This window comes from Xanthomonas sp. SI, assembly GCF_014236855.1.
GTDB lineage: Bacteria > Pseudomonadota > Gammaproteobacteria > Xanthomonadales > Xanthomonadaceae > Xanthomonas_A.
The window spans coordinates 2118441-2232888 of the sequence record NZ_CP051261.1 but is presented as its reverse complement, the minus strand read 5'-3'; the positions used below and the strand labels follow the sequence as shown (position 1 = coordinate 2232888).

Sequence of the window (114448 nt, the reverse complement as noted above, 5' to 3'; positions counted from 1 at the left end):
TCCAGTCGGTCAGGCCTTCGCGGCGGTAGGTTTCCTGGAACGCAGGACGCGCCTTCATCCGCTGCGCATGCGCCTGCAGCGCCGGCCAGCTGTCGCTGGGCCGCGGCATGTTGCGCGACCAGCGCATCATCATCGTCAACATGAAATCGGCGGCCGACAGCTGCTCGCCGAGCAGGTACGGGCCGTTCGCCCCCAGGTGCTGCGCAACCTGTTCCCAGGCGGCCTCCAGCTTCCGCTGCGCCTGCGCCTTGCTGGCCTCGACGTTGTCGGCACCGGCCGGCTCGTGCGGATAGAACCAGGCGCGGTAGGCCGGTTGCAGCGTGTTGGCGCAAAAGAACATCCAGCGGTAGTAGTCGGCACGCGCCGGACTGCCGAGCGGCGGCGCCAGCCCGGCCTGCGGATGCAGGTCGGCCAGGTGCAGCACGATCGCCGCCGCCTCGGTCAGCACCTGCCCGTCCAGCACCAGCGTGGGCACCACGCCGGCCGGATTGAGCTGCAGGTACTCCGGTGCCTTGTGCTCGCGCCGTTCGAAGTCCAGGGCGTGCAGCGTATGCGGCACGTCCAGCTCGATCAGCAGCCAGTGCACCACCAGGGCGGCGGTGCTGGGCGAGTAGTACAGGGTGGCGCTCATGCAATCTCCTGGTAAGTCGCCGCAGCCGGATGACCACGGCCGCGGCAGTCTCGCATGTCGCGCGGTGCCGGCGGCTCAGGCCGGCTCGACCACCACCGGAATCTTGCCGATGCGCGATTGCCATTCCCGCGGGCCGGTCTTGTGCACCGACTCGCCGCTGGAATCCACCGCCACCGTGACCGGCATGTCCTTGACCTCGAACTCGTAGATCGCCTCCATGCCCAGGTCTTCGAACGCCAGCACGCGCGAGGCCTTGATCGCCTTGGACACCAGGTAGGCCGAACCACCGACCGCCATCAGGTACACCGCCTTGTTGTCGCGGATGGCCTCGATCGCCGCGTCGCCGCGCTCGGACTTGCCGACCATGCCGAGCAGGCCGGTCTGCTCCAGCATCTGCCGGGTGAACTTGTCCATGCGCGTGGCGGTGGTCGGACCGGCCGGACCCACCACTTCGTCGCGCACCGGATCGACCGGGCCGACGTAGTAGATGAAGCGGTTGGTGAAATCCACCGGCAGCGTCTCGCCGCGGTTGAGCATGTCGATCATGCGCTTGTGCGCGGCATCGCGGCCGGTCAGCAGCTTGCCGTTGAGCAACACCACTTCGCCCGGCTTGAAGCTGGCGACTTCCTCGCGGGTGATGGTGTCCAGGTTCACCCGACGCGCGTTGCTCGGGTTGTAGGTAAGCTTGGGCCAGTCCTCCAGCGACGGCGGCTCCAGCATCACCGGGCCGCTGCCGTCCAGGGTGAAGTGCGCGTGGCGGGTGGCCGCGCAGTTCGGGATCAGCGCCACCGGCAGGTTGGCGGCATGGGTCGGATAGTCCTTGACCTTGATGTCCAACACCGTGGTCAGGCCGCCCAGGCCCTGCGCGCCGATGCCCAGCGCGTTGACCTTTTCGTACAGTTCCAGGCGCAGTTCCTCGGCCCGGTTGGAGGCGCCGCGCGCCTGCAGGTCGACGATGTCGATCGGCTCCATCAGCGCTTCTTTGGCCAGCAGCATGGCCTTCTCGGCGGTGCCGCCGATGCCGATGCCGAGCATGCCCGGCGGACACCAGCCGGCGCCCATGGTCGGCACGGTCTTGAGCACCCAGTCGACGATGGAGTCGGACGGGTTGAGCATCGCGAACTTGCTCTTGGCCTCCGAACCGCCGCCCTTGGCCGCCACGATCACCTCGACGTGCTCGCCCGGCACGATCTTGGTGTTGACCACCGCCGGGGTGTTGTCCTTGGTGTTGGCGCGCTTGCCTGCCGGATCGGCCAGCACGCTGGCGCGCAGCTTGTTGTCCGGATGGTTGTAGGCGCGGCGCACGCCCTCGTTGACCATGTCCTCCACGCCCATCGTGGCGTCGTCCCAGCGCACGTTCATGCCGATTTCCAGGAACACGGTGACGATGCCGGTGTCCTGGCAGATCGGGCGGTGGCCCTCGGCGCACATGCGCGAGTTGATCAGGATCTGCGCGATCGCGTCCTTGGCCGCGGGCGACTGTTCGCGCTCGTAGGCGGCGGCCAGATTCTTGATGTAATCGACCGGGTGGTAGTAGCTGATGTACTGCAGCGCGTCGGCGACGGACTGGATGAGGTCTTCCTGCTTGATCGAGGTCACGGCTGGCTCTACGGCTGGCGGGGGGAAACCCGGCCATTTTAGGGCAAAGTGACCGCCTCGCCCGCTGTCACGCCGGCACGCGCTGTTCCGTCCTGGTCGCCATGAGCCCCGATCCCACCTTCGAATCCCAACGTCCCCGGCTGTTCGGCCTGGCCTATCGCCTGCTCGGCAGCCGCAGCGACGCCGAGGACGTGCTGCAGGACGCCTGGCTGCGCTGGCAGGCCAGCGACCGCGCCGCGATCCGCGACCCCGAGGCCTGGCTGGTGACCGCCACCACCCGGCTCGGGCTGGACCGGCTGCGCGCCGCGCGCAGCGCCCGCGTCCACTACACCGGTCCGTGGCTGCCCGAGCCGCTGGAGATCGCCGAGGACACCGATCCGGCCGCGCACCACGCGCGCGCCGAGCAGGTGTCGGTGGCGTTCCTGGCGCTGCTGGAACGGCTGGGTCCGGAGGAGCGTGCCGCGTTCCTGCTGAAGGAGGCGTTCGACTACGACTACGCGCAGATCGGCCAGCTGCTCGGGCATGCCGAAGCCAACTGCCGGCAGCTGGTGCACCGCGCGCGCGAACGGCTCAAGGCCGGCCGGCCGCGCTTCGCGGTGGCGCCGGAGCGCCACCGGCACCTGCTGGAGCGCTTCATGCACGCCTCGCAGCAGGGCGACCGCGGCGCGATCGTGGCCCTGCTCGACGCCAACGCGCGGATGTTCTCCGACGGCGGCGGCAAGGTCACCGCAACGCTGCGCCCGCTGCTCGGCGCCGAGCGCATCGCCATGCTGTATTGGGCGGTGGCGCGGCGCGGCCTGGGCCTGCAGGCGCGGATCGGCACGGTCAACGGCGAGCCGGCGATCCTGCGCTTCATCGGCACCCGGCTGCATTCGGCGGTGCTGGTGGTGATCGACGGCGAGCGCATCGTCGAGGTGCTGACCCTGATGAATCCGGACAAGCTGCCGGCGCTGGCCGGCGCGGACGCTGCCGCGAGCGGCTGAGGCAAACGCCTGACGCGAACAACTGATTTGGGGCGGCGCTGTCACGCCGCCGCGCGCTGCCGCGTCCTTGCTGCGAAGACGGCCATTGCGGCCGTCATGGAGCAAGACCCATGCACTTCCATCGCGTCGACTACACCCGCCACGAACCCGCCGCCTTCCGCGCCCTGCTCACCGCCAGCCAGCAGGTGCACGAGGGCGTGCTCGGCCACGAACTGGCCGAACTGGTGTTCCTGCGCGTGTCCCAGCTAAACGGCTGCGCCTATTGCATCGACATGCACGCCACCGCGCTGCGTAAGGCCAGCATCGAACCGCGCAAGCTCGACACCGTCGCCGGCTGGCGCGAGAGCCGCTTCTTCGATCCGCGCGAACGGCTGGCGCTGGCCTGGGCCGAGGCGCTCACCACGCTGCCGTCCGGCGCGCCGCCGCAGGACGCCTACGACGCCCTGTCGGCGCACTTCGACGAACACGGCATCAGCGCGCTGACCATGGCCATCGCCATCATCAACGCCTGGAACCGGCTCGGCGTAGGCCTGCAACCGGCAATGCCGTAAGCGCAGCGCGCAGTGGCGTACCGGCGCACGCCGGTACGCCGCCCGCCTCTAAATCCGAATCCCCAATCCCCAATCCCGGCTTTAGGTGACCGCAAACCGCAACACGACACCGCTAGCGTTTGCGCATCACCAACGCACAGCGAGGCGGGCATGAGCGAGAAATTCCTGGCAGGTGGCGCGGCCGCGGACGACACGGACCTGGCATTGGCCGAGCCGCAAGCACAGGGCTGCAGCGCCGCCCACGCAGGCCATCGCCTGCTGATGTGCGCGCCGCAGCACTTCGCCGTGGACTACGTGATCAACCCCTGGATGGAAGGCAACGTCCACGCCGCCAGCCGCGAGCGCGCGCAGGCGCAGTGGAACGCGCTGGTCGCCGCAGCCGAGGCGGCCGGCGCCCAGGTCGAGCGGATCGCTCCGGCCGCCGGCCTGCCGGACATGGTCTTCAGTGCCAACGCCGGCCTGGTGCTCGGCGACAGCTTCGTGCCCAGCCGCTTCCGCCACGCCGAGCGCCGTGGCGAGGAAGCGCTGTTCGCCGACTGGTGCCGCCGCGCCGGCTTCCGCATCCGCGCGCTGGGCGAGGACGTGCGTTTCGAGGGCGCCGGCGACGCGCTGCTGGAGCGCGGCGCACGCCGGCTGTGGATGGGCCACGGCCATCGCAGCGACCTGGTCGCCGCGCACGAGCTGGCCGACCTATTGGACATCGAGGTGATGCCGCTGCGCCTAGTCGATCCGCGCTTCTACCACCTGGACACCTGCTTCTGCCCGCTGCGCGACGGCTACCTGCTGTACTACCCGGCCGCCTTCGACGACTACGCCCAGCAGGCGATCGCCCGCCGCATCCCGCCGGCGCGGCGCATCGCGGTGAGCGAGGCCGATGCCCTCGCCTTCGCCTGCAACGCGGTGGACCTGGACCAGAGCGTGCTGCTCAACCGCGCCTCGCCAGAGCTGTGCGCTGCCCTGGCGCGGATCGGCTACCGCGTGGTGCAGACCCCGCTGGACGAATTCCTCAAGGCTGGCGGCGCGGCCAAGTGCCTGACCCTGCGCCTGGACGAGTGAGACGCTGAAGCGATCGACGGCCGGCCGGCGCTTGGCAGCGGCATGGGCGATACCTGCAGCACCGCACGCCATCTATCCCAGACCGTAGAGAAAATCCAGGAACTCCTTCCAGAGTCTGCCGACCCCGAGGCGGCCGCGCCCGGCAAGCAGGCGGAACACGGTGTAGACGACCGCAAACACGAAGAACACCAGCGCGGCAACGATGGGAACAACCGGCGGCAGAAAGGAGTTGATCCAGAACACGCAACCGAAGATGGCCAGACAGTAGACGACGTAGCGGATGGCGAAGCCCGTCGTCATCGCGCATATCCTCGAAAGCAACCGATCGTGGCAAGCGGCAGTTCGTCCTGCATGGAGATCGGTCCCTGGTCCGACTGCGAAGATGGCGGGAACATCGTCTTCGTGACAGCGGCCGCCGCCGCGGGTGCGCCATCCCACAGCGGCCCCGCCAGTCTCGCCTGAGGCCCAAACACTCCCCGCGCACACCCGGCCCCGGCACAATGCGCGGATGGCTTCCCCTTCTTCTGTCCACGGCGCGCCGCGCCCGTCTCCCCGTACCGGCCCCAGCCTGCGCGAGCGCTTCGACGCAATGCGCAACCTGCCGCCGTTCCTGCGCCAGATCTGGCAGACCAGCCCCTGGCTGACCCTGACCAGCATCGGCCTGCGCGTGCTGCGTGCGCTGATCCCGGTGGCCTCGCTGTACATCGGCAAGCTGATCATCGACGAAGCGATCCACCTGGTCGGGCAGTCGCCCGGCTTCACCTCGTTCGGCGAGGCGCTGGCCAGCGGGCGGCTGCAGCGGCTGCTGGAATTGCTGGCGCTGGAACTGGCGCTGGCGATCGGTTCGGACCTGCTCGGGCGGCTGGTCAGCTATGCCGACACGCTGCTGTCGGAGCTGTTCAACAACGTCACCAGCGTGCAGTTGATGGAGCATGCCGCGCAGCTGGACCTGGAGGATTTCGAGGACCCGGAGCAGCAGGACAAGCTCGACCGCGCGCGGCGCCAGACCATGGGCCGGATGAACCTGATGAGCCAGCTGTTCGGCCAGGTGCAGGACGCGATCACCGTGGTCAGCTTCGCGATCGGCCTGGTGGTGTATGCGCCGTGGCTGATGCTGCTGCTGGCCGTCGCGCTGATCCCGGCGTTCGTCGGCGAGGCGCATTTCAACGCGCTGGGCTATTCGCTGAACTTCCAGTGGACCGCGGAGCGGCGCCAGCTCGACTACTTGCGCCAGGTCGGCGCCAGCGTCGAGACCGCCAAGGAAGTGAAGATCTTCAACCTGCACAGCTTCCTGATCGAGCGCTACCGCGCGCTGGCCGATCGCTTCTTCCAGGCCAACCGCGCGCTGGCGCGCAAGCGCATGCTGTGGGGCACGCTGCTGGCGGCATTGGGCACGCTGGGCTACTACGCCGCTTATGGCTACATCGCCTGGCGCACGGTGCGCGGCGATTTCAGCATCGGCGACCTGACCTTCCTGGCCGGCAGTTTCCTGCGCCTGCGCCAGCTGCTGGAAGGGCTGTTGATCGGGTTTTCGCAGGTGGCCGGCCAGGCGCTGTACCTGGACGACCTGTATTCGTTCTTCCGCATCGTGCCGGAGATCCGCACCCGCCCCGGCGCGGTGCCGGTGCCGCGGCCGATCGTGCGCGGCTTCGTGTTCGAGAACGTCGGCTTCCGCTATCCGGACGCCGAACAGTGGGCGGTGCGGCACCTGGACTTCGAGCTGCGCGCCGGCGAGGTGCTGGCGCTGGTCGGCGAGAACGGCGCCGGCAAGACCACCCTGGTCAAGCTGCTGGCGCGGCTGTACGACCCGGACGAGGGCCGCATCCTGCTCGACGGCCGCGACCTGCGCGACTACGACCTGGACGACCTGCGCGCCAACCTGGGGGTGATCTTCCAGGACTTCGTGCGCTACCACCTCACTGCCGGCGAGAACATCGGCGTCGGCCGGGTCGATTCGATGGACGACGCGGCGCGGATCCGCGCCGCCGCGCAGCGGGCGATGGCCAGCGAGCTGATCGAAGGCCTGCCGCACGGCTACGACCAGTTGATCGGACGCCGCTTCAAGACCGGCGTGGACCTGTCCGGCGGGCAGTGGCAGAAGATCGCGATCGCGCGCGCCTACATGCGCGATGCGCAGGTGATGATCCTCGACGAACCGACCGCGGCGCTGGACGCGCGCAGCGAGTTCGAGGTGTTCCAGCGCTTCAAGGAACTGTCCGACAACCGCACCGCAGTGCTGATCTCGCACCGCTTCTCCAGCGTGCGCATGGCCGACCGCATCCTGGTCCTGGCCGGCGGCCAGATCGAGGCCAGCGGCACCCATGCCGAACTGATGGCGCAAGGCGGCCGCTACGCGGAGCTGTTCGAATTGCAGGCCGCTGGGTATCGTTGAGCTTCGCCTGTCCTTCGGATCCGCCATGCTGCGACGCCTCCTGCCCTGCCTGCTTGCCGCCGCCGTGGCGTTCCCCGCTGCCGCGGCCGACCCGGTTCCCGGCCCGTCCGACTACGCCGCCGCCAAGGCCCTGGCCGACCGCGACGAGGCCGCGCTGCCCGGCGCGCTGGCCGAGCGCCTGCAGGCGCTGCAGCGCGCGGCGCTGGACGAGGGCGTGGCCAGTTGCGCCACGCCGCGCCCGGACACCTCGCCGTTCGTCGTCGTGGTCCAGCTGCAGGACGACGGCAACGTCGGCGCGAGCTGGCGCAACGGCACCACGCCGCTGGCGCTGTGCCTGGAGCGCTTCCTGCGCCAGCGCCCGTTGCTGGTCCCGCCGAAGGCGCCGCTGTACCTGTCCTACGAACTGTCGTTCGAGAAGTGAGGCACGCCGGGATGAACCGCCCCAAATGAGATTCCCTCTCATTTGAGCCGACATGGGGTAGAATGGCGCCCGCTCCTTCCCCATCACGATCAACGGCATGTCCTCTGCTTTTGGCCCCGAAACGGTGCTCGACGTCCGCCATTGGACGGACGACTACTTCAGCTTCACCACCACCCGCAACGAAGGCTTCCGCTTCGACAACGGCCAGTTCGTGATGATCGGCCTGGAGACGGAGACGCGGCCGCTGCTGCGCGCCTACTCCATCGCCAGCGCCAACTGGGAAGAGCGGCTGGAGTTCTTCAGCATCAAGGTGCCGGACGGCCCGCTGACCTCGCGCCTGCAGCACATCAAGCCGGGCGATGCGGTGCTGGTCGGCAAGAAGCCCACCGGCACCCTGCTGATCAGCGACCTGCACCCGGGCCGGCACCTGTACCTGCTCGGCACCGGCACCGGCCTGGCGCCGTGGCTGTCGGTGATCAAGGATCCGGAAACCTACGAGCGCTTCGACAAGGTGATCCTGACCCACGGCGTGCGTTTCGAAAAAGACCTGGCCTACCGCGACTACTTCGAGCACGAGCTGCCGCAGCACGAGTTCCTCGGCGAGACCATCCGCGAGAAACTGCTGTACTACCCGGCGGTGACCCGCGAGGACTTCCGCAACCGCGGCCGCCTCACCGAACTGCTGGAAAGCGGGCAGATGCAGCAGACCCTGGGCCTGCCGCCGCTGAACCCGGAATACGACCGGGCGATGATCTGCGGCAGCCCGCAGATGCTGGCCGACCTGCGCCAGACCCTGGACGCGCGGGGCTTCGTCGCCTCCTCGAGGATCGGCACGCCGGGCCATTACGTGTTCGAGCGCGCCTTCGTCGAGAAGTGACGCGCGGCCGCGATCCCTGCGCCTGCCAACCGCGACGCACCACTCGCAACGCACTACTGTAGGAGCGGCTTCAGCCGCGACAGCCGCTATCCGTAGAGTCTGTCGCGGCTGAAGCCGCTCCTACAGAAAAGCAGGCCGCATCGCACATCAATTCCGCTCAACCCAGCGCGCGCTCGATGTCCGCCGCCAGCGCTTCAGGCTTGTCGGTCGGCGCATAGCGCGCCAGCACCCGGCCGTCGCGGCCGACCAGGAACTTGCTGAAGTTCCACTTGATCGCGGCGATGCCGAGCAGCCCGGATTTCTGCTGCTTGAGCCATTGCCACAGCGGATGCGCGGCGTCGCCGTTGACCTGCACCTTGGCGAACATCGGGAAATCGACCTCGTAGGTCAGCGCGCAGAAGCGCTTGATCTCGTCTGCGTCGCCGGGTTCCTGGTGGCCGAACTGGTCGCAAGGGAAGCCGAGCACCACCAGCCCGCGCTCGCGGTACTGCCGCCACAGCGCTTCCAGCCCGGCGTATTGCGGGGTGAAGCCGCACTTGGAGGCGACGTTGACGATCAGCAGCACCTTGCCCGCATAGTCGGACAGCGGTTGCGGGCGGCCGTCGAGGTCGTCGGCGGTGAAGGCGTAGGCGGTGGTCGGCGTGTCCATGTACTCAATCCTCGACGGTGGCGATGCGCGCGGGCGCGGCGAACGGTTCGATGCCCAGCGCCGCGTAGACCTCGCTGGGGTAGTACGCCGTGCCCTGCTTGACCACCAGCGCGACCTTGCGCAGGTCGGCGATGTCGCGGGTCGGGTCGCCATCGACCAGCAGCAGGTCGGCGCGCTTGCCGGGCGCGATCGAGCCGCGGCTGTCCAGCGTGCGCGAGTACTTGGCGCCGTTCCAGGTCGCCACCTGCAGCGCCTGCGCCGGGGTCAGCCCGGCCTGCACGTACAGTTCGATCTCGCGCTGCAGGGTGAAGCCGGGGGTGGCATCGGTGCCGGCCACCAGCGGCACGCCGGCGAGATACAGCCGCCCGACGAAGGCGATCATCTTCTCGTAGGAACGGTCGTACAGCGCCGCGGTGGCGTCGTCGGGAATGTCGAACTCGGCACTGCGCAGCCCGCGCTGCACGTCCGGCGGCAGATGCCCGGCGACCGCGGCATAGGCCTGCGACAGTTCGCCCGGGCGCTGGCGGATGAAGTCGAAGGTGGCCACGGTCGAATCGATGACGATCTGCCGCTTGGCCAGTTCCTGCACGAAGGCCTGCACCGGCGCCGAGTCGAAATCCAGGTCGGCGGTGCGCTTGGCCGGCAGGTAGAAGCGCTCCAGCGTGCGCGTATCGGTGTCGTGGGTAGCGTAGAAGTTCAGCAGCACCTGGTTGATGTGCTGGATCTCGTCGTAGCCCTGCTCCACCGCCTCGTGCGCGAGCATGTGCACCGGAATGTGCCCGCTGACGCGCAGGCCCTTGGCGTGCGCGTAGGCGGCGGTGTCGCGCACCAGCGCCTGTGGAAACGAGTTGTAGATCTTGATGCCGACGTAGCTGTGCGCGGCATACCAGTCGACCGCTTCGTTGGCCTGCGCCTGGGTGCTGATCACGAAGCCGTTGCGCGCCGCCATCGGGCTCTCGCCCTCCAGGAAGCCGCAGGCGACCAGGCTCGGCATCAGCAACTGGCCGGCGCGTTCTTCCTGCATCACCTGCTGCAGCGTGGCGTTGTCGTTGCCCATGTCGCGCACGGTGGTGACGCCGGCGGCCAGGTGTAGGCCGCCGTCCCAGCGGCCGACGTGCCCATGCATGTCGAACAGGCCGGGCAGCAGCACCCGCCCCTGCGCATCGACCACCTGCTGCGCCTGCGCCGGCGCGCTGCCGGTGGCGACCACCGAGACGATCTTGCCGTCGCGCAGCAGCACGTCGGAGGCGGCGCCGAGCGTGGCGTGCTCGCTGTCGAACACCCGCGCGTTGCGGATCAGCGTGGTGCCGGGCAAGGGATGCGCCAGGCGCTGCTGCAACTCGACCAGGGCGGTGGCTTCGGCCTGCTTCTGCGCCGCTTCCAGCGCGTCGGCATCCTTTTCGTAGCCAGTCTCGATCAGTTGCATCCAGCCCGGCGCGATGAATGCGAACAGGCGCGGCGTGGTGTCGGTGGTGAGCCAGGCGAAGGTGGGGGTGAAGCCGACCCCGGTCAACGCCACCAGTTGCACCTTGCGCGCGCTGTTGCCCTGGCCGACCTGCGCCTGCTGCAGCTTGCGCAGGGTCAGCGCGCCGCTGGGAATCAGCGGCAGCTTGCCGTCGGCGCGGCGGCTCAGCGCGGTCACCGCCGCCGAGGTCGCCGCCGGGGTGCCGCCGAGCGGCCAGTACTGCGCGCCGGCGGCCACGCGCCGCTCGCCCTGGTCGGACGTGGACTTCCACTGCACGCGCTCGCCGTCGCGGCTGAAGCGCTCGTCCACCGGCGCACCGAAGGTGGAGGTGCCCTGCACCTGGTAGGTCTTGAAGGTGCCGTCGGCGGCGAGCGTGTACTGCTCCTTCAGTTCCGGGCCACGGCCATTGTCCTTGAACACGTAGTCGACCCGGGTGATGCCGTCGTCGCCGACGCTGACGTTCTGCTGCCCGGCCTGCTTGCCGCCGTCCACCAGCACCACGTAGCGCAACGTCTGCGCCGACCACGCCGGTGCCGCCCATGCCGCGCACGCGGCCACGCACAAGCCGAAGATCGCTTTCATCCGTTTCTCCCCGCGGCCGTCGGCCGTCTTCACGCAATGGCAGTGGTCTGCATCGGTCTGGCGCTATATGACGCCGCCGCCGCGGCGAAGGCAAGCGCGGTTGCAGCATGGGCTGCGCTGCGCAACAGGCCCATGGCTTTAGTCACGGGCCGCATGCGCCGCACTGGGGTAGCCTGCATGGTCCGACCTTATCGATGGATACCGCTGGATGACCACCCGCCTCGCCCTCGCACTCGCCGCCACGCTCGGACTCGCCATGCCTGCCTACGCCAACGCCGCCACGCCCGCCGCTTCGCAAGCGGCCACGCAGGCCAATCCGTTCTTCGCCGAAAGTCCGTTGCCGCTGCACTACCCGCAGTTCGACCGGATCAAGGACAGCGACTTCGCCCCGGCCTTCGACGCTGGCATGGCGCAGCAGCTGAAGGAAGTGGAGGCGATCGCCAACCAGAAGGCCAAGCCGAGTTTCGACAACACCATCGTGGCGATGGAGAAGAGCGGCCAGGTGCTGGATCGCGCGACCACGGTGTTCTTCAACCTGGTCGGCGCCGACACCAACGATGCGCGCAAGCAGCTGCAGGCCGAGTACTCGGGCAAGTTCGCCGCGCACCGCGACACGATCTCGCTCAATCCCAAGCTGTTCGCGCGCATCCAGGCGCTTTACGACACCCGCAACCAGCTCGGCCTGGACGCGCAGGGCGTGCGCCTGGTCGAGAAGTACTACAGCGATTTCGTGCGCGACGGCGCCAAGCTCGGCGATGCCGACAAGACCAAGCTCAAGGCGATGAACGCCGAGCTGGCCAAGCTCGGCACCCAGTTCAGCCAGAACGTGCTGGCCGAAGTGAATGCGGCCGCGGTGGTGGTGGACGACGTCAAGCAGCTCGACGGCCTGTCCGACGAACAGATCGCCTCGGCGGCCGAAGCGGCCAAGGCGCGCAAGCTCGACGGCAAGTACGTGATCGCGCTGCTCAACACCACCGGCCAGCCGCCGCTGACCCAGCTCAAGGACCGCGCGCTGCGGCAGAAGATCTACGAAGCCTCGGTGTCGCGCGGCAGCCACGGCGGCAAGTACGACAACACCGCGCTGGTGTCGCGGATCATGAGCCTGCGCGCCGAACGCGCCAAGCTGCTGGGCTACCCGAACCACGCCGCCTACTCGCTGGAAGACCAGACCGCCAAGACTCCCGAAGCGGTCAACGCGATGCTCGGCAAGCTGGCCCCGGCCGCGGTCGCCAACGCCAAGCGCGAGGCCGCCGACCTGCAGGCGATGATCGACAAGGAACAGAAGGCCGCAGGCAAGCCGAGCTTCACCCTCGCCGCCTGGGACTGGGCCTATTACACCGAGAAGGTGCGCCAGGCCAAGTATGACTTCGACGAGTCGCAGCTCAAGCCCTACTTCGAACTGAAGAACGTGCTGGAGAACGGCGTGTTCTACGCCGCCAACCAGGAGTACGGGCTGACCTTCAAGCAGCGCACCGACCTGCCGACCTACCGCGACGACCTGCTGGTCTACGATGTGTTCGACGCCGACGGCAAGCAACTGGCGATCTTCATCGCCGACATGTACGCGCGCGAATCCAAGCGCGGCGGCGCGTGGATGAATTCCTACGTCTCGCAGTCGGCGCTGACCGGCTACAAGCCGGTGGTCGCCAACCACCTCAACATTCCCAAGCCGCCAGCCGGCCAGCCCACGCTGCTGACCTGGGACGAGGTCACCACCGCGTTCCACGAGTTCGGCCATGCGCTGCACGGCATGTTCTCCGACGTGAAGTACCCGTACTTCTCCGGCACCAGCGTGCCGCGCGATTTCGTCGAGTTCCCGTCGCAGGTCAACGAGATGTGGGCGGACGACCCGGCCATCCTCAAGCACTACGCCAAGCACTACCAGAGCGGCGCGCCGATGCCGCAGGCCTTGCTGGACAAGGTGGTGGCCGCGGCCAAGTTCAACCAGGGCTTCGCCACCACCGAATACCTGGGCGCGGCGATGCTCGACCAGCGCTGGCACCAGCTCGGCGCCGGCCAGGTGCCGCCGGCATCCGGGGTGATGGACTTCGAGGCCAAGGCGCTGGCCGCCGACGGCATCGCCTACGCGCCGGTGCCGCCGCGCTACCGCACGCCCTACTTCAGCCACATCATGGGCGGCTACGCGGCCGGCTACTACGCCTACATCTGGTCCGAGGTGCTGGACGCCAACACCCAGCAGTGGTTCAAGCAGCATGGCGGGCTCAGCCGCGCCAACGGCGACCGCTTCCGCCAGACCCTGCTGTCGCGCGGCGGCAGCGTCGATGCGATGCAGCTGTTCCAGGACTTCGCCGGACACGCGCCGAAGATCGAGCCGTTGCTGGAAAAACGCGGCCTGACCCCGGGCGGCGGCGACGGCGCCATGCCGCAGACGCCGGCCGGCAAGGACTGACCGCAGGCGCCATGCGTACTCCAACGCCGCCCGCATCGCGGGCGGCGTTGTCGTTTGCGTGACTTGCAGAAATCGCGTGCAGCGGCACGCGCGGATGCGGCGCGGTCAGCCGGCGCTGTCGATCCCGGCCAGCATCTTCTTGAGCAGCGTCTCCAGCTGCAATTGCTCGGCCTCGTCCAGGCCGGCGGTCTCCGCGTCCAGAAACGTGCACACCTCCGGCAACATGCGTTCGATCAGCGCGATCCCGGCCGGCTGCAGGGTCAAGGTGATCTTGCGCCGGTCCTCGGGGCTGGCCGAGCGCAGCAGCAAGCCCTTGCCGCACAGGTTGTCGGTGAGGCGGGTGATGTTGGCCGGCTTCTCGCCCGCCGCCTCGGCCACTTCGGTCGGGGTGATGCACTGCCCGGGCGTGCCGTACAGCATCATCAGGATCTCGTATTCCGGCGGGCTGATGCCGTGCGCCTTGAGCAGCACGCAGGCATTGGCGTGGATGCGCTTGTACAGATGCTTGACGAGCCTGACCAGCACGGCCGGTTCGCGTGGGAAGGCAGGGTAGCGCTCGCAGGTGAAGGCGACGCGCCGCTCGGTCTGATCAAAACTTCCCATGGGGGATGCAATCGCAATTCGGGGGGTGGGGGGCGCCCATGCTACCGACTGTTGTGCGACGGCAACCACCCGCCTGCGCTCAACGCGGTGCGCGGTATCCTCCCCGTACACCTTCGGGCGACAGCAGCAGCTGCCACAGCTGCGCGCGGCGGCAGCGGAAGGTGGCCATCGACCCGGCCAGATAGAAGCGCCACATGCGCCGGAAACGCAGGTCGTAGCGCTGCGCATCCAACCCCGGCCAGGCCGCCTCGACGTTGTCGCGCCAGGCCTGCAGCGTGCGCGCGTAGTCGGCGCCGAAGTTGTGCCAGTCCTCGCACACGAAGCGGCCTTCCAGCGCCGCGGCGATCTGCGCGGCCGAGGGCAGCATCGAATTGGGAAAGATGTAGCGCGCGATCCACGGATCGGTCCGGTGCCGCGACACGTTGCTGCCGATGCTGTGCAGCAGGAACAGTCCGTGCGGATGCAGGCACTGCCGCACCCGTGCGAAGTAGCTGCGGTAGTTCTTGTCGCCGACGTGCTCGAACATGCCGATCGAGAAGATCGCGTCGAAACGCTCGTCCAGTTCGCGGTAGTCCTGCAGGCGGATCTCGATCGGCAGACCGCGGCACAGCTGCCGCGCGTAATCGGCCTGTTCCCGCGACACGGTGACGCCGACGCCGGCCACGCCGTAGCGCTCGGCGGCGAACTTCAGCGCCTCGCCCCAGCCGCAGCCGATGTCCAGCACGCGCATGCCCGGGCGCAGTTGCAGCTTGCGGCAGACCAGGTCCAGCTTGGCCTCCTGCGCCGCGTCCAGATCGGCGGCGGCGGCCCAGTAGCCGCAGCTGTAGACCAGGCGGCGGCCGAGCATCGCCCGGTACAGGTCGTTGCCCAGGTCGTAGTGGCGGCGCCCGACCTCGTAGCTGCGGCGCCCGCGCTGCAGGTTGAACAGGCGCGCGCGCACTGCGTAGGCCAGGTCGGCGATGCCGTGCACGCGCTGCTCGAGCCGGGCATCGATCAGCCGCGCCAGGGTCTGGTCCAGCGCCGGCGCCTCCCACCAGCCGTCCATGTAGCTTTCGCCCAGGCCCAGCGAACCCTGCGCCAGCACCCGCGCGTAGAAACGCGGGTCGTGCACCGCGATGTCGTGGGCGCGCGCGCCGCCGACGCGCACGTCGGCACTGGCGAGCAGGTCGACGACACGGCGCTGCAGCGGCCCGACCATGCCCGCACCCGCTACGCCGCGAACAGCTCCGCGTATTCCGGCGCCACCAACCCGCGCAGCACGCTGGCCGGGACGTCCACGGTCTGCGTGCCATCGGAATACGGCCCCACCTGGTACGGCGGGAACACGAAGCGCAACGCCACGATCTTGCCGGCGGCGTCGACCAGGGGCTGGAACTGGCTGAAATTCTCCGCTTGCGGCTCGGTGCCTTCGGCAATCATCTTGTCGGCGCTGCGGACCTGCTCGTCATGGTCCTCGGGTGGCAACTGCTCGGCATCCACCCGCGCCTGCACCGCCTGGCGCAGCTGCGTGGCGACGTAGCCGGCGACCTGCGCCCAGCCCTTGGGATCGGGAATCAGCGTCTCGGCGGTCAGCAGGCGCTGCTGCTGCGGCAGCCACACGAAGCGCGCCACCAGCGGCTCGCCATGGGCGCCGCCGGTATAGCGGCTGCCGTCGGCAGCCACCGCCACCAGCTCGGGCCGTTCCAGCAGCATCTCGAACTGCAGCGACAACTCGTAGGGCGCGCTGGGACGGTCGTTGCCGAGGCCGCCGACCGCGTCCATCAGCTCGCCGCGCGCCGCCTGCGCGTAGCGGCCCACCGCCTCGGCCAGGCCCGGGTAGCGGTTGAGCGCCGGCGGGAAGGTGATGCCGACCACGTAGCTGGGGTTGTGCTCGATGACGTCCTTCAATTCCATCGGGGCCGGCGCCGCGGGCGCCGCCGCGGCGGCGGGCGCAGGAGCCGGAGCCGGTTCGGCGGCCGGCGCCGCGGCCTCGCGCTTGCACCCTGCCACGGCCAACGTCGCCGCCAACGCCAGCGCCGTCCACCGCCATGGAATGTTCTGCCCCGTCTGTACCCTGTGCCTCACGTCCATTCCCCTGTGTCTTGCGTCTGTGTGATGACGAATTATCGCGCCGCCGTCGCGTCGTGCGCACTCAGCCGAGCAAATCGGCGTATTCCGGATGTCGCTGCACGAACACCGCCGCGTACGAACACGCCGGGACCACCTTCAATCCCTGCGCCCGCGCATGGTCCAGCGCCGCGCTCACCAGCCGTGCCGCCAGGCCGCGGCCGCCGATCGCGGTCGGCACGCCGGTATGGGTGATGACCAGGCGGCCGTCCTGCAGCAGATAGTCCAACTCGGCCTCATGGCCGTCCAGCTGCAGCGTAAAGCGCTGTCGCTGCGGATCGTGTTCGATCGGTGGGAGGGGCGCTGCGCTCATGGTCTGGCTCATGCGACGGAGCACACAGTCTGGTCGCGCGCGCGCCGCGACGATGTGAAGCCACACGCCGCGCCGCGTCACCCGCAGCCGACGCGCTGCGTCACTTCCGGCCTGGGCCGGGCCGGCGGCAGATCACGACGCGGCTCAGGAACGCGCGAGGATCCCTGCAGCCCGCCCGGCAATCGGCGACGCGCCCTAAAGTCCTGCCGCGTGCGGCCGCTACCAACCGCGTACCACCGTGGAAATCTGGCATGGGACTTGCGAAATCCATCACGGTGTAATCGAACAGGGGCGATGCGCATGAGCGACAACGAACAGATCCATGGCGACCACGATGCGTCGCTGCTGGAAGGGCTGTACCAGCTGGTGGTCAGCGGCCACACCCAGGGCTGGGAATTCGACCAGCTCAACAGCGAGGTCTACGACCGGCTGAAGGAAACCTACGCACACGCCGCCATCGGCAGCGCCAACGTGCAATTGCGCGGCCAGGAGGCCGCCTGAGCCGAGCGTCACGCTGCGGGCCGCGACGCGGGCCGCTGCGTGACGGTTTCGAGCGACCGGCTGCAGCGCGCACTCCGCGCTTGCGGCCCGATTCCGTTTCGGCGGCACCCTCGCCTCACACCCACTTGGAACGGCGGCATCGCCGCCAGCGTTCGCGCAACCGCTAATCGCGGCCGAAGCGCGGCTGCGCCAGCTGGTCGAGGAAGTGCTGCAGCACCGACGGCTCCATGATCAGCAGGAACATCACCCCGAACGCGGCGCCGGCCAGGTGCGCGCTGTGGTTGATGTTGTCGCCGCCGCGGCGGTCCATCCAGATGCTGTAGCCCACGTAGAACAGCGCGTAAAGGATCGCCGGGATCGGGATCGGGATGAAGAAGAAGTAGATGCCGGTCCACGGCGCCAGCAGGATGTACGCGAACAGCACCGCCGACACCGCGCCGGACGCGCCCAGGCTGAAGTAGTTCGGGTTCTTCTGGTTCTTCAGGTAGCTGGGCAGGATCGCCACCACCAGCGCCGCCAGGTAGAACAGCGGATAGGTCAGCAGGCTGCCGGTCAGCCGCTCCATCAGCCGTTCGATCGGGCCGCCGAAGAAATACAGCGTGACCATGTTGAACAGCAGATGCGGGAAATCGGCATGGATGAAGCCGTGGGTCAGCAGCCGGTCGTACTGCTTGTGCCGGTCGATCGCCGGCGGCCACAGGATCAACCGGTCGAGCAACTTGCGGTTGTTGAACGCCGCCCACGACACCAGCACGGTGAGGACGATCAGGATCAGGTTGACGGGGGTGACGGACGGCATGTGGAGGCCTCAGGCGGTACGGTAATGATCGACCATGCGGTAACGGCGCGCGTACAGCCCGAACAACAGCGCGGCGACGCAGGCGAAGGCGGCGAAGAAGAACATCAGGAACGCGGTTTCGCTGAGCCCGGTACTGCCGATGTGCGCGGTGACGGTGTCGTTGCGCACCGCCGCGTTGGACAGCAGCACCCACAGGTTGCCGACCGTGGTGGTCAGGTTCCAGAAGCTCATCACCACGCCCTTCATCGATTGCGGCGCCTGACTGTAGGCGAACTCCAGGCCGGTCGCCGACACCAGCACCTCGCCGAAGGTCAGCAGCGCGTACGGCAGGATCTGCCAGGCGATGGACAGCGCGTCGCCGCCGTCCATCGCTACCTGCAGCGTGCCGACCACGATCCAGGCCAGCCCGCTGAAGGCGATGCCGGCGGTCATCCGCCGCAGCGCGGTCGGCTCGTAGCCGCCGCGGCGCAGCAGCGGGTACAGCACCAGGTTGTTGAACGGGATCAGCAGCATCACCAGCGCCGGATTCAGCGCCTGCATCTGCGAGGCGCTGAACCAGTCGGGCATCTGCATCTGCTGGCCCTGCAGCACCCAGGTCGAGGCCTTCTGGTCGAACAGCGAGAAGAACGGCGTCGCCAGCGCGAACACCACCAGCACCCGCAGCACCGCGCGCACGCCGTCCACCGCCGCATCCGGATGCACCGCGCGGGCGCGGTCCAACTGCCACCAGGTGCCGCCGCCGATCCCGGCCAGCAACAGCACCAGCGCCAGGCACAGGCAGATCACGATGCCCAGCGTCGGCAGCAGCGCGAAGCTGGCCAGCGCCAGCACCACCGCGATGGACGCCAGTGCCAGGCCGGGACGCCCCTCCTGCCCCGGCGCGCGCGACAGCAGCGCGCTGCGCACCACCTGGGCGAAGCCGTGCGGATCCTTCGGCGGCAGCGGCATGCGCACGTAGCGGTGGCGCCCGGCCCAGAACACCAGCGTGGCCACGAACATCAGGATGCCGGGAATGCCGAACGCCCAGGCCGGACCCAAGTTCTTCAGCGCCAGCGGGATCAGCAGCGAGGCGAACAGCGAGCCGAAGTTGATGATCCAGTAGAAGGCGTCGAACACCACCTTGGCCAGATGCTTGTTGGACTGGTCGAACTGGTCGCCCATGAACGAGGCCACCAGCGGCTTGATGCCGCCGGCGCCCAGCGCGATCAGCCCCAGGCCGACGAAGAACCCTTCGCGGCTGCCCTCGAACAGCGCCAGGCAGGCATGGCCCGCGCAATAGATCAGGCTGAACCACAGGATGGTGGTGTACTTGCCGAAGAAGCGGTCGGCCAACCAGCCGCCGAGCAGCGGGAAGAAATACACGCCGACCATGAAGCTGTGCATGATGTGCTTGGCTTCGGCCTCGCGGCCGGGCGCGGTCATTTCCTGCAGCAGCAGCGAGGTGATCAGGAACTGCACCAGGATGTTGCGCATGCCGTAGAAGCTGAAACGCTCGCAGGCTTCGTTGCCGATGATGTAGGGGATCTGCCGCGGCATCCGCGCGCCGGCGTGTGCGTTGGCCGCACTCATCCGCACTTCCTCGTCGATCGTTCGCTCGTCACAGGCACCGGTCCAGGCAAAATTTTCAGAAGGTTACCCGATCGTTCCGGGCGAATCGAACCGCCCGCCGCGGCCGCGGCGGCGCCCAGGTGCTTTCGCAATCGGCGCGCTGCACGCATCATGGGGGCCTCTCCCGCGACGGTGCCGCAATGATCCGACCCTGGCTGGTCCCCCTCCTGCTGTCGATGCTGCTGTGCAGCATGCCATTGCTGGCCAGCGATGTGGGCCTGTCCACCGAGGCCGAGCGCAGCGGTTTCATGCGTACCGGACGCTACGCGGAGACCATCGCGCTGTGCGACGCGTTCGCGCAGCGCTATCCGCAGGCGGTGCGTTGCTTCGACTTCGGCACCACGCCCGAAGGCCGGCCGATGAAGGCGCTGGCGGTCTCCACCTCCGGCGCGCTGGATGCCGCGACGGCGCAGGCGCGCAAGCTGCCGGTGGTACTGATCCAGGGCGGAATCCACGCCGGCGAGATCGACGGCAAGGACGCCGGCTTCCTGGCGCTGCGCCAGCTGCTCGACGGCCAGGCCGCGCGCGGCGCGCTGGACAAGCAGGTGTGGCTGTTCGTGCCGGTGTTCAACGTCGACGGCCACGAGCGCTTCGGCGCCTGGAACCGGCCCAACCAGCGCGGCCCGGAGCAGATGGGCTGGCGCACCACCGCGCAGAACCTCAACCTCAACCGCGACTACGTCAAGGCCGACGCGCCGGAGATGCAGGCGATGCTGCGCCTGGTCGAGCAGTGGGATCCGCTGCTGTACGTGGACCTGCACGTCACCGACGGCGCGCAATTCGAGCACGACGTGTCGGTGCAGGTGGAACCGCTGCATGCCGGCGACGCCGCGCTGCGCGGCGATGGCCTGCGCCTGCGCGACGGCGTGCTCGCCGACCTGAAGCGGCAGGGCTCGCTGCCGCTGCCCTACTACCCCTCGTTCGTGGTCAACGACGATCCGGCGTCCGGCTTCGAGGACGGCGTGGCCACGCCGCGCTTCTCGCATGGCTATTTCCAGCTGCGCAATCGCTTCGGCATGCTGGTGGAAACGCATTCGTGGAAGCCCTATCCGCAGCGCGTGCGGATCACCCGCAACACCATCGTCTCGGTGCTGCAGCAGGTGGCGCGCAACGGCAGCCGCTGGCGCGCCGACGCGCTGGCCGCCGACGCGCGCGCGCAGCAGCTGGGCGGGAAGACGGTCACGCTGGACTACCGCACCACCGAGCAGTCGCGGCTGGTGGACTTCCGCGGCTACGCCTATACCCGCACGCTGTCGCCGGTGTCCGGCGCGCTGATGACCCGCTACGACGAGCGCACCCCGCAAATCTGGCGGGTACCGCTGCGCGATCACATCGTGCCCAGCGTCGAAGTGGTGGCGCCGCGCGCCGGCTATCTGGTGCCGGCCGCGCAGGCCGCGCTGGTCGCCGCCAAATTGCGCCAGCACGGCATCGCCTTCCGCACGGTGGACGCGGACGCCACGCTGCCTGTGCAGACATTCCGCGCCAACGACGCCAGCTTCGCCGCGCGCTCTTCCGAAGGCCACCAGCGGCTCAGCGTGCAGGGTGCCTGGACACCCGAAACGCGCGCCATCGGCGCCGGCGCCCTGTTCGTGCCGATCGCCCAGCCCAAGGCGCGGTTGCTGATGGCGCTGCTGGAGCCACAAGCGCCGGATTCGCTGCTGCAATGGGGCGAGTTCAACAGCGCCTTCGAGCGCACCGAATACATGGAAGACTATGTGGCCGAGGACGTGGCGCGGCAGATGCTGGCCAGCGACCCGGCACTGAAGGCCGAATTCGAGGCCAAGCTCGAGCACGACGCCGACTTCGCCAAGGATCCGCATGCGCGGCTGGAATTCTTCCACCGCCGCCATTCCTCTTGGGATGCGCAGTACCGGCTGTATCCGGTGATGCGCAGCGACGAAGCGCCGTCCTAGCGCTTCACTGACTCTCCCCTCCCCGACTCCCCCCGATGCGCAATCCCTTCAGCTGCTAGAGAGGCCTCACGCCCCGCTATGAAAACGTTTTCAGGACTCCTTTGCCTGGCGCTCGCGCTGGCCTGGCCGGCCTTCGCCGCGCCTGCGCCCGCGACCGACAAGGACACCCCTACGCTCAGCGTGGTCACGCTGAACCTGTATCACGACAAGCTCGACTGGCCGAATCGGCGCACCCAGATCGTGCAGACCCTGCGCGAACTGCACCCGGACGCGATCGCGCTGGAAGAAGTGCTGCAGCACGACAAGCTGCCGAACCAGGCGCAATGGCTGGCCGAACAGCTCGGCTACGAGTGGTACTTCACCAGCGTCGATCCGCCCGGCAACGCGCAGCGCTACGGCAACGCGCTGCTGACCCGGCGCCCGATCCTGGCGCGCGAACAGATCCGCCTGAACCCGCTCGACGACCGCCGCACCGCCGGGCGCCTGCGCCTGGACGTGGACGGCCGCGCGGTCAATCTCTACGTCACCCACCTGCACTGGACCGAGGCCGGCGGCGCGTTGCGCGAACGCCAGTTGCAGGACCTGCTGGCCTGGGTCGACAGGACCGCCGACGGTGCGCCGTCGCTGCTCGCCGGCGACTTCAATGCCAGCGCCGACGCACCGGAACTGGCCGCGCTGCGCGCCAGCTTCGGCGACAGCTACGGCAGCCTGCACGGCGCCAAGGACCACCGCGGCGACAGCACCTTGAACCCGAAGTTCAACCCGCCCAAACGCATCGACCACGTGTTCTTCCAGCGCGAGCGCTTCGAGCCGGTCAGCAGCCGCATCCTGTTCCAGAAGCCCGACGCCAACGGCGTGTGGGCCTCGGACCACTTCGGCCTGGTCAGCACCTTGCGCCTGGCGCCCAGCGCCAGCGCCGATGCGCAGCGCCCATGGACCGATCGCGCGCTGGCGCCGGACCGCCGCGCCGCGTTGCTGGTGCAGGCGATGACCCAGGACGAGAAGTTCCAGATGCTGCACAGCTACTTCGGCCTGGGCAAGGACGGCGGTCCGCTGCCGCCCGGCGCGCTCGGCTCGGCCGGCTTCGTGCCGGCGATCGAACGCCTGGGCATCGCCGCGCAACAGCTGGCCGATGCCGGCGTCGGCGTGACCAATCCGGGCAACGTGCGCCCCGGCGACCATGCCACCGCGTTGCCGTCCGGCCCGGCCACCGCCGCCACCTGGAACCGCGAGCTGGCCTTCGCCGGCGGCGCCACCATGGGCCGTGAGGCCTGGCAGCAGGGCTTCAACGTGCTGCTGGCCGGCAGCGTCAACCTGCAGCGCGATCCGCGCAACGGCCGCAACTTCGAGTACGCCGGCGAAGATCCGCTGCTGGCCGGGGTGCTGGTCGGCGAATCGATCCGCGGCGTGCAGAGCCAGCGCGTGGTGTCGACGATGAAGCACTTCGCGATGAACGACCTGGAGACCGGGCGCAACACCCACAGCGCCGACATCGGCGAGCAGGCCATGCACGAATCGGACCTGCTGGCGTTCGAGCTGGCGCTGAAGATCGGCGAGCCCGGCTCGGTGATGTGTTCCTACAACCGCATCAACGGCATCTACGGCTGCGAGCACGACTACCTGCTCAACAAGGTGCTGAAGCAGGAGTGGAAGTTCCCCGGCTACGTGATGTCGGATTGGGGCGGCGTGCACAGCGGCTCCAAGGCGGCGCTGGCCGGCCTGGACCAGCAGTCGGCCGGCGAAGTGTTCGACAAGGCGGTGTACTTCGACCAGCCGCTGCGCCTGGCGGTGGCCGGCGGCACCGTGCCGCAGGCGCGCCTGGACGACATGGTGCGGCGCATCCTGCGCGCGTTCATCGCCACCGGCAGCTTCGACCATCCGCCGCAGCGCCAGCCGATCGACGATGTCGCCGGCGGCGACGCGGTGCAGAAGGTGGTCGAGGAAGGCACGGTGCTGCTGCGCAACGAGCGCGACACGCTGCCGTTGCCGCGCACGCTGCGCCGCATCGCGGTGATCGGCGGGCATGCCGACAAGGGCGTGATCGGCGGCGGCGGCTCGTCGATGGTCGGCTTCACCGTCAACGGCGCCAACGCGGTGCCGGGGCTGGCCCCGACCACTTGGCCGGGCCCGGTGATGTTCCATCCGTCCTCGCCGCTGCAGGCACTGCGCAAGGCCATGCCCGAGGCGCAGATCGACTACGCCAGCGGCGACGATGTGGCCGCCGCGGCCAAGCTTGCGCGCGGCGCCGAAGCGGTGATCGTGTTCGCCACGCAGTGGTCGGCCGAATCGGTGGACCTGCCCGACATCAAACTGCCCGGCAAGCAGGACGCGCTGATCGCGGCGATGGCCAAGGCCAATCCGCGCACGGTGGTGGTGCTGGAAACCAACGGCCCGGTGGCGATGCCGTGGCTGCAGCAGGTGCCGGCGGTGCTGGAAGCGTGGTACCCGGGCATCCGCGGCGGCGAAGCGCTGGCGCGGCTGTTGCTGGGCGACGCCAATCCGTCCGGGCGCCTGCCGGTGACCTGGTTGCGCGACGTGGCGCAGCTGCCGCGGCCGTCGATCCCGGGGCTGGGCTTCAAGCCGGCGCAACCGGCCGGCAGCAATGTCGACTATGACATCGAAGGCGCCAACGTCGGCTACCGCTGGTTCGCCGCGCGCGGCCTGGATCCGCTGTACGCATTCGGCCACGGCCTGTCCTACACCCGCTTCGACTACGCCAACCTGAGCGTGCAGGTGGACGGCAGCAGCGTGATCGCCAGCTTCGACGTGCGCAACAGCGGCGAACGCGAAGGCGCCGACGTGCCGCAGTTGTACCTGCGCCTGCCGCAGGGCCACCACACGCCGATCCGCCTGGTCGGCTGGGACAAGCTCACCCTCAAGCCCGGCGAAACCCGCCGCGTCAGCATCGTCGCCGAACCCAAGACCCTGGCCGACTACGACCCGGCGCAGCGCCAGTGGCGCATCGCCGCCGGCGACTACGAACTGGTGCTGGGCCGCTCGGCGACGCAGGCCGCGGCCAGCGTGCCGCTGCGTCTACAGGAAAGCGTGCTGCCGCGCTAAGAAATGCAGCGCCGCGTGTCTGTGTACACGCGGCGCTGAAGCCGCACGTCCTAGCATCCATCGCATGACGCGCACGAGCGGGACCCCACGACGACGGCATCGCCTCGGCTGGCTGCTGCTGGCCCTGGTGACGCATGCGGGCGCGCAAGCGCTGCCCGCCGGCTTGCCGATGCCACCGCCCGCACCGCCTGTGCCCGCGGCCACGCTCAGCGTGGTCAGTCTCAATCTGGAGCAGGACCGCAACGACTGGCCCGCGCGCCGCGTGCGCCTGGTCGATGCGCTGCAACGGCTGCAACCCGATGCGATCGCGCTGCAGGAAGTGCTGCAAACCTCCGAGTTGCCGAACCAGGCGCAATGGCTGGCCGCACAGCTCGGCTACCACTGCCATTTCATCAGCGCCGATCCGCCGAGCCGGCCGCAACGCCGTGGCAATGCGCTGCTGACCCGGTTGCCGGTGCTGGAGGAAGCGGAGACGCTGCTGCATCCGTTCGAGGACTACAGCGTGGCCGGCCTGGTGCGCGTGGACCTGCACGGGCAGCCGGTGAACCTGTACTTCACCCGCCTGCATGCCGAGCGCGATGGCGGCGCCAGCCGCCGCGAACAGGCCGACGACCTGATGGCGTGGATCGACGCCACCGCCGAGGGTGTGCCCTCGCTGCTGGCCGGCGGTTTCTATGCCGCCGCCGACGCGCCGGAGCTTGCCCCGCTGGCCGCGCGCTTCGGCGACAGCGACGCGCGCCTGCGCGGCGCAGGCAACGACACCCCGCGCAACGGCCTGGATCCGCACCTGTTCGCGCTGGCCGCGCAGGCCGACCATGTGTTCTTCGAACGCGACCGCTTCCGTCCGCTGCGCAGCGCGCGGCTGCTGCCGCGCACGCCGGGCGCCGCGCGTGGCGCCGACCCGCGCGGCCTGCTGGTGGCGCTGCAGCCGCTGGATCCGCTGCCGGCAGACGCCGCGCCGCCGTTGCCGGTGCCCTGACCGCGCAGCGCGATGCGGCGCGCGTTTCTACAGTTCGATGATGCCGCGCTTGACCGCGATCGCCACCGCGTGGGTGCGATCGCGCGCGCCGAGCTTGCACAGGATGTTCTTCATGTGCGCCTTGACCGTCTCCTCGGCGATCGACAGCAGCGCGGCGATGGCCTTGTTGGAGTTGCCCGCGGCCACGCTCTGCAGCACCTGGATCTCGCGCGCGGACAGGCTGTCGCCGAGCAGGTGTTCGGCGATGCCCGCGGCCACTTCGGCCTGCACCTGGCGCCGGCCCTGGTGCACCGCACGCACCGTATCGACCAGTTCGCGGCGCAGCCCGCTCTTGAGCAGATAGCCGCTGGCGCCGGCTTCCAGCGCGCGCACCGCCTGCACGTCGCCGCGCGAAGCGGTGACCACCACGATCCGCGCCTGCGGAAATTCCTTGCGCAGGGCGACGATCACCTCGATGCCGCCGAGGCCGGGCAACTGCAGGTCCAGCAGCACCAGGTCCGGACGCAGCGTGCGATACGCCTGCAGCGCCTGCAGGCCATCGGCGGCCTCGCCGACCAGGTGCAGGTCCGGCTGTGCGGCCAGCACCGCGGCCATGCCCTCGCGCAGCAGCGGATGGTCGTCGACGACGAGGATGCGGATCGGCATGGATGGCACCTCGTTCACTTCGGCTCGCTCACTTCGGGTCGCTCACTCAGTCGGTTCCCGGCAGCCACCGGCGCAGGCGGCACCATAGCCGGTTTCGCGCCGGTTCGCGGTAGGCGCGGCGCGCCGGCAGGCGCAGATTGAGTTCGGTGCCCATGCCTGGCCGCGACCACACATCCAGCCGCGCCTCGATGCGCCGCGCGCGCTCCTGCATGCCGGTCAGCCCCCAATGCCCGGCGCGGCCGCCCGCGGCCAGCACCTGCGGCTCGATGCCGCGGCCGTCGTCGCGGAAACGCAGCCGCAGCGCATCGCGGCCGTAGGCGATCTCGACCTCGATGCTGCTCGCCTGCGCATGCCGGAACGCGTTGAGCAGCGCCTCGCGGCCGAGCTGGTACAGCTCGTCGGCGACCAGCGGCTGCAGCGGCAGCGGCGCGCCTTCGACCAGCACCCGCCGCTGCACCTGCGAATCCGCGCCCAGTTCCTCAAGCATGTCGGCGAAGGCGGTGGGCAGCGAGGGCGTGTTCCCGGCGCTGGCGCGCAGGCCCTCGACCCGGTCGCGGCCCTGCTCCAGCGCCTGTTCGGCGCGATCCAGCGTGCTCTCCAGTTCGCGTCGCAACGGCGCCTCGGCCGGCAGCGTGCCCAACGCCGCATGGGTGCGCAGGATCAGTCCCTGGTAGCCCTGCAGCAAGGTGTCGTGCAGCTCGCGGGCGATGCGTTCGCGCTCCTGGTAGCGCTCTTCCAGCCGCAGCCGCAGCCGCGTGGCCAGCTGGCGCATGCGCAGCAGGTACAGCGCCGACAACGCCAGCAGCAGCGCCAGCGCGCACAGCAGCCAGAACGCCGGGGTCTGCACGAAACGCGGCGCGATGCCGAAGCGCAACGTGGCGCCGTGCGTGTTCCAGACCCCGTCGTTGTTGGCGGCGATCACCCGGAAGCGGTACTGGCCAGGACGCAGGTTGGTGTAGAACGCCTCGCGGCGCGCGCCGGCGTCGCGCCAGGCCTCGTCCACGCCGTCCAGGCGGAAGCGGAAACGCATCCGCTCCGGCGAGGTCAGGCTGGTCGCGGTGTAGGCGATCTGCAAACGCGTGGTGCCCTTGGGCAACAGCAGCGGCGCGTCCAGCGGCAGCGGCCGCTCGTTGGCGAACAGCGCGCGCACGAACACCTGCGGCGGCCACGGGTTGCGCCACAGGCGCCGGGTGTCGATCCAGGCTAGGCCCTGGCTGGTGGCCAGCCACACCAGGCCGTCGCCGTCGCGCGCCGCGGTGCCGCTGCGGCTGGCCTGCACCGCCAGGCCGGGCAAGCCGTCGGCGGCACCGTAGTAGGCTGGTTGCAGCGTCGCCGCGGCAGTGCCCAGCGCCGCGTCGAGTTGGCGCCGGCCGATCCGCGACACGCCGACCGCACCGTTGAGCCACAGCTCGCCGTCCTCGCTCTCCGCGATACCGGTGATGCCGCGCAGGCCCGGCGCGCGCGACGGCGGCAGCGTCGCGAAGCGCGCGCCCTGCCATTGCGCGATACCCAGTTCGCCGGCCACCAGCAGCGCGCCGGCGCCGGCATGGATGGTATTGACCCGGCCGACCTGCACGCCGTCGCCGGCCGCGAACGTGCGCACCCGCTCGCCCTGCAACTGCCGCACTTCACCGGACGCGTAGCCGAACCAGTAGCGGCCCTGCGCGTCTTCGGCGATCGCGGTGCAGGTCGCCAGCGGCAGCCGGGTCTGCCGCGTCCATTGCCCGTCGCGGTAGCGGAACACGCCATGTTCGGCGACCGCAATCCAGGCAGCGCCGGCGCGATCGGACAGGAACGCGCGCGCCTGCCGCGGCGCGAACCCGGCCGGCAGCGCGACCGCCTCGCGGCGCCCGTGGCGCAGGCGCACGATGGCGTCGGCACCGAGTACCCAGCCGCTGTCGTGCAGCCGCGCGTACTCCTGCGCCAGCGGTTCGCCGCGCAGCAGCCGCTCGGCCGCGGCGCGGTCGGCGCGGAACATGCCCTGCGGATCGGAGACCAGCACGCTGCCGTCGGGCTGCGCATGCACTTCGACTTCGCCGGCCTGCGCGCCGGGCTGACCGGGCAGCGCCATCACGTTGCGCTGCCGGTAGCGGTTGAGACCGAGCGTGCTGCCGATCCAGACATTGCCTTCCTTGTCCTCCAGCACCGGCGCGGCGTAGTCGGAGGCCAGCCCGTCGCTGCGGCGGAAATGCTCCAGCCGCGGCGCGTGCGGATCGTCCAGCACCACCCGCACCGCGCCGCGCGCCTGGAAGTCGGACAGCCACAGGCTGCCGTCGCGGGCGAAGCCCATGCGCCGTGCCGCCAGGCTGCGCAGCGCCGGCGCGGCGACCTGCGCCGCCGCCGGCAGCAGGGTGCCGTCGGCAGCGGCGATGACGCGGGTGCCGCCACGCCGGTCCGACAGCCAGATGCGGCCGTCCGGGCTTTCGGCCAGCACCGCGTACAGCATGGTGGCGATGCCAGTCGGCTCGAAGCGGCGCGCGCCCGGGCGCAGCCGCAGCACGCTGTCGCCGCTGCTCACCCACAGCACGCCGCGGCGGTCGCGCAGCAGCCAGTCGGCGCGTGCGGACGGATACCCCCAGTCGGCGCCGATGCGCTGCCAATGGCGGCCATCGAAGCGGGCCAGCCCGGCCCAGGTGGCCGCCCACAGCGCGCCCTGCCCGTCCAGTTCCAGCCGCGCCACCGGCCCGGCCGGGAAGCCCTCGGCCGCGCCGTAATTCAGCACCCGGTCGCCTTGCAGCATGCTGGCGCCGCCGTCGAAATAGCCCAGCCACATGCGCCCGTCCGGCAGCACGCTCAGCGCGGTCACGTTCTGCGACAGCAGGTGTGCGCCATGCGCCGGCTCGCGGCGCTCGAAGCGCTCGCCGTCGAAGCGGTACAGGCCGAACCCAGTGGCCATCCACAGATAGCCGTCGCCCGACTGCGCCAGCGCCCACACATCCGCCGGCGCGCCCTGCTCCACCCGCCAGGCGCTGTTGTGCAGCGGCGTCGGCCGCAACGGCGTCGGTGTGCCCGCGGCTAGCGTCGCCGCGAAGGCCAGGCCGAGCACCAGCACGGCGCCCGCCCAAAGCCGTCTTCGCAGACTTCGCACTGCGCTTTCTCTCGCTCGCTAAAGGGAAAAAACCGGATTTTCGGCGGCTGCGCCGACCCCGCCAACGCCCCGATCGAGGGATGTGGCGCTGCCCCGAATACGGCTAGGCCGGCGTGTTGCGCCGGCCTTAGCCTGAAGGCCATGCAACGACTTTACTCCATGTTCCCCGGCGGCAGCGCCGGACTCGGGCTGCTGGCCCTGCGTCTGTTCCTGGCGCTGAGCCTGTGGCCGTCCAGCGCCAGCGGCGCCTGGGCATTGCCGCCGCACTGGCGTTGGCCGGCACTGGTGCTCGCGCTGTTGGCGGCGGCCGGCGCGCTCACCCCGCTCGCCGCCACGCTGGCCTGCGCGGTGCCGGCGCTGGCGCTGTGGCATGGCACCACTGCGGCCGGCAGCGCGCTGCTGGCGGCGCTGCCGGCGCTGGCACTGGCGCTGCTCGGGCCCGGCGCCTATTCGCTCGACGCGCGCTGTTTCGGCCGGCGCCTGCTGGTGTTGCCGCGCGAACCGGCGAAGACCTCGCAGCGGAATCCCCCGAACGGGTGAGCATCCGCTCTGCCGGAATGGGGTGGCCGCGCTGCGGCGCCGGCAGCAGCATGGACAGGTCCCGGAAACGCATCCACGCGCACGCCGCAGGCGCCAGCGGAGATCGCGCGCATGCGGTTCCGGCGCTTCCCAGGAGACACGCCATGCCCCGCCCCCACGCTCCCGCCCCGCGCTCCACCGCCGCCGACGATCCACCCGCTGCCAGCGCCGCCGGCAAAGGCCTGCGCCCGTGCGCACTGGCCCGCGCCCAGCACTACATCGACCACCATCTGGCCGAACGCATCGGCCTGGCCGACATCGCCAATGCTGCCTGCGTCAGCCGCTACCACTTCGCGCGCATGTTCCGCCTGAGCACCGGCCACAGCCCGATGCAATACCTGCTGCAGCGGCGGATCGAACGCGCCCGGCAACTGCTGTTGAGCGGACGCCATTCGGTCAGCACCGTGGCCTACGAACTCGGCTTCTTCGACCAGAGCCATTTCGTCAACAGCTTCCGCCGCGTCACCGGCGCGACTCCGGGCTGGTATGCACGGCACAACCGCGACATCGCCGGTGCCGACACGCCGGGCGCAGTGCCCGACAACGGCGCCGAGCGCGTGCCCGGCACCGCCAGGCTGTGCCTGCCGGCCGCGTGAGCGCACAAAAGGAAAGGCCGGGCGAACCCGGCCTTTCGATCGACGGCGCTGCCGGCGCGATCAGGCGATCGCGGCGTGGTAGCGGCGCTCGACTTCGTTCCAGTCCACCACGTTGAAAAACGCGCCGATGTAATCCGGGCGACGGTTCTGGTACTTCAGGTAGTAGGCATGTTCCCACACGTCCAGGCCCAGGATCGGGGTGTTGCCCTCGAACAGCGGGCTGTCCTGGTTGGCGGTGCTTTCGACCACGATCTTCTTGTCCGGGGTCACGCTCAGCCATGCCCAGCCGCTGCCGAAGCGGGTCAGCGCGGCCTTGGTGAAGGCTTCCTTGAACTTGTCGAAGCCGCCGAGCTGGCTGTCGATCGCCTTGGCGACCTCGCCGACCGGGGCGCCGCCGGCGTTGGGCGCCATCACCGTCCAGAACAGCGAATGGTTGGCATGGCCGCCGCCGTTGTTGCGCACCGGACCCTGCAGGTTCTCCGGCAGCGACTTCAGCTTGGACACCAGCGCCTCGACCGGCAGGTCGGCGTACTCGGTGCCTTCCAGTGCGGCGTTGACGTTGTTGATGTAGGTCTGGTGATGCTTGGTGTGATGGATTTCCATCGTCTGCGCATCGATGTGCGGTTCCAGCGCGTCGTAGGCGTAAGGCAGCTTGGGGAGGGTGTAGGCCATGTGGTTCTCCTGGACTTTCGCCCGCCGGAAGGACGGACGTTGCGTGATGAATGGTAGGGACGACCGGCGACCTTACCAAGGCCGGCGTTGGGGAAACATCGTCCCATCGCGCAGCGGCAGTGCCGGCCGACGCCGCGGATCGGCGGCCACCATGCGCCAGCACCCGGTTAGTCGAATGTGAATCGCGTGTTGCAGCGGCGTCCGCAACGCCGCTGCGATGCCAGGCCGGCTTTGCTTGCAGTGGTTAAGAGCACGAACAGCCGCGCTCGCCCATACTGTGCCGCTGCTGCGCCAGAACGCGGCGCCCGCCGTTCTCGCTGGAGCTTCCCCCCGATGCGCAAGCCCGTGTTACTGATCGCCGCGATCGTGCTGCTCGCCGCCGGGCTGTGGGGCATCCGCGCATTGCAGCAGCCGCCGCATCCGCAGTTCGCGCCCGGGCTCACCCATCCCGCTCCGTTGCTGGCGCCGGCGCAGCCGCCGGCCACGCCGGTTGCGAGCGCTGACACCACCCTGCCCGCGTTCCTGCCGCCCGAAGCGCGCACCACCATCGCCCTGATCCAGCGCGGCGGTCCGTTCCCGCATCGCCAGGACGGCAGCGTGTTCGGCAACCGCGAAAACCGGCTGCCGTCACGCCCACGCGGCTACTATCGCGAATACACCGTCGACACGCCGGGGCTGGAGCACCGCGGGACGCGGCGCATCGTCACCGGCGGCGACCCGCCGGACGTCTGGTACTACAGCGACGACCACTACGCCAGTTTCCGCAGTTTCAGCATCGCCTCCGGGAGGCCGTCGCCATGAACACCTTCAATTTTTCGCTCAACCTGGCCGAGCCGGCCGCATCCGGCGTCTATCGCGTCGCCAACAGCGACCTGGACAGCATCGCCGCGCTCGGCCGCGACGCCGGCCTGCGGCTGTGCCGGATCGACCTGCAGGGCTGCAGCAGCAAGCCGATGCTGCTGATGCGGCTGGCTGCGCAGCTGGACTTCCCGATCGGCTTCGGCCGCAACTGGGATGCATTGATGGACGGCCTGCGCGACCTGTCGTGGCTGCCGGCCAAGGGCGGCTATGCGCTGCTGCTGGAAGACGCGGCCGAACTGCAATCGGTGGCGAAGAAGGATTTCGACGTGCTGCTGGAACTGCTCGACGACGTGGCCAAGGAATGGGCCCAGGACGGCATCGCCTTCGTCGCTTTCGTCGGCCTGCTGACCGGCGACGAAGCCGAGACCGATGAGCGCGACAGCCAGGCCGATGACCTGGACGAAGACGAAGACGACGAAGAAGCCGCTTCGCGATGAGCGAAGCGCCGGCCCCGCAGTCGCGCGGCTGGCGCCTCTTCGCTACTGGGTCCCGCCCACAGCGCACCCGGCACGCTGGCCGCGAGACGTTGTAGGAGCGGCTTCAGCCGCGACAAACGAAGCGGCGAAGCCACCGTAACCGGACCGCGTCGGGACTGAAGTCCCTCTCACAATGCACCCAGCACGCTGGCCGCAAGATCTTTGTAGGAGCGGCTTCAGCCGCGACAAACAAAGCAGCGAAGTCACCGCAGCCGAACCGCGTCGGGACTGAAGCCCCTCCCACAGTGCACCCAGCGAGCTAGCCGCGAGACTTTGTAGGAGCGGCTTCAGCCGCGACAAACGAAGCGGCGAAGTCACCGCAACCAGATCGCGTTGGGACTGAAGTCCCTCCTACAGTGCGCCCGTCCATCCAAGGGCGAGCGCCTGTAGCAGAGAACCCCCCGCCAACCAGCGCCGTTTACGCGTCCAGCTCGCTCCAGCGCGCATAGGCCGCGTCCAGTTCGGCCTGCGCCTGGGTCAGCGCCTGCGTATGCGCGGTCACCGCCGCCGCATCGCGCTGGTAGAACGAGGACTCCGTCATCGCCGCGGTCAATGCCGCGACCTGCTGCTCCAGGGTCTCGATCCGCGCCGGCAACTGCTCCAGTTCGCGCGCATCCTTGTAACTGAGCTTGCGCTTGGCCGCCGGCGCCGCGGCAGCGGCAACCGCCGGCGCGGTCGCCGCCGCAGTGGCCGAGGCCTTGGCCACCGCCATCGCGCTGGCCGGCGGCGCGGCGCGCTGCCGCACCCAGTCGCTGTAACCACCGACGTACTCGCCGATGCGGCCGTCGCCTTCCATCACCATGGTCGAGGTCACCACGTTGTCGATGAAGTCGCGGTCGTGGCTGACCAGCAGCAAGGTGCCGGTGTAGTCGCCGAGCAACTCTTCCAGCAGCTCCAGCGTCTCCACGTCCAGGTCGTTGGTCGGTTCGTCCATCACCAGCAGGTTGGACGGCTGTGCGAACAAGCGCGCCAGCAACAAGCGGTTGCGTTCGCCGCCGGACAGGCGGGTGATCGGCGCGCGGGCGCGCTCCGGAGTGAACAGGAAATCCTGCAGATAGCCGTGCACGTGCTTGCGCTTGCCGTTGACCTCGATGAAGTCGCGGCCCTCGGCGACGTTCTCGATCGCGCTCCAGTCCTCGCGCAAGGTGGCGCGGTACTGGTCGAAATAGGCCACCTGCAGGTTGGTGCCGGTGCGCACCTCGCCGCTGCCCGGGGTCAGCTCGCCCAGCAGCAGCTTCAGCAGCGTGGTCTTGCCGCTGCCGTTGGGGCCGATCAGGCCGATACGGTCGCCGCGCAGGATGGTGCTGGAGAAATCGCGCACCATGGTCCGCGCACCGAAGGCGAAGCTCAGCTCCTTGGCCTCGATCACCTTCTTGCCCGAGGACTCGCCCTGCGCCGCCTCCATGCGCACATTGCCGCCGAGCTCGCGGCGCTGGGTGCGCTCGTTGCGCATCGACTCCAGGCGCCGCACGCGGCCTTCGTCGCGGGTGCGGCGCGCCTTGATGCCCTGGCGGATCCACACTTCTTCCTGCGCCAGCATCTTGTCGAAGCGCGCATTCTCCTGCGCCTGCGCGTTGAGCCGCTCCTCGCGGCGGCGCTCGTAGTTGGCCCAGTCGCCCGGCCAGCTGGTGACCTGGCCGCGGTCGATCTCGACGATGCGGGTGGCCAGGGCGCGCAGGAAGCGCCGGTCATGGGTGACGAACACCACGCTGCCGTTCCAGCCTTTCAGGAACAGTTCCAGCCAGTCGATCGCCTCGATGTCCAGGTGGTTGGTCGGCTCGTCGAGCAACAGCAGGTCCGGCGCCGACACCAGCGCGCGCGCCAGCAGCACGCGCCGCTTCATGCCGCCGGACAGCCGCGCGAACTCCGCGTCGCCGTCCAGGTCGAGCCGGGTCAGGGTCTCGTTGACCCGCTGGTCCAGCGCCCAGCCGTTGGCGCCGTCGATCTTGGACTGCACCGCGCCCAGCGCATCGCCGTCGAATTCGGCGGCATGGCTGAGCCGGTGGAACTCGGCCAGCCAATGGCCGAGTTCGCCCAGGCCGTCGGCGACCACGTCGAACACGCTGCCGGCGGCGCCGTGCGGCACCTCCTGCTCCAGCCGCGCGATGCGCACGCCCTGCTGGACGCGGATCTCGCCGTCGTCGGGCTTGAGCTCGCCGGCGATCAGTTTCATCAAGGTCGATTTGCCGGCGCCGTTGCGGCCGATCAGGGCGATACGCTCGCCCGGCTCGATCGACAATTCGGTCTTTTCCAGCAACAAGGGGCCGCCGACGCTGTAGTCGACGTTCTGTAGGGTGATAAGAGGCATGGGGGGAATTGTACGGGACTCGGGACTCGGGACTCGGGACCAAGAGCGCAGCCGGCCGCGGTTGGCGCCGCGCATTGCTCTGGATTTGCCGAGTCCCCGGTCCCGAGTCCCAAGTCCCGGCTAAAATGCGCCATGAACGATTTCGACACCCTGTCCCTCTCCCCGGCGCTGGCGCCGGGCATCGACGCGCTCGGCTACACCACGATGACCCCGGTGCAGGCGCAGAGCCTGCCGCCGATCCTGGCCGGCCAGGACGTCATCGTGCAGGCGCCCACCGGCAGCGGCAAGACCGCGGCGTTCGGCCTGGGCCTGCTGCACAAGCTGGATCCGGCGCTGACCCGCGCGCAGGCGCTGGTGCTGTGCCCGACCCGCGAACTGGCCGACCAGGTCGGCAAGCAGCTGCGCAAGCTGGCCACCGGCATTCCCAACATGAAGCTGGTGGTGCTGACCGGCGGCATGCCGCTGGGCCCGCAGCTGGCCTCGCTGGAAGCGCACGACCCGCAGGTGGTGGTCGGCACGCCCGGGCGCATCCAGGAGCTTGCGCGCAAGCGCGCGCTGCACCTGGGCGGCGTACGTACGCTGGTGCTGGACGAGGGCGACCGCATGCTCGACATGGGCTTCGAGGAACCGATCCGCGAGATCGCCAGCCGCTGCGACAAGCACCGCCAGAGCCTGCTGTTCTCGGCCACCTTCCCCGACGCGATCCGCACCCTGGCCCGCGAGCTGCTGAAGGAACCGGCGGAAATCACCATCGAGGGCGCCGACAGCGCGCCGGAGATCGAGCAGCAGTTCTTCGAAGTCGACCCCACCTACCGGCAGAAGGCGGTGGCCGGGCTGCTGCTGCGCTTCACCCCCGAGTCCAGCGTGGTGTTCTGCAACACCCGCAAGGAGGTCGACGAAGTGGCCGGCTCGCTGCAGCAGTTCGGCTTCTCGGCGCTGGCGCTGCACGGCGACATGGAACAGCGCGACCGCGACGAAGTGCTGGTGCGCTTCGTCAACCGCAGCTGCAACGTGCTGGTCGCCAGCGACGTGGCCGCGCGCGGGCTGGACGTGGAAGACCTGGCGGCGGTGCTCAACTACGAACTGCCGACCGATACCGAAACCTACCGTCACCGCATCGGCCGCACCGCGCGCGCCGGCAAGCGCGGCCTGGCGCTGAGCCTGGTGGCGTCGCGCGAGCTGCCGCGCGCGCAGGCGCTGGAGGCCGAACAGGGCCAGCCGCTGCGCTGGTCGCGCGCGCCGCTGGCCACCGCGCGCCCGGCGCAGTTGCCGCAGGCGGCGATGGTCACGCTGCGCATCGACGGCGGCAAGACCGACAAGCTGCGCGCCGGCGACATCCTCGGCGCGCTGACCGGCGACGCCGGCCTGTCGGGCGCGGCGATCGGCAAGATCGCGATCTACGCGACCCGCTCCTACGTCGCCATCGCCCGCGAGCACGCCGGCCGGGCGCTGGGCCAGCTGCAGGCAGGCAAGATCAAGGGCCGCCGGTTCCGAGTCAGCAAGCTGTGACCGCGCTGGCGCGGATCCTCGCCTCGCTGGAGGAGGACGAGGACGGCAGCGCCTGGAGCGCCGAGGTGCCGGTGCGCTGGCTGCAACACGACTGCAGCTTCGTTCTCGAAGACTATGCCGCCGATGCGGCGCAGGCCGACTTCGGTGCCGCCATCGCCGCGTTCCTGCGCATCGAGCAGGCGGTGCTGGATGCCGCCGCAGCGGACGTGTTCGGCTACTACCGGCGCATGCACGCCTTGCATGCGCAACACGGCCTGCCCTCGCCGCGCATCGATAGCCCGGCGCAGGTGTGGCAGCACGTCCAGTTCGGCAACGAGGCCTATGCCAGCCGCTATCGCGATGGCCGTATCCGCATCAGCCTGGAATGCAATTGCGATTGGGAACAGGAACACGGACTGCAACTGGTGTTCACCCACGAGGGACGGATCTGCAAGGTCGGCCCGTTCGATGGGCACCTGAGCCACGCCGACGCCTACGCCGACCCCAGCCTGGAAACGGTGGTCTACCCGCACTGATGCGGCGTCGTGCGGCGGCCATGATCGCGGCATAGCCCCCGTCGATGGCCGGTCGCCAGTCGGCGATCGGCCGCGAGGCGCACCCGACTTCGGCGCTTCGACCTCGACCCGCTCAGCGCAGCCGCACGATCCGCGACCACTGCCGCGGCGGATGCGCGCCGCCCGCTACGACAGCATCCGTCTGCACCGGCCCGCCCTAATACGTCAGCGTCGCCAACAGCGGCACTTCATCGCTCCAGCGCTCGCGCCCCTGCAGCGCCTGCAGTTCGACCAGCACCACCGCACCGACGATCTCCAGCTGCAGTTGCCGCACTAGCGACAGCGCCGCACGCAAGGTGCCGCCGGTGGCGAGCACGTCGTCGACGATCAGTACCCGCGCGCCGGCCGGCAGCGCGTCGGCGTGCATCTCGATGCGATCGCTGCCGTATTCCAGCGTGTAATCCTGGGTCACCGTCTTGCCCGGCAGCTTGCCCGGCTTGCGGATCGGCACGAAACCGGTGCGCAGTTCGTGCGCCAGCGCCGCACCCAGGATGAAGCCGCGCGACTCGATGCCCAGCACCGCGTCCAGCGGCGTGGTGCGCCAGGGACGCGCCATTTCGTCCAGCGCCGAGGCGAAATCCGGGCCGTCGGCAAGCAGCGGGGTGATGTCCTTGAACACGATGCCCGGCTTCGGAAAATCGGCGATATCGCGGATGCGGCCGGACCAGTGGGCCGGCGCGTCGCTGGGCGCGCCGCAGCAGGAGGAATCGTTCATCGGGACATCGCAGCGTGGGGAAGCGCCCATTTTAGGCGCAATGCGGCGCCGCGCAGCGGCACCGCAGCGCCGTCTACGGCCTACCCGGCCTGCGCGTCCGCCGCCCGGCCATGCAGCAGGCGCCGCACCAGCACGAAGAACAGTGGCACCAGCAGCACCGCCAGCAGCGTGCCCGAGAGCATGCCGCCGATCACGCTGACGCCGATCTCGCGGCGGCTGGCCGCGCCGGCGCCGGTGGACAGCGCCAGCGGCAGCACGCCGGCGACGAACGCCAGCGAGGTCATCACGATCGGCCGCAGGCGCAGCCGCGCGCCTTCCAGCGCCGCCTCCAGCAACGGCCGCCCGGCGCGCTGCTCGGCCTCGGCGAACTCCACGATCAGGATCGCGTTCTTCGCCGACAGGCCGATCGTGGTCAGCAGGCCGACCTGGAAATAGATGTCGTTGACGAAGCCGGCCAGGGTGGTCGCGGTGACCGTGCCGAGCACGCCCAACGGGATCACCAGCAACACCGCCACCGGGATCGACCAGCTCTCGTACAGCGCCGCCAGGCACAGGAAAATGAACACGATCGAGGCGGTGTACAGCCACAGCGTCTGGTTGCTCGACAGCTGCTCCTGGTAGGACAGGCCGCTCCACTGCAGGTCGAAGCCCTTCTGTTTGGCGACCAGCGCCTGCATCCGCTGCATCGCCTCGCCGGAACTGCTGTCGGCCGCGGCCCCGCCCTGGATCTGCGACGCCGGCAGGCCGTTGAACCGCTGCTGCAGCTGCGGCCCGCGGGTCCAATGGGTGCTGGCGAAACTGGCGAACGGCGCCATCTGCCCGTCCTTGCCGCGCACGTACCACTGGCCGATGTCTTCCGGCAGCGAGCGGTACGGCGCATCGCCCTGCACGTAGACGCGCTTGACCCGGCCGCGGTCGATGAAGTCGTTGACGTAGCTGCCGCCCCATGCCGTGGACAGCGTGGCATTGATGTCGCTCTGCGCCAGCCCCAGCGCGCTGGCCTGGGCCTGGTCGATGTCCACCTGCAGCTGCGCCTTGTCGCCCAGCCCGTTGAGCCGCACCGCGGTCAGCTGCGGATCGTCGCCGGCCTCCTGCAGCACCTGCTGCTGCGCCTTCAGCAGGGCCGGACGGCCGGCGCCGTCGCTGTCGCGGATCCACAGCTCGAAGCCGCTGGACTGGCCCAGGCCGCGCACCGCCGGCGGCGACAGCACGCTGATCTTGGCATCGGCGGTGCCGCGGAAATACTTGTTGGCGCGGTCGATGATCGCTTGCGCGGTGTTGTCGCGGTTGCGCTCGCCCCAGGGCCGCAGCGCGACGAAGGCCTGGCCGGCGTTCTGCCCGGTGCCGGCGTTGTTGCGGCCGATCACCATGAACACCGCGGTGATGTTGTCCTTCTCGTGGGCCATGAAGTAATCGTTGATGCGCCGGCCCAGCGCCTCGGTCTTGGCCAGCGGCGTGCCCTCGGGCGTGGTGAACTGGATCTGCACCTGGCCCTGGTCTTCCACCGGCAGGAAGCCGGTGGGCATGCGCGCGTACAGCGCCGCCATCGCCAGCACGATCACCACGTACAGCGCCATCCAGCGCCGCGGCTGCCGCAGCAGCGTGCCGAGCCGGCGCTGGTAGGCGTGCTGGCTGCGCTCCACGCCGCGGTTGAACCAGCGGAAGAAGCGTCCGAGCTGGCGCTCCTTTTCCACCGGCTTGAGCAGGGTCGCGCACAGCGCCGGGGTCAGGGTCAGCGCGACCAGCGCCGACAGCGCCATCGCCGAGGCGATGGTGATCGAGAACTGGCGGTAGATGATGCCGGTGGAGCCGCCGAAGAACGCCATCGGCAGGAACACCGCGCCCAGCACCACGGTGATGCCGATCAGCGCGCCGGTGATCTCGCCCATCGATTGCTCGGTCGCCTCGCGCGGCGGCAGATGCTGCTCGTGCATGATCCGCTCGACGTTCTCCACCACCACGATCGCATCGTCCACCAGCAGGCCGATCGCCAGCACCATCGCGAACAGGGTCAGCGTATTGATGGTGAAGCCGGCCGCGGCGAGGATGCCGAACGTACCCAGCAGCACCACCGGCACGGTGATCGCCGGGATCAGCGTGGCGCGGCCGTTCTGCAGGAACAGGAACATCACCACCACCACCAGCACGATCGCCTCGATCAAGGTGTGCACCACGCCTTCGATCGAGATCCGCACGAACGGCGTGCTGTCGCGCGGGTAGGCGACCTCCATGCCCGGCGGGAAGGTCGGCTTGAGCCGCTCGATGGTGGCGCGCACCGCGTCGGACGTGGCCACCGCGTTGGCGCCGGAGGACAGCGTCACCGAGAAGCCGGACGCCGGATGGCCGTTGAGCGTGGCGCTGTTCTGGTAGTTCTCCGCGCCGATCTCCACCCGCGCCACGTCGCCCAGGTGCACGCTGGAGCCGTCGGCCTGGGTGGCCAGGATGATGGCGCGGAACTGCTCGGCGGTCTGCAGCCGCGACTGCGCGGTCACCGTGGCGTTAAGCTCCTGGTCGGCGCCGGTGGGCAGCGCGCCGAGTTCGCCAGCGGTGACCTGGGTGTTCTGCGCCTCGATCGCGCTGCGCACGTCGCCAGGCATCAGGTTGTAGGCGTTGAGCTTGTGCGGGTCCATCCACACGCGCATCGCGTACTGCGCGCCGAACACGTTGATCTCGCCGACGCCGTTGATGCGGCTGATCGGATCCTGCAGGGTGCTGATCAGGTAGTCGGAGATGTCGACATTGTCCAGCCGGTCGGTGCTGTCGTACAGCGCCACCGCCATCAGGCTGTCGCCCTGCGACTTGGACACGGTCACGCCCTGCTGCTGCACTTCCTGCGGCAGGCGGTTGAGCGCCTGGTTGACCGCGTTCTGCACCTGCACCTGGGCGATGTCGGGATTGGCGGCCTGGTCGAAGGTGATGCTGATCCGCGCCTGCCCGGACGAGGAACTGGTCGAGGAGAAGTACAGCAGGTGGTCGATGCCCTTGATCTGCTGCTCGATCACCTGGGTGACGCTGTCCTCCACCGTCTGCGCCGAGGCGCCGTTGTAGGTGGCGGTGACGTTGACCCCGGGCGGGGCGATGTCGGGATACTGCTCCACCGGCAGGGTGAACACGGCGATGGCGCCGGCGGCCATGATGCAGATCGCCAGCACCCAGGCGAAGATCGGGCGGGCGATGAAGAAGCGCGCGAGCATGCCGGCTCAGCCTTTGCCGGCGGCAGCGGCGGCCGGCTTGACCGTGACCTTGGCGCCGTCGCTCAGTCCCTGCCGGCCCTCCACCACCACCCGCTCGCCGGGCTTGAGCCCGTCGCCGACCAGCCAGCGGTCGCCGACCGCACGCAGCGTGGTGAACTGGCGCTGGCGCACGATGTTGTCGGTGCCCACCACCCAGGCCTGCGCATCGCCGCGCGGGGTGCGGTCCACCGCCGCCTGCGGCACCAGCAGCGCCTGCTGGCGGATGCCCTGGCCGACGATCGCGCGCACGTACATGCCCGGCAGCAACTGCGCGTCGGGATTGGGGAAGCGCGCGCGCAGGGTCACGCTGCCGGTGGTTTCCTCCACGTCGATGTCGGCGAACTGCAGCGTGCCCGGCAGCGGATAGTCGCTGCCGTCGGACAGCTTCAGCCGCACTTCGGCGGTCGCCGGCTGCACCCCGCCGTCGGCGATCGCGCGGCGCAGCGCCAGGAACTGGCTACCGGACTGGGTGATGTCCACGTTCATCGGGTCCAACTGCTGGATCTTGGCGATCGCATCGGCCTGGCTGGCGGTGACCAGCGCGCCCGGGGTCACCCGCGCGCGGCCGATGCGGCCGCTGATCGGCGCCTCCACCGTGGCGAAGCGCAACTGAGTGCGCGCGGTGTCCAGCGCGGCGCGGTTGGCGTCGCGGCTGGCCAGCGCTTCCTTGTAGGTGGCCTGGGCGTCGTCCACGTCCTGCTGCGCGGCCAACCGGGTCTTGCCCAGCTCGCGATAGCGCTCGGCGCGCAGCTTGGCGGTCGCCAGCGTGGCCTGGGCGGTGGCCAGATTGGCCTGCGCCTCGTTGGCCGCGGCCTGGTACAGGACCGGCTCGATCTGGAACAGCGGCTGCCCGGCGTGCACCAGCGCGCCCTCCTCGAACAGCCGCTTGCGCAGGATGCCGCCGACCTGCGGGCGCACTTCGGACTCTTCGGAGGCGGCGGTGCGCCCGGCCAGTTCCGCGCTGAGCGGCACGCTTTGCGGCTGCAGGGTTACCACCCCCACGGTCCTGGCCTGCGCCGGCGGCGCGGTGCGCTCGCCCTTGCAGCCGGCGAGCGTGACGAGGGCGACGGACAGCAGCAACGACAGCGTGCGGCGGGAACGCTGGACAAAAGGCGCGGGCATGCGCTTGATCCTGGAAGCTGGGGGGAGGATCATTTAATTTACTTAAAGACAAATAAATAAGCATGAAGGATCGCACAATCGCCCGCGCCACGCCGCCTCGCGCCACCCCGGCGGCGGCGGAAGCGCGCGCGATTGCGCCGCCCGCGCGCCAGCGCGGACGCCCGGCGCTGGCGCGGCCGCGGTTGCTGCGCGCCGCCCGCGAGCTGCTGCTGGAGCACGGCCTGGAGGTCTCGCTGGAGCAGATCGCGCTGCATGCCGGGCTCACCCGGCAGAGCCTGTACAACCATTTTTCCAGCAAGGCCGACCTGCTGATGCAGGTATTCGAAGCGTTGAACGAAGAACTGCAGGCGCAGCTGGAGAACATCGGCGATGCGGCCTCGCAGGACCTGCCGCGCGCGCTGCAGCAGATCGCGCTGACCGTGCAGGCGCACCTGTACGCACCGTCCTCGCTGCGCCTGCACCGGCTGCTGGTGCAGGCCAGCGCGCAGATGCCGGACCTGCTGCAGTCGATGCACCAGCGCCGCACCGGACGCCTGCGCCAGCGCCTGAGCGACCTGCTGCAGATGCTGGACGCGCGCGGCGACGTGCGCGTGGCCTCGCCCACGCTGGCCGCCAGCGCCTTCATCGGCGCGGCGATCGGCTACGCCTATCCCGGCGCGATGCTCAACGGGCAGGCCCCGGATCGCGAGGGCCAGCAGGCGCTGGCGGCGGAAGTGGTGACCAGCTTCCTCGCCGCCTGGCGCTATCGCGTGCCGTCGCGCTGAGGCCGAACCCGGGCCTGACGACGCGACGGAGAAATCGCAGCAATGCCGAGCTTTCCGCTAAATGCGCTCCAGCACCGATGCCTTTCAGGGAAACCGTCGGGGCTGAAGCCCCTCCTAAAGTGCTTCGCGCGTCAGGAACTGCACGACAGCATCGAACAACCGGCGCGTTCGCGCGCCCAGTCCGGGCGCCGCGCCGCGAACGCCTCGCGTCCCGGCTGCTCGTCGTAGGGCCGGCGCATCACCTCCAGCAATTCGGCGATGCCGTCGGTGTCGCCCTGCTCGGCACGGTCGATCGCCTGCTGCGCCAGGTAATTGCGCAGCACGTAGCGCGGGTTCGCCGCGCGCATCTTCGCCACGCGCGCGGCCGCCGGCAGCGGATCGTCGCGCAGCCGCTGCGCATAGCGCGCCAGCCAGGCCTCGAACGCCGGCGCCTGCGCGGCCAGCTTGGCCGGGTCGTAGAACGCAACAGCCAGGTCCGCCAGCGTCGGCAGCTGCGCCGCGCTCAGCTCGCGGAACCACAGGGTCATGTCCACCTCGCCCTGCTGCAGCAGTTGCAACAGGTCCTGCATCAGCGCCAGATCGGGCTCGCCGCATGCGGCCAGGCCGAGCTTGGCGGCGGCGTTGTCGCGTTCGGCCTGGGCGTATGTCTCGCGGAAACGTGCCAGCCCGGCCTGCAGCGGCGCGACGTCGTCGAACAGCGGCGCCAGCGCCTGCGCCAGCCGGGTCAGGTTCCAGTACGCGATCTGCGGCTGGGTGCCGAAACGGTAGCGGCGGCCCTGGGCGTCGGTGGTGTTCGGCGTCCAGTCCGGATCGTAGTCGTCGATCCAGCCGTAAGGGCCGTAGTCGATGGTCAAGCCCAGGATCGACATGTTGTCGGTGTTCATCACCCCATGCACGAAGCCGACCCGCATCCAGTGCGCGACCATCGTCGCGGTGCGCGCGCAGACCTCGCCGAACCAGTCGGCATGGCGCGTGGCGCCATTTGCGTGCAGCTCGGGGAAATCGCGGTCGATCACGAAGTCGGCCAGTTGCCGCAGCAAGGCCGTCTCGCCGCGCGCGGCCGGCAACTCGAAACTGCCGAAGCGCACGAACGACGGCGCCACCCGGCACACCACCGCACCCGGCTCGGCGCGCGGATGGCCGTCGTAGAACATGTCGCGCACCACGCGCTCGCCGGTCGCGACCAGACTCAGCGCGCGCGTGGTCGGCACGCCGAGATGGTGCATGGCCTCGCTGCACAGGAATTCGCGGATCGACGAGCGCAGCACCGCGCGGCCATCGGCACCGCGCGAATACGGCGTGCGCCCGGCACCCTTGAGCTGCAGCTCCCAGCGCTGCCCGTCCGCCCCCAGCGCCTCGCCCAGCGCGATCGCGCGGCCATCGCCGAGCTGACCAGCCCAATGCCCGAACTGGTGGCCGCCGTAGTTCGTCGCGTACGGCCGCATGCCCGGGTAAAGCGCATTGCCGGCGAAGACCTCGGCGAACTGCGGCGCCAGCACCTCCTGCTCCGACAAACCGAGCATGGCCGCCACCTCGCGCGAATGGGCAAGCAACTGCGGCGCGGCCACCGGGGTCGGCGCGACCTCCGACCACAACGCGCCCAGCACCTCGCGCAGGCGCGGTCCGCGCTCGGGATCGCCAGGCAGCTCGGCGGTAAAACGGTTGTCGAAGCGCAATGCGGGCATATGCGTCAGCTTACAGCCCCCTCTCCCATCGGGAGAGAGGTTGGGGTGAGGGTGCGGCGCGAAGCGTCTCGCTGGGTTGGGTGCGCAAGGCTGCGCCCGTACCCTCATCCGCCCCTGCGGGGCACCTTCTCCCGACGGGAGAAGGGAACAGCCGCGGAGTGCTTTAGCCCCTCTCCCGCTGGGAGAGGGTTGGGGTGAGGGTCCGGCGCGAAGCGTCTCGCGGAGTTGGGTGCATGAGGCTGCGCCCTGACCCTCATCCGCCCCTGCGGGGCACCTTCTCCCGCAGGGAGAAGGGAACAGCGCTAGCCCCTCTCCCCCGGGAGAGGGGTTGGGGTGAGGGTACGGCGCGAAAGCGTCTCGCGGAGTTAGGTACGCGAGACTGCACCCTACCCTCCCCCCTGCCAGGCACCTTCCCCGAAAAGGGAGCCATGGTCCTGCCGGGAGAAGAAAACAGCGAACTGCAACCAAGCCAGCGCATCCGCAGCGACATCTCGCGCGTACTTGCCGGTAGCGCCGCCGACGCCATGCACTCGCTGCCGACACATGCATGCGGCATGCTCCCGCTCCTTTCCTGCAGGTACCGTCCATGTCCGAACGTTCGCCGTTGCCGCCGCGCTGGCCGCGCCACCTGCTGGTCGCGCTGTCCTCGCTGCTGGTCTCCGCCTGCAGCAGCGTGTTCTTCGGCGGCCTCAACGCCGGCTCTGCGCGCAACGGGCTGAGCGAGCAGCGCGGGATCGTGTTCGATGCGGCGCATGGCCTGAAGCTGGACGTCTATCGCCCGGTCGCGGCGCAGAACGCGCCGGTGGTGGTGTTCTTCCACGGCGGCACCTGGAAGACCGGCAACCGCCAGCAGTACCGCTGGGCCGGCGAGGCGCTGGCGCGGCATGGCGTGGTCGCGATCGTGCCGGATTACCGCAAGTATCCGCAGGTGACCCTGGACGGCTTCATGCACGACGCCGCCAGCGCGGTCGCCTGGAGCCAGCGCCATGCCGCCGAGCACGGCGGGGACCCGCGCCGGCTGGCGCTGATGGGCCACTCCGCCGGTGCGCACATGGCCGCACTGCTGGCCACCGACGGCAGTTGGCTGCAGGCGCAAGGCCTGTCGCCGCGGCAACTGTGCGGCCTGGTCGGCCTGGCCGGTCCCTACGATTTCCTGCCGCTGACCGATCCCGACCTGATCGGCATGTTCGGCCGCGACCCGGCGCAGCAGCGGCGCTCGCAGCCGGTGGCCTTCGTCGATGGCGACGAACCGCCGGCGCTGCTGCTGCACGGCGCCAACGACCGCGTGGTCGAGCCGCGCGACAGCCGTTCGCTGCAGGCGGCCCTGCAAGGCGCCGGCGTGCCCGCCGAGCTGAAGCTCTATCCAGGCGTCGGCCACCTGCGTCTGGCGCTGGCGCTGCGCAAGGACGATCCGGCGCTGCCGGTCATGGCCGACAGCATCGCCTTCGTGCGCCAGTGCCAACCGCGCATGCCGCAACCGTGAAGCAAGGAGCGCGGCGTATCGAGCGCCCTCGCCGCGCGCCGCGATCCGCTCTGGGATGAAGGACGCGCCCTAGCCGGCCTTGCCGCTGCCGAGCAGTTCGAACGGCCCGCCCTGCTGCAGCGCGCGCTGGTAGGCCGGACGCTGTTCGATGCGCTGCACGAAGCCAGCCAGGTTCGGATAGGCCTGCAGGCCGGCGCGCGCGGCCGCGGCCTGGACCGGGAAGCTCATCTGCACGTCGGCGGCGGTGAAGCGGTCGCCGGCGAACCAGCCGGTGGCCGCCAGTTCGCGCTCCATCCAGTCCAGGTGCAGCTTCAGTTGCGGACCGACGAAGCCGTGCATCGCCTTGTCGACGATGGCGCGGGCGATCGGCCGCGCGAAGAACGGCATCTTCGCCGAACGGATGCGCCCGAACACCAGGCTCATCAGCAACGGCGGCATCGCCGAACCCTCGGCGTAATGCATCCAGTAGCGGTAGCGCAGGCGCTCGGGCGCCTCCAGCGGCTGCGGCGACGGCGACAGCGCGCGCTCGGTGTCGTAGCGCTCCACCAAGTAATCCAGGATCGCGCCGGATTCGGCAAGCACCTGGCCGTCGTCGACCAGCACCGGCGACTTGCCCAGCGGATGGATCGCGCGCAATTCCGGCGGCGCCAGCATGGTCTGCTTGTCGCGCTGGTACTTGACCACCTGGTACGGCAGCGCCAGTTCCTCCAGCAGCCACAGCACGCGCTGGGAACGGGACTGGTTGAGGTGGTGGACGGTGATCATGGCGACGGTTCCGAAGGCGCGGGGGCGGCCATGGTAGCCGGGTCTGCGTGGGGATCGCGGCTACAGGGAACTTCCAATCACCCCGAAAAATTCAACCGGCACGCTCGCAAGCCATTGATACGCTTACGTGAAATTAAGAAATAGAGGGTTTCCAGAAGCCCTATGGCCGCGCAGCGTCTCCGGTATCGACGACGCTGGAGCTGCGCTTGGCGCCGACGCCGATACGGCTCCAGGCTGGGCCAGGCAGATGCAGCAGGTACGCGCACAAATAAAAACGCCGGAAGCTTGCGCTCCCGGCGTTCTGGCGACCTTGCGGTAGCTGGCGTCTAAATTAGACGGCCTGCACCTGGTCAGCCTGCATGCCCTTCTGGCCCTGCACGGCGACGAAGGTCACCTTCTGGCCTTCCTGCAGCGACTTGAAGCCGGTGCCCTGGATGGCGCGGAAATGCACGAACAGGTCCGGGCCGCTTTCCGGGGTGATGAAGCCGAAGCCCTTGGCATCGTTGAACCACTTCACGGTACCGCTCTGACGATCAGACATTTACTAACTCCTGAAACATTGAATTGAAGAAAATCGCAGCCACCGGGTATCGGGGCCGAGACTGAGTTGCAGGCGTTGGTAAAGCGGAACGATGAAGCGGATCGCGAGATCAACTGCACCAGGCCACGATTCACGGTGACCCTAGCAAACACAGTGGACCAACCATACGCGGGTCGTCCGCAAAAAGCGACAAGTTTGTGTAGACAAACCGAGATCGCCCACAAAGATGCTGAACCCAGGCCTAAAGTTCGCGGCAGTGCGGTCGATACACCTGCCGTTCTACGCAAATTGCGCAGCCGCCCTGCCCTTGCCGGGCATTCCACTGGATGGCGTGCCGGCGCACGGAACAGTCGCTCACTATGACACTGCAAGCCCCTCTCCCGCCGGGAGAGGGGTTGGGGTGAGGGTACGGCGCGAAGCGTCTCGCGAAGTTTGGGATGCACGAGGCTTCGCCCGGACCTCATCCGCCCCTTCGGGGCACCTTCTCCCGCCGGGAGAAGGGAACAGCCAGGGGTGCATAGCCCCTCTCCCCCGGGAGAGGGGTTGGGGTGAGGGTCCGGCGCGCAGCGTCTCGCAGAGTTAGGCCACGTCGTCACGCCGGCGGCCAAACCAAGGTCTGCGCACTGACGAAACTGCGCGCCTGCCCACTGAGCGGGTCGTCGAACGCCAGGCCGCAGGCCAACAAGTGCAGCGTGTCGGCGGCAGCGCCCTCCCCCTCCGCACGCAACTGCGGATACAGCGCATCGCCCAGGATCGGCGCGCCCAGCGCCGCCATGTGCACGCGCAACTGGTGTTTGCGGCCGGTCACCGGCGCCAGCGCGTAGCGCCACAGCGGTCCGTCCGGAGCGTCCAGCACCTCGATCCGGGTCAGGCTGTTGGCCTCGCCGTCGGCCTCGGCCATGCGGAAGAACGGCTCGCCGCGTACCAGCCGGCTTGCGCGCAGCAGCGGAAACGCCTGTCCCGGCAAGGCCGGGGCCAGCGCCTGATAGGCCTTGGCGATGCGCCGCTCGCGGAACAGCGCCTGGTAGGCGGCGCGGCTGCGCGGATCGGCCGAGAACAGCACCAGCCCGGCGGTGGCGCGGTCCAGCCGGTGCAGCGGCACCAGCGCCGGATTGCCCAGCCGCGCCACCAGCCGCGCCAGCAAGGTCTCGCGCAGGTAGCGCCCGGACGGGGTCACCGGCAGCCCATGCGGCTTGTCGGCCACCACCAGATGCGCATCGGCATGGACGATGCGCTCCACCCCGGCGATCGGCGCCTCATCGGCGACCTCGCGGAAATAGCGCACGTCCAGCCCGACCCGGTACGGCAGCGACGCCGGCAACGGCTGCCCGTGCAGATCCTGCACGCGGCCGCGGGCGCAGCGATCCTGCCACTGTGCCCGCGACACCTGCGGGAAGCGCGCGCACAAGCCGTCCAGCAGCGTCGGCCACGGCCCTGGCGGCAGCTGCCAGCGGCTCGGGGCCGGAACCAATGCGGACGGTGGGCGGGGATCGGACATCGCCACGCATTATCATGGCCGCCCTTTGATCCCGGTAGCCGCATGGCCCTCACCGCCACCCTCCGCAAGGCCGAGCTGCAGATTTCCGACATGGACCGCGGCTACTACGCGGCGCATTCGCTGACCCTGGCCCAGCATCCGTCCGAAACCGACCAGCGGCTGATGGCGCGGCTGCTGACCTTCGCCCTGTTCGCCGAGGAACGCCTGCTGTTCGGCAAGGGCCTGAGCAGCGACGACGAGCCGGACCTGTGGCGAATGGACTACACCGGCGCGATCGAGCAGTGGATCGAGGTCGGCCAGCCCGACGAATCGCGCATCCGCAAGGCCTGCGGCCGCGCCCGCGACGTGGTGGTGGTCAACTACGGCGGCCGCGTCGCCGACATCTGGTGGGAGAAGAACGCCTCCGGCCTGCTCAAGCTCAAGCCGCTGCAGGTGATCGACCTGCCCGGCGACGCGGTCGCCTCGGCGGCCGAGCTGATCCAGCGCAGCATGCGTTTCGACGTGGTGATCCAGGACGGCGAAGTGCAGTTGCTCGGCGACGAGGGCAGCGTCACCTTCACCCCGACGGTGCGCAAAGCCGCGGCATGAGCGCGCGCGCCGAGCCGATCCGGGTCGACGTCGCGGTCATCGGCGCCGGCGCCGCCGGGCTGATGTGCGCGCTGACCGCCGGCCGCCGCGGGCGCCGCGTGCGGGTGATCGAGCATGCCAACAAGGTCGGCAAGAAGATCCTGATGTCCGGCGGCGGGCGCTGCAATTTCACCAACACCGGCACCGGCCCAGGCAATTTCCTGTCCGCCAACCCGCACTTCTGCAAGTCGGCGCTGGCGCGCTACCGCCCGGCCGATTTCATCGAGATGGTCGAACGCCACGGCATCGCCTATCACGAGAAGGAACTGGGCCAGCTGTTCTGCGACATCTCCTCCAAGCAGATCGTGCGCATGCTGGTGGACGAATGCGACGCGGCCGGGGTGACCATTCGCACCCAGTGCGCGGTGCGCGGCGTGGAACGCGGCAGCGAGGGGTTTCGCATCGACAGCGACGACGGCCCGGTACACGCCGCCTCGCTGGTCGTGGCCAGCGGCGGGCTGTCCATTCCCAGCCTGGGCGCCACCGGCTTCGGCTACGAACTGGCCCGCCAGTTCGGCCACGCCGTGCTGCCGACCCGCGCCGGACTGGTGCCGCTGACCCTCAGCGGCAAGCACCAGGAACGCCTGCAGGACCTGTCGGGGCTGGCGCTGCCGGTGGAAGCCAGTTGCAATGGCGCCAGCTTCCGCAACTTCATGCTGATCACCCATCGCGGCATCAGCGGCCCGGCGATCCTGCAGATCTCCTCGTACTGGCAGCCGGGCGACGACCTGCGCCTGGACCTGCTGCCCGGGCAGGACGCGGCCGCGTGGCTGCGCGAGCAGAAGCGCCTGCGCGGCGCCGCCGAGCTGCGCACGGTACTGGGCGAGGCCCTGCCGCGCCGCTTCGCGCAGCGCCTGTGCGAGGTCTGGCTGCCGGACAAGCCGGTCCGCCAGCTCGACGAACCGCAGCTGCGCGCCGCCGCGGCCCTGCTCGGCGCCTGGCCGCTGGTGGCCAGCGGCACCGAGGGCTACCGCACCGCCGAGGTCACCCTGGGCGGGGTGGATACCGATCAGGTGTCGTCGGCGACCATGGAATCGCGCCAGATGCCCGGCCTGTACTTCGTCGGCGAGGTGCTGGACGTGACCGGCTGGCTGGGCGGCTACAACTTCCAGTGGGCCTGGGCCTCGGGCCATGCCGCTGGCGGCGGGGCCTGACGGCCGGGATTGGGGAGTCGGGATTTGGAATTCGCAACGGCGCGCTTCGATGTTTACACCCAGCTTTGGTCAACCCACGAACGTTCAGGCACCGGGAACCGCTGTAACGAATCCCCAATCCCGAATCCCCAATCCCGGCCCCACACACATGGACGCCGCTGCGGGCATCGTGTATTAAACCCCGTCTCCGGGAGGCTTCATGCAAACAGGCAAAGACACCACCCTGCGCCTGATGATCGTCGACGACAGCGGTGAAGACGCCGAAGCGATCGTCAGCAGCCTGCGCAACAGCGGCATCGCGGTGCGGCCGTCGCGGCCGCAGCACGCAGAGGAACTGGGCGCCATGCTCGCCGCGCAGCCGATCGACCTGGTGCTGAGCGCGCGCTCGCAGGCCATCCCGCTGCCGCAGGTGCTGCAGCGCGTGGGCGCCAGCGGCAAGGACATCCCGGTGATCCTGCTCGCCGACAGCATCGACGAGAACGAATGGGTCGAGGCGGTGGCCGGCGGCGCGCGCGCGATCGCCCTGCGCCAGCGTCCCGAGCACCTGCTGTCGGTGCTGCGCAACACCTGGGCCGACCTGCACGCGCGCCGCGGCCTGCGCCGGATCGAGGCGCAGATGCGCGAGACCGAGCGCCGCTGCGATGCGCTGATCGCCTCCTCGCGCGATCCGATCGCCTACATCCACGAAGGCATGCACATCCGCGCCAACGACGCCTACCTGGAGATGTTCGGCTTCGACTCGTTCGACGACGTGGAAGGCGTCTCGCTGCTGGACATGGTCGCGCCGCAGCACGTGGAGGAATTCAAGCAACTGCTGAAGTCGCTGGGCAAGGGCGAACCGCCGCCGGCGCAGTACCAGGTCGACGCGCGCACGATGGAGGGCGAGAGCTTCCCGGCGACGATGGAGTTCGCCACCGCCAGCTACGAGGGCGAGGCCTGCGTGCAGGTGGTGTTCCGCCGCCGCGAGGAATTCGATCCGGAACTGGCGCGCGAGGTTGAGGACCTGCGCCAGCGCGACCAGGTCACCGGCCTGCTCAACCGCCCGACCTTCATGCTGGCGCTGGAGAACGCGGTGGCCCAGGTCGGCCGCGGCGACGGCCATTACGGCTTCCTGCTGGTCGAACCCGACCACTACACGCGGTTGCTGGCCGACATCGGCCTGGACTCGGCCGACGCGTTGGTGGCGGCGCTGGCCCAGCACCTGGCCGCGGCGATCGACGGCGACGTGCAGGCGGCCCGCTTCGGCGAACACAACTTCGCGCTGCTGTTGCAGGGCGACTACGCCCGCACCTCGGCGCAGGCCGAGCGCCTGCTCAACGCCTACGCGGCGCACGTGTTCAGCGTCGGCGAGCGCTCGGCCACGGTCACCGTCAGCATCGGCGGCGTGCAGATCGGCGAGAAGATCGCCACCGTCGGCCAGGTCCTGGCCCGCGCCAGCGAGAACGTGCAGGCCACCATCGAACTGGGCGGCAACGCCTGCAAGATCTTCGACCCCGGCGCCGCCGACCGGGTCGAGGAAGAGCGCATCCAGCGCTGGGTGCAGCAACTGCGCGACGCGCTGGCCGGCGACGGCTTCCTGCTGCACTACCAGCCGGTGCTGAACCTGCAGGGCGAGCCGCACGAACTGTACGAGGCCTACCTGCGCCTGGAGCGCAACGACGAGATCATCGGCCCGACCACGTTCCTCGGCATCGCTACCGAACACGGGCTGATGGCCGAGATCGACCGCTGGGTGGTGGCCCGCGCGATCGCGGTGATCGGCGAGCGCCAGCGCGCCGGCCATGCCACCAGCCTGCTGGTCAAGATCAGCCCGGACGCCTTCGCCGACCTGCAGATGGTGGAGCTGATCCGCCGCGAACTGGCCGCGCACGGCGTGCCCGGCGAGCGGCTGTGGCTGCAGACGCCGGAAGCCAAGGTATTCACCCACCTGCGCAATGCGCAGCAGTTCCTGGCGGCGGCCACCGGACTGGGCTGCAAGGTCGGGCTGGAGCAGTTCGGCTCGGGCCTGGACTCGTTCCAGTTGCTGGCGCATTTCCAGCCTTCGTTCCTGAAACTGGATCGCGGCTTCACCCAGGACCTGGCGCAGACCCGCGAGCACCAGGAAAAGATCCGCGAGATCACCGAGCGCGCGCAGTCGGCCGGGATCCGCAGCATCGCTGAGTTCGTCGCCGACGCCACCTCGATGAGCCTGCTGTTCAGCGCCGGCGTCGACTACGTGCAGGGCGAATTCGTCGGCCTGGCGGGACCGGGGATGAGCTTCGATTTTGCTTGAAGGCCGGGATTTGGGATTCGGGATTGGGGATTTGCAACGGCGCAGTGGCCAGGCCGTTCCACACGATCCTGCAAAAAGAAACGCCAGGCGGGGTGACCTGCCTGGCGTTGCCTGAGCCGACTGCGGTTGCAGGCGACGATTCGAGTTCGGCGAACCGCGATCCGGAAGGAGCGCCAGCCCGCGGCGATCAGCTCACCGTCGCGTTAGTGTGCGAGGCGCGCAGCGTGGCGATGCGCTCGGACAGCGGCGGGTGGCTCATGAACAGCTTGCGCAGGCCCTGGCCCAAACCACCGGCGATGCCGAACGCCTGCACCTGCGACGGCAGCGTGCTCTGCCCGTGGTTGAGTTCCAGCCGCTGCAGCGCCGCGATCATCTTGTTGCGACCGGCCAGGCTGGCGCCGCCGGCGTCGGCGCGGAACTCGCGGTAGCGCGAGAACCACATCGCGATCATCGTCGCGAACAGGCCGAACACCATCTCCAGCACCATCACGATGGCGTAGTAGGCCAGGCCGCGGCGGCCGCCGTCGCGGTTGCCGGACAGGTAGCCGTCCACCACTCCGCCGACCACCCGCGCCAGCACGATCACGAAGGTGTTCAGCACGCCCTGCAGCAGCGCCATCGTCACCATGTCGCCATTGGCGACGTGGCTGATCTCATGCGCGAGCACGGCTTCCGCTTCGTCTTCGGTCATGTTCCGCAGCAGGCCGGTGGACACCGCGACCAGCGCGTTGTTGCGGTTGGCGCCGGTGGCGAAGGCGTTGATCTCCGGACCGTCGTAGACCGCGACCTCGGGCATGCCGATGCCGGCGGCCTGTGCCTGCCGCCGTACCGTCTCCAGCAGCCAGCGTTCGGTGTGGTTGCGCGGCTCGGTGATCACCTGCGCGCCGGTGGCGCGCTTGGCCATGAACTTGGACAGCAACAGCGACACCAGCGAGCCGCCGAAGCCGAACAGCGCGGCCATCACCAGCAGGCCGCCCATCTGGTTGGGATTGATCCCGAACACGGACATGACAATGCCGGCCAGCACCAGCACCGCCAGATTGGTGATGAGGAACAGGGCGATTCGATTGAACATGCAGGCGTGGACTCCGCACCAGGAAAAATGAAGGACTGACTCGAATCTGCGGCGCGTACAGCTTGAATTCAAGCGCATACCTGACCGACGATTCAGCTTGCCCATGCCCTCGCCCCCTCCCTACCGCGGCCGTTTCGCGCCCTCGCCCACCGGTCCGCTGCACCTGGGCTCGCTGCTCGCCGCGTTCGGCAGCTGGCTGCTGGCGCGCCATGCCGGCGGCGAGTGGTTGCTGCGCATCGAGGACGTGGACCGGCCGCGCAGCGTGCCTGGCGCAGCCGAACGCCAACTCGCCAGCCTGCGCGCCTGCGGGTTGGAAGCAGATGCGCCGATCCTGCGCCAGAGCGAGCGCGGCGCCGTCTATCAGGCCGCCGCGCAGCGCCTGCTGCAGAGCGGCCAGGCATTCGCCTGCAGCTGCAGCCGCAGCGAACTGGCCGCGCAAGGCGGCGTGCACCACCGCTGCGTGGCCGCGCAAGCGCGGCCGCAGCCGGCGCTGCGCCTGCGCGTGGCCGCGGGCAGCACGGTCGGGTTCCGCGACGGCGTGCGCGGCGATGTCGAACAGGACGTGCACGCCGAGGTCGGCGACTTCGTGCTGCTGCGCGCCGACGGCTGTTGGGCCTATCAGTTGGCGGTGGTGGTCGACGATGCCGCGCAAGGCATCAGCGACGTGGTCCGCGGCGCCGATCTGCTCGATTCGACGCCGCGGCAGATCCTGCTGCAGCGCGCACTGGGCCTGCCGACGCCGAACTACCTGCACCTGCCGCTGCTGCTCGGCGGCGACGGCCGCAAGCTGTCCAAGTCGCATGCGGCACTGCCGCTTGACGACGCCGATCCGTTGCCCGCGCTGCGCCTGGCCTGGACCCTGCTGGGGCAGGCTCCGGCGGCGCTGGCCGGGGCCGGCTCGGTGGCCGCATTGCTGGCCGCGGCGTTGCGCGCGTTCGAGCCGGCGCGGCTACCGGCGCAGGATCGGACGCTGGCGGACGCGGCCGGTATCCCCAGCGACGCCAAGGCTGACTAGAATCGGGGTTTCGGCTGCGGCGCGGCCCTCTCCTCTTCCCCCATCCGGAGCGAATCCATGACATCACGCGTTGCGCTGGTCACCGGCGGTACCGGCGGCATCGGCACCGCCATCTGCGAGCGGTTGGCCGCACAGGGCCACCGCGTGGCCAGCAACTACCGCGACGCGGCCAAGGCGCACGCCTGGCAGCAGCGCATGCGCGAACGCGGCCACGAGATCGCCATCGTCGCCGGCGACGTCGCCTCGCCCGACCACGCGCAGGCGCTGGTGCAGGAAGTGGAGCGGCAGCTCGGCCCGATCGAGGTGCTGATCAACAACGCCGGCATCACCCGAGACACCACCTTCCACAAGATGACCGCCGAGCAGTGGCACGAGGTCATCAACACCAACCTCAACTCGGTGTTCAACGTCACCCGCCCGGTGATCGAAGCCATGCGCAAGCAGCGCTGGGGCCGGGTCATCCAGATCAGTTCGATCAATGGCCTGAAGGGCCAGTACGGCCAGGCCAACTACGCCGCGGCCAAGGCCGGCATGCACGGCTTCACCATTTCCCTGGCACGCGAGAACGCCGGCTACGGCATCACCGTCAACACCGTGTCGCCGGGCTACGTGGCCACCGACATGGTGATGTCGGTGCCGGAAGAAGTGCGCGCCAAGATCATCGCCGACATCCCCACCGGGCGCCTGGGCAGGCCGGAAGAGATCGCCTACGCGGTCGCGTTCCTGGTCGCCGAAGAGGCGGCCTGGATCACCGGCTCCAACCTGGACATCAACGGCGGCCACCACATGGGCTGGTAGCGACAGGCGACTGAACCGCTCAGGCGCGCGGGCGGCACAGTCGAGGTAACGCTACCGAAAATGCTGCAGCTGGCATTGCGCGCTTCGCATCCGTGCTGCGTGCGTGCTGCGCAGCATTTTTTTTGCCGTCGCGCCCGAGTTCAGGGGCTTTTGGCGGTTGCAAGCCCTGCTGCGCTGCGCCATGCTGCGCGCCTACCGTCAAGAGCGAACGCTTCATGGCTGAGATCCGCATCATCAAGAAGTACCCCAATCGCCGCCTCTACGACACCGAGATTTCCAGTTACATCACCATCGAAGACGTCCGCCAGCTGATCATCGACGGCGAAGAATTCGAGGTCCGCGACGCCAAGACCGGCGAAGACCTCAGCCGCGCGGTATTGCTGCAGATCATCGCCGACCAGGAACAGGACGGCGAACCGATGCTGTCCACCCAGTTGCTCAGCCAGATCATCCGTTTCTACGGCGATTCGCTGCAGGGCTTCATGGGCAACTACCTGGAGCGCAGCATGCAGGTGTTCCTGGACCAGCAGCAGCAGTTCCGCCAGCAGATGGGCAATCTGCTCGGGCAGACCCCGTGGACCATGATGAACCAGCTCACCGAGCGCAACATGGAGCTGTGGCAGGAATTCCAGCGCAACCTCGGCACCGGCTTCGGCCGCCCTGCCGCGGGTGGCACCAAGCCGAGCGAGCCGCCGGCCGCCGGCGCCGCACCGAAGTCGCGCGCGCGCTGAGCCGCGCCGCAGAGCGCTCCGCCGCTCACACCCGCTGTAGGAGCGGCTTCAGCCGCGACAGGCTTTACCAGTAGTGCCTGTCGCGGCTGAAGCCGCTCCTACAAAATTTTGCCGCTATCTCAGCGCGAACGCGGCGCTGGCGACGTCCGGCAACCGGCACAGATCCGCTCGACCTTGTAGCCGCGCGCGCGCAACGCTTCGACCACGCCGTCGGGGCCGAGCAGGTGCAAGGCGCCGACCACCACCAGCGTGTCGCCCTGGCCGTCGCGCAGGCGCTGCTCCAGCCGCGGCACCCAGGCCTGATTGCGATCGACGTTGATGCGCTGGTATAGCCGCGGGTAGTCGCGCTTCATCTCCACGCCCATGTCCTGCCACAGCATGCGCTCGTCGCCGCGGCGCCAGGCATCGTGCAGGCGCTGGGTCTGCGCCGCGCCCTGTTCGGCATCGTCCAGCGCTTCGATCAGCATCTGCTTCTGCTCCACCGGCTCCATGCCGTCGAGCATCGCGATCTGCGCCTGCGCGGTTTCCAGGCCCTCGACCGTCTTGCCCGCCTGCACCGCCATGTCCATGAAATGCCGGTCCAGGCCGGCATCGGCCTGCAGCCCCTGCCCCTTCATTTCGGCGATGCTGATGCTCAGGCCGACAAACCAGGGTTCGAATCCGCCCATCTGCTCCAGCGGCAGGCCGTGGCCGGCGGCATAGCGGCGCAGGCGCTGCCAGGTGGCCGCGTCCAGATCGTCCTGCAGGCGCTTGCCGTCCTGGCGCTGCGCCGCCTGCAGCATCTGCGCGCCCAGCTGCGGCGACGCCACGTCCTGCGGCGACAGTTCGAACAGCAGCCGCGGCGACGCGGCGTAGGCGGCATCAACCTCGTGCGCCAGCGGATAGTCGTCCGGCTTGAGCAGGTGGAACGAACCGAGCAGGTACAGCGCGCCGCGCGGCCCGCTGACTTTCCACAGCAGCGGCGTCGGCGGCGCGGGCGTCGCATTGGGCGCCGCAGCCGCAGCCGCAGCCGCGGGTGGCGCGCGCGCCGGCACCGGCGCGGCGGCGAACAGGGTCAGACACAACAGCAGGCAGCGCAGCAGGCGCGGGATCGGCATCGTCGGGGCTCTCAGTTCAATGTGCGGCGGCATAGGTCTTCTCGCCGGCTTCCACCGCCAGGTCCAGCCGGTTCTCCGGCGGCGGCAGCGGACAGGTCGCGAACGGGGTGAACGCGCACGGCGGGTTGTAGGCGCGATTGAAATCCAGCACCACGCTGCCGTCGGCGTTCGGTGCCGGCACGTCGAGGAAGCGCCCCGCCGGATAGCTGCCGCGGCCGCTGGTGCGGTCGGCGAACACCACGAACAGCGGGCGTCCAGGTTCGCCGATCGCTTCCAGGCGGAAGCGCTTGCCGTCGCGCTCGAACTCCAGCGCGCCGGCGTTGGGCGACTCGGTGGTGACGCCGATGATGTCGACGATCGGCAGGGTCTTGCCCGGCGCGTTGGGCACGAAGCGGCCGCGGATGCGCCAGGATTCGGCCGGCGGCCAATCGTTCAGCCCGGCGAAGCCGAGCCGGGTCGGCGCATCGGCGTGCTTGACCCGCAGCGCATAGCGGCCGCCGCGCTCGATCAGGCTCAGCTTGCCCTTGCCGCCGTCGAAGTCGATCACGCTCGGCGTCGCGTCGTGGTCGCTGTACACGCGCGTGCGCCGCTGCAGCGGCTTGCCGTCCATGCTCAGCGCTGCGCCGGGTTCCGGGGTCAGGAACACCTGCGCGCCCACCCGCGACACCAGCGCCATTCGCGCCGGCCCGACCGCCAGGCGGATGCCGCTGCCGGGGCCGCTGCCGATGTAGTGTTCCTTCAGTTCCAGCCAGTGCAGGCCGACCAGGCTGGTCCAGCCGTCGGCGGCCTGCAGTTCCTGCTTGCGCTGTTCGCGCCAACGCTGCTGCTCGGCCAGGAACGCCTTGTCGGCGACCGCCGGCGCGACCGGTGCCGGTGCCTGCTTGCCGCATGCGCCCAACGCGAGCAGCGCTGCCAGCAGCGCCGCCGCCCTTCCCCGCTTGCCCATCAGCGCCCCCGTAAGAACCAACGATCGATCTCGCCCAGCGTGAACCGCGCCCAGGTCGGGCGCCCATGATTGCATTGCCCCGAGCGCTCGGTGGCTTCCATGTCGCGCAACAGCGCGTTCATTTCCGGCACGGTGAGGCGCCGGTTGGCGCGTACCGCGCCGTGGCAGGCCATCGTCGACAGCAGTTCGTCGCGCGCGCCGGCGACGCGGCGGCTGTGGCCGTGTTCGCGCAGGTCGGTCAGCACGTCGCGCAGCAAGGCTTCCGGCTCGGCCTGCGCCAGCAACGCCGGGATGCTGCGCACGTGCAGCGATTGCGGGCCGCTGCGGGTGATCTCGAAGCCGAGCGCGGCCAGCGTCTCCGCCTCGCGTTCGGCGGTGTCGGCGTCGCGCTCGCCCACCGCCAGGGTGATCGGCACCAGCAGCGGCTGCGCATGCAGGCCGATGCCGTCGTGCGCGTTCTTCAGCCGCTCGTAGCCGATGCGTTCGTGCGCGGCATGCATGTCCACCACGATCAGGCCTTCTGCGTTCTCGGCCAGGATGTAGATGCCGTGCAGTTGCGCGATCGCATAGCCGAGCGGCGGCACGCCACTGTCGGGCGAGGTCGCCGGCAGGCCGCCGGCCGCATCCTGGGCCTGCAGCGACATGCCCGCTGCGGCATCGGCGGCGCCGGCCGGCGCGGCATACAACGCCGCGTAGGCGGCCGGCGCCTCGTTGACGCGCAGGCCGAGCGGCGACTGCGCCGGGCGCCATTGCGCGCCGTAGCCCTGGCCGCCGGAGCCACCGCCGCTCGCATTGCCGGACATCGGCAACGCACCGCCGGCATACGCCAGCGCCGCCGCCTGCGCGGCATCGCCCGCGGTCGGCGTGCTGCCGGCACGGGTCTGCGCCAGCGCGTCCTGCAGCGTGCGATAGACGAAGTCGTGGATCAGCCGCGCATCGCGGAAGCGCACCTCGTGCTTGGCCGGATGCACGTTGACGTCGACCCGCGCCGGCTCCAGTTCCAGGAACAGCACATAGGCCGGCTGCCGGCCATGGAACAGCACGTCGCCATAGGCCATCTTCACCGCATGCGCGACGCTGCGGTCGCGCACCGAACGGCCGTTGACGTACAGGTACTGCTGGTCGGCGCTGGCGCGCGAATAGTGCGGTTGCGCGATCCAGCCGTGCAGGCGCAGCCCGGCGCCGCTGTGGTCCACGCGCAGCGCCTGCCGCGCGAAGTCCTCGCCCAGGGTTTCGCCCAGCCGCGCATCCGAATACAGGTCGCCCGGCTTGTAGCGCCGCGACGGCTTGCCGTTGTGCGACACGCGCAATTCCACGTCCGGGCGCGCCAACGCCAGCGAACGCAGCCATTCCTCGATATGGCCGAGTTCGGTGCGCTCGGCGCGCAGGAACTTGCGCCGCGCCGGCACGTTGTAGAACAGCTCGCGCACCTCGACCGTGGTGCCCGGCGCCTGCGCGCGCGGCTGCACCTGCCCGACCTTGCCGCCGTCGACCTGCAGCGCGGCGCCGTGCTCGTCGCCGGGGCGGCGCGAGGACAGGGTGAAGCGGCTGACCGAGGCGATCGACGGCAGCGCTTCGCCGCGGAAGCCGAGCGTGCCGACCGACTCCAGGTCGTCGAGCGAGGCGATCTTGCTGGTCGCGTGCCGCGACACCGCCAGCGGCAATTCCTCCGGCGGAATGCCGCCGCCGTCGTCGCGGATCCGGATCAGGCGCACACCGCCTTCTTCCAGGTCGATGTCGACGCGGCGCGCACCGGCATCCAGCGCGTTCTCGACCAGTTCCTTGACCACCGAGGCCGGGCGCTCGACCACTTCGCCCGCGGCGATCTGGTTGATCAGGATCTCGGGCAATTGGCGAATGCTCATGCCGGCTCCCTCCCACACTGCGGCGCGCACGCGCAACGCGGCCAACGCGCGATCGCGCCGGACTCGGAGAAGGCAGAACAGAAACTGTTACGGGACATCGGCACGGCTCACGGCGCGGACGCCGCCATCGGGATCAGCCGGCGATGATAGCCGAGCGCCTCAGCGGCTGCCGCCGGCCACGGTGCTAGCCGCTTCCGCCTCGGCCTGCGCGCGCGCGGCGAACAGCGTGCCCGGCGGCGGCTGGCGGGTAAAGAACGTATTGACGCCATCGAGCACCGCACCGGCCAGGCGCCGCTGGTAACCCGGATCGGTCAGCCGGCGCTCTTCGTCCGGATTGGAGATGAAAGCGGTCTCGACCAGCATCGCCGGCATGTCCGAGGTGCGCAGCACCGCGAAGTTGGCCCGCTCCAGCTCCGGCTTGTGGTTGTTGCCGATCCGCTTGAGCCCGCCCAGCACGTGCCCGGCCGCGTCTTCGGAGGCCTTCATGTGCCCGCTCTGGGCCAGGTCCAGCAACACGCTGGCCAGGGTGCTGTCGGTCTTCTGCAGGCGCACGCCGCCGACCAGGTCGGCCGCGTTTTCCTTGTCCGCCAGCCAGCGCGCGCGCTGCGAGGAGGCACCCTTGGTCGAGAGGACATAGACCGAGGAGCCGGTCGCGCTGCGGTTCTCGGCGGCGTCGGCGTGGATCGAGATGAAGATGTCGGCCTTGGCCGCGCGCGCCTTCTGCGCGCGCATCGGCAGCGGGATGAACACGTCGGTATCGCGGGTCATGTAGGCCTTCATGCCTGGCGTGGCGTTGATCTGCCGCGCCAGTTCGCGGCCGATCGCCAGGGTCACGTCCTTCTCGCGCTTGCCGGTCGGGCCCATCGCGCCGGGATCCTGGCCGCCATGGCCGGGATCGATGGCCACGATCAACGGCCGCATGCTCGGCTTCATCGCCACCCGCGACGGCGCGCTCGGCATCACCGGGCGCGCCTCGGCGGCGGCGGCGACGGCCACATCGTCGGTGCTGGCCGCGTCGGGCCGGTCGGACATCGGCGCTGCCGCGACGACGCCTTGTTGCGCCGGCACGGCGGCGCCGACCGACGCGGATGCAGATGCGGTCGGCGCCATCGCGGCAACGGAGGTGCCGGGTGCAGCAGCCGGCACCGGCACGACGCCCGGGCGAGCCGCCACGGTCGTCGTCGGCGCCTGCTGTATAGGTGTCTGCTGTACCGGTGTCGGCGGCGGCGCTGCGCGTTGCACCACCGACGAGGTCAGGGCCGCCGTCGCGCGCGCCGCTTCCAGGCGCGGATCGGGCGTCGGCTTGGGTTCGACCGCTACTGTGGTGGGCGCCGCGGAGGCCGTGGGCGCGGGCGTCGCCACGCCATTGCCGGCATTGGCCACCGGCTTGGCCGACGCCGCATCGCCCGGCCACTCGATCACCAGCACCGAACTGCCGGCCACGGTCTGCATCTGCGGCTTGAACGCCACCACCGGGCTGCTCAGGTCGAACACGATGCGCAAGGTGCCGGGCACCGGATGACCGGTACGCACGGCCGTGACCACACCGTTGCCGGCAGGCAGCTTCAGGCCCTGCGCAGCGGAGGATTCGGGCAGGTCGACGACCAACCGGTTGGGGTTGGCCAGGGTCAGCGTGGTGAAGCCGCCGCTGCCCTGCAGCCGGATCTCGGCACGCGTACCGGTGGCGCCATTACCGACCGAAACCGCCTGGACCTGACCTGCAAACGCCGATTGCGCCGCTAGGCACCAGCCTGCGGCGATGGCGGAACAGGCGAAAAAACGGGTCCCCAGGCGCATGGAGGCGATTCAAGCATCCCGCGGACATAAACACAAGCGGTTTTCCCTTAATAATCCATAACCTGCCCGCACTTCCTAGTGTCAGCCGGCAGAAAAACCCCGCAAGTCGTCCCGTTCCGCCATTTGCGACAACCAAGCCGCGCCGATCGCGGTGCCGGCCTGCAGTTGCACGGCGCGTCCGTCGTCGTGCAGCGCCAGGGCCACGATCAGGTCGGCAGGCGGCAGTACATCGCCGCCGCGCTCCGGCCATTCCACCAGCCACAGGGTCGCCGACGCCTCGTCCAACCCGAGGAAATCCAGTTCGCCGGCGGCACCGATCCGATACAGGTCCAGGTGCCAGGCCTCGCCATCGGCCAACGGATAGCGCTCGACCAAGGTGTAGGTCGGACTGCGAATCGCGCCCTGCACGCCCAGCGCGCGCAGCAAGGCCCGCGCCAGGGTCGACTTGCCGGCGCCGAGATCGCCACGCAGATGCACTATCGCCTGCGCCGGGCGCGTGGCGGCCAGAACCTGGCCGAGGCGCTCGGTGGCGTCGCTGTCCTGCAGTTGGAGCCGCATCATCGGTTCGCGTCCGGATTGGCCAGGTGGCGCAGCGCAGGCAGCAGGTCGGACGGCAGCAGGCCGCGCTGGCCGGCGGCGGCGGCGCGATCGCCTGCAGCCGCATGCAGCAACGCGCCGACGCTGGCCGCTTCGAAGGCGGCCAGGCCTTGCGCGCGCAGCGCCGCGATCACCCCGGTCAGCAGATCGCCCATGCCGCCGACCGCCATGCCCGGATTGCCGGCGGCGATGACGCGCGGGACTCGCCCCGGCGCGGCGACGATGCTGCCGGCACCTTTCAGCACCACCACCGCCTGGTAGCGCTCGGCCAGCGCCGCGGCGGCGGCGAAGCGGTCGCGCTGCACTTCGGCGGTGGCAATGCCGAGCAGGCGCCCGGCCTCGCCCGGGTGCGGTGTCAGCACCGCGTCCGGCAACGCCCGCGGCGCCTGCGCCAGCAGGTTCAGCGCATCGGCGTCGATCACCAACGGCAACTCGGCGGCCAGTGCCAGCCGCCACAGGCCTTGCGCCCATTCGTCCTGGCCCAATCCCGGACCCAGCGCGACCACGCTCGCCCTGCGCAATAGCGGTGCCAGCGCCGCGCCGTCCTCGACCGCGTGCGTCATCGCCTCCGGGCAACGCGCCAGCAGCGGCGCGACATGCGCGTCGCGGGTCGCCACGCTGACCAGGCCGGCGCCGCTGCGCAACGCCGATTCGGCAGCGAGCATGACCGCACCGCCGCTGCCGAGGTTGCCGCCGATGCACAGGACATGCCCGGAATCGCCCTTGTGGCTGTCGCGCCGACGCGGCGCCAGGCGCGCGGCCAGCGCCGTGCCGGTCCAGGCCTGCGCCTGCGCCGCGCAGCCATCGAACGCGGCGGCCGGCACCTCCAGCGTCGCCAGCGCGGTAGCGCCGACATGGTTCAGCGCCGCCCCGGTATGCAACCCGGCATGGGCGACGATGAATTGCACGGTCAGCGTCGCCGGCAACACCGCACCCGACACGGTGCCGTGTTCGGCATCCACGCCGCTGGGCACGTCCAAGGCCAACACCGGCGCACCGAGCCCGGCGAGCGCGCCGAGCAGCGCGGCCAGTTCGGCGTCGGGCGCGCGATTGAGGCCGATGCCGAGCAGCGCATCGACGACCACGTCGGCCGGGTCCAGCGCCGCATCGAACACCTCGATGCGGCCGCCGACGCCGATGTAGTCGGTGCAGGCGCGTTGCGCCAACGCCGATTGCGGACCGCGCCCAGGCAGATGCAGCACGCGCACGCGGCGTCCAGCGCAATGCGCGAGCCGCGCCAGCACGTACCCATCTCCGCCGTTGTTGCCGGTACCGCAGGCCACCAGGATGCGCTGCGCCTGCGGCCAATGCTGCAGCAGCGCCTGCCAGGCAGCCTGGCCTGCACGCTGCATCAGCGTGTAGCCGTCGCCACCGAGCAAGGCCGTGGCCTGCGCATCGATGCGCCGCGCTGCGGCGGTGTCGTAGAGATCGAACGAGTCGGACATGCGCGAGATTCTATACTTGCGTCATGTCCAGCAGCATTGCCCCCGCCGATCCCCACACCGTTGCCGCGCGCATCCGCGCGTTGTCGCGCGAGTTCGGCTTCCAGCGCTGCGGCATCGCCGGGATCGAGCTGCAACAGGACGAAGCGCATCTGCGCGACTGGCTGGCGCAAGGCCTGTACGGCACGATGCAGTGGATGGCGCAGCATGGCGACAAGCGCGCGCGTCCGGCCGAATTGATTCCAGGCACACTGCGGGTGATCTCGGTCGGCCTGGACTACGGACGCAACGACGACGATTCGGCCTGGGACACGCTGCACGATGGCGAGCGCGCCTACGTTGCCCGCTACGCGCTGGGCCGCGACTACCATAAGCTGATGCGCAACCGCCTGCAGAAACTGGCCGAGCGCATCCAGGCCGAGATCGGCCCGTTCGGCCATCGCGTCTTCGTCGATTCGGCGCCGGTGCTGGAGCGCGCCCTGGCGCGCGACGCCGGCCTGGGCTGGATCGGCAAGCACACCTGCCTGATCGACCGCAACGGCGGCTCCTGGTTCTTCCTGGGCGAAATCTACGTCGACCTGCCGCTGCCGATCGATCCGCCGGCCAGCGCGCACTGCGGCACCTGCACGCGCTGCATCGACGTGTGCCCGACCCAGGCGATCGTCGCCCCGTACCGGCTGGACGCGCGCCGCTGCATCGCCTACCTGACCATCGAGCACGACGGCGCGATCCCCGAAGAGCTGCGCCCGGCGATCGGCAACCGCATCTTCGGCTGCGACGACTGTCAGCTGGTGTGCCCCTGGAACAAGTTCGCCAAGCGCAGCGACGAACCCGATTTCCGCGCGCGCAACGATCTCGACCGGGCCACGCTGGCGCAGCTGTTCGCCTGGGACGAAGACGAGTTCCTGCGCCGCACCGAAGGCAGCGCGATCCGCCGCAGCGGCCACGAGCGCTGGCTGCGCAACCTGGCGGTGGCGCTGGGCAACGCACCGAGCACGCCGCAGGTGCTGGCCGCGCTCGGCGCGCGCGCGCAGCATGCCTCGCCGCTGGTGCGCGAGCACGTGCAATGGGCACTGGCGCAGCATGCGGACCGAGCGTCTGCGGGCGAGGCTGCATTGCCGCGACCGGCCGCTCACGGCGACGTGCGAGGATAGGCGCCCACACGCCCACGCAGTGCCCGCATGCCCGATCGCGACGACCAGATCCTCAGCCCCAGCCAGCTCAACACGCTGGCGCGCGACCTGCTGGAAAGCGCGTTCCCGCTGGCCTGGGTGGAAGGCGAACTGGGCAACGTCACCCGGCCCTCGTCCGGTCATCTGTACTTCACCTTGAAGGACGCGCGCGCACAGGTGCGCTGCGCGATGTTCAAGCCGAAGAGCCAATGGCTGAAGTTCGTTCCGCGCGAAGGCCTGCGCGTGCTCGCGCGCGGCCGGCTGACCCTGTACGAGGCGCGTGGCGACTACCAACTGGTGCTGGATCACCTGGAGGAAGCCGGCGAAGGCGCGCTGCGCCGCGCGTTCGAGGAACTCAAGGCCAGGCTCGCAGCCGAGGGCCTGTTCGCCAGCGAGCGCAAACGTGCCCTGCCCGCCTTCGTGCGCCGCCTGGCGGTGATCACCTCGCCCAGCGGCGCGGCGGTGCGCGACGTGCTGAGCGTGCTCGGCCGGCGCCTGCCGTTGTTGCAGGTGGACATCCTGCCGAGCCTGGTGCAGGGCGACAGCGCCGCCGCGCAACTGACCTCGCTGCTGCAGCGCGCCGATGCAAGCGGCCGCTACGACGCGATCCTGATGACCCGCGGCGGCGGCTCGCTGGAAGACCTGTGGGCGTTCAACGACGAACGCCTGGCGCGGGCGATCGCCGCCGCGACCACGCCGGTGGTATCGGCGGTCGGCCACGAGACCGACGTGACCCTGGCCGACTTCGCCGCCGATCTGCGCGCGCCGACGCCATCGGTGGCTGCGGAACTGCTTGCCCCAGACCAGCGCGACCTTGCCGCACGCCTGCGCGGCCAGCACGCGCGGCTGCTGCAGTGGCAGCAGCACCGCCTGCGCCAGGCGATGCAGCGCGCCGATCGCGCCTTGCTGCGGCTGCAGGCGCAGAGCCCGCAGGCGCAACTGCACATGCTGAAGCGGCGCCAGCAAGATGCCGCGCGCCGCCTGCTAGCACTGTGGCGGCAACAACATGAACGCCGCGGTGCGCGCCTGCGCCACGCCGCCGCGGTATTGCGCGCGGCCCAGCCGCAACGGCGCCTGGCCGCACTGCACGAGCGTCTGCTCGCCCTCGGCCGGCGCCCGCAAGCGGCGATGGCGCGGCAGCTGCAGGCCGATGCGCAACGCCTGCGCGCGCTGGCCCGCGCGCTGGAGACGGTCAGCCCGTTGGCCACGGTGACGCGCGGCTACGCGATCCTGACCCGAGTCGACGACGGCACCCTGGTGCGCTCGACCGCGCAGGTCGCGCCGGGCGACCGCCTGCGCGCGCGGCTTGCCGACGGCGAAGTGACGCTGCGTACAGAATGACTGCGGTACACCTGTCGGCCGCTACTCACCGCCAGTGCATTGCCATGTCGCAACCAGCCTCAAACGAACAACGTATCAAGGCGGTGCTGCAAGGCATGCGTCGCGCCGAGCGCGACAAGGCCGGCCGGCTGTCGCGCTCGACCGATACGCTGTCCCTGATCGACGGCGCCAGCTACGGCTCCACCGAGGACGCGCAACGCGTGCTCGACTGGCTGGCGCGCGATGCGGACACGTTGGCAACGTTGCGCAACGAGCATCTGCTCGATATCGGCGAGACGATCTGCATCGTCTGCAACGGCTGCGGCGGCGACCGCGCCGCGCTGTCGCAGTGGCTCAACGGCAGCCACGCGCAGCTCCGCGGGCATACGCCACGGCAGTTGCTGCGGGACGGCGCCAGCGCGCGGCTGCTGGATGCAGCCCGCGCCTGCTTCGCCGGCTAGCGGCGCTGCGCCGCTCTGGCGCACCGACCGGCAGACCGCTCAATCCAGCGGCGCAACGACCAACAACGGATCCAAGTCGTAGCCCATTGCCACTGCCCTGGCCTTGACCTGCTCGAACAGCGCGCGCGGCATCCGCGGCGAACGCGACAGCACCCACAGATACTTGCGATCCGGCTCGCCGATCAGCACCCACTGGTAATCCGGATCCAGCGCGATCACCCAGTAGTCGGCCCAGACCAGCGGCACCCAGGCCAGCCAATCCGGCGCGAACCGTACCTGCAGCCTCCCGGGATGGCCGGCCACCCGCCGCGCCACGCCCTCGGCGGCAAGCAGGTCGCCCTTGCCGGTGCGGCAAGCGTTGCGCACGCCGATCAGCCCGTCGTCGCGCAGCACGTAGGCGGCGGTGATGTCGGCGACGCATTTCTTCTGGAACGACACCGGCAGGTGCGCGATTTCGTGCCACTGCCCGGCATAGCGGCCGAGATCGAACTCGGCGACCGAAGTCACCGGTCGCGCGGCCCGTGCCGGCAGCGCCAGGCACAGCAGGCATGCCAGTAGCATCGCGATCGATGGAAGACGCATGCGAGCGATCCAGCAAAAGAAGAAGACCAGCCTTATGCAGGAGCGGCGCGGCGATGTAAAGCGCAGCCTTCGCGCAGGCCTGCGACGAACCGCCATTGCGGCGGTATGCCATGACGACACCACACGCGACGGTGCGCGCCGCGGCGGCAGGACAGCGTCACGCGAGCAAGGACTATACGAATCACGTAGCCCGCGCGAAACGCGGTGGCAGCGCATGCAACAGGGCGCACCCGACTACGCTACGCCTTGCGAAACAGGTGCCACCCGCTGCGACGGCAACGCTTGGAGACGCAAGCCTCCCGCGTGCCAAGCCGACCCGCTAGGACGAAAGGTCGGCCACGGCAAGGTCCTGGCCTTGGCTGCCGCTACTGCAATCCACCGGCTCGCGCAGGATGACTTGCTGGGCGACACCGTCGCGTTGCTCCAGGTACACGTTGACCATCACGCACTCGGAGCCGACCTGTTCGATATACGGCGCGCCTGGATCGTGGCCGCGCTGGTAGGAGGCATCCAGCTTGTCAGGCGTCGGCGCCGCGCTGGCGCCACCGGCCACCGCCGATGCAAGGGCCATTACACATAACCGCGTCAATTCCTTGTGCATTGGCCCACTCCCAGATTAACCATGTGCCCATGATTACGACATCGGCTCCACATAGTTGAGCGCTACATCACGGGAAACCTGAGAATTTGCGCACTTGTCTACGAGCGTAAACGCGACTGCTGCCGCAGGCGATAGCATGAATACGCCCGCTCCAATGCGGAAGTCGGCACATAATGCGTGTACTCGCCTGGCCTGTCACAGGCGCTCGGCAGCGCGGACCTGCTTGCTATCGGCCGGGCGCGGCCTCCCCGGCGATACGCCCGTCATCGCGTCGCGCGGGACATGGCAGCGCAAAGAAAAAGGCCTGCATTTCTGCAGGCCTTTCATGGAATGGTGGCCGAGGACGGAATCGAACCGCCGACACGGGGATTTTCAATCCCCTGCTCTACCAACTGAGCTACTCGGCCACTACGCAACGCGGCAGGACCGGTGCGGGGACGCGCATCATAGCGATGCGCTCGGGATTGGGCAAGTGCGGAATTTCGGAATTTTCCTACCGGACGACGCGGCCCACGCCGACTGCCCCGGATTCCGCCGTCGCGCATGCTGAGGGCGTCCTCGGCGCCTGGCCTATGCACGGGCACGGATGCCGCTGGTGATGGTCATAGGCCAGGCCGCCGAGGACACCGCGACGCGGTCCGGTCCGGGGTGTCCGCCGTTGGAGCGATAACACTGCCGTAGTGCGTCCGATCCGGGTGACCGGCCAGCCGGCCCTGCCGTGAGGCTGGCCGCGAACGCCTTCGCCCGGAAGCCGCGAGCGCCGCCGACCTGCGGACCCGCAAAGCAATAGTGCAGCGGATGACGTGCCGCGGTCGCATTGGAGCGGCACCGCACCCGAGCGTGTCGAAGCACCTGAGCGTGTCGAAGCGCCGGGACAGCGGAACGGCGAAGCACTTGAGCAACGAGCGCGCCTGCCGCGATGCCGGGCTGGAGACGGCGCGGCTTCCAGAGCAACCGCGCCACTAGGGTACGCGTGGCTGGCGGTTCGCTGCTGGCGGCGCGCGACGGCAGCAGCGCTGGCCACGCTGGGTCCCTGGGCGCCGTAGTATTCTTCGCCGGTCTTCACGTCCTGGAATCCGGTCATGCGTCAGCGGCTTCGCTTCGGCTTGCTCGTGTTGTGCACTGCACTGCTGGCCGCCTGCGGCGATGGCATGGTGCGGCGCGTGTCCGACCCCGCGGCCAGCCTGCAGCAGCTCACCGTCAACATGGACGGCAGTTGGAAGGTGGAGTTGCGCCTGCAGAACTACAGCAGCATCCCGATGCGTTACGACCGCGTGCGCCTGGACCTGGGCGTGGGCGGCGAAGCCGCCGGGACCCTTCAGCTCGCGCCCGGAATCTCGATCGGACCGGAAACCGCGGACGTGGTCAGCGTCGCGCTGCGCCCGAGTTCGGCCGCACGCATCGCCGTCGCCGATGCCCTGGCCGGCCGCCGCAGCCTCGATTACACGCTCAAGGGCAGCATCGACGCCACCCCGGAAGAGAAGAAGCAGCGCACGTTCGAGATCGATACGCGCAACATGCTCACGCCCGCCCCTGGCCTGGACGGCGTCCTGCGCTAGCCGCACTCCACCGCGCCGACACGGCGCGGTCCCGCCCCCGCTTCGTGCGCCCGCTGTGACCTAGGGCAGCGACGCCGCGTCCGTCGATCGGCGCTTCAGCCAACCCCACAGCTGCTGGGCTGGCAGGCTCTCCTTGCTTAGGGCCGCCTCGCGACCGCTGCCGTCGCCCCAAATCCCTGACGCAAGAGCGCAGTCCCTCGGAGCACGCGTTCAGCCGCCATTACCGCGCATTTAATACATAAATGTAATATATACATATGTACGAAATGCCTAGCCAGTCATGAGCCGCTTCGCTGCCACCGAACAGCGCCTAGACGTCACCGGTCAAAAGCATCCGGGGTTTCCTCGTGACGCGGCCATGGTGGTGCGCCTGATAAAGCTATTGCACAAGCTGATCCTGGATCAGGGCAACGACATGCTGCGCGCCTACGGCCTGAACTACTCCGAATACAACGTGCTGATGATGATCGACGCCAGCCCGGACGGGACCTTGAACCCGTCGCAGCTGAGCGACGCGGCCAGCGAGAAGTCGGCCAACATCACCCGCCTGACCAGCCACCTGGTCGACAAGGGCCTGATCCAGCGCACCCCCAGCGCCGAGGACCGGCGCATGTTGCTGCTGCGCCTGACCGCCGAGGGCGAACGCCTGATCGCCGCGTTCATGCCCGACGTATTCGCGCAGCTGCGCGGTTACACGCAGCATCTGCAAAGCGCCGAACTGGCGCAGTTGGAAACCTTGCTGAAGCAACTGCTGCGCAGCGTGGAAGGCGACGCATGAGCGCGCGCGGCGCCGATGTCGCAGCCAGCGCCGCCGCGGCAGCCCAGCCGCGGTTGCGCACCGTACTGGACGACGCCCTGCGCGGCGAAGGCGAGGCCTGGCTGTTCGTGCTGCGCACGCTGCTGTCGATCTACCTGGCCGGCTGGATCGCGCTGCGCCTGGACCTGTCCTCGCCGATGACCGCGATGATCACGGTGGTGGTGGTGATGCACCGGCAGACCGGCATGGTGTTCGCAAAGGGCTTCTATCGCGTGCTGGGCACGCTGATCGGCAGCGTCGCCGCGCTGGCGATGGTGGCGCTGTTCCCACAGGAACCGGTGTTGTTCGTGCTGGTGCTGGCGATCTGGATCGGCCTGTGCACCGGCGGCGCGCTGCTGTACCGCAACTTCAAGGCGTACGCGTTCGTGCTGTCCGGCTACACCGTGGCGCTGATCGCGCTGCCGGCGGTGAACCAGCCGCAGAACGTGTTCGCGCTGGTCACCGCGCGCGTCACCGAAGTGCTGCTCGGGCTGCTGGTGACCGGCGTGATCAGCGACGTGGTGTTCCCCAGCCGCCTGCGCCAGACCCTGCGCGACACCGTGCGCCGCGCCTACGACGGCTTCCTGGATTTCGTCCGCGACGCCACCGGCGGCCAATTGTCGCGCGCATCGATGGAACAGGCGCACCTGCGCTTCGTCCGCGACGCGGTGGAGATCGAGGACCTGCGCAGTTCGGTGGTGTTCGAAGACCCGGAGGCGCGCGTGCGCAGCGGCCGCCTGCGCCTGCTCAACCAGCGCTTCATGGCGGTGTCCACCAGCTTCCAGTCGCTGCACCACTACATCAACCGCCTGCTGCGCCAGGCCGAAGGCGATGTCGCCGAGGCGCTGATCGGCCTGTACCGCCCACTGAAGGCGGCGCTGAGCGAACGCGGCGGCCGCGAGCGCACCGCCGAGACCGCGCGGCGGCTGGCCGAATGCCGCGATGCGCTGGCGCCGCGCGCCGCCGCGGTGCGCGACACCCTGCCGAGCGCGCGCCATGAGGATTTCGATACCGGCGTGTCGCTGCTGCGGCGCTTCTTCGGCGAGCTGCACGACTACGTCGCCGCCGAGGCCGCGCTGGTCGCCCCGCAACAGTGGCGCACGCCGCAGGCCGGCGGCGACACCGCGGTATTCCTGCGCGGCAACGACTACGCGGCCGCCGCGCTGACCGCGCTGCGCAGCGCACTGCTGGTGGCGGCGATGTGCTGGCTGTGGATCCAGGCCGGCTGGATCAGCGGCGCCACCGCGGTGTTCCAGGCGGTGGCGTTGAGCGCGATCCTGTCGTCCAGCGCCAACGCGCCGGCGGCGGCGCGCTCGCTGTTCAAGGGCTTCGTGTTCGGCGCCGCGCTAGGCGCGGTCTGCCAGTTGCTGGTGCTGCCGCAGATGGATGGCTACGGCCTGTTCGTCGCCGGCACCGCGCCGTTCCTGCTGCTGACCCTGTACCTGGCCTCCAAGCCGGCGCTGTTCGGCTTCGCCACCGGCACCAATCTCGCCTTCATCTCGATCCTGGCCGTGCAGCCGACGCCGAGCTTCAATGCCGTCGCCACCTTCAACAGCGTGGTGCCGCTGCTGCTGGGCACGCTGGCGGTGAGCGTGGCGTTCGTGTTCGTGCCGCCGGTGATCGGCACGCGCTGGCATCGCCAGCGCCTGCTGGAACAGCTGCGCCGGCAGACCACGCTGGCAGCACGCGCGCCGCTGCCCGGTCTGCATTTGCGACTGGAGAGCGTCAACCGCGACCTGTTCCAGCAGATCGTCGCGCATACCCCGCCGGGCAGCGACGAGCTGCGCGAACTGCTGGGCTGGGCGCTGTCGGTGCACGAGACCGGGCGCACCCTGGTCGAGTTGCGCCGCGACGCCGCCGAAGGCGAGTTGCCTGCCGCACTGGCCAGCGAGGTGGACGCTGCGGTGCAGGCGCTGGCCGAGCTATACCTGGCGCCTTCCCCCGAACGGCATCGGCTGGCTCTGAAACGCATCGATGCGGCGCTGGCGGCGAGCCGTCGCGACGACGCGGTGCCGCTGCGCTGGAAGCGCACCCGCGAGCACCTGCACCTGCTGCGCGGCGCGCTGCTCGATGCCGATTCGGTGCTCGCCGCCCTCGCCGCCGGGCATGCGCCTGCCCCCACCTCGCCAGGAGCCGCCGATGGCGCTGCCCGCTGAAATCTCGATCGCCGGCGTGTACGTGCCCGGCCTGCTGGTGCTGGCGGTGGCGCTGCTGTTCGCCGCCTGGGCGGTGGATGCGCTCGCCGGCCGCGCCGGGCTGTATCGCTACGCCTGGCATCCGCCGCTGTTCCGTCTGGCCCTGTACGTCGGCGTGTTCGCCGCGCTCGGCCTGCTCCTCTTGCCGTGAGTCCCGCCATGAAAACAACACCCGCCCTGATCCGTTTCGCCCTGACCGCCGCGATCGTGCTGATCGCCGCCCTGCTCGCGCACGCGCTGTGGCGGCACTACATGCTGTCGCCGTGGACCCGCGACGGCCGCGTGCGCGCCGAGGTGGTGCGCATCGCCCCGGACGTGTCCGGCCTGGTCGATGCGGTCGCGGTGGCCGACAACCAGCACGTCAAGCGCGGCGAGGTGCTGTTCAGCGTCGATCGGCGGCGCTTCGAGCTGGCCCTGGCGCAGGCCCGCGCCGACCTGGCCGCGGCGCAGGCGCAGGCGCGCTCGGCCGGCGCCAGCATCTCCGCCGCGGCCGCCAGCCAGGCGGCCAGCGAGGCCGAATTCCAGATGCGCCGCGCGCAGGCCGAACGCCGCGCCCGCGCCGCGTCGGTGATCTCCGCCGAAGCCCGTTCCGATGCCGAGGCCACCGCGCGCTCGGCGCAGGCCGACGTGCACCGCACCGCCGCCGTGCGCGGCCAGGCCAGCGCCGCCCAGGCGCAGGCGCTGGCGGCGGTGGCGCAGGCGCAGGCCGCGGTCGATCTGGCCGAGCTGGATCTGCAACGCACCCAGGTGCGCGCCACCGCCGACGGCTACATCACCAACCTGGACGTGCGCGTCGGCGACTACGCCCAGGCCGGCAGCGCGCGGCTGGCGCTGGTGCGCGACGACGCGATGTGGATCTACGGCTACTTCGAGGAAACCAAGCTGCCACGGGTGCACGTCGGCGATCGCGCCGACATCCGCCTGATGAGCGGCGGAGTGCTGCTGCACGGCAAGGTCGAAGGCATCGCCCGCGGCATCGCCGACAGCGACAACCCGACCAGCGCCTCGCTGCTCGCCGACGTCAGCCCCACCTTCAACTGGATCCGCCTGGCGCAGCGGGTGCCGGTACGGGTGCGCATCGATCCGGCCAGCGTGCCGCCGAACACGGTCCTGGCCGCGGGCATGACCGCGACGGTCACGGTGCGTGGGGAGCCGTGATTGGGGATGACCGGCCTACGGCCGTTGTGAAGCGCTTCGGAGATTGGGGATTCGTAAAAGCTAACAGCGAGTCCCGATCCATCCACACCACGCGACCGCCGTTACGAATCCCGAATCTCCGAAGCGCTTCACAACGGCCGTAGGCCGGTCATCCCGAATCCCGGCCCCACATCCATACGCCGTAGTATCCTGCGCACCTCGGCCGCGCCGCGGCCCCTGTCCGAGCGACCGCATGAGCACCTACCAAGCCCCGCTGACCGACCTGCGCTTCGCGTTGCACGACGTGCTGCAGGTGGAGGCGCTGTTCGCCCGCCTCGGCTATGCCGAGGCCACCACCGACGTGGTCGACGCCGTGCTGGAGGAAGCCGCGCGCTTCACCGGCAGCGTGCTGGCGCCGCTGAACCGGGTCGGCGACGAGCACGGTTGCACGCTGGACGCGGCCACCGGCGCGGTCACCACCGCACCCGGCTTCCGCGAGGCCTACCGGCAGTTCGCCGACGGCGGCTGGACCGGCCTGACTGCGGCCACCGAGTTCGGCGGCCAGGGCCTGCCGCATACGCTGGGCGTGCCGCTCAACGAAATGGTCAACGCGGCCAACCTGGCCTGGGGCAACTTCCCGCTGCTGTCGCATGGCGCGGTCGAGGCGCTGAAGCAGCACGGCGAAGCCTGGCAGCAGGAGGTGTTCCTGAAGCCGCTGGTGGATGGCCGCTGGACCGGCACCATGTGCCTGACCGAGCCGCACTGCGGCACCGATCTGGGCCTGCTCAAGACCCGCGCCGAACCCAATGCCGACGGCAGCTGGTCGGTCAGCGGCACCAAGATCTTCATCACCGCCGGCGAGCACGACTTCACCGACAACATCGTGCACCTGGTGCTGGCGCGGCTGCCGGATGCGCCGGCCGGGGCCAAGGGCATCTCGCTGCTGGTGGTGCCCAAGTTCAAGGTCGCCCGCGACGGCAGCGTCGGGGAGCGCAACGCGGTGCGCTGCGGCTCGCTGGAGCACAAGATGGGCATCCACGGCTCGGCCACCTGCGTGATGAACTTCGACGGCGCGCAGGGCTATCTGGTCGGCCAGCCGCACAAGGGCCTGCAGGCCATGTTTACGATGATGAACACGGCGCGACTGGGCGTCGGCCTGCAAGGCATCGGCCTGTCCGAGCGGGCTTATCAGAACGCGCTGCGCTATGCGCGCGAGCGCCTGCAGTCGCGTTCGCTGACCGGCGCCAAGCTTCCGGACAAGCCGGCCGACCCGATCCTGGTGCACCCGGACGTGCGCCGCATGCTGCTGACGGTGAAGGCGCTGACCGAAGGCAGCCGCCTGCTGGCGCTGCACGCCGCGACCCTGATCGACGTCGCCCACCATGCGCAGGACCCGGCCGAGCGCGAGCAAGCCGACGTGCTGGTCAGTTTCCTGACCCCGATCTCCAAGGCCTGCCAGACCGAATGGGGCGTGGAGAACACCTATCACGCGCTGCAGTGCTTCGGCGGCCACGGCTACATCCACGAGCACGGCATGGAGCAACTGGCGCGCGATGCCCGCATCACCACGCTGTACGAAGGCACCACCGGCATCCAGGCGCTGGACCTGATCGGGCGCAAGACCGCGTCCAGCCAGGGCGCGGGGCTGAAGCTGTTCCTGGCGCAGATCGAGGCCTTCCTCGCCGAGCATGCGGACAACCCGAGCGTGGCCGAGTTCGCCGGCCCGCTGCGCGAGAAGACCGGCGAATGGGCGGCGCTGACCAAGCGCATCCTGCAGCGCGCCGCCGGCAATGCCGACGAGCTGGGCGCGGCCAGCTACGACTACGTTTTCTATTCCGGCTACGTGGTGCTGGCCTACTGGTGGGCGCGCAGCGTCGCCGCCGCGGATGCATCGGCGCAGAGCGAAGCGTTCAAGCAGTCCAAGCGCGAGACCGCGCGCTTCTACTACGCCAAGCTCCTGCCGCGCACGCTGACCCACGCCGCGGTGATCGAGGCCGGCGCCGAACCGCTGATGGCGATGGCCGACGCGCACTTCTGAGCAACACGCACTGCGCGACCGGCGGCGCACTGCGCCGGTCGCGCGGATCCATCCCGCTTCGATACACAAATCGTCAACAATCGGGTATAAGCTGTTTTCCCGATGGAGACAGACACAACAACGCTTGGTCTGATCGATACCGGAGCCTTCGCCGCTTCGGCCGGCGACGCGTCGTTGCCGACGCCCACCGTTCACGCCAATCTGCCTTCGGTGCGACTGCTGTCGCTGGATGCGCATGGCCGGGTGCTGGACTGGATCAACTGGCAATCGGCGGCCTGCCTGTATGCGCGCGGCGCGGTGGCCTGGACCCTGGGCGAGCCGTGCATGCACATCCATGGCGGCATGTCGCGCGCCAGCGGCGAGCGCAGCGTGCTGCACCTGCATCCGATCATCGCCGCGCGCGGCCATGCCCGCTCGCGCGCGCTGGATCCCACGCCCACACTGACCAATACCGCGCTGTTCGCCCGCGACGCGCAGCTGTGCCTGTACTGCGGCCAACAGTTCAGCCGCCCGCAACTGACCCGCGACCACGTGCTGCCGGTCTCCAAGGGCGGTCGCGACACCTGGGAAAACGTGGTCACCGCGTGTTTCCACTGCAACTCGCGCAAGGGCAACCGCACCCCGCAGCAGGCGTCGATGCCGCTGCTGGCGGTGCCGTACCGGCCGAGCTGGATCGAGCATCTGATCCTGTCCAACCGCAACATCCTCGCCGACCAGATGTCGTTCCTGAAGGCGCAACTGCCCAAGCGGTCCAAGCTTTCGGTCTGACCTGCGGGCCGGCGCACGACGCGCCGCGCACTGCGACGGATTGCCGCACCCGCCTTCCAGCGTGACCTGCGCCCGTGCGCAACTGAACGGGTTGCTTGCCCGTGCCCGGAATGGAGAGGAAAATGGACGGTCCGCTGAACCCGAATTCCGATGATCGACCCCACCCGCTATCCGCGCCTCTCGCGCATTCAGATCCCCGCCGAACTGCGCCGCTTCGAGGAGTCGGAGCTGCCGGCGATCGCGGAGGAACTGCGCGCCTACCTGATCGAGTGCGTCGGCAAGAGCGGCGGCCATTTCGGCGCCGGCCTGGGCGTGATCGAACTCACCGTGGCCCTGCACTATCTCTACGACACCCCGGTCGACCAATTGGTGTGGGACGTCGGCCATCAGACCTATCCGCACAAGATCCTGACCGGGCGCCGCGACCAGATCCATTCGGTCAAGCAGGCCGACGGCGTGGCGCCGTTTCCCAAGCGCGAGGAGAGCGAGTACGACACCTTCGGCGTCGGCCATTCCTCCACCTCGATCTCCGCGGCGCTGGGCATGGCCATCGCGCTGCAGCGCGCCGGTGACGAGCGCAAGGTGGTGGCGGTGATCGGCGACGGCGCGATGACCGCGGGCATGGCCTACGAGGCCTTGAACCACGCCGGCGGCATGGACCCGGAACCGAACCTGCTGGTGATCCTCAACGACAACCGCATGTCGATCTCCGAAGCGGTCGGCGGGGTCACCAAGATGCTCGGCCGGATGAGCGGCAGCAAGACCCTCAATGCGATCCGCGAGGGCGGCAAGAAGATCCTCGGCGACAAGAAGAGCAATCCCACCGCGCGTTTCGTGCGCCGCTGGGAGGAGCATTGGAAAGGCATGTTCGTGCCCTCCACGCTGTTCGAGGAGATGGGCTTCCACTACACCGGGCCGATCGACGGCCACGACCTGCCGGCGCTGATCGGCGCGCTGAAGACGCTGCAGACGCTGAAGGGTCCGCAGCTGCTGCACGTGATCACCACCAAGGGCAAGGGCTACGAACTGGCCGAGGGCGACCAGATCGGCTACCACGCGGTCGGCCCGTTCGATCCCAGCAAGGGCCTGGTGTCCAAGCCGGGCGCCAAGGCGCCGACCTATACCGACGTGTTCGGCGACTGGATCTGCGACATGGCCGCCGCCGAACCGGCGCTGCTGGCGATCACCCCGGCGATGCGCGAGGGCTCGGGCCTGGTGCGCTTCAGCAAGGAATACCCGCAGCGCTACTTCGACGTGGCGATCGCCGAGCAGCATGCGGTGACGCTGGCCGCGGGCATGGCCACGCAGGGCGCCAAGCCGGTGGTGGCGATCTATTCGACCTTCCTGCAGCGCGGCTACGACCAGCTGGTGCACGACGTGGCGGTGCAGAAGCTCGACGTGCTGTTCGCGATCGACCGCGGCGGCGTGGTTGGCCCGGACGGCGCCACCCATGCCGGCAACCTGGACCTGAGCTTCCTGCGCTGCGTGCCGCATATGGTGGTCATGGCCCCGGCCGACGAGGCCGAGTGCCGGCAGATGCTCAGCACCGGCCTGCAGCACGCCGGCCCGGCCGCGGTACGCTATCCGCGCGGCACCGGTCCCGGCGTGGCGCCCGGCACGGCGCTGGACACGCTGCCGATCGGCAAGGCGCAGGTCCGCGTCCAGGGCGCCACGCTGGCGCTGCTGGCGTTCGGCGCGACCGTGGCCGCGGCCGAACAGGTCGGCCGCGAACTGGGCCTGAGCGTGGTCAACATGCGCTTCGTCAAACCGCTGGACCGCGCGCTGCTGCTCGAGCTTGCCCGCAGCCACGACGGCTTCGTGACCATCGAGGACAACGTGGTGGCCGGCGGCGCCGGTTCCGGCGTGGCCGAACTGCTCAATGCCGAAGGCGTGCTGCGCCCGGTGCTGCACCTTGGCCTGCCCGACGCATTCCAGCACCACGCCAGTCGCGAGCAGTTGCTGGCCGAAGCCGGCATCGACGCCGCCGGCATCCGCGCGGCGATCCTGGCGCGCTGGCCGCAGCTGGCGGCCAGCGCCAACGCAGCGCGTTCCGCCGCCGGCTGAGCGCGGCGAACTTCGGCACTTCAGGTGCGGCGTCGCCAGCCCAGCGGCGCGCCGCACAGTGCCGGACTCAAGGCGCGATCACCTCGTAGCCGCGTGCGCGCAGCCGGTCCAGCGGACCATCGGTGTCCTGCAGGGTCTGCATCGACAGCACCGCGAAGCTGGAGCGGTTCTGCGCCAGCGCGCGCTCGGCCGCCTCCATCCATTTGCCCAGCGCGCGCTGGCGCACATCGCCCAGGCCCAGCTTGCGCGCGACCGCCGCCTCGCCGACCGCGTCCATGCACACCCGATACTGGTCGTTGCCCGGCAGCTTGCCGAGCGCGTCGAGGTCGCCCTCGGACCAGGCATTGGCGCGCTGCCGCATCGTTTCCAGGTCGCTTTGGATGACCTGCAGGGTGCGCGCGAAGCAGTTGCGGTCGTTCAAGGCCGTCGCGCGGAATTCCTGCAGCGCGCGCTTGGCGTCGGGCACTTTCACTTCCACCACCACCGGCACGATCGGCACCTTGGCGCGCTTGGCCGCGCGCTCGATCACCGGCGCGGTGACGCTGGCCATGCTCAGCCCGGACTTGCGCATCGCCGCCTCGTACAACTCCTGCGCGGCGAACACCGGCCGCCACTTCTCCACGCTGGCGTCGCGGCCCAGGTAGCGCGCCTTCAGCGGCAGCCATTGCGCGTACAGGTCGGCCGGCAGTACCTGCTGCAGGGTCTGGTCGTCCGGGTTGCGCCGCGCCTTCAGCAGCGACGGCAGCAACAGCATGCTGCGGAACACGCCCAGGTTGGAGGACAGCGACAGCGTCGGCGCCGCGATGACCTGCTGCGACTGGCCGATCACCCGCTCCACCTCGCCCGACGCCCACTGCATGCGCTTGGGCAACGGCGACACCGTGCCCAGGATCCACAGCACGTGGTCGCCGCGGCGCACCTGCCACAGCCCGGGACCGGGCTGCTGGCCGGTCACCAGCACCGCCTCCAGATCGACCACCGGCGCGGCAGCGGGCGGCGCCGGCGGGACCGCCGGATGCGCGGCGACGGCCAGGCCTGCGAACGCCAGCAGCATTGCCGCACACAGACCTCTCACCGCAGTCGCCACGCGCATCGCGACACTCTCCAGGAATTCTGACCGGCGCCGACGATCCGGCGCGGCGCGACGATATCAGCCCGACAGCTTGGGCAAGTAGGCGGCCAGCGGATCGGTGGCGGGCAGCAGCTCGAAGCGCTCCCACAGGAATCCCGGCGTCACCACGCAGCGCACCAGACTGTAGTCGTCCAGCGGCCGCGCCGCTTGCCAGCTGCCGGCCGGGATCACCACCGACGGCAGGCCGCCGCGCTCGCTGGCGTCCATCCGGTAGCGCTGCAGGCCATGCTGCGGATCGAAGCTCAGCAGTTCCAGCGCGCCGCCCTCCTCCCATTGCCAGGTTTCGTCGGCATCGATCCGGTGCCAGTCGCTGCACTCGCCGCGCACCAACAGGAAGCGGATCGCAGTGCAGGCCGGACGCGTGACGCCCTCGTGCTGGACCTGCAGCGCGGAGGTGTGCACGCGCGCATAGCGCCCGCCCTCCGGGTGCGGCAGCAGCGACAAGTCGCGCAGCAAGGTGGCGATACGAGTGGACGATTTCGTAGACATGACCCAGTTTAGGGCCTGTCGGCGGGCTTGGGCTAGACCACCGGCGCGTGCCGCTCCGGCGGTTGGCAGGCGCCGGCGTGCCGACCTGCCGTGGCTGGCTAGCCCAGGCGCCGGCCGTTGCGCAGGCACACGCCGAAGAACACCAGCAGGTCCCAGCTGTAGCGCTTGAGCAGGCGCCGCGGCTCGCGCAACAGGCGGTACAGCCACTCCATGTGCAGTCGGCGCACCCAGCCCGGCGCCCGCTGCGCGTTGCCGGACAGGAAATCCAGCAGCGCGCCGACCCCGAACAGCAAGCGCGCATCCAGCTGCGCGGCATGCTCGAGGATCCAGCTTTCCTGCAGCGGATTGCCGAACGCCACCAGCACCACGTCGGCGCCGCTGGCGTTGATGCGTTCGGTCAGGGCCGCGCCCGCGGCCGCGAACTCGGCATAGCCGTCGCAGGTGCCGACCACGGTCTGTCCCAGTGTCTGCCGCAAGGTCTGCGCGGCGGTCTGGGCCACGCCGGGACGCCCGCCGAGCAGGAAGAAGCGCAGCGGCCGCCGGCTGTGCCGGCACAGGTACGGAATCAGGTCGGTGCCGTTGAGATTGCCGGCGAAGCGGCGGCGGTGCACCAGCAGCGCGCCCAGGTCCATGCCGATGCCGTCGTTGACGATGCGCACGCCCGGCGCACGCAGGCGCTCGCGCAGCGCCTGGCACTGCACCACGAAGTTGGTGTTGGCGAAGAACACCTGGCGCTGCTCGCCGCGCGCCTGCGCCTGGAACAGCGTGTGCGCGAACGCCGCTTCGGTGGTGCGCAGGATCGGATAGCCGCCTAGCGCCATCACCTCCTGCGGCTCGGAATGGGCATCACCAGAGGTCATGGGGGAAGCTGTCCAGGAGACCGCGCTGCACGCTATGCAGGTCGAACGGGGCGTTGCCGCCCAGGGCCAGGCACTCCTCGACGCTGTGGCCGGCATGCCACTGCGTGCGCCCGGTGCCGTAGTAGTAATCGTCGTACTTGAAGCGGTCCTCGCCGTTGCCCCAGTCCAGGTACACCGACGGCACGCCGTAGGCTTCGGCCAGGATCAGGCCGTGCAGGGAACTGGAGACCACCAGTTCGGCGGCCAGCAATTGCCGCACGAACCCGGCCGGCTGCCGGTTGGGCAGCACCAGTTGGTCCTTGTAGCGCGCGTATTTGTCCGACGGCTCGTTGAAGTGCGGCACGATCAGGAACGGCTGCCGCGTGGGCGGCGGCGCCAGCGCGTCGAGCGGAAAGAACAGCGGCATCAGCAGGCCCGGGTCGCCGTAGATCTCCGGCACCTGCAGCCCGCGTTCCTGCAGAAACGCGCGGGTCTTGGGTCCGCGCACGGCACGCACGTCCAGCGTGCGGAAGCGATGCCGGTCGGCCGGGATCTTGCCGTTGACGCCGCTGCCCCACACCGTGTCGCCATCGCTGGCGAAATGCAGCACCGAGCCGATCGCGATCAGGCGCTTGCGCTTGTCGCGCTTGTCCAGCAGGGTCCGGTCGCGCTGCGCCAGCACGTTGGACACGATGATCTTGGACAGGTGATCGCCGACGTTGATCTCCCCGTTCTTCGGCTTCCACCAGAACAGCGCGCGGCGTTCTTCGTAGTCGATCCATTTTTGCAGTGCGGACAATGCGAAATCCTCCCTTGTGTACGCAAACGCCGTTCGCGGGTGAGCAAGCTCCGTGTCAGGCGGGGTCGCCTGCGAAAAGCCGGGTTTCCGGATAGGCCGACGGGTCCAGGACGCGGTCGGTGGTCTCGGACCAGCTCAGGCATTGGCGGTGGCGCACGTGCGGCGCGTGCAGCGCTTTCTCGATCGCCGCCACGATCGAGGCCTCGTCGCCCGGGGTATAGCCGAAGCGCGACTGGTAGCTGCCGACCACCGCGTTCGGACACACCGCCGGCAAGCCGAAGAAATCGTACTGCAGCAGCTTCATCGAGCTGTCGGCCAGATACACCGGCACCTGCTCCGAGGCATACGGTGCGATGCCGAAGCGCGCGTGCTTGATGTAGCCGATGGTCTCGGCGTGCTTCATCTCGCCGTACACCACCACGTTGTCGCCGTAGCCCGGCGCGCGGCCCATGCCCGAGCCGATCACGTGGAAGGTGACCTGCGGGAAGGCGCGGCTGGCGGCGACGAAGAATTCCGGATCGAACAGCATCGAGCCGACCGCCACCGCATGGATGCCCTCGCCGTACGGCGACGGATCGCCGAGCGTGTCCAGGTTGTGGTCCACGCCATGGCCGACGTGGAACACGTTGTGGCGGCTGGAAATCTCATCGGCCATCGCCGGCGACACCAGCGCGATCACGTCCAGGCTCGGCGCCACGCGGTCGAACTCGCGCTCGATGAAGTCGGCGACGTTGATCGTGCTCAGGCCGTCGGAGGCGCGGTAGACCTTGCGCGCGGTCGGGTTGATGCGCGCCGCCAGCTCGATGAAGGCCACCGCGATGCCGCTTTCGAACACGATCACGTCCGCTTCCTGCATCCAGCGCAGCAGCGTGGCCGGCGGCTTGGCCGCGTACAGCTTGAACATCAGGTCTTCCAGCGGCCGCAGCCAGCGCCGCCGCGTGTTGAACGGATGCACGGGCGCGCGCCACAGGTAGCAGTCCACACCGTTGTGGGTGACCACGGTGTTGGCGGTGGCATCCAGCGGCAGCCGCAGGTCGCCCTTCATCCGCGACAGCAGGCTGTAGCGCAGCGAGAAGAAGCGCGTGGTGCCGCGCTTGGCAAGTTCGTCGGCGATGAAGTGGATGTTGGCGCGGCGCGGCGTGCGGTAGTCGTGCGCCGACAGCACCAGATAGCACGGCGGGCGCCCGGCAAGGGCGGCGGCCGGTGCCGCGGCGAGCGTCGCCGATGCGGAAGAATCGCTCATGCCATCGCTCCTTTGCGGTAGAGGGGTGTCGGGAAAATCGCCGGATCGCGGGTCATCGTTTGGCCCTGGCATCGCGCAGCAAGGTGCGCATGTTGAGGATCGCCATCACGTCGCGGCGGAACGCCGGCCACAGCGCGAACACCAGCACGCAGCCCAGCGCCATCGCCGCGCCGCCCACCGCCAGCTGCTGCCACAGCGAACTGCCGCCCCACTGCTGCGCGGCGAAGTACGCCGCCACGCCGGCCGCGCCGTAGCCGAGGATCGCGCGCAGGCCGTTGTTGAACAATTCCAGCGCCGGCACCTGCGGCGCCACCTTGGCGATCCAGATCACCGACAGCGGCCACATCACCAGCAGGCCCAGCGTGTAGCCGACGGTCACGCCCATCACGCCCCAGGCCGAACCGGCGAAGATGCAGGCGATCAGCATCACCCGCCCAACCACCGAATACACCAGCTGTTCGCGCATCAGGCCATGCGCCAGGAACACCCAGTAGGTGGCGTAGGACGCGGTCTGGAAGATGCCGCCGAGGGTCAGCACCTGGAACAGCGGAACCGCCGGCCGCCATTGTTCGCCGAGCACCAGCACGATCAGCGGCAGCGCCAGCGCGCAGGCGCAGGAGAACAGCGCCACGATCAGATGCACCATCACCGTCTGCCCGCGCAGCAAGAAGCTGCCGAAGCGCGGCGGATCGTCCTGCAGCTGCGACAGCACCGGCAACGCCACCGAGGTGGCCGGCGCATTGATCTGGTTCAGCGGCATCATCAGCAGCTGGAACGCGCGGTTGTACAGGCCCAGCGCCTCGGCGCCGATGCGGTGGCCGATGATCACCTGGCCGACGTTGCGGCTGGCGTAGCCGAGCAACTGCGCGGCCATCAGGTTCCAGCCGAAGCTCAGGAATGCGCGCATCGGCGCGTCGCGGCGATAGCCGCGCGGCAGCCAGCGCGCGCAGGCGCCGGCGATCGCCAGGTTGACCAGCGCCTGCACCACCTGCTGCCAGACCAGCGCCCAGTAGCCGTAGCCGGCCAGGGCCACGCCGACGCCGGCGATCAGGCCCATCACCTGCGCGCCGACATCGCTCAGCGACACCTGGCCGAAGCGCAGCCCGCGGCTGAGATGCGCGCGGTACTGGGTGGTCATGCCGTTGAGCAGGAAGGTCACCGCCAGCGCCTGGGAGATGCCCAGCAACGCCGGTTCGCGATAGAAGTGCGCGATCCACGACGAGGACAGGAACACCACGATCGCCAGCACCAGGCCGATGCCGCTGTTGATCCAGAACAGGTTGTCGCGCTGCTCGCGGCTGACGTGCTTGGCCTGGATCGCGGCCGAGGACAGGCCGAAGTCGCGCAGGATCTCGGCCATGCCGACGATCGCGGTGACCATCGCCATCAGGCCGTAGTCGTACGGCGTCAGCAAGCGCGCCAGCAGCACGATGCCGCCGAACTGCACCACCATCTTCGCCAGCTGCCCGGCCATGGTCACCGCGGCGCCACCGGCCGCGCGCGAACCCAGGCTGCGCTCCGGCGGCGCTGCTGCGGGACCCGGGGTTTCGGTCGCGCTCATGCTCGTGCCTCGCTGCGCACGCCGCGCGCATCCAGATAGCTGCGGTAGTGCTGCACGCCGATCGCGCTCCAATCGCGCCGCGACAGGTCGGGCACCGCGTCGGCGGGCAGGCGCTGCGCCTGCGCCAGCGCGTCGGCCAGCTGCGCGGCATCCAGCTCGCCGCGATACAGCAGCACCCACTGCGGCCCGACCTCGTCGGCGATCGCCGCGGTGGCCTCGTTCCACGGCGCCAGCACCGGCCGCGCCAGCGACAGGGCCAGCAGCAGCGTTCCGGAGTTGTGCATCTGCCGGTACGGCAACACCACCAGCTCCGCCTCGCCGACTTCGCGCGCCAGCACCTCGTCTTCCACGTACTGCAGGCGCGCGCTGATCCGCGGATCGGCGGCGCAGGCCTGTTCGACCACGGCGCGGATATCAGAATTGATCGGATTGCCGGCAATGCGCAGGCTCAGCGCCGGATCGGGCAAGGCCTGCAGCGTTGCGACCAGGGTTTCCACGCCCTTGTACGGGCGCAGCAGGCCGAAGTGCAGCAGCCGTCCCGGCACCCGCGGCGGCTGCGGCATCGCCGCGTACCAGTCGCGGTAGTGGCCGTGCAGGATCGTGTCGGTAGCCGGCGCACGCTCCGGCGTGGTCGCGTTGATGCGGATCCAGCGCGCGGTCAGGCGATCGGTCCAGCGCAGCAGCAGCCGTTCGCGCCAGCCCTTGTCCTCGTGCGGGGCCACGTTGTGCAGGGTGCGCACCAGCGGCACGCCGCCGAGCTTGAGCCGCAGCAGCAACAGCGCCATGCACGCCTGCTTGGCCAGCGTGCCCACGGCGGTGGGGTGCCGCATCATGTATTCCGGCCAGTGCACGTGCAGCACGTCGTAGCGCGACAGCAGCGCCGCGCGCATCGAGAAGAACCGCAACTGCACCTGTTGCGGCAATGCCGCGTACAACTGGGTCAGGTATGGATTGGTGGTCGCGCTCGGCCGCTCGGTCGACAGCAGCACCGTGACCGGCGGACCCGGCACGCGCGCATCGCCGCTGCAACGCGGTTCGCCGCTCATCGCCCTCCCTCCGTCTTGCCCAGCACCGCGCGGTATTCGTCCAGATAGGCGCCGACCACATGCTCCCAGTCGTAGCGCTGCGCATAGGCCATGGCCGCCTGCCGTTGCGCGGGGAACGTCGCGTCGGTGGCGGCGGCATAGGCTTGCACGGCAGCGGCGGCGCGCTGCGGATCGGCCGGATCTAGCAGCACGCCTTGCGCCGATTCGCGCACCAGGCGCGCGAACGGTGGGATGTCGCTCAGCACCGGTAACAGGCCGGCGCTCATCGCTTCGACCGCGGCCAGGCCGAAGCCTTCGTGACGCGACAGGCACACGAAGTACTGCGCGCTGCCTAGCAGCTGCGCCAGTTCCTCCTGCGACGGCGCCACGCGCAGCTGCACGCGGTCCTGCAGGCCGCGTTCGGCGATCGCCTGCAGCAGATCGGCCTGGGTGAAGTCGTATTCGCGCCCGGCCACGATCAGCTGCCAGGCAGGATCCTGCGCCGCCAGCGCGCGCAGCAGGTCCAGCGTTTCCAGCAAGCCCTTGTTGACCGACCAGCGCCCGAAATAGATCAGCGTGCGCCCCGGCGTGGCGCTGCCCTGCCCGGCGAACTTGCTCACGTCCACGCCGTTCTCGATCACCCGCAGCCGCTGCGGCGCGACCACCGCCGAGAACACCTGGCCATCGTTCTCGCTGGTCGCCACGACCCGCGCGTAGGCCCAGGCCGAGGCCCGGGTCAGCGTCTTGAACCACAGCATCTTCAGCCGCGAGGCATAGGTGGTGTGGAAGAAGCCGCCATGGGTGGAGACGATCATCGGCGTGCCGTGCAGCACCCGGGTCAAGGCCAGGAAGTCGTAGAAGAAATCGATGCCGTGCACGTGCACCAGATCGGCGCCGCGCAGCGCGGCCAGCACCTTCGGCGCCAGCGGATAACGCGAGGACCCGCGGAACGGCAGCCGCACGATCGGCACGCCCTGATACGCATCGCGCTGCGCGAGACGCTCCTGCGGCCGGGTGAAGACCCGGTCCAGGGTGACCACCTCGACCTGGTCGCGGCCCTGCTGCAGATGCCGCCGCGCGATGTTGAGCACGACCTCCTCCATACCGCCTACCGACGGATGGAACTGGCGCACGACGTGAACCACCTTCATTGCGCGCTCCCGCGGGACCACATGCAGCATTGCGATAGCGCCATCAGTTCGCCTCCTGTCTTGCAGGCTCGCGCCGCAGCCCGATCATCCACGGCGCCACGCGCACGATCACCGCGCGCATCGGCACGCTGGCGAGTACCGCCACCACGCTCACCGACACCGCCCAGGCCGGCCCCCAGGCATCGCCGCGAACCAGGCCGGTACGGCTGGCCACCCCGGCCATGACCGAGAACAGCAGCGTATGCGTGCACAGGATCAGCAAGGTGTTGCGTCCGATCCACTGCACCCACGCCCACTCCTGCACCAGCCGCGCCGCGCACAGCGCCATCGCGCTGCCGAGCAGGCTGGCGGCGAGGAAGCCCAGCGGCGAATGCCCGAACTTCATCATGTTCACGTCCACCCGTCCGTTGTTCCAGGCGATCGCGAACCACGCCGCGCCGAGCAGCAATGCCGCCAGCGCGTTGCCCATGCGGCTGGTCGGAAGCAGGCCGCTGCGCTTGGCTGCGGCCGCGCCGATCGCGAAGAAACACAGCGACACCGGTAGTACATCCAGCGCAAAAGGAAGCCGGTAATCCTGGGTCGGGAACCAGATCGCCCAGCCCCAGGCCAGCAGCAGCGACAACACCGCCAGCACCTCCAGCGAAAGGCGCCGGCGCAGGTACAGATAGCTCAGCGTGGTCACGAACAGTGCCGGCAGGAACCACAGCGCCGGCATCACGTAGAGCTTGGGTCCGATGCCGCTGACCAGGCCCAGCAACGGTTCCCACCACGGCCGGTCGCCCCACAGCTGCGCCTTGGAACCGATGTTGCGGGTCAGCATCCAGTACGCGTACGCGACCAGGAAGAACGCCAGATACGGCAGCAACAGGCTGCGCGCCAGCTTGGTCCAGGTCGCCATGCCCAGCGGCCGCTTGCCGAACGCCTCGCCGACCCAGCCGGACAGCACGAAGAACATCGGCACGTGGAAGCTGTAGGCCAGGATCACATAGGCATGCGGGATACCCTTGGCGTGGCCGAACACCACCAGCAGGATCGCCAGCGCCTTGGCCGCGTCGATGCGCGCATCGCGCGTACCGCGCACGCCGCTGCGCGCCGGCTGCTCGGCCAGCACCGTCTGCAGGGCCGGCGTGGAGGCGCTCATGTCGCCACCGCCGCACGCGGCGTGGTGTCGGTTGCCGGCGGCAACGCAGCCGCCGCTGCGCGCCGCGGCACCATCTGCCACAGGCAGCCGCAGACGAACCACCACAGCGCCGCGGTCTTGATCGAGAAGTAGCCGTTGGAGACCAGCAGGCTCAACGCGAACGCGAAGATCAGCAGATTCTTGAACAGCTGGCCCTCGATCGTGCGCATCAGCATCGCGAACGAATAGGCGAGCAGGAACGCCAGCACCAGCACCACCGACTGCGAGGAGATGAAATAGGCGATGCCGCTGTCGAAATACTTGTAGGGCGTGTCGAAATCCAGGCCCAACCACGCTTCGGCGGTCATGTTGCGGATCGAGTACACGGTGAAGAACACCCGCCCCAGGGTGGTGTCCTCATAGCTCTGGATGCCGGACGCCCACACCATCAGCCACGCGCCCAGCAACACGCCGAAGAAGATCAGGAAGCCCAGGCGCTGGTCCATGCGCAGCAGCAGCGGGGTCAGCGCCACCATCATCACGCAGGTGCCGGCGGCCAGGCGCCCGTCCGAGGCTACGATCAGGAAGCCGATCATCGCCACCGACGCGGCGATGCCCACCGGCCGCATCCAGCGCCAGAAGGTCAGCAGGATCGCGGTGAAGAAGATGATGAAGTTGCCCATCGTCACCGGCTCGATGAACACCGAAGAGGCGCGCGGCAGGTTGGAGGACGGCAGGAAGTTGCGCGCACCGGGCCGGGTCGCGCTGACGAACAGGTTGCTGTCCTGGTTCCAGAAGCTCGACGCGCTGGCGCCGCGCGCATTGACGAAGTAGCTTTTCGGGTTGACCACGTCGCCGTAGACCTTGGGCAAGGCCAGTTCGAACGCCGCCACCAGCGACACGATCAGCGCCATGCGCAGAAAAAGTTTGGGCAGCGAACCGGTATAGGCCGCGCCCAGCACCAGGAACGCGAACGGAATCAGCGCATCGCGGAAGAACTTGGGGTCGATCGACCAGACCAGGAACAGCCGCACCAGCATCAGCAGCGCCAGCAGGCCGATGCCGGTGAACACCATCGCCGTGCGCTTGCGGTCCAGCGACCACAGGCCGATCAGGAAGCAGGCGCCGTAGATCGCCAGTTCCGCGACATAGGTCATCGCCGGGCTGACCCGGAACACCTTGGCGTTCACCACCGCGAGCAGGAAGTTGTAGCCGATGGCGAACAGCAGCACCAGCTCGATCAGAAGATTGTGGCGCTGCTCGCGCAGCGTCATCGGCGGCGCAGCGATGGCGGCGTTCAGCACGCGGCACCTCGCTGCGCGACGCGACGCATGCGTTGCGACGACGTCGGCTGCCACGCGCCAACGGCGGTACGCCCCGCCCACAGAACACAGCGGCAAGCGACCTCGATGGCGCTGCAGCACCCGGCCCAGCTGCCGCCGTCCCCGCCACCGGCGGCGACGACGGGGCGGCGCCGGCAGTGGGGACGGTCGGCGCGATAACGGTACATCGGGCGCATCAGTAGGCGGTCTTCTGCCCGAGCACCTTCACTGCGGTGAGCACGATGATCCGCGTATCCAGCCACAGCGACCAACGCCGGATGTAGTCCAGATCGTATTGGATGCGCTTCTTCATCGTCCGCAGCTCCGGCGTCTCGCCGCGGAACCCGTTGACCTGGGCCCAGCCGGTGATGCCCGGCTTGACGTAGTGCCGCTGCATGTAATGGTTGATCAGCTTTTCGTAGTGGGTGTTGTGCTGCGCCGCATGCGGACGCGGCCCCACCACCGACATGCTGCCGCCGAGCACGTTGAACAGCTGCGGCAGCTCGTCCAGGCTGCTGCGGCGCAGGAACGCGCCGAACGGGGTGACCCGGCTGTCGCCGCGCTTGGCCTGCACCACCACGTCGCTCGGCTCCTGCTGCACGCGCATCGAGCGGAACTTGTACATGTAGAACTCGCGCCCGCCCAGGCCATGGCGGCGCTGGCGGAAGAACACCGGACCCGGCGAACTCAGCTTCACCCCCACCGCGATCGCCAGCATCACCGGCCACAGCATCGCCAGCGCGGCCAGCGCCACAACCTTGTCCTGCAGCGCCTTGGCAACCACGAAGTAGGTGTTGCGGTCCACCCCGCCCTGGCGCAGGTTGATCACCGGCACGTTGCCGATCTGGTCGCCGGACTGGTTGAGCATGCCGAAGTCGAACAGGTCCGGGATCAGCCTGACCTGGATCGGATAGCGGTCCATCTGCTGCAGCAGCTGCTTGATGTGGTCGCGCTCGCCCAGCGGCAGCGAGATCCACACCTGCTCGACCTCGTTGTTGTTGAGGTAGTCGATCAGCGACTCCGGCGTGCCCGCCCCCAGGCACTGCAGCTTCTGCGGATGATCGGCCACCGACAGGTCGTAGTCGCTGCTGAAATAGCCGACCAGCTGCATGCCCACCCACGGATTGCGGCTCAGGTAGTTGTGGATCTTGACCACCGGATGGCGCAGGCCGACCACCACCACGCGCTGCACGTCCACGCCTTCCGAGCGCAGGTGGTTGAGCACGCCGCGCACCATGGTGCGCGAGACCAGCAGCGTGGCCAGGCTGGTGGCGAACCACAGGCCGATCCACAGCCGCGAGACCTGCTGCCCGAACTGCACCACGAAGGCATGCACCGCGAACAGCGCGAACACGCCGCCGCAGGCCAGGCTCAGCACCATCATCTCGCGCATCAGGCCGCGGCCGCGCCAGCTGCGGTACAGCGGGAACAGCGCGAAACAGATCACCGCGTACAGCAGCGTGGTGCCGATCGCGACGCGGTAGGACGCTTCCGGCATCCAGTTGCCGAACAGCAGGCGGTGGGTCAGCAACGCACCGGCGACGATGACCGTCAGATCCGACACGCGCAGCAGGATGTCCGCGGCGGCTGCATATTTGGACAGCAAGCGGGGGGACGAAGTTGTATAGGTGGCGCTACTCAGGTCTGCCAGAAGCATGGTCGGGATTCCCATCCAAACTCGGTCGGTGGCATGCGGGGGAACATGCGACGTATGCGAGCCTCGATCTCATCTGCCAGTGGACCGCTGCGGTGCCTTCCTCACCGACCCCAGGTCCACGGCAGCCCGTGTTTATTTCAACAGAACCGCGACTGCGTACAACCGGTCAGGAAAATAATGGAACACCTCTGTACTTAGCTGAACCACGTATCACCTCTCTGAAGAATTTGCGTAGGAAACATGACGATGTGCCTGCGTCGTCGCATTGGTCGCGACCGCGGTCACGGCGCATCGCAGCAGGCGTCGCGCCGCGCGCTTCATGCCGCGGCCGCCTGCGCTTCGCGCAGGAAATAGCGGATCAAGGCGATGGCGATCGCCGAGAACAGGCCGAACACGAACGCCAGCGCCAGGTTCAGCAAGGTCTTCGGCGAACTCGGCTTGCCCGGCACATCGGCGCGGTCGACGATCGACACATTGTTGGTGCCGACGTTGCCGGCCACGCCGATCTCCTTGTAGCGCTGCAGCAGCGCGTCGTAGAGCTGGCGGTTGGTGTCGGCTTCGCGCCGCAGCATGTTGTAGCGGATGCTGCGGGTCTGCAGATCCAGCTCGTCGTTCTTCAGGCTGGAAATGCGTTCGGACAACAGCGTCTCCTGCTGCCGCGCCGCTTCGTAATCGTTCTTCAGCCCGCTGCGGATGTTGGCGATCTCGTTGCCGATCTGACGCTTGGTCTCGGCGATCTGGTTCTGCAGGCGCTGCATCTCCGGGTAGCCGGGCTGGAAGGTGGCCAGCTTCTGCTGATAGTCGGCGGCCAGCTTGGCCTGCTCGGCGCGCAGGCTCTGGATCAGCGGGCTGCTGATCACCTGCGGCAGGCCCAGGCCGTCGCCGATCCCGGCCTGGCGCCAGGCCGACTCGGCCTTGATCCGCGCATCCTGCGCGGCGGCCAGGCGCACGTTCAACTCGCTCATGTTCTGCGTCGGCAGCGACGGCTTGTCGTCGCCCAGCGACACGATCTGCTCCTTGCTGGAGTAGTCGACCGTGTTCTTCTCCGACTCTTCCACCTTGTCGCGCAGCTGCTCCAGCCGCTCGGACAGGTACTTGGCGGCGAACGAGGACGCCTGCAGGCGCCGCTCCTGGGTCGAGGCGATGAACATCTTGGCGTAGGTGTTGGCCACGCGCGTGGCCAGCACCCGGTCGGGCGAATCGAAGTTGATCCGCACCAGCCGCGAATCGCGCACCGGCTCGATCGTCAACGCGTCCAGCACCGCGCCGACCAGCGCGTTCTCGGCGGCGGCGGCGCGCGCCTCCGGCGACGGGGCACGGCCATCGCCATTGCCCTGCAGCTTCTCCAGCGCCTCGTCGACCAGCGGCTTGAACGCCGGGTCCTGGGTCAGTCGGGCCTCGCGGATCACCGCGCGGGCCAGCGAGCGGCTGCCGAGCAGTTCGTACTGGGTCTGGTAGAAATCGCGATCCTGCGGCGATTCCACCGGCATCAGGTTGGCCACGTTGGTGACGTTCAAGGACTCGCGCTCGATCTGCAGCACGCTGGTGGCGCGGTACTTGGGCGTCATCAATAACGTTACCAGCAGCGCCAGCGCGACGACCGCCACGGTGATGCCGACGATCAGCCAGCGCTGCCGGTACAGGGCGTTCCAGTAGTCCAGCAGGCTGATGTCGGCCGGGCTCAGCGGCGCCGAGGAGGTGGTACGGGTGTGCATGCTCGAGGAACTCATCGGTATGCCCGCCAGACCATGACGAACGGGGTCAACTGCACCATGGTGCGCAGCACCACGAGCGCATCGGAGCGGTACACCACGACGATGTCGCCGCCGTAGATTTCAGGGTCCGGCGAGGCGCCCTTCTGGATATCGCGCAGATCGAAACGGGCCAGCATCTTCTGCCCGCCGACGTTGCGGAACACCACGATGTTGCCGCGGCTGGCCACATCGCTGACGCCCTTGCCCAGCGACAGCGCCTGCTGCAGGGTCAGCGCCGAACCGGCGATCGGGTAGATGCCCGGCTCGCCCACCGCACCGGTGACGGTGACTCGGTTGCCGGTGAACTCGTCGACCAGCACCGACACCTGCGGATTCTGCAGATAGCCGTTGCGGTAGCGTTCGGTGATGTCCTTCTGCAAGGCGTTGGCGCTGAGCCCGGCGGCCTTGATGTCGCCGACCAGCGGCAGCGAGATGCGGCCCGCGTTGTCCACCCGCACCTGGCGCTCTAGGTCGTCCACCTGGAATACCTTGATCGTCAGCAGATCGCCGGGGCCGAGCAGGTACTCCGGCTGTCCCATGGAGGCGGCCAGCGGATCGCCTGGCGGCAATTCCGTCAGCATCTTCGATCCGGCGCTACTGCAGCCAGACAGGAAGACCAGACAAGAAAGGGCCAAACACAATGCCCAGTTGAACGTACCGGAGAGTTTACCCATGCGTGATGCAGACGCCCTCTGTCGAGTGGTTTTGGGAACGCCGCACTCCTCTATCCGGCCAGCGCTCCATCACCGGTCGGGCAAGACGATTGCAGTGTCATTTCCTGCCTGGGACGACTGCCCAGGCCAACAGCGAAGCCTCGTGTTGCAGTGCACTATGGCACAGCTACCCGTCCTCACCAAGCCATCTTGCGGCATTTTTTTGACGCTATACCGCGTGGATTCAAGTACATGTCCGAATATTCAGCATGACGAACGAAGCCGCGTCGCAAAATACACGACGTTAACGTGACGCATGTCAAGGCATTGACGGCCCTCGTCCGCAGTTCTCTGCCGGATTTCCGTCCTGGCCGTCGCAGGTCCTGCGGCGGCTCCGGCAGACATCGCATCGACGCCGGTGCGTTTGTCTACACCTTCGTCCGAACCGAACTGACCGCCCTATCGGTGTCGGGCCGGCATCGGCTGAGCGGGCAATCGGCGACCGCCGCATGGGCGTTCATTACGACGACTTCCTGCCGCGGATTCCCGCAGCTGCTGGCTGCGTACCTGTGTACGCCCAGGCCGCGCAAACCCCGCAAAACGAAAAAGGCCCATGTCGCTGACATGGGCCTTCGAAGATGGTCGGGGTAGCCGGATTTGAACCGACGACCACTAGTCCCCCAGACTAGTGCGCTACCAGGCTGCGCTATACCCCGGTAAAAACATCCGCCGTTGCGGCGGTCACGCCTTGCAGCGAGCTGGCGATTATAGCGGGATTGGCGCAGCCATTCCTAGCCGGTTGCGCCGTTGCCGCTCAGCGCCGCAGCAACTGCAGCACTTCTTCCAGTTCCTGCCGCACCTGCTTGATGATCTGGTTGCTCAGCGCCGACTCCTGCTTGGCGCCCTCGCCCTCCAGGCGCAGACGCGCGCCGCCGATCGTATAGCCCTGTTCGTACAGCAGGCTGCGGATCTGCCGCACCATCAGCACGTCGTGGCGCTGGTAATAGCGGCGGTTGCCGCGGCGCTTGACCGGTTCCAGGCTGGGAAATTCGGTTTCCCAGTAGCGCAGCACGTGCGGTTTGACGTCGCACAGCTCGCTGACCTCACCGATGGTGAAGTAGCGCTTGGCCGGAATCGGCGGAAGTTCGCGGTTACTGCCCGGGTCCAGCATAAGCCTCCACTCGCTCCTTGAGCTTCTGACCCGGGCGGAAGGTCACCACCGTCCGCGCCGAGATCGGAATTTCTTCGCCGGTCTTGGGATTGCGACCGGGCCGTTGGTTCTTGCGGCGCAGATCGAAGTTGCCGAAACCGGACAGCTTCACCTGCCGTCCCTGTTCCAGCGCGTCGCGCAGCACATCGAAGAAAGCATCGACGAATTCCTTGGCCTCGCGCTTGTTCAGCCCGACTTCGTCGAACAACCGTTCGGCCATTTCCGCTTTGGTCAACGCCATTGCCCTGCTATCCCCTACGTCTCAGCCGCGAATCCGCGCATCGTGTTCGCGCGCCAGCGCCGCCACTGCATCGGCGACCACGGCATCCACATCGCGATCTGTCAGAGTGCGCGAGTTGTCCTGCAAAATCAAGCCCATAGCGAGACTCTTGAAACCCGCCTCGACCCCCGGCCCGACGTAGCGATCGAACAGCACCACGTCGCGCAGCAGCGGCCCGACCGCGCCGCGCACGCTGCTCGCCAGCGCCGACCAGGCCACCGCCTCCGGCACCAGGAAGGCCAGGTCGCGGCGCACCGACGGGAACCGCGACAGCTCGGCGGCCCGCGGCAGCGCGCGCGCCGCCAGCGGCGCCAGGTCCAGCTCGAAGCCGAGCACCTCCACGTCGATCTGCATGGCCTGCAGCAGGCGCGGATGCAACTGGCCGATCCAGCCGATACGCGCGCCATCGCGGTACACGTCGGCGGCACGGGTCGGATGCGCGAACGGCAGCGCCGACGGACGGTAGTCCAGGCGCGCGCCGGCGGCGCTGGCCAGAGCATCCAGGTCGCCCTTCAGGTCGTGGAAGTCGACCTTGCGCGCCGGCAGGCCCCACTGCAGCGCCTCGGCATCACCGCACACCGCGGCCGCCACCCGCTGCGTCTCCGCTGGCGCAGCACCGGCCGTCGCCGCGGCCGCGAACACCTTGCCCAGCTCGAACAGGCGCACCCGCCCGGCCTGCCGGGCGACGTTGCGGCCCAGCGCCGCGACCAGCCCGGGCAACAGCGACGGACGCATCACCGCCAGCTCGGCGCTGAGCGGGTTGGCCAGCGCCACGCGCCACTCATCCAGTCCCCACTGGTCCAGCAGCGCCGCATCGACGAAGGCGTAGTTGATGGTTTCCAGCATCTCGCGCGCGACCAGCTGGCGGCGCACGCTCAGTTCGTCCAGCTGCGTCTCGCTGCCCATGGCGATGCGCGAGGCGCCGCCCGGCAGCGTGGTCGGCAAGCGGTCGTAGCCGTGGATGCGCGCCAGCTCCTCGATCAGGTCCTCTTCCAGGGCGACATCGAAGCGGCGGCTGGGCGCGGTGACCTGCCAGCCATTGCCGGTTGCCACGACCTCCATGCCCAGCGCGCGCAGGATGCGCTCGACTTCGGCGTCGGCGATCTCGATGCCGAGCACGCGCACGATGCGCGCGCGGCGCAGCGTGATCGGCGCCGGCGTCGGCAGGTGCTCGCGCAACTCGGCCTCCACCACCGGGCCGGCGCGGCCGCCGGCCAGCTCCAGCACCAGCCGCGTCGCCAGTTCCAGCGCCGGCCGCGGCAGCGCCGGGTCCACGCCGCGTTCGAAGCGGTGGCCGGCGTCGGTGTGCAGGCCGAGCTTGCGGCCGCGGCCCATGATCGCCGCCGGCGCGAAGTGCGCGGCCTCCAGGAATACATGCCGGGTCGCATCGGTGACGCGGGTGTCGTGGCCGCCCATCAAGCCGGCCAGGGCGACCACGCGGTCGCCGTCGGTAACGGCCAGGAAGCCGTCGTCGAGCGTCGCGTCGCGGCCGTCGAGCAGTTTCAGCGTCTCGCCGGCACGCGCGCGGCGCACGCCGACCGGGCCGTGCAGCGTCTCCAGGTCGAAGGCATGCATCGGCTGGCCTAGTTCCAGCATCACGTACTGGGTGATATCGACCAGTAGCGACACCGGGCGCACGCCGCTGCGGCGCAGGCGTTCGGCCATCCACAGCGGCGTCTTCGCCGCCGGATCGAGATCCTCGACGACGCGGCCGCAGTAGCGCGGCGCATCGCCGCCCGCCTGCAGGCGCACCTCGAGGCAGCGCTCGCTGGCGACCGCGACCGGCTCGGCCGCGAACGGCAACACTTCGCTGGCGCAGGCCGCGGCCACGTCGTAGGCGATGCCGCGCACGCCGAAGCAATCGGCGCGGTTCGGGGTCAACTTGATCTCGATGCTGGCGTCGGGCAAACCGAGGTAGTCGCTCAGCGCCTGGCCGATCGGCGCGTCGCCGGGCAGTTCGAACAGGCCCGACGCATCGCTGTCCAGGCCCAGCTCCTTGGCCGAGCACAACATGCCGTTGGACTCCACGCCGCGCAGCTTGGCCGCCTTGATCGCGATGCCGCCGACCTGGGCGCCGACCAGCGCCAGCGGCGCGACCAGCCCGGCGCGCGCGTTCGGCGCGCCGCAGACGATCTGCAGCAAACCGCCCTGCCCCGCATCGACCTGGCACACCTGCAGCCGATCGGCCTCCGGGTGCCGCGTCGCTTCGACGATGCGCGCCACCACCACCTGCTGCAGCGATTCGCCGAGCGGTGTGACCTCTTCGACCTCCAGACCGATGGCGGTCAGGGTCGCGGCCAGTTCATCGCGCGTGGCCTGGGTGGGGACGTGGCTGCGCAGCCAGTTTTCGCTGAATTTCATTGAGAGGCCGGGATTGGGGATTCGGGATTGGAGATTCGTAACAGCGGCTTCATGCGGGACCAGAAACCAGGATGGACCCGCTTTCGCGAATCCCAAATCCCGAATCCCCAATCCCGGCCCTCAGGCGAACTGCCTGAGGAACCGCACATCGTTCTCGAAGAACGCGCGCAGGTCGTTGACGCCGTAGCGCAGCATCGCGAAGCGCTCCACGCCCATGCCGAAGGCGAAGCCGGTGTAGCGCTCCGGATCGATGCCGACGCTGCGCAGCACGTTCGGATGGACCATGCCGCAGCCGAGCACTTCCAGCCAGCGGGTGCTGCCATCGGGCTGCTGCCAGGCAATGTCCACTTCCGCGCCGGGTTCGACGAACGGGAAATAGCTGGGGCGGAAGCGCATCTCGAAGTCGCGCTCGAAGAACGCGCGCACGAACTCGGACAAGGTGCCCTTGAGGTCGGCGAAAGTGGAATGCTCGTCGACCAGCAGGCCTTCGACCTGGTGGAACATTGGCGAGTGGGTCTGGTCGCTGTCGCTGCGGTAGACCTTGCCGGCGGCGATCATGCGCAGCGGCGGCGCATGCTCGCCCATGTAGCGCACCTGCACGCCGGAGGTATGGGTGCGCAGCAGGCGCCCGTCGCCGAAGTAGAAGGTGTCGTGCATCGCCCGCGCCGGATGGTGCGGCGGAAAGTTCAGCGCTTCGAAGTTGTGCCAGTCGTCCTCGATCTCCGGACCATCGGACAGTTCGTAGCCCAGCCGCGCGAAGATCTCGGTGATGCGCTCCAGCGTGCGCGTGACCGGATGCAATCCGCCGCGCTCGCCGCGCCGGCCCGGCAGGGTCACGTCGATGCGCTCGGCGGCCAGGCGCGCGTCCAGCGCCGCGCCTTCCAGCAACGCACGGCGTTCGGCCAGCGCCGCGGAGACCGCGTCGCGCGCCTGGTTGATCGCCTCGCCGGCCAGCTTGCGCTGCTCCGGCGGCAACGCGCCAAGCTGCTTCAGCTGCGCGGTGATGCTACCGCTCTTGCCCAGCAGCGCGACGCGCAGCTGCTCCAGCGCTTCGGGACTGTGCGCCGCGGCGATGTCCGCCAGCGCCTGTCCGCTCAGGGATTCGATCTCACTCATTGCACTCGCGCCTCACTTCAGCCGACCAACCCGACCCGGATCCTGCGCTCGGGGAGACACCCCCGCGACAGGATCGATCCCGCAATCGGGATGCACAAAACGCAAAAAGGGGAAGGACTCGCGCCCTTCCCCTGCATGTTGGCGATGGCTCCTCGTTGGAAACCCGCACATGGATGTGCGGGCTCCTGCGAGGGGCTCGCACTTATGCCGCCAGCGCGCCCTTTGCCTTCTCAGCCAAGGCGGCAAAGCCCTGCGCGTCGTGCACAGCGATGTCCGCCAGCACCTTGCGATCCAGGGTGATGCCAGCCTTGAGCAGGCCGTTCATGAAACGGCTGTAGCTCAGGCCATTGATGCGGGCCGCCGCATTGATGCGGGTGATCCACAGCGAACGGAACACGCGCTTCTTCTGCTTGCGGCCGATGTAGGCGTACTGCTGCGCCTTGATCACCGCCTGCTTGGCGACGCGGAAGACCTTGCGACGGGCGTTGTAGTAGCCCTTGGCCAGGTTCAGAACTTTCTTGTGACGACGGCGTGCCTGGACGCCACGTTTTACTCGAGCCATGGTTCAGTCCTCAGAGGTAAGGCAGCATACGGTCAAGACGGCCAGCGTCCTCGGCACGAACATGGTTCGTCTGCCGCAGGTTGCGCTTCCGCTTGGTCGCTTTCTTGGTGAGGATATGGCTACGGTTGGCGTGGCCGCACTTGTACTTGCCGGAGGCGGTCTTGCGGAAACGCTTGGCCGCCGCCCGGTTGGTCTTGATCTTGGGCATTGCAATGTCCTTGATGGTGTTTTGTCACTGGTCAGGGCGGTGGCTGCGCCACGCTTTCCGTCCGTGCCCGTACCGGCTTGTAAGCCCTTGATCCTCAAAGAATCAGGGCGGGTCCTATTGCCGCGTTGACGGCAAACCCGATGTACTGGGCCGCGCATTATGCCAGGGCTTGGAATGCCTTGCAAATCATGTATTTCGATCCGGGCGCGTAGCGCCGGGAATCGGGAATCGGGAATCGGGAATCGAAAAGGCTGCGGCATCGCGGGTGCGTGCGAACCATCCGACAGGGAAGCGCTCGTAGTGCGCTGCCTCGAACGGATACCGGCCCCTCCCTGCGTGCGACAGCGGATAGGCGAAGCGGGCTGTCACCCCCGAACAGCGGGCAGCCACGCGCCTCCACCACCAGGCGGCGGCGGGAAGCGACGATCGGAAAACGCAAGGGCGCCAGCAGGCGCCCGGCAGCGGCCGCGCTCCCGCACATGGGCGGGGCGCGATCCTCAAGCTGCTGCGGTCAGCGCTTCTTCGGCGCGATCATCATCACCATCTGCCGGCCTTCCAGGCGCGGACGCGATTCGATGACGATGTCTTCGCCGAGGTCGGCCTCGATCCGCGACGCCATTTCGCGCCCGAGTTCCTGGTGGCTCATCTCGCGGCCACGGAAACGGATGTTGACCTTGACCTTGTCGCCCTCCTCGAGGAAGCGACGCATGTTGCGCAGCTTGATCTGGTAATCGCCCTCGTCCGTGACCGGACGGAACTTGATTTCCTTGATCTCGACCTGCTTGGTCTTCTTCTTGGCTTCGTTCGCCTTCTTCTGCTGCTCGAACTTGAACTTGCCGAAGTCCATGATCTTGCAGACGGGCGGATCGGCCTGCGGCTGGATCTCGACCAGGTCGAGCCCATCCTCTTCGGCCAGCGCCAGCGCTTCGTCGCGGGTCAGCACGCCGACCATCTCGCCGTCCTTGCCGATCACGCGAACGCGCGGGACACGGATCTCTTGGTTCTTACGGTTCTGTTTGTTGTCAGGGGTACTGATGTTGCAATCTCCCAGGGGAATCGGACCGACGCGGGCGGAGGCTCCGCCCGCATCGGGGTTGTCTTACGCCAGTTGCTCGGCGATCAGCCGTTCGGCGAAGGCGGCAACCGACATGGTTCCCAGATCCTCCCCCGATCGCGTGCGCACTGCAATGGCGCCGTTTTCCTTCTCGCGGTCGCCCGCCACCAACAGGTACGGCACCCGCTGCAGCGTGTGTTCGCGAATCTTATAGCCGATTTTTTCGTTCCGCAAATCGGCCTCGATGCGGAAGCCTTGATTTGCAAGGAGTTTCCGCACACTGTCTACATAGTCGGCCTGGGCATCGGTGATGTTCATCACCATTGCCTGCACCGGCGACAGCCAAGCCGGGAACGCGCCGGCATGGTGTTCGATCAGGATCCCGATGAACCGCTCCATCGAGCCGACGATGGCCCGGTGCAGCATGACCGGGTGCTGCTTTTGGCTGTTCTCGTCCACGTACTCGGCGCCGAGGCGGCCGGGCATCATGAAGTCGACCTGCATCGTGCCCAGCTGCCAGGTGCGGCCGATCGCGTCCTTCAGGTGGTACTCGATCTTCGGGCCGTAGAACGCGCCCTCGCCCGGCAGCTCCTGCCATTCCACGCCGCAGGCACCGAGCGCGGCGCGCAGCGCGGCCTCGGCCTTGTCCCAGGTCGCGTCGTCGCCCAGGCGTTTTTCCGGACGCAGCGCGATCTTGATCTGGATGTCGTCGAAACCGAAGTCGGCGTACACCTTCAGCGCCTGCTGGTGGAACGCGGTGACCTCGGCCTCGATCTGCTGCTCGGTGCAGAAGATGTGGCCGTCGTCCTGGGTGAAACCGCGCACGCGCAGGATGCCGTGCAGCGCGCCGGACGGCTCGTTGCGGTGGCAGGCGCCGAACTCGCCGTAGCGGATCGGCAGGTCGCGGTAGCTGTGCAGGCCCTGGTTGAACACCTGCACGTGGCCCGGGCAGTTCATCGGCTTGACCGCGTAGGTGCGCTTCTCCGACTCGGTGAAGAACATGTTGTCCTGGTAGTTGTCCCAGTGGCCGGATTTCTGCCACAGCGACACGTCCAGGATCTGCGGGCAGCGCACCTCGCCGTAGCCGCTGGCGCGGTACACCTTGCGCATGTACTGCTCGACCACCTGCCAGATCGACCAGCCCTTCGGATGCCAGAACACCAGGCCCGGACCCTCTTCCTGCAGATGGAACAGGCCCTGCTGCTTGCCGATCTTGCGATGGTCGCGCTTGTCCGCTTCCTCCATGCGCAGGATGTAGGCGTCCAGCTGCTTCTTGTCGGCCCAGGCGGTGCCGTAGATGCGCTGCAGCTGCTCGTTCTTGGCATCGCCGCGCCAGTAGGCGCCGGAGATGCGGGTCAGCTTGAACGCCTTGAGGAAGCGCGTGTTGGGCACGTGCGGGCCGCGGCACATGTCCACGTATTCCTGGTGGTAGTACAGGCCCATCGCGATGACGTCGTCGGCCATGTCCTCGATCAGGCGCAGCTTGTAGTCCTCGCCGCGCTGGCGGAACAGCTCGATCACCTCGGCGCGCGGGGTGACCTTCTTGACCACGTCGTAGTCCTGCGCGATCAGCTCCTGCATGCGCTTTTCGATCGCCGCCATGTCCTCGGGGGTGAACGGGCGCTCGCTGTAGATGTCGTAGTAGAAGCCCTCGGCGATGACCGGGCCGATCACCATCTTGACCTCGGGATACAGCTGCTTGACCGCATGCCCGACCAGGTGCGCGCAGGAGTGGCGGATGATCTCCACGCCCTCGGCATCCTTGGCGGTGATGAGGCGCAGGCTGGCGTCGTGCTCGATGAGGTCGCAGGCGTCGACCAGGCGGCCGTCGACCTGGCCGGCGATGGTCGCCTTGGCCAGGCCCGGGCCGATGGACTGGGCCACGTCCATGGGACTGACGGGGTGTTCGAATTCGCGGCGGCTGCCGTCGGGGAGCGTGATCGTGATCATGGGAGTCAGTAAGAAGGAAAGCGATGCGGGTGGGGCGTTTCCCGCAGCGCGCCGGAAGCCGGCGGCGCAAGGCGCGGGATACAAAGAAGGCGCCACAAGGGCGCCTGCTCGGACAGCCTTGGACGGGGGTTCATGCTGGGGCGATGGTAGTGCTCATGTCGCACGCTCGGCCGGCGTTGCCGCGGGCCACCCGTAGTTCCGCATTTAAGAATCAGCAAATGGTAACCCATTTGGCGGAGTTATGAATTCGCGCCGTCGGCACACCGTCGCCGCCGCGAATCCCGAATCCCCAGCCTACGCTGCGCCGCAGCAAGTGCTCTCCCGTACGCCATGGCATGCTTCGGGCTGTTTCCTGCACTGCGAGCGCCGTCATCAAAGGCAAGGCCACATCGCTCGATATCGCCTACCTGGCCGGCGTATCGCAGCCCACCGTCTCGCGCGCACTGCGCGGCAGTCCGGCGGTCAACGAGCAGACCCGGCGCAAGATCCTGGCGATCGCCAACGAGCTGAACTACAAGGTCGACAAGCACGCCTCCAGCCTGCGCCTGCGCAATGCCGGCACCCTGGCACTGCTGTTCTTCGAAGACCCGACCACCGACGATTCACTGATCAACCCGTTCTTCCACTCGATGCTGGGCTCGATCACCCGCGCCTGCGCGCGCCACGGCTACGACCTGCTGGTGTCGTTCCAGCAGCTGTCGGACAACTGGCGCGCCGATTACGGCGACAGCCAGAAGGCCGATGGCCTGATCCTGCTCGGCTATGGCGACTATCTGCAGGCGCAGCAGCGGCTGCAGCACCTGGTCGATCAGGGCACCCACTTCGTGCGCTGGGGCGCGGTGCTGCCCGGGCAGCCGGGGGTGTCGATCGGCAGCGACAACTTCCAGGGCGGCCACGACATCACCGCGCACCTGCTGCAACAGGGCTGCCGGCGCATCGCCTTCCTCGGCGACGCCTCCAACCACTACCCCGAGTTCCTCGAGCGCTACCGCGGCCATGCCCAGGCGCTGCGCACGGCCGGGTCGGACATCGTTCCCGGCCTGCAACTGGATGCGATCACCACCGAGCAATCCGGCTACGAGGCGGCACTGGCGCTGCTGCGCGGCGGCGAACGCTTCGACGCGGTGTTCGCCGCCAGCGACCTGATCGCGATCGGCGCGCTGAAGGCATTGCGCGAACACGGCCTGCACGTGCCCGAGGACGTGGCCCTGGCCGGCTTCGACGACATCCCGATCGCCGCCTGCGTGGCGCCGGCGCTGTCGACCGTGCAGCAGGACACCAAGCTGGCCGGCGCGGTGCTGGTGGAGACCCTGCTGGCGCAGATCGCCGGGCAGCCGGTCGCCAGCCGCACCCTGCCGGTGACGCTGGCGCTGCGCGGCTCCTCGCTGCGCAGCTGATCCCCTACCGGCCCGCGGACGCGGCCGCAGAGCTCCATTTCGCGCCGGGCCGCCAGGCCCAAGCGCGCCGGCTGCGTTTTCCTTACGAAAGCAGAATGATTATCATCCGCGAGAGCGCCGCGGATTGCCGCGGCTTCACGCCGCCGCCTGGAATGCCGATGCCCCCTGCCCGCCCCGCTTCCCATCCGCCCTCCGCCGTACCGCCCGCAGCCGCCGCAAAGCGCAGGCAGGCGCGATCGGCCGCGTGGATCGACGCCCGATGAGCGCGGCCATTGCCGTGATCGCGGTGGCCGCCGTATGCGCGGCGCTGTCCGCGCTGGCGTTGTACGCCGGCTCGCCGAACTGCCGCCTGGCACCGCTGCGGCGCCTGCGCCGGTTCGGCAACTGGCTGGGCCTGGCACTGGCCGGCGCCTCGTTGGCTGCATGGATCGCGCAATTGGGCGTCGGCGCCGGGCTGTGCGCGATGCTGGCCAGTTGGATGCTGGCGCTGATGCTGGTACCGACCGTCGGTGCGCTGCGCGGCGATCCTGGCCACGGCGTGCGGAGCCGGCCGCGATGATGTGGAGCCGCGGCCTGGCCGCGCTGATTCCCGGCTTCTTCCTGGCTACCGCGCTGACCGGCCTGGTCTGCTGGCTGCCGCCGGGACCGTGGCAGCAGGCGCTGGTCCCGGCGCTGATCGCGTTCGTGCCGCTGTGGGTGGGCGTGGCGATCGGCGCCTATTGCTTCGCCAGCGGGCGCCGCGCCTGGAGCTGGCTGAGCGCGCTGGCGCTGGCCGGCTTCGCCCTGCTGTGGGCGCTGAAGGCCCTGGCCTGGGCGCAATGAGGAAATACGCATGAAACTGCACGCCACCACCCTGCGCACCTTCACCGCGCTGCATACCTGGATGGGCCTGATCGCCGGCTTCGCCTTGTTCGTCGCCTTCTATGCCGGCGCGATCACCGTGTTCCACCACGACCTGCCACGCTGGCAATCGCAGCAGGTGGTGCCGGTGCAGACCGTGGACGATGCGCAGCGCCTGCTCGACGCGACCCTGGCGCGGCATCCGCAAGCCAAGCCGATGCTCGGCATGCTGTTCCCCAGCGGCGAATTTCCCAAGGCGCTGATCTACTGGCCCGATGCCGAGGGCGTGTGGCAGATGGCCACGCTCGACGACCTGGAGGGCGGGCCGGAACTGCCGCAGGCGGGCCTGGCCACCCTGGTCAACGAACTGCACTACACGCTGGGCCTGCCGGTGGCCGGCGTCTATCTGATGGGCATCGTCAGCCTGCTGTACGCGGTGGCGATCGTGTCCGGGGTGATCATCCATCTGCCGAAGCTGCTCAAGGACCTGTTCGCGCTGCGCCCGGGCCGCAATCTCAAGCAGTTCTGGCTGGATGCGCACAACGTGGTCGGGGTGCTGAGCCTGCCGCTGCACCTGATGTTCGCGGTGACCGGCGCGGTGCTGTGCCTGTCGCTGGTGCTGATGGCGGCGCTGAATCCGCTGGTCTTCGACGGCAAGGTGCAGGACGCGGTACCGGTGGCGATGGACACCGCGCCGGTGCGCAGCGCCAGCGGCACGCCTGCGCCGGTGGGCACGCTGGCCGACTGGAGCGCGCGCGCCGTGGCCGAGGCGCGGCGGCAAGGGCTGCATGATTTCGAGCCGGTGTACATGAAGCTGCAGCACGCCGGCGACCGCAACGCCACGGTGGAAATCAGCGGCGAGTCGCCCGGCACGCTGGGGCCGACCGGAACGGTGGCGCTGGACGCGGCCAGCGGCAAGGTGATCGCCACTCAGCTGCCCGGCCGCCGCGACGCCAACCACGCCACGCTGACCTCGGCCTACGCACTGCATTTCGGCGAATACGGCAATGCGCTGGTGCCATGGCTGTACTTCCTGCTCGGCATCGGCGGCGCGTTCCTGTTCTATTCGGGCAACCTGCTGTGGATCGAGTCGCGGCGCAAGCGCCGCCAGGCGCAGCAGGGCCGCGCGCAGATCAACATGGCGCGGGCCACGGTCGGCGTGTGCATCGGCCTGTGCGTGGCGATCTCGGCGGCGTTCGTGGCAGTGCAGGTGCTGGAACGCGTTGCGCCTGACGCGGTGGATGCCGGCATGCGCTGGACCTGCTTCGGCAGCTGGGCGCTGTGCGCGCTGTGGGCGGCGCTGCGCGCGCCGGCGCAGGCCGCGCGCGAACTGTTGTGGACCGCGGCCGCGGTGACCGCGGCGATCCCGCTGGCGCACGGCCTGGCCAGCGGCTGGTGGATGTGGACCAGCGCCGCCGCCGGGCAATGGCCGTTGTTCTGGGTCGACGGCATGGCCGTGGCGATGGCGGTGGGCTTTGCTGCGCTGGCACGCGCGACCGCGCGCCGCGCCAGGCATGGCGAACCGAACAGCGTGTGGGCCGAACCGCAGCCGGCGGCAGCGTAACCGCCCATTTTTTTGTAGGAGCGGCTTCAGCCGCGACCGGATGCGATCGGTAATGCGCGGTCGCGGCTGAAGCCGCTCCTACAGTGGCGGCTCCACGCCGTCCTTCGCCGCCATCAGCCAATCCAGCCGCGCGCGCAGATCCGAGCGAACGATCGGCGCCTCGGACAGGAACACGCGCACGCCGTGCGCCGGCACCTCGGCGCGCAAACCGTCCGCGACCTCGACCGCACTGCCGTCGAAGCCGTCGCGCCAGGTACCCGGCTGCAGGTAACGCCGCACTTCCAGCGTCTTCGGCGCGTCGCTCTTGTTCAGCAGTACCAGCGCGGTCTGAGTGCTGCCCGCATGCTGGAACACCCGATAGAACACCGCCTCGTCGCCGGACAGGCGCAGGTTGAGCTGCAGCCCGCGCTGCAGCGCCGGCGTGCGTTGCCGCAGCAGCGCGATGCGCTGCAACGGCGCGAAGATCGGACTCTGCGGCGCCGCATCCACCCGCTCCTGGCCGAAATAGTTGCGGTTACCGGCATGCTCGGCACGGCCGCGCATGAAGCCGGTTTCCGAGCCGTAATAGAGCACCGGGATGCCGCGCGCGGTGAACAGCCAGTTGTGCGCATCGATGAAGCCGGCATCGCTGGCGTCGAGCCGCGCCATGTCGTGGTTGTCGTAGAAGGTCATCAGCTCGTACGGGTTCGCGTACGGGCCGCGCTCCAGGTACAGCGGCGCCTGCAACTGCTCGAAGCCGCCGCGCGCATGCCCGAACACCGTGGACAGCGCCTGCTTCAACGGAAAATCCAGCACGCTGACCCCGGCGTTGCGCGCCCAGGTGTGCCCGGCGATCTTGCGCGCGTCGTAGTCGAAGGCCTCGCCGAACATGAACATGCCCGGCCGCTGCGCGCGGAGGCGGCGCACGAACTCATGCCAGAAGCTGTCCGGCATCCAGCCGATGGTGTCGATGCGGAAGGCATCGGCGCCCTGCCCCAGCCATTGCGAATAGGCGCCGACCAAATACTCCATCACCGCCGGATTGCGCTCGTTGAAATCCGACAGCTCGGCCAGGCCGCCGCCGGTGTTGTAGAACGCATGCAGCGGGTTGTGCGCCGGATCCAGCCTGGCCGGCGGCAGGTTCTGGTGGTCGGCGACGCGCTTGCCGTCGCGATCGAACACCTGGCCGAACATCGGCTGCCGCTTGGGCATCGTGTACGCCGGCGAGCCATGGTTGCCGACGATGTCCAGCACCACCTTCAGCCGCTGCGCATGCATCGCCTGGGTGAAGCCGGCGAAATCCAGGCCCGGGCTGGGCAGGTGTTCGTCCAGCTTGTAGAAATTGACGCCCCAGTAGCCGTGGTAACCGGTCTTGCCGCGATCGCTCAGGTTGCTGCCCCAGCTGATCGGCTTGCCGCCGGTGAACGCTTCGTCGGGGTTGTCGACGATCGGGGTGATCCACACCGCGCCGAAGCCCAGGCCGCGGAGATAGCCGGCATTGTCGACCACGCCCTTGAAGTCGCCGCCCAGGTAGCCGATGTTGTCGCTCTCGCCCGGCGGCGCCGGCAGCGGGATGTCGAAGGTACGGTGCGCGCCGCCCTGGTCGCGGTGATCGTTGCCGGGATCGCCGTTGACGAAGCGGTCGGTGACCACGAAATACACCGCCTCGCTGGCGAACGGCTCCAGCGTGCCGTAGTACTCCGCCGCCGCCTGCGCACGCGCCGGTGGCGCGACAGCGCCTAGCAAGGCCAGCGCCAGCAGCGAAATCCGATACGTCATTGCCTTGCCCCATGTTCGGCGGGAACCTGCAGCACGCACAGCGCCGCCAGCAGCAGGCTGATGCCGCCGATGCCCAGCGCGTACAGCGGCCGGCCGCCGAGCCAGTGGGTGAGCACGAAGCCCAGCACGCTGACCGCGACCAACTGCGGGATCACGATGAAGAAATTGAAGATGCCCATGTACACGCCCATCTTCGCCGCCGGCACGCTGTCGGACAGCAAGGCGTACGGCAGCGACAGGATCGAGGCCCAGGCGAAGCCGACGCCGAGCATCGACAGCAGCAGCCACTGCGGATCGCGGATCCACAGGAACGACAGCAAGCCGGCCGCGCCCAGGCACAGGTTGAGCAGATGGCTGAGGCGCAGGCCGACCGCGCGCACCAGCAGCGGAATGGCGATCGCCGCCAGCGCGGCGAAGCCGTTGTAGGCGCCGAACAGCACGCCCACCCAGTTTGCGCCGTCGTTGTAGGCCGCCGAGGTGGTGTCGGTGGCGCCGTAATACGTCTGCGTCACCGCCGCGGTGGTGTAGATCCACATCGCGAACAGCGCGAACCACGAGAAGAACTGCACCCAGGCCAGGCGCCGCATCGCCTGCGGCATCGCCTGCACGTCGCGCATGATCGCGGCCAGCATGTGCTCCGGCCGCAGTCGCGGGGCAAGCCATTGCAGCAGCCCGTAGCCGGCGAACAAACCGGCCAGCACGTACAGCATGCGGTCGCCGCCGCTCCAGAAGATCGCCGCCGCGCCGGCAAGGCCCAGCAGCAGCCAGAGCGCCGCGGCGGCATCCGAACGCGGCATGGTAGTCGCGTGTTCGGCGGCGTGCGACGGCGGCGCGTCGTCGAACGCGTGCAGCGTTTCGGGCGGATACTCGCGTGTGCGCAGCACAGTCCAGCCTATGGACAGGAACAACACCGCGCCGCCCAGGTAGAACGCGTAGCGCACCGTCGCCGGCACGTACCCGGGCGCGGCGGTATTGCTAACGCCCCATTGCGCCAACAGCCACGGCAGCATGCTCGCCACCACCGCGCCGACGCCGATGAAGAAACTCTGCATCGCATAGCCGCTGGCGCGCTGGCGTTGCGACAGCTGGTCGCCGACGAAGGCGCGAAACGGCTCCATCGAGATGTTGATCGACGCGTCCAGTATCCACAGCGTGCCGGCCGCCACCCACAGCGCCGGCGAGTTCGGCATCACCAGCAGCGCCAGCGTGGTGAACAGCGCGCCGACCATGAAATACGGACGGCGCCGGCCGAAGCGGTTCCAGGTGCGGTCGGACAGATAGCCGACGATCGGCTGCACGATCAGCCCGGTCAGCGGCGCGGCGATCCACAATCCCGGCACCTGCTCCATGTCCGCGCCCAGGGTCTGGAAGATGCGGCTGGCATTGGCGTTCTGCAGTGCGAAGCCGAACTGGATGCCGAGGAAGCCGAAGCACATGTTCCAGATCTGCCAGAACGACAGCGCCGGCTTGGCGCGCGGTGCCGTGCTCATCGGCGCACCTGTACGGCGCCGGCCGGCGCGATCAGCAGCGCGGCGATATCGGCCGCATTGACCACGCCATCGGCGCCGCCCTGGCCGCCGGTATAGCGCGCGAAGTGCTGCAACGCGCTCATGTTGGCCGCAGGCGCCAGGCGGATGCGGCAGGCCTGCCCGGCCTTGAGTGCGAACACGGCCGCAGTGGACTCCTGTTCGCCGACGCTGTGCGGCATCACCACCGGCATGCGCTGCGGCGCGGCATCGCCGCATTGCAGGTGCAGCTGTTTCACCGCAGCGGTGACGCCTGTGTTGATCGGGCCATGCGCGTTGACGTAGCGCAGGCTTAGCCGGTACTCGCCATCGCGCGGCGCGGTCCAGCGCCAGTCATCGCCACCGGCCAGGCGGACCACGTCGCCGACGCAGACGCTGGGGCTGTGCAGCGATTCCCAGTGCGCATCGCGCCGGGTCAGGCTCAGGCATTGCAGCTGCTCGCGCAGCGGCAAGCGCGCGCCGTCGGCAGCGCCTTGCCGGTGCTGTCCATCGACGTACAGCACCGTGTCGGCGGCCGCCGCGACGCGCCAGCCCTGCGCATCGCGCTCGACGCGCGGCGCTGGCGGCGCGAACGGGGCGAACGCATCGGCGGCCGCGAGCAGCGGCACCGGCGTGCTCGCGGTGTCGCGCGCGACCAGTTGCACGGTGGTGACGCCGTCATGGGTGCGCGTGTCGCCGGCCACCAGCAGGTCGCCATGCAATTGCGCAGGCCGCCGCAGCACGATGCGCCGCTCGCGCAACTGCAGCGCGATTTCCTCGCGCTCGCCGAACAGCATCGGCACCAGGCTCACCGGCAGCTTCGGCGCCACGCTACCGTCGTCTTCGACGCCGAACACGCCTTCGATCACCATCGCCAGATAACCGGCCACCGACCACAGCTGCCGCGGCGAATTGACCACCGGCCCGCTGAGCGCGCCATCGTCCACATGCGCGGCCTGGCTCAGGAATTCGTAGTTCTCCATGTTCGAGCCGGCCAGCGCGGCGCCGCGCAGCAGCGAGCGCACTTCGAAGGCGATGCGCGCGCTGTCGTCGGTGTGCCGCGCCGCGCGCAGCGCGTAGGCACTGGCGAACGGCCAGATCGCGCGGTTGTGGTAGATCGGCACGTCCTGCTGCTGCGGCCAGACCACCGGACTGCCGGCCTCGACCGCCGGATAGCGCGCCAGCGCCTGGCGCGCGCGTTCGCGCGGCAGCACGTCGGCCAGCACCGCCAGCGACAGGCCGAGCAGATCGTAGCTCTCGTAGGCGACCGGATGCGCGGCGCTGCCGAGATAGCTGACGTAGGTACCGCGGTCCTCGCGCCAGAAGCGCTGCGCGATCGCCTGCTTCAGCGCGTCCGCCCAGCCGGCATAGCGCGCCGCCGCCGCGCTGTCGCCCTGCCCGCGCGCCAGCCGCTCGCCCAGGCGCAGCGCCTGGTAGTGCAGCACGTTGGTGGACAGCGCGAACGACTCGGCGATGAAGCGCACGTCGTTGCGGGTCCAGGCCGGATAAGTCTGCTCGCGCCAATCCAGGAACGAGGTTTCGCCGCGGTACAAGCCGATGCGCGGGTCGAATGCGAATGCGCGGTCCTGCGCCAGGGTCGCCTCGAGTGCGGCGCGGGTGTCGGCGGCGAACTGCGCGTCGTCGAGCAGATGCCGCGCGGCCAGGAACCAGACCACGCGGTCGCTGCTCACCGGCCAGCTGCCGCCGGAGCCGGTGTCCTGGGCCACGAACAGCCCAGGCAGCGCATCTGTGCCGCGCATCGCCGACAGCTTGAAGCGCAGCGAGCGCCGCGTGCGCTGCGGATCCAGCCGCGCCAGCGCCAGATCGGCGGCATAGCTGACGTCGCGGGTCCACACGTAGGGCCAGCGTTCGCCGGTCTGGTAGCAGTCGCAAGGCAGCGGCTTGCCGTGGTCGAAGGCCGGATCGCGGATCGCGTCGACCTGGTCGTCGCGCAACTCCTGCTGCGCCAGCGCGAACAGCGCATCGAACAGCGGGCTGGTGGTGTCGCTGCGCAGCGGCTGCGCCGCCAGCGTGCGCGTGCCCTGCGCCGAGCTCAGCACGAAGCCGCCGTCGGCGGTGGCCACGGCCTGCGCGGTCTGGCCGCGCCATTGCAACGACGTCTGCCACGCAGACGCCGACACCGCGGCACCCAAGGTGGCGGCCAAGCAGATCATCTTCAGCATCGAAGCGGCGGACCGGCTCGCGCCCGTCGGCCTCCCTCCCTCTTTGCCTGCATTGTGGGTTCGCCGCACCGGCATGCCGGCACCGCGCTCGCGGCCTCTTCGAGAAGCGCTGCGGACATGGTAGACGCGCCGCAGCGCACCGCGCGCATCTGCATACGTATTCATCGCCTTGGCCGCAGCAGGCGCGCAGCGCCTCGCTATAGTCGCCGCACCTGCGACGGCCGCCTTGGGAGGGGACGTGCCGCAGCTTCATGCCCTGCCACGCGCGCGGCCATCGTCGCCCCTGCGGATGCTGCTCCCAGCCGCGCTGTTGTGCATCGCACCGCTGCTGCGGCGATCCGGTCGCGCGCCACTAGCGCATTCCGCTCCGGACTGCGTCGCCGGATGACGTTACCTGTAGGAGCTGCTTCAGCCGCGACAGGCTTTACAGACAATGCCAGCCACAACCGAAGCCGCCCAACAGCCCGCAATCGCTCAGGCGATGGGCAAAGCTCTGCCTCGCGCAGATGACTGACGCATCCGCGCAACGCCGCCTTTCCCGTTACCGAGCATGTTGCGCGCGAACGCTTGCCACCCTGGCCCATATAGCGCATCGCGCCTCGTATCAGCATCTTCCCCCTGGCATCCACGCTCCCATCCGCATGCGCCGGACTGCCGCCACCGCCTTTATGCCGCGCCTCCAAGCACTTCGCAGCGCAATGCACTGCAAATTCCCACACACCACCTTCACGATCACGACACGCACGCGCTTTACCACCACACGACATCGCTACCGTGGAATCGATTCCAATGCGATGAAACCCAGTGAATACGTATGCAGGCCGCGTTCGCAGCGGATTGCCGTGTCTACCATACGTTGCAGTCGCGTCACCGAAAATGGGCGGCGCGATCCCTACATCCGGCCGATCTTCCGGATCAGAAAATTTGCACGACAACATTGCCTGGGAGGGGAAAATGTTGAACCACAAGCGCAATGCGCTGACGCTGGCGTTGGCCATCGCCATGACGCCGATGCTGGCCGCCGCACAGTCCGAGACGCAGTCCGGCACCGCTACTTCAGCTACAGATAATCCGGTCACCGAACTGGACAAAGTCCAGGTAACCGGCATCCGCCGCGGCATCGAGAACGCGATCGCCATCAAGAAGGATTCCACGTCCATCGTCGAGGCGATCTCGGCCGAGGATATCGGCAAGCTGCCCGACGTCAGCATCGCCGAATCGCTCGCGCGCCTGCCCGGTCTGGCCGCGCAACGCGTGGCCGGCCGCGCCCAGGTGATCAGCGTGCGCGGCCTGTCGCCCGACTTCTCCACCACCCTGTTGAACGGCCGCGAAGTGGTCAGCACCGGCGACAACCGCAGCGTCGAGTTCGACCAGTACCCGTCCGAACTGGTCAGCGGCGTCACCGTCTACAAGACCCCCGATGCCGGCCTGGTCGGCCAGGGCCTGTCGGGCACGGTGGACATGCAGACCGCGCGCCCGCTCAGCTTCGGCGAGCGGGTGATCGCGATCGGCGGACGCTACCAGCGCAATTCGCTGGGCAAGGCTGCAGATACCGATCCTTACGGCAACCGCTTCAGCGCCAGCTACATCGACCAGTTCGCCGACCGCACCATCGGCCTGGCGATCGGCTATGCGCATACCGACACGCCGATCCAGGAGAACCAGGTCGGCCTGTACGAACCGTGGACCACCCAGAACACCGACAGCGGCGCGCGCCCGGGCGTGGCCGCCGGCACCTACTTCTCCGACGGCATCAAGGCGCTGCGCCGCACCGGCGACTCCAAGCGCGACGGCTTGATGGCGACCCTGCAGTACCGTCCTTCCAATGCCTGGACCAGTACGCTCGATGCCTTCCACACCGAAGCCGAGCAGATCGACACCGCCAACCAATTCGAGCTCAACCTGAGCAACTACAATGGCGGCTACACCCCGGGTCTGGCCATCAGTGGCCCCCAGGTCAACGGCAACGGCACCTTCACCGGCGGCACCGCCAGCGGCGTCTATCCGCTGGTGCGCGGCATGTACAACAAGCGCGAAGACAAGATCGACGCGTTCGGCTGGAACAACGAGATCAATGCCGGTGCCGTGCGCATCATCACCGACGTGAACTACTCCAAAGCCACGCGCAAGGAACTCAATCTCGAGAACAACCTGCAGCTGACGCCGATGCCGCAGCTGGATACGGTCGGCCTGGCCTACCGCAACAACGACTTCTCGCAGCTGTCGCCCGGGCTGGACTATTCCAATCCCGATACGCTGTACATCACCAACACCATCTACGGCTCCGGCTACGGCAAGGCGCCGCGCGTGGAGGACGTGCTGAAGGGCGCGCGCCTGCAGGCCAGTTTCCCGATGCCCGAAGCGCTGCGCTGGTTCTCCGATCTGGACGTGGGCGTGAACTACGCCAACCGCGAGAAGGAAAAGCACCAGCCCGAAGGCAACATCACCCTGGGCGCGCAGGGCGACACCACCATCGCCTCCGACCTGCAGTACGCGCCGGTGAACCTGGGCTTCGCCGGCATCGGCTACATCCCCGCCTGGAACGTGCCCGGGGCGGTGTCGCGCTACATGCTGTTCGATCCCAACGAAGACGCCTCGTTCCTGGTGTCCAAAGCGTGGACCGTGCAGGAGAAGATCACCACCGCCTGGATGCGCGCCAACATCGACACCGAATGGGGCGCGGTGGGCGTGCGCGGCAACATCGGCGTGCAGCTGCAGCACGCCGACCAGTCGTCGCAGGCGAACTACTGGGATGCCTCGCAGCCGGTCGGCAGCGAAGTTCGGCCGATCGACGAAGGCAAGACCTACAACGACTGGCTGCCGAGCTTGAATCTGGCCTTCCAGTTCCCGCACGAGCAGACCCTGCGCTTCGCGCTGGCCAAGCAGGTCGCGCGTCCGCGCGTGGACCAGCTGCGCGCCTCGCTGGAATTCGGCGTGGACAACGCCACCGGCAAGCCCGGCGCCAGCGGCGGCAACCCCACCCTCGATCCGTGGCGCGCCAATGCACTGGACAT

At 69.1% G+C, this 114448-nt stretch carries 95 protein-coding genes, 2 tRNA genes and 1 pseudogene (2 of these 98 only partly in view); 41 read left to right on the top strand and 57 right to left on the bottom strand.

From position 1 onward, the window contains the following. Together HEP75_RS09230 and HEP75_RS09225 are read right to left on the bottom strand one after the other, a co-directional pair. Positions 1-631, bottom strand: partial view of a glutathione S-transferase family protein gene (locus HEP75_RS09230; protein WP_185826222.1) — the 5' portion only. Its footprint begins 5 nt before the window's first position; only the first 631 of its 636 coding nucleotides appear in the window; the start codon lies at positions 629-631; its stop codon lies off the left edge, out of view. Positions 632-706: 75 nt separating this feature from the next. After that, positions 707-2230 carry a fumarate hydratase gene (locus tag HEP75_RS09225; protein ID WP_185816134.1) on the bottom strand — a complete coding sequence of 508 codons (1524 nt, stop codon included), beginning with the start codon at positions 2228-2230 and terminating at the stop codon, positions 707-709. Positions 2231-2331: 101 nt separating this feature from the next. Here HEP75_RS09225 and HEP75_RS09220 point away from each other — a divergent pair, with 101 nt between their 5' ends. The 3 genes from HEP75_RS09220 to HEP75_RS09210 all read left to right on the top strand — a co-directional run bounded on the left by HEP75_RS09220 (position 2332) and on the right by HEP75_RS09210 (position 4820). Next, positions 2332-3213 carry an RNA polymerase sigma-70 factor gene (locus tag HEP75_RS09220; protein ID WP_185826221.1) on the top strand — a complete coding sequence of 294 codons (882 nt, stop codon included), beginning with the start codon at positions 2332-2334 and terminating at the stop codon, positions 3211-3213. 110 nt (positions 3214-3323) lie between these two features. After that, positions 3324-3764 (top strand): carboxymuconolactone decarboxylase family protein, encoded by a 441-nt coding sequence (locus HEP75_RS09215; RefSeq protein ID WP_185826220.1) that lies wholly within the window; start codon positions 3324-3326, stop codon positions 3762-3764. Positions 3765-3914: 150 nt separating this feature from the next. Further along, positions 3915-4820 (top strand): arginine deiminase-related protein, encoded by a 906-nt coding sequence (locus HEP75_RS09210; protein ID WP_185826219.1) that lies wholly within the window; start codon positions 3915-3917, stop codon positions 4818-4820. A 72-nt stretch (positions 4821-4892) separates the two neighbouring features. Here HEP75_RS09210 and HEP75_RS09205 read toward each other — a convergent pair whose 3' ends face one another. Then, a complete protein-coding gene (locus tag HEP75_RS09205) occupies positions 4893-5120 on the bottom strand; it encodes a hypothetical protein (RefSeq protein ID WP_185826218.1) in 228 nt (75 codons plus the stop codon). Between the two features lie 208 nt (positions 5121-5328). On the opposite strand from HEP75_RS09205, the gene HEP75_RS09200 reads away from it, so the two are divergent. The 3 genes from HEP75_RS09200 (at position 5329) to HEP75_RS09190 (ending at position 8510) form a co-directional block, all read left to right on the top strand. Next, complete coding sequence (locus HEP75_RS09200; protein ID WP_185826217.1) at positions 5329-7212, top strand: ABC transporter ATP-binding protein; 1884 nt, start codon at positions 5329-5331, stop codon at positions 7210-7212. 25 nt (positions 7213-7237) lie between these two features. Continuing rightward, positions 7238-7633, top strand: a complete 396-nt coding sequence (locus HEP75_RS09195) for a hypothetical protein (protein ID WP_255423730.1) — start codon at positions 7238-7240, stop codon at positions 7631-7633. A gap of 97 nt (positions 7634-7730) precedes the next feature. Next, complete coding sequence (locus tag HEP75_RS09190) at positions 7731-8510, top strand: ferredoxin--NADP reductase (RefSeq protein ID WP_185816128.1); 780 nt, start codon at positions 7731-7733, stop codon at positions 8508-8510. A gap of 157 nt (positions 8511-8667) precedes the next feature. Here HEP75_RS09190 and HEP75_RS09185 read toward each other — a convergent pair whose 3' ends face one another. Together HEP75_RS09185 and HEP75_RS09180 are read right to left on the bottom strand one after the other, a co-directional pair. Beyond that, a complete protein-coding gene (locus HEP75_RS09185) occupies positions 8668-9159 on the bottom strand; it encodes a glutathione peroxidase (RefSeq protein WP_185822969.1) in 492 nt (163 codons plus the stop codon). A gap of 4 nt (positions 9160-9163) precedes the next feature. Then, positions 9164-11206, bottom strand: a complete 2043-nt coding sequence (locus HEP75_RS09180) for an amidohydrolase family protein (RefSeq protein WP_185826216.1) — start codon at positions 11204-11206, stop codon at positions 9164-9166. 208 nt (positions 11207-11414) lie between these two features. On the opposite strand from HEP75_RS09180, the gene HEP75_RS09175 reads away from it, so the two are divergent. Continuing rightward, positions 11415-13616: a M3 family metallopeptidase gene (locus tag HEP75_RS09175; RefSeq protein WP_185826215.1), complete on the top strand. Its 2202-nt coding sequence runs from the start codon at positions 11415-11417 to the stop codon at positions 13614-13616. A 105-nt stretch (positions 13617-13721) separates the two neighbouring features. On the opposite strand, the gene HEP75_RS09170 is transcribed toward HEP75_RS09175, so the two are convergent. The 4 genes from HEP75_RS09170 to HEP75_RS09155 all read right to left on the bottom strand — a co-directional run bounded on the left by HEP75_RS09170 (position 13722) and on the right by HEP75_RS09155 (position 16638). Next, entirely contained in the window at positions 13722-14219 is a 498-nt protein-coding gene (locus HEP75_RS09170) for a MarR family transcriptional regulator (RefSeq protein WP_185826214.1), read from the bottom strand. A gap of 79 nt (positions 14220-14298) precedes the next feature. Beyond that, positions 14299-15417 carry a cyclopropane fatty acyl phospholipid synthase gene (cfa, locus tag HEP75_RS09165; RefSeq protein WP_185826213.1) on the bottom strand — a complete coding sequence of 373 codons (1119 nt, stop codon included), beginning with the start codon at positions 15415-15417 and terminating at the stop codon, positions 14299-14301. Between the two features lie 11 nt (positions 15418-15428). Then, complete coding sequence (locus HEP75_RS09160) at positions 15429-16289, bottom strand: DUF3298 and DUF4163 domain-containing protein (protein WP_185826212.1); 861 nt, start codon at positions 16287-16289, stop codon at positions 15429-15431. Between the two features lie 61 nt (positions 16290-16350). Then, positions 16351-16638, bottom strand: a complete 288-nt coding sequence (locus tag HEP75_RS09155; RefSeq protein WP_185816121.1) for a GNAT family N-acetyltransferase — start codon at positions 16636-16638, stop codon at positions 16351-16353. A gap of 300 nt (positions 16639-16938) precedes the next feature. Between HEP75_RS09155 and HEP75_RS09150 the strand changes: the two genes are divergently transcribed. Further along, a complete protein-coding gene (locus HEP75_RS09150; protein ID WP_185822964.1) occupies positions 16939-17139 on the top strand; it encodes a hypothetical protein in 201 nt (66 codons plus the stop codon). 163 nt (positions 17140-17302) lie between these two features. On the opposite strand, the gene HEP75_RS09145 is transcribed toward HEP75_RS09150, so the two are convergent. Both HEP75_RS09145 and HEP75_RS09140 read right to left on the bottom strand, forming a co-directional pair. Beyond that, the gene (locus tag HEP75_RS09145) at positions 17303-17938 is read right to left on the bottom strand and encodes a rhomboid family intramembrane serine protease (protein ID WP_185816119.1); all 636 of its coding nucleotides are present in this window, start codon (positions 17936-17938) and stop codon (positions 17303-17305) included. 9 nt (positions 17939-17947) lie between these two features. Beyond that, positions 17948-19507, bottom strand: a complete 1560-nt coding sequence (locus tag HEP75_RS09140; protein ID WP_185826211.1) for an oligopeptide:H+ symporter — start codon at positions 19505-19507, stop codon at positions 17948-17950. A 257-nt stretch (positions 19508-19764) separates the two neighbouring features. Here HEP75_RS09140 and HEP75_RS09135 point away from each other — a divergent pair. The 3 genes and pseudogenes from HEP75_RS09135 to HEP75_RS09125 all read left to right on the top strand — a co-directional run. Next, positions 19765-21459: pseudogene (locus HEP75_RS09135) on the top strand (M14 family metallopeptidase); the annotation flags it as partial. A 78-nt stretch (positions 21460-21537) separates the two neighbouring features. Next, entirely contained in the window at positions 21538-24519 is a 2982-nt protein-coding gene (locus HEP75_RS09130) for a glycoside hydrolase family 3 C-terminal domain-containing protein (protein ID WP_185826209.1), read from the top strand. A gap of 64 nt (positions 24520-24583) precedes the next feature. Further along, on the top strand, positions 24584-25498 hold the full coding sequence (locus HEP75_RS09125; RefSeq protein WP_185816115.1) for an endonuclease/exonuclease/phosphatase family protein: 915 nt from the start codon (positions 24584-24586) through the stop codon (positions 25496-25498). 27 nt (positions 25499-25525) lie between these two features. On the opposite strand, the gene HEP75_RS09120 is transcribed toward HEP75_RS09125, so the two are convergent. Continuing rightward, on the bottom strand, positions 25526-26143 hold the full coding sequence (locus tag HEP75_RS09120; protein WP_185816114.1) for a response regulator transcription factor: 618 nt from the start codon (positions 26141-26143) through the stop codon (positions 25526-25528). Positions 26144-26189: 46 nt separating this feature from the next. Beyond that, the gene (locus tag HEP75_RS09115; protein WP_185826208.1) at positions 26190-29195 is read right to left on the bottom strand and encodes a sensor histidine kinase; all 3006 of its coding nucleotides are present in this window, start codon (positions 29193-29195) and stop codon (positions 26190-26192) included. A gap of 177 nt (positions 29196-29372) precedes the next feature. On the opposite strand from HEP75_RS09115, the gene HEP75_RS09110 reads away from it, so the two are divergent. Next, positions 29373-29771, top strand: a complete 399-nt coding sequence (locus HEP75_RS09110) for a hypothetical protein (protein WP_185826207.1) — start codon at positions 29373-29375, stop codon at positions 29769-29771. A 143-nt stretch (positions 29772-29914) separates the two neighbouring features. Beyond that, a complete protein-coding gene (locus tag HEP75_RS09105) occupies positions 29915-30406 on the top strand; it encodes an AraC family transcriptional regulator (RefSeq protein ID WP_185826206.1) in 492 nt (163 codons plus the stop codon). Between the two features lie 60 nt (positions 30407-30466). Here HEP75_RS09105 and HEP75_RS09100 read toward each other — a convergent pair whose 3' ends face one another. Beyond that, positions 30467-31078 (bottom strand): superoxide dismutase, encoded by a 612-nt coding sequence (locus HEP75_RS09100; protein ID WP_185826205.1) that lies wholly within the window; start codon positions 31076-31078, stop codon positions 30467-30469. A 333-nt stretch (positions 31079-31411) separates the two neighbouring features. On the opposite strand from HEP75_RS09100, the gene HEP75_RS09095 reads away from it, so the two are divergent. Together HEP75_RS09095 and HEP75_RS09090 are read left to right on the top strand one after the other, a co-directional pair. Beyond that, positions 31412-31879 carry a ribonuclease domain-containing protein gene (locus HEP75_RS09095; protein WP_185826204.1) on the top strand — a complete coding sequence of 156 codons (468 nt, stop codon included), beginning with the start codon at positions 31412-31414 and terminating at the stop codon, positions 31877-31879. After that, positions 31876-32376 carry a barstar family protein gene (locus HEP75_RS09090; protein WP_185826203.1) on the top strand — a complete coding sequence of 167 codons (501 nt, stop codon included), beginning with the start codon at positions 31876-31878 and terminating at the stop codon, positions 32374-32376. The genes HEP75_RS09095 and HEP75_RS09090 overlap by 4 nt, the downstream gene beginning before the upstream one ends. A gap of 457 nt (positions 32377-32833) precedes the next feature. Here the strand turns inward: HEP75_RS09090 and HEP75_RS09085 are convergent, their stop codons facing one another. Beyond that, on the bottom strand, positions 32834-34723 hold the full coding sequence (locus HEP75_RS09085; protein ID WP_185826202.1) for an ATP-binding cassette domain-containing protein: 1890 nt from the start codon (positions 34721-34723) through the stop codon (positions 32834-32836). A gap of 132 nt (positions 34724-34855) precedes the next feature. On the opposite strand from HEP75_RS09085, the gene dbpA reads away from it, so the two are divergent. Both dbpA and HEP75_RS09075 read left to right on the top strand, forming a co-directional pair. Beyond that, a complete protein-coding gene (gene dbpA / locus HEP75_RS09080; protein WP_185826201.1) occupies positions 34856-36232 on the top strand; it encodes an ATP-dependent RNA helicase DbpA in 1377 nt (458 codons plus the stop codon). Further along, positions 36229-36747 (top strand): hypothetical protein, encoded by a 519-nt coding sequence (locus HEP75_RS09075; RefSeq protein ID WP_185826200.1) that lies wholly within the window; start codon positions 36229-36231, stop codon positions 36745-36747. Before dbpA ends, HEP75_RS09075 begins: the two co-directional genes overlap by 4 nt. A 196-nt stretch (positions 36748-36943) precedes the next feature. Here the strand turns inward: HEP75_RS09075 and HEP75_RS09070 are convergent, their stop codons facing one another. The 3 genes from HEP75_RS09070 to HEP75_RS09060 all read right to left on the bottom strand — a co-directional run bounded on the left by HEP75_RS09070 (position 36944) and on the right by HEP75_RS09060 (position 41856). Beyond that, positions 36944-37501 (bottom strand): adenine phosphoribosyltransferase, encoded by a 558-nt coding sequence (locus tag HEP75_RS09070; protein WP_185816103.1) that lies wholly within the window; start codon positions 37499-37501, stop codon positions 36944-36946. Between the two features lie 80 nt (positions 37502-37581). Further along, entirely contained in the window at positions 37582-40695 is a 3114-nt protein-coding gene (locus HEP75_RS09065) for an efflux RND transporter permease subunit (protein ID WP_185826199.1), read from the bottom strand. Positions 40696-40701: 6 nt separating this feature from the next. Continuing rightward, on the bottom strand, positions 40702-41856 hold the full coding sequence (locus tag HEP75_RS09060) for an efflux RND transporter periplasmic adaptor subunit (protein WP_185826198.1): 1155 nt from the start codon (positions 41854-41856) through the stop codon (positions 40702-40704). 62 nt (positions 41857-41918) lie between these two features. Between HEP75_RS09060 and HEP75_RS09055 the strand changes: the two genes are divergently transcribed. Beyond that, complete coding sequence (locus HEP75_RS09055; protein ID WP_255424039.1) at positions 41919-42620, top strand: TetR/AcrR family transcriptional regulator; 702 nt, start codon at positions 41919-41921, stop codon at positions 42618-42620. Positions 42621-42751: 131 nt separating this feature from the next. Here the strand turns inward: HEP75_RS09055 and HEP75_RS09050 are convergent, their stop codons facing one another. Further along, positions 42752-44305 carry a YdiU family protein gene (locus HEP75_RS09050; protein WP_185826197.1) on the bottom strand — a complete coding sequence of 518 codons (1554 nt, stop codon included), beginning with the start codon at positions 44303-44305 and terminating at the stop codon, positions 42752-42754. Positions 44306-44891: 586 nt separating this feature from the next. On the opposite strand from HEP75_RS09050, the gene HEP75_RS09045 reads away from it, so the two are divergent. Continuing rightward, a complete protein-coding gene (locus tag HEP75_RS09045; protein WP_185826196.1) occupies positions 44892-45788 on the top strand; it encodes an alpha/beta hydrolase in 897 nt (298 codons plus the stop codon). A 69-nt stretch (positions 45789-45857) separates the two neighbouring features. Here HEP75_RS09045 and HEP75_RS09040 read toward each other — a convergent pair whose 3' ends face one another. The 3 genes from HEP75_RS09040 to HEP75_RS09030 form a co-directional block, all read right to left on the bottom strand. Then, complete coding sequence (locus tag HEP75_RS09040; RefSeq protein ID WP_185826195.1) at positions 45858-46553, bottom strand: glutathione S-transferase; 696 nt, start codon at positions 46551-46553, stop codon at positions 45858-45860. A gap of 331 nt (positions 46554-46884) precedes the next feature. Further along, on the bottom strand, positions 46885-47094 hold the full coding sequence (locus HEP75_RS09035) for a cold-shock protein (protein ID WP_006451993.1): 210 nt from the start codon (positions 47092-47094) through the stop codon (positions 46885-46887). Between the two features lie 592 nt (positions 47095-47686). Beyond that, positions 47687-48592, bottom strand: coding sequence for a pseudouridine synthase (locus tag HEP75_RS09030; RefSeq protein WP_185826194.1), 906 nt, complete (start codon positions 48590-48592; stop codon positions 47687-47689). Between the two features lie 42 nt (positions 48593-48634). On the opposite strand from HEP75_RS09030, the gene HEP75_RS09025 reads away from it, so the two are divergent. From HEP75_RS09025 to HEP75_RS09015, 3 genes are all read left to right on the top strand, one after another. Next, positions 48635-49180 carry a YaeQ family protein gene (locus HEP75_RS09025; protein ID WP_185816096.1) on the top strand — a complete coding sequence of 182 codons (546 nt, stop codon included), beginning with the start codon at positions 48635-48637 and terminating at the stop codon, positions 49178-49180. Further along, a complete protein-coding gene (locus tag HEP75_RS09020) occupies positions 49177-50373 on the top strand; it encodes an NAD(P)/FAD-dependent oxidoreductase (protein ID WP_185816095.1) in 1197 nt (398 codons plus the stop codon). Before HEP75_RS09025 ends, HEP75_RS09020 begins: the two co-directional genes overlap by 4 nt. Before the next feature lie 199 nt (positions 50374-50572). Beyond that, a complete protein-coding gene (locus HEP75_RS09015; protein WP_185822945.1) occupies positions 50573-52645 on the top strand; it encodes an EAL domain-containing protein in 2073 nt (690 codons plus the stop codon). A 187-nt stretch (positions 52646-52832) separates the two neighbouring features. Here the strand turns inward: HEP75_RS09015 and htpX are convergent, their stop codons facing one another. Further along, the gene (gene htpX, locus HEP75_RS09010) at positions 52833-53720 is read right to left on the bottom strand and encodes a protease HtpX (RefSeq protein WP_185826193.1); all 888 of its coding nucleotides are present in this window, start codon (positions 53718-53720) and stop codon (positions 52833-52835) included. A 103-nt stretch (positions 53721-53823) separates the two neighbouring features. On the opposite strand from htpX, the gene gluQRS reads away from it, so the two are divergent. The 3 genes from gluQRS (at position 53824) to phaR (ending at position 56264) form a co-directional block, all read left to right on the top strand. Continuing rightward, the gene (gluQRS, locus tag HEP75_RS09005; protein WP_185826192.1) at positions 53824-54735 is read left to right on the top strand and encodes a tRNA glutamyl-Q(34) synthetase GluQRS; all 912 of its coding nucleotides are present in this window, start codon (positions 53824-53826) and stop codon (positions 54733-54735) included. 57 nt (positions 54736-54792) lie between these two features. Then, positions 54793-55533 carry an acetoacetyl-CoA reductase gene (gene phbB, locus HEP75_RS09000; protein WP_185816091.1) on the top strand — a complete coding sequence of 247 codons (741 nt, stop codon included), beginning with the start codon at positions 54793-54795 and terminating at the stop codon, positions 55531-55533. 215 nt (positions 55534-55748) lie between these two features. Further along, positions 55749-56264, top strand: coding sequence for a polyhydroxyalkanoate synthesis repressor PhaR (gene phaR / locus HEP75_RS08995; RefSeq protein WP_009597630.1), 516 nt, complete (start codon positions 55749-55751; stop codon positions 56262-56264). Between the two features lie 119 nt (positions 56265-56383). On the opposite strand, the gene HEP75_RS08990 is transcribed toward phaR, so the two are convergent. From HEP75_RS08990 to HEP75_RS08965, 6 genes are all read right to left on the bottom strand, one after another. Next, positions 56384-57361 (bottom strand): TraB/GumN family protein, encoded by a 978-nt coding sequence (locus HEP75_RS08990; RefSeq protein WP_185826191.1) that lies wholly within the window; start codon positions 57359-57361, stop codon positions 56384-56386. A gap of 16 nt (positions 57362-57377) precedes the next feature. Continuing rightward, complete coding sequence (locus HEP75_RS08985; protein WP_185826190.1) at positions 57378-58307, bottom strand: DUF1684 domain-containing protein; 930 nt, start codon at positions 58305-58307, stop codon at positions 57378-57380. Further along, positions 58307-60172, bottom strand: coding sequence for a DNA mismatch repair endonuclease MutL (mutL, locus tag HEP75_RS08980; protein ID WP_185826189.1), 1866 nt, complete (start codon positions 60170-60172; stop codon positions 58307-58309). The genes HEP75_RS08985 and mutL overlap by 1 nt, the downstream gene beginning before the upstream one ends. Positions 60173-60331: 159 nt before the next feature. Beyond that, positions 60332-61969, bottom strand: coding sequence for an N-acetylmuramoyl-L-alanine amidase (locus tag HEP75_RS08975; protein ID WP_185826188.1), 1638 nt, complete (start codon positions 61967-61969; stop codon positions 60332-60334). Positions 61970-62050: 81 nt separating this feature from the next. Further along, a complete protein-coding gene (gene tsaE, locus HEP75_RS08970; RefSeq protein ID WP_185826187.1) occupies positions 62051-62530 on the bottom strand; it encodes a tRNA (adenosine(37)-N6)-threonylcarbamoyltransferase complex ATPase subunit type 1 TsaE in 480 nt (159 codons plus the stop codon). Next, positions 62527-64011: an NAD(P)H-hydrate dehydratase gene (locus HEP75_RS08965; RefSeq protein WP_185826186.1), complete on the bottom strand. Its 1485-nt coding sequence runs from the start codon at positions 64009-64011 to the stop codon at positions 62527-62529. Before HEP75_RS08965 ends, tsaE begins: the two co-directional genes overlap by 4 nt. A gap of 23 nt (positions 64012-64034) precedes the next feature. Between HEP75_RS08965 and queG the strand changes: the two genes are divergently transcribed. The 3 genes from queG to HEP75_RS08950 are packed head-to-tail and all read left to right on the top strand — an operon-like array spanning position 64035 to position 66961. Further along, positions 64035-65162 carry a tRNA epoxyqueuosine(34) reductase QueG gene (gene queG, locus HEP75_RS08960; RefSeq protein ID WP_185826185.1) on the top strand — a complete coding sequence of 376 codons (1128 nt, stop codon included), beginning with the start codon at positions 64035-64037 and terminating at the stop codon, positions 65160-65162. Between the two features lie 27 nt (positions 65163-65189). Next, complete coding sequence (gene xseA, locus HEP75_RS08955) at positions 65190-66521, top strand: exodeoxyribonuclease VII large subunit (RefSeq protein WP_185826184.1); 1332 nt, start codon at positions 65190-65192, stop codon at positions 66519-66521. Positions 66522-66565: 44 nt separating this feature from the next. Next, complete coding sequence (locus HEP75_RS08950; RefSeq protein WP_185826183.1) at positions 66566-66961, top strand: hypothetical protein; 396 nt, start codon at positions 66566-66568, stop codon at positions 66959-66961. Between the two features lie 39 nt (positions 66962-67000). On the opposite strand, the gene HEP75_RS08945 is transcribed toward HEP75_RS08950, so the two are convergent. The 3 genes from HEP75_RS08945 to HEP75_RS08935 form a co-directional block, all read right to left on the bottom strand. Further along, positions 67001-67543 carry a lipocalin family protein gene (locus HEP75_RS08945; protein ID WP_185822933.1) on the bottom strand — a complete coding sequence of 181 codons (543 nt, stop codon included), beginning with the start codon at positions 67541-67543 and terminating at the stop codon, positions 67001-67003. 319 nt (positions 67544-67862) lie between these two features. Next, entirely contained in the window at positions 67863-68114 is a 252-nt protein-coding gene (locus tag HEP75_RS08940; RefSeq protein WP_185826544.1) for a hypothetical protein, read from the bottom strand. Positions 68115-68475: 361 nt separating this feature from the next. Then, positions 68476-68551, bottom strand: a tRNA-Phe gene (locus tag HEP75_RS08935). Positions 68552-69226: 675 nt separating this feature from the next. Between HEP75_RS08935 and HEP75_RS08930 the strand changes: the two genes are divergently transcribed. The 8 genes from HEP75_RS08930 (at position 69227) to dxs (ending at position 78701) form a co-directional block, all read left to right on the top strand. Further along, positions 69227-69703, top strand: coding sequence for an LEA type 2 family protein (locus HEP75_RS08930; RefSeq protein WP_185816079.1), 477 nt, complete (start codon positions 69227-69229; stop codon positions 69701-69703). Positions 69704-69983: 280 nt separating this feature from the next. Continuing rightward, positions 69984-70481 (top strand): MarR family transcriptional regulator, encoded by a 498-nt coding sequence (locus HEP75_RS08925; protein WP_185816078.1) that lies wholly within the window; start codon positions 69984-69986, stop codon positions 70479-70481. Continuing rightward, positions 70478-72655: an FUSC family protein gene (locus HEP75_RS08920; protein ID WP_185826182.1), complete on the top strand. Its 2178-nt coding sequence runs from the start codon at positions 70478-70480 to the stop codon at positions 72653-72655. The genes HEP75_RS08925 and HEP75_RS08920 overlap by 4 nt, the downstream gene beginning before the upstream one ends. Next, entirely contained in the window at positions 72639-72845 is a 207-nt protein-coding gene (locus HEP75_RS08915; RefSeq protein ID WP_179565340.1) for a DUF1656 domain-containing protein, read from the top strand. Before HEP75_RS08920 ends, HEP75_RS08915 begins: the two co-directional genes overlap by 17 nt. Positions 72846-72853: 8 nt before the next feature. Beyond that, positions 72854-73852, top strand: coding sequence for an HlyD family secretion protein (locus HEP75_RS08910; RefSeq protein ID WP_185826181.1), 999 nt, complete (start codon positions 72854-72856; stop codon positions 73850-73852). A 232-nt stretch (positions 73853-74084) separates the two neighbouring features. Further along, positions 74085-75869 (top strand): acyl-CoA dehydrogenase C-terminal domain-containing protein, encoded by a 1785-nt coding sequence (locus HEP75_RS08905; RefSeq protein ID WP_185826180.1) that lies wholly within the window; start codon positions 74085-74087, stop codon positions 75867-75869. Positions 75870-75971: 102 nt separating this feature from the next. Further along, positions 75972-76637, top strand: coding sequence for an HNH endonuclease (locus tag HEP75_RS08900; protein WP_185826179.1), 666 nt, complete (start codon positions 75972-75974; stop codon positions 76635-76637). 150 nt (positions 76638-76787) lie between these two features. Beyond that, the gene (gene dxs, locus HEP75_RS08895; protein ID WP_185826178.1) at positions 76788-78701 is read left to right on the top strand and encodes a 1-deoxy-D-xylulose-5-phosphate synthase; all 1914 of its coding nucleotides are present in this window, start codon (positions 76788-76790) and stop codon (positions 78699-78701) included. A 67-nt stretch (positions 78702-78768) separates the two neighbouring features. Here the strand turns inward: dxs and HEP75_RS08890 are convergent, their stop codons facing one another. The 22 genes from HEP75_RS08890 to thrS form a co-directional block, all read right to left on the bottom strand. Continuing rightward, positions 78769-79755 (bottom strand): TraB/GumN family protein, encoded by a 987-nt coding sequence (locus HEP75_RS08890; RefSeq protein ID WP_185822926.1) that lies wholly within the window; start codon positions 79753-79755, stop codon positions 78769-78771. Between the two features lie 96 nt (positions 79756-79851). Beyond that, positions 79852-80322 (bottom strand): cupin domain-containing protein, encoded by a 471-nt coding sequence (locus HEP75_RS08885; RefSeq protein ID WP_185822925.1) that lies wholly within the window; start codon positions 80320-80322, stop codon positions 79852-79854. Between the two features lie 98 nt (positions 80323-80420). Continuing rightward, entirely contained in the window at positions 80421-81182 is a 762-nt protein-coding gene (locus HEP75_RS08880) for a WecB/TagA/CpsF family glycosyltransferase (RefSeq protein ID WP_185826177.1), read from the bottom strand. Further along, the gene (locus HEP75_RS08875; RefSeq protein WP_185826176.1) at positions 81169-81960 is read right to left on the bottom strand and encodes a polysaccharide pyruvyl transferase family protein; all 792 of its coding nucleotides are present in this window, start codon (positions 81958-81960) and stop codon (positions 81169-81171) included. The genes HEP75_RS08880 and HEP75_RS08875 overlap by 14 nt, the downstream gene beginning before the upstream one ends. A 55-nt stretch (positions 81961-82015) precedes the next feature. Further along, on the bottom strand, positions 82016-83203 hold the full coding sequence (locus tag HEP75_RS08870; RefSeq protein WP_255423726.1) for a glycosyltransferase family 1 protein: 1188 nt from the start codon (positions 83201-83203) through the stop codon (positions 82016-82018). Positions 83204-83255: 52 nt separating this feature from the next. After that, positions 83256-84764: a lipopolysaccharide biosynthesis protein gene (locus tag HEP75_RS08865; protein ID WP_185826175.1), complete on the bottom strand. Its 1509-nt coding sequence runs from the start codon at positions 84762-84764 to the stop codon at positions 83256-83258. Further along, a complete protein-coding gene (locus HEP75_RS08860; protein ID WP_185826174.1) occupies positions 84761-85810 on the bottom strand; it encodes a glycosyltransferase in 1050 nt (349 codons plus the stop codon). The genes HEP75_RS08865 and HEP75_RS08860 overlap by 4 nt, the downstream gene beginning before the upstream one ends. Beyond that, positions 85807-86940 (bottom strand): glycosyltransferase family 4 protein, encoded by a 1134-nt coding sequence (locus HEP75_RS08855; RefSeq protein ID WP_185826173.1) that lies wholly within the window; start codon positions 86938-86940, stop codon positions 85807-85809. Before HEP75_RS08855 ends, HEP75_RS08860 begins: the two co-directional genes overlap by 4 nt. A gap of 43 nt (positions 86941-86983) precedes the next feature. Beyond that, positions 86984-88081, bottom strand: coding sequence for an acyltransferase family protein (locus HEP75_RS08850; protein ID WP_185826172.1), 1098 nt, complete (start codon positions 88079-88081; stop codon positions 86984-86986). Next, complete coding sequence (locus tag HEP75_RS08845; RefSeq protein ID WP_255424092.1) at positions 88078-89334, bottom strand: polysaccharide biosynthesis protein GumE; 1257 nt, start codon at positions 89332-89334, stop codon at positions 88078-88080. The genes HEP75_RS08850 and HEP75_RS08845 overlap by 4 nt, the downstream gene beginning before the upstream one ends. 244 nt (positions 89335-89578) lie before the next feature. Next, complete coding sequence (locus HEP75_RS08840) at positions 89579-91039, bottom strand: undecaprenyl-phosphate glucose phosphotransferase (RefSeq protein WP_185826170.1); 1461 nt, start codon at positions 91037-91039, stop codon at positions 89579-89581. A gap of 317 nt (positions 91040-91356) precedes the next feature. Continuing rightward, positions 91357-92784, bottom strand: coding sequence for a GumC family protein (locus HEP75_RS08835; RefSeq protein WP_185826543.1), 1428 nt, complete (start codon positions 92782-92784; stop codon positions 91357-91359). Next, positions 92766-93467, bottom strand: a complete 702-nt coding sequence (locus tag HEP75_RS08830) for a polysaccharide biosynthesis/export family protein (RefSeq protein WP_185826169.1) — start codon at positions 93465-93467, stop codon at positions 92766-92768. The genes HEP75_RS08835 and HEP75_RS08830 overlap by 19 nt, the downstream gene beginning before the upstream one ends. 618 nt (positions 93468-94085) lie before the next feature. Continuing rightward, positions 94086-94162: transfer RNA gene (locus tag HEP75_RS08825), tRNA-Pro, on the bottom strand. A 98-nt stretch (positions 94163-94260) separates the two neighbouring features. Then, the gene (locus HEP75_RS08820) at positions 94261-94617 is read right to left on the bottom strand and encodes a MerR family transcriptional regulator (RefSeq protein ID WP_003466663.1); all 357 of its coding nucleotides are present in this window, start codon (positions 94615-94617) and stop codon (positions 94261-94263) included. Continuing rightward, positions 94598-94897 (bottom strand): integration host factor subunit alpha, encoded by a 300-nt coding sequence (locus HEP75_RS08815; RefSeq protein WP_003466661.1) that lies wholly within the window; start codon positions 94895-94897, stop codon positions 94598-94600. Before HEP75_RS08815 ends, HEP75_RS08820 begins: the two co-directional genes overlap by 20 nt. A 21-nt stretch (positions 94898-94918) precedes the next feature. After that, entirely contained in the window at positions 94919-97297 is a 2379-nt protein-coding gene (pheT, locus tag HEP75_RS08810) for a phenylalanine--tRNA ligase subunit beta (protein WP_185826168.1), read from the bottom strand. A 120-nt stretch (positions 97298-97417) separates the two neighbouring features. Then, positions 97418-98413, bottom strand: coding sequence for a phenylalanine--tRNA ligase subunit alpha (gene pheS / locus HEP75_RS08805; protein WP_185816060.1), 996 nt, complete (start codon positions 98411-98413; stop codon positions 97418-97420). A gap of 202 nt (positions 98414-98615) precedes the next feature. Further along, positions 98616-98975, bottom strand: coding sequence for a 50S ribosomal protein L20 (rplT, locus tag HEP75_RS08800; protein ID WP_003466653.1), 360 nt, complete (start codon positions 98973-98975; stop codon positions 98616-98618). Between the two features lie 10 nt (positions 98976-98985). Further along, the gene (rpmI, locus tag HEP75_RS08795; protein WP_002811096.1) at positions 98986-99183 is read right to left on the bottom strand and encodes a 50S ribosomal protein L35; all 198 of its coding nucleotides are present in this window, start codon (positions 99181-99183) and stop codon (positions 98986-98988) included. A 511-nt stretch (positions 99184-99694) separates the two neighbouring features. After that, positions 99695-100219: a translation initiation factor IF-3 gene (gene infC, locus HEP75_RS08790; RefSeq protein ID WP_074375534.1), complete on the bottom strand. Its 525-nt coding sequence runs from the start codon at positions 100217-100219 to the stop codon at positions 99695-99697. Positions 100220-100282: 63 nt separating this feature from the next. Next, positions 100283-102187 carry a threonine--tRNA ligase gene (gene thrS / locus HEP75_RS08785; RefSeq protein ID WP_185826167.1) on the bottom strand — a complete coding sequence of 635 codons (1905 nt, stop codon included), beginning with the start codon at positions 102185-102187 and terminating at the stop codon, positions 100283-100285. Between the two features lie 335 nt (positions 102188-102522). Between thrS and HEP75_RS08780 the strand changes: the two genes are divergently transcribed. The 4 genes from HEP75_RS08780 to HEP75_RS08765 all read left to right on the top strand — a co-directional run bounded on the left by HEP75_RS08780 (position 102523) and on the right by HEP75_RS08765 (position 105988). Further along, positions 102523-103584: a LacI family DNA-binding transcriptional regulator gene (locus HEP75_RS08780; protein WP_185826166.1), complete on the top strand. Its 1062-nt coding sequence runs from the start codon at positions 102523-102525 to the stop codon at positions 103582-103584. 259 nt (positions 103585-103843) lie between these two features. Next, positions 103844-104143, top strand: coding sequence for a hypothetical protein (locus tag HEP75_RS08775; protein WP_185826165.1), 300 nt, complete (start codon positions 103844-103846; stop codon positions 104141-104143). Beyond that, positions 104143-104406: a hypothetical protein gene (locus HEP75_RS08770; protein ID WP_185826542.1), complete on the top strand. Its 264-nt coding sequence runs from the start codon at positions 104143-104145 to the stop codon at positions 104404-104406. Before HEP75_RS08775 ends, HEP75_RS08770 begins: the two co-directional genes overlap by 1 nt. Positions 104407-104416: 10 nt before the next feature. Beyond that, a complete protein-coding gene (locus HEP75_RS08765; protein WP_185826164.1) occupies positions 104417-105988 on the top strand; it encodes a PepSY-associated TM helix domain-containing protein in 1572 nt (523 codons plus the stop codon). A gap of 78 nt (positions 105989-106066) precedes the next feature. On the opposite strand, the gene HEP75_RS08760 is transcribed toward HEP75_RS08765, so the two are convergent. Genes HEP75_RS08760 through HEP75_RS08750 form a run of 3 tightly spaced genes read right to left on the bottom strand, consistent with a single transcriptional unit; the run spans position 106067 to position 111434 of the window. After that, entirely contained in the window at positions 106067-107746 is a 1680-nt protein-coding gene (locus tag HEP75_RS08760; RefSeq protein WP_185826163.1) for an alpha-amylase family glycosyl hydrolase, read from the bottom strand. Beyond that, positions 107743-109236, bottom strand: a complete 1494-nt coding sequence (locus HEP75_RS08755; protein WP_185826162.1) for an MFS transporter — start codon at positions 109234-109236, stop codon at positions 107743-107745. Before HEP75_RS08755 ends, HEP75_RS08760 begins: the two co-directional genes overlap by 4 nt. Beyond that, positions 109233-111434 carry a Six-hairpin glycosidase-like protein gene (locus tag HEP75_RS08750; protein WP_185826161.1) on the bottom strand — a complete coding sequence of 734 codons (2202 nt, stop codon included), beginning with the start codon at positions 111432-111434 and terminating at the stop codon, positions 109233-109235. Before HEP75_RS08750 ends, HEP75_RS08755 begins: the two co-directional genes overlap by 4 nt. A 954-nt stretch (positions 111435-112388) precedes the next feature. Between HEP75_RS08750 and HEP75_RS08745 the strand changes: the two genes are divergently transcribed. Further along, positions 112389-114448, top strand: the 5' portion of a protein-coding gene (locus tag HEP75_RS08745; RefSeq protein ID WP_185826160.1) for a TonB-dependent receptor. Its footprint extends 700 nt past the window's final position; the window shows 2060 of its 2760 coding nt (coding positions 1-2060); the start codon lies at positions 112389-112391; its stop codon lies off the right edge, out of view.

Excerpts from the sequence above, each read along its gene's own strand:
- HEP75_RS08880 (WP_185826177.1), bottom strand. The coding sequence starts at position 81,182 with ATGACCTCTGGTGATGCCCATTCCGAGCCGCAGGAGGTGATGGCGCTA.
- thrS (WP_185826167.1), bottom strand. The coding sequence starts at position 102,187 with ATGATCACGATCACGCTCCCCGACGGCAGCCGCCGCGAATTCGAACAC.
- HEP75_RS09210 (WP_185826219.1), top strand. The coding sequence starts at position 3,915 with ATGAGCGAGAAATTCCTGGCAGGTGGCGCGGCCGCGGACGACACGGAC.
- HEP75_RS08865 (WP_185826175.1), bottom strand. The coding sequence starts at position 84,764 with ATGAGCGCGACCGAAACCCCGGGTCCCGCAGCAGCGCCGCCGGAGCGC.
- HEP75_RS08760 (WP_185826163.1), bottom strand. The coding sequence starts at position 107,746 with ATGACGTATCGGATTTCGCTGCTGGCGCTGGCCTTGCTAGGCGCTGTC.
- HEP75_RS09120 (WP_185816114.1), bottom strand. The coding sequence starts at position 26,143 with ATGCCGATCCGCATCCTCGTCGTCGACGACCATCCGCTGCTGCGCGAG.
- HEP75_RS08940 (WP_185826544.1), bottom strand. The coding sequence starts at position 68,114 with ATGGCCCTTGCATCGGCGGTGGCCGGTGGCGCCAGCGCGGCGCCGACG.
- HEP75_RS09160 (WP_185826212.1), bottom strand. The coding sequence starts at position 16,289 with ATGGACGTGAGGCACAGGGTACAGACGGGGCAGAACATTCCATGGCGG.
- HEP75_RS09215 (WP_185826220.1), top strand. The coding sequence starts at position 3,324 with ATGCACTTCCATCGCGTCGACTACACCCGCCACGAACCCGCCGCCTTC.
- HEP75_RS09030 (WP_185826194.1), bottom strand. The coding sequence starts at position 48,592 with ATGTCCGATCCCCGCCCACCGTCCGCATTGGTTCCGGCCCCGAGCCGC.
- HEP75_RS08770 (WP_185826542.1), top strand. The coding sequence starts at position 104,143 with ATGTGGAGCCGCGGCCTGGCCGCGCTGATTCCCGGCTTCTTCCTGGCT.
- HEP75_RS09220 (WP_185826221.1), top strand. The coding sequence starts at position 2,332 with ATGAGCCCCGATCCCACCTTCGAATCCCAACGTCCCCGGCTGTTCGGC.
- rplT (WP_003466653.1), bottom strand. The coding sequence starts at position 98,975 with ATGGCTCGAGTAAAACGTGGCGTCCAGGCACGCCGTCGTCACAAGAAA.
- pheT (WP_185826168.1), bottom strand. The coding sequence starts at position 97,297 with ATGAAATTCAGCGAAAACTGGCTGCGCAGCCACGTCCCCACCCAGGCC.
- HEP75_RS08765 (WP_185826164.1), top strand. The coding sequence starts at position 104,417 with ATGAAACTGCACGCCACCACCCTGCGCACCTTCACCGCGCTGCATACC.
- HEP75_RS08925 (WP_185816078.1), top strand. The coding sequence starts at position 69,984 with ATGAGCCGCTTCGCTGCCACCGAACAGCGCCTAGACGTCACCGGTCAA.
- cfa (WP_185826213.1), bottom strand. The coding sequence starts at position 15,417 with ATGGTCGGGCCGCTGCAGCGCCGTGTCGTCGACCTGCTCGCCAGTGCC.
- HEP75_RS09155 (WP_185816121.1), bottom strand. The coding sequence starts at position 16,638 with ATGAGCGCAGCGCCCCTCCCACCGATCGAACACGATCCGCAGCGACAG.
- HEP75_RS09100 (WP_185826205.1), bottom strand. The coding sequence starts at position 31,078 with ATGGCCTACACCCTCCCCAAGCTGCCTTACGCCTACGACGCGCTGGAA.
- phaR (WP_009597630.1), top strand. The coding sequence starts at position 55,749 with ATGGCTGAGATCCGCATCATCAAGAAGTACCCCAATCGCCGCCTCTAC.
- HEP75_RS09105 (WP_185826206.1), top strand. The coding sequence starts at position 29,915 with ATGCCCCGCCCCCACGCTCCCGCCCCGCGCTCCACCGCCGCCGACGAT.
- HEP75_RS09185 (WP_185822969.1), bottom strand. The coding sequence starts at position 9,159 with ATGGACACGCCGACCACCGCCTACGCCTTCACCGCCGACGACCTCGAC.
- HEP75_RS09085 (WP_185826202.1), bottom strand. The coding sequence starts at position 34,723 with ATGCCTCTTATCACCCTACAGAACGTCGACTACAGCGTCGGCGGCCCC.
- HEP75_RS08975 (WP_185826188.1), bottom strand. The coding sequence starts at position 61,969 with ATGCGCCTGGGGACCCGTTTTTTCGCCTGTTCCGCCATCGCCGCAGGC.
- HEP75_RS08855 (WP_185826173.1), bottom strand. The coding sequence starts at position 86,940 with ATGAAGGTGGTTCACGTCGTGCGCCAGTTCCATCCGTCGGTAGGCGGT.
- HEP75_RS09065 (WP_185826199.1), bottom strand. The coding sequence starts at position 40,695 with ATGCTCGCGCGCTTCTTCATCGCCCGCCCGATCTTCGCCTGGGTGCTG.
- HEP75_RS08780 (WP_185826166.1), top strand. The coding sequence starts at position 102,523 with ATGCTTCGGGCTGTTTCCTGCACTGCGAGCGCCGTCATCAAAGGCAAG.
- HEP75_RS09050 (WP_185826197.1), bottom strand. The coding sequence starts at position 44,305 with ATGCCCGCATTGCGCTTCGACAACCGTTTTACCGCCGAGCTGCCTGGC.
- HEP75_RS09200 (WP_185826217.1), top strand. The coding sequence starts at position 5,329 with ATGGCTTCCCCTTCTTCTGTCCACGGCGCGCCGCGCCCGTCTCCCCGT.
- HEP75_RS09015 (WP_185822945.1), top strand. The coding sequence starts at position 50,573 with ATGCAAACAGGCAAAGACACCACCCTGCGCCTGATGATCGTCGACGAC.
- HEP75_RS08750 (WP_185826161.1), bottom strand. The coding sequence starts at position 111,434 with ATGCTGAAGATGATCTGCTTGGCCGCCACCTTGGGTGCCGCGGTGTCG.
- HEP75_RS08850 (WP_185826172.1), bottom strand. The coding sequence starts at position 88,081 with ATGAGCGCCTCCACGCCGGCCCTGCAGACGGTGCTGGCCGAGCAGCCG.
- HEP75_RS09195 (WP_255423730.1), top strand. The coding sequence starts at position 7,238 with ATGCTGCGACGCCTCCTGCCCTGCCTGCTTGCCGCCGCCGTGGCGTTC.
- dxs (WP_185826178.1), top strand. The coding sequence starts at position 76,788 with ATGATCGACCCCACCCGCTATCCGCGCCTCTCGCGCATTCAGATCCCC.
- HEP75_RS09205 (WP_185826218.1), bottom strand. The coding sequence starts at position 5,120 with ATGACGACGGGCTTCGCCATCCGCTACGTCGTCTACTGTCTGGCCATC.
- HEP75_RS08990 (WP_185826191.1), bottom strand. The coding sequence starts at position 57,361 with ATGCCGATCCCGCGCCTGCTGCGCTGCCTGCTGTTGTGTCTGACCCTG.
- mutL (WP_185826189.1), bottom strand. The coding sequence starts at position 60,172 with ATGAGCATTCGCCAATTGCCCGAGATCCTGATCAACCAGATCGCCGCG.
- HEP75_RS08885 (WP_185822925.1), bottom strand. The coding sequence starts at position 80,322 with ATGTCTACGAAATCGTCCACTCGTATCGCCACCTTGCTGCGCGACTTG.
- xseA (WP_185826184.1), top strand. The coding sequence starts at position 65,190 with ATGCCCGATCGCGACGACCAGATCCTCAGCCCCAGCCAGCTCAACACG.
- rpmI (WP_002811096.1), bottom strand. The coding sequence starts at position 99,183 with ATGCCCAAGATCAAGACCAACCGGGCGGCGGCCAAGCGTTTCCGCAAG.
- HEP75_RS08870 (WP_255423726.1), bottom strand. The coding sequence starts at position 83,203 with ATGAGCGATTCTTCCGCATCGGCGACGCTCGCCGCGGCACCGGCCGCC.
- pheS (WP_185816060.1), bottom strand. The coding sequence starts at position 98,413 with ATGAGTGAGATCGAATCCCTGAGCGGACAGGCGCTGGCGGACATCGCC.
- HEP75_RS09175 (WP_185826215.1), top strand. The coding sequence starts at position 11,415 with ATGACCACCCGCCTCGCCCTCGCACTCGCCGCCACGCTCGGACTCGCC.
- HEP75_RS09170 (WP_185826214.1), bottom strand. The coding sequence starts at position 14,219 with ATGGGAAGTTTTGATCAGACCGAGCGGCGCGTCGCCTTCACCTGCGAG.
- HEP75_RS08950 (WP_185826183.1), top strand. The coding sequence starts at position 66,566 with ATGTCGCAACCAGCCTCAAACGAACAACGTATCAAGGCGGTGCTGCAA.
- HEP75_RS08755 (WP_185826162.1), bottom strand. The coding sequence starts at position 109,236 with ATGAGCACGGCACCGCGCGCCAAGCCGGCGCTGTCGTTCTGGCAGATC.
- HEP75_RS08830 (WP_185826169.1), bottom strand. The coding sequence starts at position 93,467 with ATGGGTAAACTCTCCGGTACGTTCAACTGGGCATTGTGTTTGGCCCTT.
- HEP75_RS09025 (WP_185816096.1), top strand. The coding sequence starts at position 48,635 with ATGGCCCTCACCGCCACCCTCCGCAAGGCCGAGCTGCAGATTTCCGAC.
- HEP75_RS09060 (WP_185826198.1), bottom strand. The coding sequence starts at position 41,856 with ATGCCCGCGCCTTTTGTCCAGCGTTCCCGCCGCACGCTGTCGTTGCTG.
- HEP75_RS08845 (WP_255424092.1), bottom strand. The coding sequence starts at position 89,334 with ATGACGCTGCGCGAGCAGCGCCACAATCTTCTGATCGAGCTGGTGCTG.
- HEP75_RS09045 (WP_185826196.1), top strand. The coding sequence starts at position 44,892 with ATGTCCGAACGTTCGCCGTTGCCGCCGCGCTGGCCGCGCCACCTGCTG.
- queG (WP_185826185.1), top strand. The coding sequence starts at position 64,035 with ATGTCCAGCAGCATTGCCCCCGCCGATCCCCACACCGTTGCCGCGCGC.
- HEP75_RS08860 (WP_185826174.1), bottom strand. The coding sequence starts at position 85,810 with ATGAGCGGCGAACCGCGTTGCAGCGGCGATGCGCGCGTGCCGGGTCCG.
- HEP75_RS09090 (WP_185826203.1), top strand. The coding sequence starts at position 31,876 with ATGAACACCTTCAATTTTTCGCTCAACCTGGCCGAGCCGGCCGCATCC.
- HEP75_RS08920 (WP_185826182.1), top strand. The coding sequence starts at position 70,478 with ATGAGCGCGCGCGGCGCCGATGTCGCAGCCAGCGCCGCCGCGGCAGCC.
- HEP75_RS09150 (WP_185822964.1), top strand. The coding sequence starts at position 16,939 with ATGAGCGACAACGAACAGATCCATGGCGACCACGATGCGTCGCTGCTG.
- HEP75_RS08820 (WP_003466663.1), bottom strand. The coding sequence starts at position 94,617 with ATGCTGGACCCGGGCAGTAACCGCGAACTTCCGCCGATTCCGGCCAAG.
- HEP75_RS09020 (WP_185816095.1), top strand. The coding sequence starts at position 49,177 with ATGAGCGCGCGCGCCGAGCCGATCCGGGTCGACGTCGCGGTCATCGGC.
- HEP75_RS08945 (WP_185822933.1), bottom strand. The coding sequence starts at position 67,543 with ATGCGTCTTCCATCGATCGCGATGCTACTGGCATGCCTGCTGTGCCTG.
- HEP75_RS08900 (WP_185826179.1), top strand. The coding sequence starts at position 75,972 with ATGGAGACAGACACAACAACGCTTGGTCTGATCGATACCGGAGCCTTC.
- HEP75_RS09130 (WP_185826209.1), top strand. The coding sequence starts at position 21,538 with ATGAAAACGTTTTCAGGACTCCTTTGCCTGGCGCTCGCGCTGGCCTGG.
- tsaE (WP_185826187.1), bottom strand. The coding sequence starts at position 62,530 with ATGATGCGGCTCCAACTGCAGGACAGCGACGCCACCGAGCGCCTCGGC.
- htpX (WP_185826193.1), bottom strand. The coding sequence starts at position 53,720 with ATGTTCAATCGAATCGCCCTGTTCCTCATCACCAATCTGGCGGTGCTG.
- HEP75_RS09110 (WP_185826207.1), top strand. The coding sequence starts at position 29,373 with ATGCAACGACTTTACTCCATGTTCCCCGGCGGCAGCGCCGGACTCGGG.
- HEP75_RS08965 (WP_185826186.1), bottom strand. The coding sequence starts at position 64,011 with ATGTCCGACTCGTTCGATCTCTACGACACCGCCGCAGCGCGGCGCATC.
- gluQRS (WP_185826192.1), top strand. The coding sequence starts at position 53,824 with ATGCCCTCGCCCCCTCCCTACCGCGGCCGTTTCGCGCCCTCGCCCACC.
- HEP75_RS08775 (WP_185826165.1), top strand. The coding sequence starts at position 103,844 with ATGAGCGCGGCCATTGCCGTGATCGCGGTGGCCGCCGTATGCGCGGCG.
- HEP75_RS09070 (WP_185816103.1), bottom strand. The coding sequence starts at position 37,501 with ATGAACGATTCCTCCTGCTGCGGCGCGCCCAGCGACGCGCCGGCCCAC.
- HEP75_RS08905 (WP_185826180.1), top strand. The coding sequence starts at position 74,085 with ATGAGCACCTACCAAGCCCCGCTGACCGACCTGCGCTTCGCGTTGCAC.
- HEP75_RS09140 (WP_185826211.1), bottom strand. The coding sequence starts at position 19,507 with ATGAGTGCGGCCAACGCACACGCCGGCGCGCGGATGCCGCGGCAGATC.
- HEP75_RS09035 (WP_006451993.1), bottom strand. The coding sequence starts at position 47,094 with ATGTCTGATCGTCAGAGCGGTACCGTGAAGTGGTTCAACGATGCCAAG.
- HEP75_RS09180 (WP_185826216.1), bottom strand. The coding sequence starts at position 11,206 with ATGAAAGCGATCTTCGGCTTGTGCGTGGCCGCGTGCGCGGCATGGGCG.
- HEP75_RS09190 (WP_185816128.1), top strand. The coding sequence starts at position 7,731 with ATGTCCTCTGCTTTTGGCCCCGAAACGGTGCTCGACGTCCGCCATTGG.
- HEP75_RS08840 (WP_185826170.1), bottom strand. The coding sequence starts at position 91,039 with ATGCTTCTGGCAGACCTGAGTAGCGCCACCTATACAACTTCGTCCCCC.
- HEP75_RS09055 (WP_255424039.1), top strand. The coding sequence starts at position 41,919 with ATGAAGGATCGCACAATCGCCCGCGCCACGCCGCCTCGCGCCACCCCG.
- HEP75_RS08815 (WP_003466661.1), bottom strand. The coding sequence starts at position 94,897 with ATGGCGTTGACCAAAGCGGAAATGGCCGAACGGTTGTTCGACGAAGTC.
- HEP75_RS08890 (WP_185822926.1), bottom strand. The coding sequence starts at position 79,755 with ATGCTGCTGGCGTTCGCAGGCCTGGCCGTCGCCGCGCATCCGGCGGTC.
- HEP75_RS09125 (WP_185816115.1), top strand. The coding sequence starts at position 24,584 with ATGACGCGCACGAGCGGGACCCCACGACGACGGCATCGCCTCGGCTGG.
- HEP75_RS08910 (WP_185826181.1), top strand. The coding sequence starts at position 72,854 with ATGAAAACAACACCCGCCCTGATCCGTTTCGCCCTGACCGCCGCGATC.
- HEP75_RS08930 (WP_185816079.1), top strand. The coding sequence starts at position 69,227 with ATGCGTCAGCGGCTTCGCTTCGGCTTGCTCGTGTTGTGCACTGCACTG.
- HEP75_RS09145 (WP_185816119.1), bottom strand. The coding sequence starts at position 17,938 with ATGCCGTCCGTCACCCCCGTCAACCTGATCCTGATCGTCCTCACCGTG.
- HEP75_RS08985 (WP_185826190.1), bottom strand. The coding sequence starts at position 58,307 with ATGGGCAAGCGGGGAAGGGCGGCGGCGCTGCTGGCAGCGCTGCTCGCG.
- HEP75_RS08915 (WP_179565340.1), top strand. The coding sequence starts at position 72,639 with ATGGCGCTGCCCGCTGAAATCTCGATCGCCGGCGTGTACGTGCCCGGC.
- dbpA (WP_185826201.1), top strand. The coding sequence starts at position 34,856 with ATGAACGATTTCGACACCCTGTCCCTCTCCCCGGCGCTGGCGCCGGGC.
- phbB (WP_185816091.1), top strand. The coding sequence starts at position 54,793 with ATGACATCACGCGTTGCGCTGGTCACCGGCGGTACCGGCGGCATCGGC.
- HEP75_RS09095 (WP_185826204.1), top strand. The coding sequence starts at position 31,412 with ATGCGCAAGCCCGTGTTACTGATCGCCGCGATCGTGCTGCTCGCCGCC.
- HEP75_RS09040 (WP_185826195.1), bottom strand. The coding sequence starts at position 46,553 with ATGATCACCGTCCACCACCTCAACCAGTCCCGTTCCCAGCGCGTGCTG.